At 60.5% G+C, this 111,600-nt stretch carries 113 protein-coding genes and 12 pseudogenes; 78 read left to right on the top strand and 47 right to left on the bottom strand.

All coding sequences use genetic code 11. The annotated features are described in order from the left end of the window. Positions 1–128: 128 nt before the first annotated feature. From NKH89_RS27645 to NKH89_RS27635, 3 genes are read right to left on the bottom strand one after another with little or no spacing between them, the layout of a single operon-like run. Positions 129–482 carry a TadE/TadG family type IV pilus assembly protein gene (locus tag NKH89_RS27645; RefSeq protein WP_352469275.1) on the bottom strand — a complete coding sequence of 118 codons (354 nt, stop codon included), beginning with the start codon at positions 480–482 and terminating at the stop codon, positions 129–131. A gap of 40 nt (positions 483–522) precedes the next feature. Continuing rightward, positions 523–963, bottom strand: a complete 441-nt coding sequence (locus NKH89_RS27640; RefSeq protein ID WP_031195389.1) for a TadE/TadG family type IV pilus assembly protein — start codon at positions 961–963, stop codon at positions 523–525. A gap of 5 nt (positions 964–968) precedes the next feature. After that, on the bottom strand, positions 969–2,165 hold the full coding sequence (locus tag NKH89_RS27635; protein WP_352910709.1) for a pilus assembly protein TadG-related protein: 1,197 nt from the start codon (positions 2,163–2,165) through the stop codon (positions 969–971). Between the two features lie 506 nt (positions 2,166–2,671). Here NKH89_RS27635 and NKH89_RS27630 point away from each other — a divergent pair. Genes NKH89_RS27630 through NKH89_RS27600 form a run of 7 tightly spaced genes read left to right on the top strand, consistent with a single transcriptional unit; the run spans position 2,672 to position 11,336 of the window. Then, complete coding sequence (locus NKH89_RS27630; protein WP_352516342.1) at positions 2,672–4,570, top strand: methyl-accepting chemotaxis protein; 1,899 nt, start codon at positions 2,672–2,674, stop codon at positions 4,568–4,570. A gap of 7 nt (positions 4,571–4,577) precedes the next feature. After that, positions 4,578–5,042 carry a chemotaxis protein CheW gene (locus NKH89_RS27625; protein ID WP_023680840.1) on the top strand — a complete coding sequence of 155 codons (465 nt, stop codon included), beginning with the start codon at positions 4,578–4,580 and terminating at the stop codon, positions 5,040–5,042. Next, positions 5,039–6,292 carry a CheR family methyltransferase gene (locus NKH89_RS27620; RefSeq protein ID WP_023722963.1) on the top strand — a complete coding sequence of 418 codons (1,254 nt, stop codon included), beginning with the start codon at positions 5,039–5,041 and terminating at the stop codon, positions 6,290–6,292. Before NKH89_RS27625 ends, NKH89_RS27620 begins: the two co-directional genes overlap by 4 nt. Then, on the top strand, positions 6,289–7,008 hold the full coding sequence (locus tag NKH89_RS27615) for a chemotaxis protein CheW (protein ID WP_051409790.1): 720 nt from the start codon (positions 6,289–6,291) through the stop codon (positions 7,006–7,008). The genes NKH89_RS27620 and NKH89_RS27615 overlap by 4 nt, the downstream gene beginning before the upstream one ends. Beyond that, positions 7,005–9,284 carry a hybrid sensor histidine kinase/response regulator gene (locus tag NKH89_RS27610; protein ID WP_023722961.1) on the top strand — a complete coding sequence of 760 codons (2,280 nt, stop codon included), beginning with the start codon at positions 7,005–7,007 and terminating at the stop codon, positions 9,282–9,284. Before NKH89_RS27615 ends, NKH89_RS27610 begins: the two co-directional genes overlap by 4 nt. Before the next feature lie 22 nt (positions 9,285–9,306). Continuing rightward, a complete protein-coding gene (locus NKH89_RS27605) occupies positions 9,307–10,329 on the top strand; it encodes a chemotaxis response regulator protein-glutamate methylesterase (protein ID WP_352469269.1) in 1,023 nt (340 codons plus the stop codon). Positions 10,330–10,340: 11 nt separating this feature from the next. Continuing rightward, positions 10,341–11,336, top strand: a complete 996-nt coding sequence (locus tag NKH89_RS27600; protein WP_031195385.1) for a response regulator — start codon at positions 10,341–10,343, stop codon at positions 11,334–11,336. Positions 11,337–12,252: 916 nt separating this feature from the next. On the opposite strand, the gene tnpC (NKH89_RS27595) is transcribed toward NKH89_RS27600, so the two are convergent. The 3 genes from tnpC (NKH89_RS27595) to NKH89_RS27585 form a co-directional block, all read right to left on the bottom strand. Then, a complete protein-coding gene (gene tnpC / locus NKH89_RS27595; protein WP_352547709.1) occupies positions 12,253–13,893 on the bottom strand; it encodes an IS66 family transposase in 1,641 nt (546 codons plus the stop codon). Positions 13,894–13,969: 76 nt separating this feature from the next. Then, a complete protein-coding gene (gene tnpB / locus NKH89_RS27590; protein ID WP_023722957.1) occupies positions 13,970–14,314 on the bottom strand; it encodes an IS66 family insertion sequence element accessory protein TnpB in 345 nt (114 codons plus the stop codon). Positions 14,315–14,410: 96 nt separating this feature from the next. Next, on the bottom strand, positions 14,411–14,662 hold the full coding sequence (locus tag NKH89_RS27585; RefSeq protein WP_023722956.1) for a DUF982 domain-containing protein: 252 nt from the start codon (positions 14,660–14,662) through the stop codon (positions 14,411–14,413). A 985-nt stretch (positions 14,663–15,647) separates the two neighbouring features. Between NKH89_RS27585 and NKH89_RS27580 the strand changes: the two genes are divergently transcribed. Next, the gene (locus NKH89_RS27580) at positions 15,648–16,364 is read left to right on the top strand and encodes a pentapeptide repeat-containing protein (protein ID WP_352547711.1); all 717 of its coding nucleotides are present in this window, start codon (positions 15,648–15,650) and stop codon (positions 16,362–16,364) included. Between the two features lie 340 nt (positions 16,365–16,704). Here the strand turns inward: NKH89_RS27580 and NKH89_RS27575 are convergent. Next, a pseudogene (locus NKH89_RS27575) lies at positions 16,705–16,940 on the bottom strand (helix-turn-helix domain-containing protein). Between the two features lie 21 nt (positions 16,941–16,961). Here NKH89_RS27575 and NKH89_RS27570 point away from each other — a divergent pair. Beyond that, on the top strand, positions 16,962–17,468 hold the full coding sequence (locus tag NKH89_RS27570) for a hypothetical protein (RefSeq protein WP_023722513.1): 507 nt from the start codon (positions 16,962–16,964) through the stop codon (positions 17,466–17,468). 111 nt (positions 17,469–17,579) lie between these two features. Then, positions 17,580–18,008 (top strand): Y4oE-related protein, encoded by a 429-nt coding sequence (locus tag NKH89_RS35875; RefSeq protein ID WP_023722512.1) that lies wholly within the window; start codon positions 17,580–17,582, stop codon positions 18,006–18,008. An 82-nt stretch (positions 18,009–18,090) separates the two neighbouring features. Here the strand turns inward: NKH89_RS35875 and NKH89_RS27565 are convergent, their stop codons facing one another. After that, complete coding sequence (locus NKH89_RS27565) at positions 18,091–18,342, bottom strand: hypothetical protein (RefSeq protein ID WP_023722511.1); 252 nt, start codon at positions 18,340–18,342, stop codon at positions 18,091–18,093. Beyond that, positions 18,339–18,914 (bottom strand): putative toxin-antitoxin system toxin component, PIN family, encoded by a 576-nt coding sequence (locus NKH89_RS27560; RefSeq protein WP_156948314.1) that lies wholly within the window; start codon positions 18,912–18,914, stop codon positions 18,339–18,341. The genes NKH89_RS27565 and NKH89_RS27560 overlap by 4 nt, the downstream gene beginning before the upstream one ends. 117 nt (positions 18,915–19,031) lie before the next feature. Between NKH89_RS27560 and NKH89_RS27555 the strand changes: the two genes are divergently transcribed. The 3 genes and pseudogenes from NKH89_RS27555 (at position 19,032) to NKH89_RS27545 (ending at position 20,885) form a co-directional block, all read left to right on the top strand. Then, complete coding sequence (locus NKH89_RS27555; protein ID WP_156948310.1) at positions 19,032–19,187, top strand: hypothetical protein; 156 nt, start codon at positions 19,032–19,034, stop codon at positions 19,185–19,187. Positions 19,188–19,211: 24 nt separating this feature from the next. Beyond that, a pseudogene (locus tag NKH89_RS27550) lies at positions 19,212–20,063 on the top strand (recombinase family protein); the annotation flags it as partial. 27 nt (positions 20,064–20,090) lie between these two features. Then, positions 20,091–20,885, top strand: a complete 795-nt coding sequence (locus tag NKH89_RS27545; protein ID WP_352515820.1) for a recombinase zinc ribbon domain-containing protein — start codon at positions 20,091–20,093, stop codon at positions 20,883–20,885. A gap of 57 nt (positions 20,886–20,942) precedes the next feature. Here the strand turns inward: NKH89_RS27545 and NKH89_RS27540 are convergent, their stop codons facing one another. Beyond that, positions 20,943–21,845: a LysR substrate-binding domain-containing protein gene (locus tag NKH89_RS27540; protein WP_352515817.1), complete on the bottom strand. Its 903-nt coding sequence runs from the start codon at positions 21,843–21,845 to the stop codon at positions 20,943–20,945. Positions 21,846–21,945: 100 nt separating this feature from the next. Between NKH89_RS27540 and NKH89_RS27535 the strand changes: the two are divergent. The 7 genes and pseudogenes from NKH89_RS27535 (at position 21,946) to NKH89_RS27505 (ending at position 29,334) form a co-directional block, all read left to right on the top strand. Next, positions 21,946–23,155, top strand: a pseudogene (locus NKH89_RS27535) (trans-sulfuration enzyme family protein). Between the two features lie 61 nt (positions 23,156–23,216). Then, on the top strand, positions 23,217–24,770 hold the full coding sequence (locus tag NKH89_RS27530) for an ABC transporter substrate-binding protein (RefSeq protein WP_352515819.1): 1,554 nt from the start codon (positions 23,217–23,219) through the stop codon (positions 24,768–24,770). 9 nt (positions 24,771–24,779) lie between these two features. Then, positions 24,780–25,715, top strand: a complete 936-nt coding sequence (locus NKH89_RS27525; protein WP_352466286.1) for an ABC transporter permease — start codon at positions 24,780–24,782, stop codon at positions 25,713–25,715. A 2-nt stretch (positions 25,716–25,717) separates the two neighbouring features. Continuing rightward, entirely contained in the window at positions 25,718–26,611 is an 894-nt protein-coding gene (locus NKH89_RS27520) for an ABC transporter permease (RefSeq protein WP_023680719.1), read from the top strand. Beyond that, positions 26,608–27,606, top strand: coding sequence for an ABC transporter ATP-binding protein (locus tag NKH89_RS27515; RefSeq protein ID WP_352453305.1), 999 nt, complete (start codon positions 26,608–26,610; stop codon positions 27,604–27,606). The genes NKH89_RS27520 and NKH89_RS27515 overlap by 4 nt, the downstream gene beginning before the upstream one ends. Then, positions 27,606–28,592 carry an ABC transporter ATP-binding protein gene (locus tag NKH89_RS27510; RefSeq protein ID WP_352453304.1) on the top strand — a complete coding sequence of 329 codons (987 nt, stop codon included), beginning with the start codon at positions 27,606–27,608 and terminating at the stop codon, positions 28,590–28,592. The genes NKH89_RS27515 and NKH89_RS27510 overlap by 1 nt, the downstream gene beginning before the upstream one ends. Before the next feature lie 448 nt (positions 28,593–29,040). After that, positions 29,041–29,334: an oligopeptide/dipeptide ABC transporter ATP-binding protein gene (locus NKH89_RS27505; protein WP_352453303.1), complete on the top strand. Its 294-nt coding sequence runs from the start codon at positions 29,041–29,043 to the stop codon at positions 29,332–29,334. A gap of 209 nt (positions 29,335–29,543) precedes the next feature. Here NKH89_RS27505 and NKH89_RS27500 read toward each other — a convergent pair whose 3' ends face one another. Beyond that, positions 29,544–30,560 (bottom strand): methyltransferase domain-containing protein, encoded by a 1,017-nt coding sequence (locus NKH89_RS27500; protein ID WP_352493445.1) that lies wholly within the window; start codon positions 30,558–30,560, stop codon positions 29,544–29,546. Positions 30,561–30,615: 55 nt separating this feature from the next. Here NKH89_RS27500 and NKH89_RS27495 point away from each other — a divergent pair, with 55 nt between their 5' ends. Continuing rightward, positions 30,616–31,206, top strand: a complete 591-nt coding sequence (locus tag NKH89_RS27495; protein ID WP_352453301.1) for a TetR/AcrR family transcriptional regulator — start codon at positions 30,616–30,618, stop codon at positions 31,204–31,206. 151 nt (positions 31,207–31,357) lie between these two features. On the opposite strand, the gene NKH89_RS27490 is transcribed toward NKH89_RS27495, so the two are convergent. Together NKH89_RS27490 and NKH89_RS27485 are read right to left on the bottom strand one after the other, a co-directional pair. Next, a complete protein-coding gene (locus NKH89_RS27490) occupies positions 31,358–31,975 on the bottom strand; it encodes a hypothetical protein (RefSeq protein WP_352547714.1) in 618 nt (205 codons plus the stop codon). Further along, the gene (locus NKH89_RS27485) at positions 31,957–32,787 is read right to left on the bottom strand and encodes a hypothetical protein (protein WP_352547716.1); all 831 of its coding nucleotides are present in this window, start codon (positions 32,785–32,787) and stop codon (positions 31,957–31,959) included. Before NKH89_RS27485 ends, NKH89_RS27490 begins: the two co-directional genes overlap by 19 nt. A 158-nt stretch (positions 32,788–32,945) precedes the next feature. Between NKH89_RS27485 and NKH89_RS27480 the strand changes: the two genes are divergently transcribed. Beyond that, the gene (locus tag NKH89_RS27480; protein WP_352453299.1) at positions 32,946–33,284 is read left to right on the top strand and encodes a hypothetical protein; all 339 of its coding nucleotides are present in this window, start codon (positions 32,946–32,948) and stop codon (positions 33,282–33,284) included. A 48-nt stretch (positions 33,285–33,332) separates the two neighbouring features. Here the strand turns inward: NKH89_RS27480 and NKH89_RS27475 are convergent, their stop codons facing one another. The 5 genes from NKH89_RS27475 to NKH89_RS27455 all read right to left on the bottom strand — a co-directional run bounded on the left by NKH89_RS27475 (position 33,333) and on the right by NKH89_RS27455 (position 38,684). Continuing rightward, positions 33,333–34,082, bottom strand: coding sequence for an amino acid ABC transporter ATP-binding protein (locus tag NKH89_RS27475; RefSeq protein WP_352466289.1), 750 nt, complete (start codon positions 34,080–34,082; stop codon positions 33,333–33,335). Between the two features lie 44 nt (positions 34,083–34,126). Next, on the bottom strand, positions 34,127–35,218 hold the full coding sequence (locus NKH89_RS27470; protein ID WP_352515815.1) for an amino acid ABC transporter permease: 1,092 nt from the start codon (positions 35,216–35,218) through the stop codon (positions 34,127–34,129). 3 nt (positions 35,219–35,221) lie between these two features. Then, positions 35,222–36,337 carry an ABC transporter permease subunit gene (locus tag NKH89_RS27465; protein WP_352466290.1) on the bottom strand — a complete coding sequence of 372 codons (1,116 nt, stop codon included), beginning with the start codon at positions 36,335–36,337 and terminating at the stop codon, positions 35,222–35,224. 68 nt (positions 36,338–36,405) lie between these two features. Next, positions 36,406–37,440 (bottom strand): transporter substrate-binding domain-containing protein, encoded by a 1,035-nt coding sequence (locus tag NKH89_RS27460; protein ID WP_352910700.1) that lies wholly within the window; start codon positions 37,438–37,440, stop codon positions 36,406–36,408. A 29-nt stretch (positions 37,441–37,469) separates the two neighbouring features. After that, positions 37,470–38,684 (bottom strand): trans-sulfuration enzyme family protein, encoded by a 1,215-nt coding sequence (locus NKH89_RS27455; RefSeq protein ID WP_352453292.1) that lies wholly within the window; start codon positions 38,682–38,684, stop codon positions 37,470–37,472. A 79-nt stretch (positions 38,685–38,763) separates the two neighbouring features. Between NKH89_RS27455 and NKH89_RS27450 the strand changes: the two genes are divergently transcribed. The 10 genes and pseudogenes from NKH89_RS27450 to NKH89_RS27400 all read left to right on the top strand — a co-directional run bounded on the left by NKH89_RS27450 (position 38,764) and on the right by NKH89_RS27400 (position 47,616). After that, on the top strand, positions 38,764–39,660 hold the full coding sequence (locus NKH89_RS27450; protein ID WP_352453291.1) for a LysR family transcriptional regulator: 897 nt from the start codon (positions 38,764–38,766) through the stop codon (positions 39,658–39,660). Positions 39,661–40,022: 362 nt separating this feature from the next. Then, positions 40,023–40,736, top strand: a pseudogene (locus tag NKH89_RS27445) (IS6 family transposase). Between the two features lie 1,279 nt (positions 40,737–42,015). Then, positions 42,016–42,282 carry a hypothetical protein gene (locus NKH89_RS27440; RefSeq protein WP_023680946.1) on the top strand — a complete coding sequence of 89 codons (267 nt, stop codon included), beginning with the start codon at positions 42,016–42,018 and terminating at the stop codon, positions 42,280–42,282. A 349-nt stretch (positions 42,283–42,631) separates the two neighbouring features. Next, positions 42,632–43,059: pseudogene (locus NKH89_RS27435) on the top strand (UbiA family prenyltransferase); the annotation flags it as partial. A gap of 184 nt (positions 43,060–43,243) precedes the next feature. Then, on the top strand, positions 43,244–44,272 hold the full coding sequence (locus NKH89_RS27430) for a sulfate ABC transporter substrate-binding protein (RefSeq protein ID WP_352453290.1): 1,029 nt from the start codon (positions 43,244–43,246) through the stop codon (positions 44,270–44,272). Beyond that, positions 44,269–45,015 (top strand): annotated as a pseudogene (gene cysT / locus NKH89_RS27425) (sulfate ABC transporter permease subunit CysT); the annotation flags it as partial. The gene NKH89_RS27430 and the pseudogene cysT, both read left to right, overlap by 4 nt. 47 nt (positions 45,016–45,062) lie before the next feature. Further along, positions 45,063–45,221: a hypothetical protein gene (locus tag NKH89_RS27420; protein ID WP_352466292.1), complete on the top strand. Its 159-nt coding sequence runs from the start codon at positions 45,063–45,065 to the stop codon at positions 45,219–45,221. A 131-nt stretch (positions 45,222–45,352) separates the two neighbouring features. After that, a complete protein-coding gene (locus NKH89_RS27415; protein WP_352466293.1) occupies positions 45,353–46,393 on the top strand; it encodes a sulfate/molybdate ABC transporter ATP-binding protein in 1,041 nt (346 codons plus the stop codon). A gap of 296 nt (positions 46,394–46,689) precedes the next feature. Further along, positions 46,690–46,836, top strand: a complete 147-nt coding sequence (locus NKH89_RS27405) for a hypothetical protein (protein WP_352453916.1) — start codon at positions 46,690–46,692, stop codon at positions 46,834–46,836. A gap of 177 nt (positions 46,837–47,013) precedes the next feature. After that, positions 47,014–47,616: a sulfotransferase family protein gene (locus tag NKH89_RS27400; protein ID WP_352466294.1), complete on the top strand. Its 603-nt coding sequence runs from the start codon at positions 47,014–47,016 to the stop codon at positions 47,614–47,616. Positions 47,617–47,782: 166 nt separating this feature from the next. Here NKH89_RS27400 and NKH89_RS27395 read toward each other — a convergent pair whose 3' ends face one another. The 4 genes and pseudogenes from NKH89_RS27395 to NKH89_RS27380 all read right to left on the bottom strand — a co-directional run bounded on the left by NKH89_RS27395 (position 47,783) and on the right by NKH89_RS27380 (position 50,997). Further along, the gene (locus tag NKH89_RS27395; RefSeq protein WP_352515814.1) at positions 47,783–49,603 is read right to left on the bottom strand and encodes a heavy metal translocating P-type ATPase; all 1,821 of its coding nucleotides are present in this window, start codon (positions 49,601–49,603) and stop codon (positions 47,783–47,785) included. Between the two features lie 281 nt (positions 49,604–49,884). Beyond that, a pseudogene (locus NKH89_RS27390) lies at positions 49,885–50,175 on the bottom strand (ABC transporter permease subunit); the annotation flags it as partial. A gap of 58 nt (positions 50,176–50,233) precedes the next feature. Further along, the gene (locus NKH89_RS27385; protein WP_280952151.1) at positions 50,234–50,380 is read right to left on the bottom strand and encodes a hypothetical protein; all 147 of its coding nucleotides are present in this window, start codon (positions 50,378–50,380) and stop codon (positions 50,234–50,236) included. Then, positions 50,344–50,997, bottom strand: a pseudogene (locus tag NKH89_RS27380) (Tn3 family transposase). The gene NKH89_RS27385 and the pseudogene NKH89_RS27380 overlap by 37 nt, the downstream one beginning before the upstream one ends. A 138-nt stretch (positions 50,998–51,135) precedes the next feature. Here NKH89_RS27380 and tnpA point away from each other — a divergent pair. The 4 genes from tnpA to NKH89_RS27360 all read left to right on the top strand — a co-directional run bounded on the left by tnpA (position 51,136) and on the right by NKH89_RS27360 (position 54,178). After that, positions 51,136–51,603 carry an IS66-like element accessory protein TnpA gene (gene tnpA / locus NKH89_RS27375; protein WP_352466296.1) on the top strand — a complete coding sequence of 156 codons (468 nt, stop codon included), beginning with the start codon at positions 51,136–51,138 and terminating at the stop codon, positions 51,601–51,603. After that, positions 51,600–51,953, top strand: a complete 354-nt coding sequence (gene tnpB / locus NKH89_RS27370) for an IS66 family insertion sequence element accessory protein TnpB (RefSeq protein WP_352466297.1) — start codon at positions 51,600–51,602, stop codon at positions 51,951–51,953. Before tnpA ends, tnpB (NKH89_RS27370) begins: the two co-directional genes overlap by 4 nt. A 48-nt stretch (positions 51,954–52,001) precedes the next feature. Continuing rightward, positions 52,002–53,576: an IS66 family transposase gene (tnpC, locus tag NKH89_RS27365; RefSeq protein WP_352466298.1), complete on the top strand. Its 1,575-nt coding sequence runs from the start codon at positions 52,002–52,004 to the stop codon at positions 53,574–53,576. A 71-nt stretch (positions 53,577–53,647) separates the two neighbouring features. Next, positions 53,648–54,178: a UPF0149 family protein gene (locus NKH89_RS27360; RefSeq protein WP_352466299.1), complete on the top strand. Its 531-nt coding sequence runs from the start codon at positions 53,648–53,650 to the stop codon at positions 54,176–54,178. 11 nt (positions 54,179–54,189) lie between these two features. Here the strand turns inward: NKH89_RS27360 and NKH89_RS27355 are convergent. From NKH89_RS27355 to NKH89_RS27335, 5 genes and pseudogenes are all read right to left on the bottom strand, one after another. Next, a pseudogene (locus NKH89_RS27355) lies at positions 54,190–54,660 on the bottom strand (Tn3 family transposase); the annotation flags it as partial. A gap of 177 nt (positions 54,661–54,837) precedes the next feature. Further along, entirely contained in the window at positions 54,838–54,996 is a 159-nt protein-coding gene (locus NKH89_RS27350; protein WP_352451994.1) for a hypothetical protein, read from the bottom strand. Positions 54,997–55,131: 135 nt separating this feature from the next. After that, positions 55,132–56,256, bottom strand: a complete 1,125-nt coding sequence (locus NKH89_RS27345; protein WP_352451995.1) for a DUF2333 family protein — start codon at positions 56,254–56,256, stop codon at positions 55,132–55,134. Positions 56,257–56,596: 340 nt separating this feature from the next. Continuing rightward, a complete protein-coding gene (locus NKH89_RS27340; protein WP_502896191.1) occupies positions 56,597–57,547 on the bottom strand; it encodes a DUF1402 family protein in 951 nt (316 codons plus the stop codon). 190 nt (positions 57,548–57,737) lie between these two features. Next, positions 57,738–58,075 (bottom strand): annotated as a pseudogene (locus NKH89_RS27335) (transglutaminase-like cysteine peptidase). On the opposite strand from NKH89_RS27335, the gene NKH89_RS27330 reads away from it, so the two are divergent. Genes NKH89_RS27330 through NKH89_RS27320 form a run of 3 tightly spaced genes read left to right on the top strand, consistent with a single transcriptional unit; the run spans position 58,067 to position 58,695 of the window. Continuing rightward, on the top strand, positions 58,067–58,378 hold the full coding sequence (locus NKH89_RS27330) for a transglutaminase-like cysteine peptidase (protein WP_352451997.1): 312 nt from the start codon (positions 58,067–58,069) through the stop codon (positions 58,376–58,378). The pseudogene NKH89_RS27335 and the gene NKH89_RS27330 sit on opposite strands and share 9 nt — an antisense overlap. Next, positions 58,362–58,550, top strand: a complete 189-nt coding sequence (locus NKH89_RS27325) for a transglutaminase-like cysteine peptidase (protein ID WP_352452070.1) — start codon at positions 58,362–58,364, stop codon at positions 58,548–58,550. Before NKH89_RS27330 ends, NKH89_RS27325 begins: the two co-directional genes overlap by 17 nt. Beyond that, entirely contained in the window at positions 58,522–58,695 is a 174-nt protein-coding gene (locus NKH89_RS27320; RefSeq protein ID WP_352451998.1) for a transglutaminase-like cysteine peptidase, read from the top strand. The genes NKH89_RS27325 and NKH89_RS27320 overlap by 29 nt, the downstream gene beginning before the upstream one ends. Positions 58,696–58,697: 2 nt before the next feature. On the opposite strand, the gene NKH89_RS27315 is transcribed toward NKH89_RS27320, so the two are convergent. The 3 genes from NKH89_RS27315 to tatB all read right to left on the bottom strand — a co-directional run bounded on the left by NKH89_RS27315 (position 58,698) and on the right by tatB (position 61,066). Next, on the bottom strand, positions 58,698–59,525 hold the full coding sequence (locus NKH89_RS27315; RefSeq protein WP_352452071.1) for an undecaprenyl-diphosphate phosphatase: 828 nt from the start codon (positions 59,523–59,525) through the stop codon (positions 58,698–58,700). 265 nt (positions 59,526–59,790) lie between these two features. Then, complete coding sequence (locus NKH89_RS27310; protein ID WP_352451999.1) at positions 59,791–60,723, bottom strand: CDP-diacylglycerol diphosphatase; 933 nt, start codon at positions 60,721–60,723, stop codon at positions 59,791–59,793. Further along, on the bottom strand, positions 60,698–61,066 hold the full coding sequence (gene tatB / locus NKH89_RS27305; RefSeq protein WP_023680209.1) for a Sec-independent protein translocase protein TatB: 369 nt from the start codon (positions 61,064–61,066) through the stop codon (positions 60,698–60,700). The genes NKH89_RS27310 and tatB overlap by 26 nt, the downstream gene beginning before the upstream one ends. A gap of 226 nt (positions 61,067–61,292) precedes the next feature. Here tatB and NKH89_RS27300 point away from each other — a divergent pair, with 226 nt between their 5' ends. Both NKH89_RS27300 and NKH89_RS27295 read left to right on the top strand, forming a co-directional pair. Further along, a complete protein-coding gene (locus tag NKH89_RS27300; protein WP_352452000.1) occupies positions 61,293–61,859 on the top strand; it encodes a hypothetical protein in 567 nt (188 codons plus the stop codon). Between the two features lie 270 nt (positions 61,860–62,129). Next, on the top strand, positions 62,130–62,459 hold the full coding sequence (locus tag NKH89_RS27295; protein WP_352452001.1) for a hypothetical protein: 330 nt from the start codon (positions 62,130–62,132) through the stop codon (positions 62,457–62,459). A 124-nt stretch (positions 62,460–62,583) separates the two neighbouring features. Here the strand turns inward: NKH89_RS27295 and NKH89_RS27290 are convergent, their stop codons facing one another. Continuing rightward, complete coding sequence (locus NKH89_RS27290; protein ID WP_352452002.1) at positions 62,584–63,225, bottom strand: inorganic diphosphatase; 642 nt, start codon at positions 63,223–63,225, stop codon at positions 62,584–62,586. A 471-nt stretch (positions 63,226–63,696) separates the two neighbouring features. Between NKH89_RS27290 and NKH89_RS27285 the strand changes: the two genes are divergently transcribed. Then, positions 63,697–65,079 carry a multicopper oxidase family protein gene (locus tag NKH89_RS27285; RefSeq protein WP_352466303.1) on the top strand — a complete coding sequence of 461 codons (1,383 nt, stop codon included), beginning with the start codon at positions 63,697–63,699 and terminating at the stop codon, positions 65,077–65,079. A gap of 294 nt (positions 65,080–65,373) precedes the next feature. Then, positions 65,374–65,679 (top strand): hypothetical protein, encoded by a 306-nt coding sequence (locus tag NKH89_RS27280; RefSeq protein WP_352452004.1) that lies wholly within the window; start codon positions 65,374–65,376, stop codon positions 65,677–65,679. Between the two features lie 80 nt (positions 65,680–65,759). Here NKH89_RS27280 and NKH89_RS27275 read toward each other — a convergent pair whose 3' ends face one another. After that, positions 65,760–66,380: a transglutaminase-like cysteine peptidase gene (locus NKH89_RS27275; protein WP_352452005.1), complete on the bottom strand. Its 621-nt coding sequence runs from the start codon at positions 66,378–66,380 to the stop codon at positions 65,760–65,762. A gap of 230 nt (positions 66,381–66,610) precedes the next feature. On the opposite strand from NKH89_RS27275, the gene NKH89_RS27270 reads away from it, so the two are divergent. After that, positions 66,611–67,138, top strand: coding sequence for a DedA family protein (locus NKH89_RS27270; protein ID WP_352452006.1), 528 nt, complete (start codon positions 66,611–66,613; stop codon positions 67,136–67,138). A 241-nt stretch (positions 67,139–67,379) separates the two neighbouring features. On the opposite strand, the gene NKH89_RS27265 is transcribed toward NKH89_RS27270, so the two are convergent. Further along, positions 67,380–68,210: a universal stress protein gene (locus tag NKH89_RS27265; protein WP_352452007.1), complete on the bottom strand. Its 831-nt coding sequence runs from the start codon at positions 68,208–68,210 to the stop codon at positions 67,380–67,382. 468 nt (positions 68,211–68,678) lie between these two features. On the opposite strand from NKH89_RS27265, the pseudogene NKH89_RS27260 reads away from it, so the two are divergent. Further along, positions 68,679–68,861 (top strand): annotated as a pseudogene (locus NKH89_RS27260) (helix-turn-helix domain-containing protein); the annotation flags it as partial. 12 nt (positions 68,862–68,873) lie between these two features. Beyond that, positions 68,874–69,407, top strand: coding sequence for an IclR family transcriptional regulator (locus NKH89_RS27255; protein ID WP_352452075.1), 534 nt, complete (start codon positions 68,874–68,876; stop codon positions 69,405–69,407). A 531-nt stretch (positions 69,408–69,938) separates the two neighbouring features. On the opposite strand, the gene NKH89_RS27250 is transcribed toward NKH89_RS27255, so the two are convergent. Further along, on the bottom strand, positions 69,939–70,214 hold the full coding sequence (locus NKH89_RS27250) for a hypothetical protein (protein ID WP_352452076.1): 276 nt from the start codon (positions 70,212–70,214) through the stop codon (positions 69,939–69,941). On the opposite strand from NKH89_RS27250, the gene NKH89_RS27245 reads away from it, so the two are divergent. After that, a complete protein-coding gene (locus NKH89_RS27245; protein ID WP_352452009.1) occupies positions 70,188–70,490 on the top strand; it encodes a tetratricopeptide repeat protein in 303 nt (100 codons plus the stop codon). The two genes, NKH89_RS27250 and NKH89_RS27245, sit on opposite strands and share 27 nt — an antisense overlap. Here the strand turns inward: NKH89_RS27245 and NKH89_RS27240 are convergent. The 3 genes from NKH89_RS27240 to NKH89_RS27230 all read right to left on the bottom strand — a co-directional run bounded on the left by NKH89_RS27240 (position 70,428) and on the right by NKH89_RS27230 (position 72,810). After that, positions 70,428–70,859, bottom strand: coding sequence for a hypothetical protein (locus NKH89_RS27240; protein WP_352452010.1), 432 nt, complete (start codon positions 70,857–70,859; stop codon positions 70,428–70,430). The two genes, NKH89_RS27245 and NKH89_RS27240, sit on opposite strands and share 63 nt — an antisense overlap. A 48-nt stretch (positions 70,860–70,907) precedes the next feature. Continuing rightward, a complete protein-coding gene (locus NKH89_RS27235) occupies positions 70,908–71,114 on the bottom strand; it encodes a hypothetical protein (protein WP_352491411.1) in 207 nt (68 codons plus the stop codon). Between the two features lie 349 nt (positions 71,115–71,463). Beyond that, on the bottom strand, positions 71,464–72,810 hold the full coding sequence (locus tag NKH89_RS27230) for a hemolysin family protein (RefSeq protein ID WP_352452012.1): 1,347 nt from the start codon (positions 72,808–72,810) through the stop codon (positions 71,464–71,466). 416 nt (positions 72,811–73,226) lie between these two features. Here NKH89_RS27230 and NKH89_RS27225 point away from each other — a divergent pair, with 416 nt between their 5' ends. The 10 genes from NKH89_RS27225 (at position 73,227) to copD (ending at position 84,194) form a co-directional block, all read left to right on the top strand. Beyond that, positions 73,227–73,901: a response regulator transcription factor gene (locus NKH89_RS27225; RefSeq protein ID WP_023722098.1), complete on the top strand. Its 675-nt coding sequence runs from the start codon at positions 73,227–73,229 to the stop codon at positions 73,899–73,901. Continuing rightward, positions 73,804–75,294: a sensor histidine kinase gene (locus NKH89_RS27220; RefSeq protein WP_352452014.1), complete on the top strand. Its 1,491-nt coding sequence runs from the start codon at positions 73,804–73,806 to the stop codon at positions 75,292–75,294. Before NKH89_RS27225 ends, NKH89_RS27220 begins: the two co-directional genes overlap by 98 nt. Beyond that, positions 75,291–76,394 carry an ABC transporter substrate-binding protein gene (locus tag NKH89_RS27215; RefSeq protein WP_352452015.1) on the top strand — a complete coding sequence of 368 codons (1,104 nt, stop codon included), beginning with the start codon at positions 75,291–75,293 and terminating at the stop codon, positions 76,392–76,394. Before NKH89_RS27220 ends, NKH89_RS27215 begins: the two co-directional genes overlap by 4 nt. 208 nt (positions 76,395–76,602) lie before the next feature. Then, on the top strand, positions 76,603–77,706 hold the full coding sequence (locus NKH89_RS27210) for an ABC transporter substrate-binding protein (protein ID WP_352452016.1): 1,104 nt from the start codon (positions 76,603–76,605) through the stop codon (positions 77,704–77,706). A gap of 120 nt (positions 77,707–77,826) precedes the next feature. Next, positions 77,827–79,497 (top strand): ABC transporter permease, encoded by a 1,671-nt coding sequence (locus NKH89_RS27205; protein ID WP_352452017.1) that lies wholly within the window; start codon positions 77,827–77,829, stop codon positions 79,495–79,497. Continuing rightward, complete coding sequence (locus NKH89_RS27200) at positions 79,490–80,554, top strand: ABC transporter ATP-binding protein (protein ID WP_352466307.1); 1,065 nt, start codon at positions 79,490–79,492, stop codon at positions 80,552–80,554. Before NKH89_RS27205 ends, NKH89_RS27200 begins: the two co-directional genes overlap by 8 nt. A 333-nt stretch (positions 80,555–80,887) precedes the next feature. Next, positions 80,888–81,895 carry an AI-2E family transporter gene (locus NKH89_RS27195; protein WP_352515811.1) on the top strand — a complete coding sequence of 336 codons (1,008 nt, stop codon included), beginning with the start codon at positions 80,888–80,890 and terminating at the stop codon, positions 81,893–81,895. A 244-nt stretch (positions 81,896–82,139) separates the two neighbouring features. After that, entirely contained in the window at positions 82,140–82,715 is a 576-nt protein-coding gene (locus NKH89_RS27190; RefSeq protein WP_352508359.1) for a hypothetical protein, read from the top strand. A 259-nt stretch (positions 82,716–82,974) separates the two neighbouring features. Next, positions 82,975–83,334, top strand: a complete 360-nt coding sequence (copC, locus tag NKH89_RS27185; RefSeq protein ID WP_352452021.1) for a copper homeostasis periplasmic binding protein CopC — start codon at positions 82,975–82,977, stop codon at positions 83,332–83,334. 2 nt (positions 83,335–83,336) lie between these two features. Further along, positions 83,337–84,194, top strand: a complete 858-nt coding sequence (gene copD / locus NKH89_RS27180; RefSeq protein ID WP_352452022.1) for a copper homeostasis membrane protein CopD — start codon at positions 83,337–83,339, stop codon at positions 84,192–84,194. Between the two features lie 779 nt (positions 84,195–84,973). Here the strand turns inward: copD and NKH89_RS27175 are convergent. Beyond that, the gene (locus NKH89_RS27175; RefSeq protein ID WP_352466309.1) at positions 84,974–85,153 is read right to left on the bottom strand and encodes a hypothetical protein; all 180 of its coding nucleotides are present in this window, start codon (positions 85,151–85,153) and stop codon (positions 84,974–84,976) included. 359 nt (positions 85,154–85,512) lie between these two features. Here NKH89_RS27175 and NKH89_RS27170 point away from each other — a divergent pair, with 359 nt between their 5' ends. Next, on the top strand, positions 85,513–86,157 hold the full coding sequence (locus NKH89_RS27170) for a DUF1007 family protein (RefSeq protein WP_023722115.1): 645 nt from the start codon (positions 85,513–85,515) through the stop codon (positions 86,155–86,157). Between the two features lie 21 nt (positions 86,158–86,178). Continuing rightward, a complete protein-coding gene (locus NKH89_RS27165) occupies positions 86,179–86,892 on the top strand; it encodes a HoxN/HupN/NixA family nickel/cobalt transporter (protein WP_352466347.1) in 714 nt (237 codons plus the stop codon). A gap of 164 nt (positions 86,893–87,056) precedes the next feature. Here NKH89_RS27165 and NKH89_RS27160 read toward each other — a convergent pair whose 3' ends face one another. The 3 genes from NKH89_RS27160 to NKH89_RS27150 are packed head-to-tail and all read right to left on the bottom strand — an operon-like array spanning position 87,057 to position 89,030. After that, on the bottom strand, positions 87,057–87,845 hold the full coding sequence (locus NKH89_RS27160; RefSeq protein WP_352491413.1) for a hypothetical protein: 789 nt from the start codon (positions 87,843–87,845) through the stop codon (positions 87,057–87,059). Between the two features lie 12 nt (positions 87,846–87,857). Continuing rightward, positions 87,858–88,595 carry a HupE/UreJ family protein gene (locus NKH89_RS27155; RefSeq protein ID WP_502896187.1) on the bottom strand — a complete coding sequence of 246 codons (738 nt, stop codon included), beginning with the start codon at positions 88,593–88,595 and terminating at the stop codon, positions 87,858–87,860. A 48-nt stretch (positions 88,596–88,643) separates the two neighbouring features. Beyond that, positions 88,644–89,030, bottom strand: a complete 387-nt coding sequence (locus NKH89_RS27150) for a hypothetical protein (protein ID WP_352491415.1) — start codon at positions 89,028–89,030, stop codon at positions 88,644–88,646. A gap of 105 nt (positions 89,031–89,135) precedes the next feature. Between NKH89_RS27150 and NKH89_RS27145 the strand changes: the two genes are divergently transcribed. From NKH89_RS27145 to NKH89_RS27100, 10 genes and pseudogenes are all read left to right on the top strand, one after another. After that, entirely contained in the window at positions 89,136–89,417 is a 282-nt protein-coding gene (locus NKH89_RS27145) for a metal-sensing transcriptional repressor (RefSeq protein WP_352466313.1), read from the top strand. 8 nt (positions 89,418–89,425) lie between these two features. After that, entirely contained in the window at positions 89,426–90,763 is a 1,338-nt protein-coding gene (locus tag NKH89_RS27140; protein WP_352515810.1) for a cation diffusion facilitator family transporter, read from the top strand. A gap of 67 nt (positions 90,764–90,830) precedes the next feature. After that, positions 90,831–92,153 carry an MFS transporter gene (locus tag NKH89_RS27135; protein ID WP_352515809.1) on the top strand — a complete coding sequence of 441 codons (1,323 nt, stop codon included), beginning with the start codon at positions 90,831–90,833 and terminating at the stop codon, positions 92,151–92,153. 9 nt (positions 92,154–92,162) lie between these two features. Next, on the top strand, positions 92,163–92,603 hold the full coding sequence (locus tag NKH89_RS27130; protein ID WP_352452030.1) for a YqaA family protein: 441 nt from the start codon (positions 92,163–92,165) through the stop codon (positions 92,601–92,603). Positions 92,604–92,765: 162 nt separating this feature from the next. Next, positions 92,766–94,328, top strand: coding sequence for an ABC transporter substrate-binding protein (locus NKH89_RS27125; protein WP_352515808.1), 1,563 nt, complete (start codon positions 92,766–92,768; stop codon positions 94,326–94,328). 28 nt (positions 94,329–94,356) lie between these two features. After that, complete coding sequence (locus NKH89_RS27120; RefSeq protein WP_352452032.1) at positions 94,357–95,298, top strand: ABC transporter permease; 942 nt, start codon at positions 94,357–94,359, stop codon at positions 95,296–95,298. Between the two features lie 4 nt (positions 95,299–95,302). After that, positions 95,303–96,214 (top strand): ABC transporter permease, encoded by a 912-nt coding sequence (locus tag NKH89_RS27115; protein WP_352515807.1) that lies wholly within the window; start codon positions 95,303–95,305, stop codon positions 96,212–96,214. Beyond that, positions 96,211–97,224 carry an ABC transporter ATP-binding protein gene (locus NKH89_RS27110; RefSeq protein WP_352491418.1) on the top strand — a complete coding sequence of 338 codons (1,014 nt, stop codon included), beginning with the start codon at positions 96,211–96,213 and terminating at the stop codon, positions 97,222–97,224. Before NKH89_RS27115 ends, NKH89_RS27110 begins: the two co-directional genes overlap by 4 nt. Next, positions 97,217–98,200 carry an oligopeptide/dipeptide ABC transporter ATP-binding protein gene (locus tag NKH89_RS27105; RefSeq protein ID WP_023722129.1) on the top strand — a complete coding sequence of 328 codons (984 nt, stop codon included), beginning with the start codon at positions 97,217–97,219 and terminating at the stop codon, positions 98,198–98,200. Before NKH89_RS27110 ends, NKH89_RS27105 begins: the two co-directional genes overlap by 8 nt. A gap of 37 nt (positions 98,201–98,237) precedes the next feature. Beyond that, positions 98,238–98,342: pseudogene (locus NKH89_RS27100) on the top strand (YqaA family protein); the annotation flags it as partial. Between the two features lie 213 nt (positions 98,343–98,555). Here NKH89_RS27100 and NKH89_RS27095 read toward each other — a convergent pair. From NKH89_RS27095 to NKH89_RS27080, 4 genes are all read right to left on the bottom strand, one after another. After that, positions 98,556–99,329, bottom strand: a complete 774-nt coding sequence (locus NKH89_RS27095; RefSeq protein ID WP_352452036.1) for a sulfite exporter TauE/SafE family protein — start codon at positions 99,327–99,329, stop codon at positions 98,556–98,558. A gap of 216 nt (positions 99,330–99,545) precedes the next feature. Next, positions 99,546–100,433, bottom strand: a complete 888-nt coding sequence (locus NKH89_RS27090; RefSeq protein WP_023722132.1) for a DUF1259 domain-containing protein — start codon at positions 100,431–100,433, stop codon at positions 99,546–99,548. A 39-nt stretch (positions 100,434–100,472) separates the two neighbouring features. Next, a complete protein-coding gene (locus NKH89_RS27085; protein WP_023722133.1) occupies positions 100,473–100,700 on the bottom strand; it encodes a chromate resistance protein ChrB domain-containing protein in 228 nt (75 codons plus the stop codon). Beyond that, entirely contained in the window at positions 100,697–100,942 is a 246-nt protein-coding gene (locus NKH89_RS27080) for a chromate resistance protein ChrB domain-containing protein (protein WP_023722134.1), read from the bottom strand. The genes NKH89_RS27085 and NKH89_RS27080 overlap by 4 nt, the downstream gene beginning before the upstream one ends. Positions 100,943–101,067: 125 nt before the next feature. On the opposite strand from NKH89_RS27080, the gene NKH89_RS27075 reads away from it, so the two are divergent. The 3 genes from NKH89_RS27075 (at position 101,068) to NKH89_RS27065 (ending at position 104,847) form a co-directional block, all read left to right on the top strand. Then, positions 101,068–102,045: a chromate resistance protein ChrB domain-containing protein gene (locus NKH89_RS27075; RefSeq protein WP_023722135.1), complete on the top strand. Its 978-nt coding sequence runs from the start codon at positions 101,068–101,070 to the stop codon at positions 102,043–102,045. 9 nt (positions 102,046–102,054) lie between these two features. Continuing rightward, a complete protein-coding gene (gene chrA, locus NKH89_RS27070) occupies positions 102,055–103,464 on the top strand; it encodes a chromate efflux transporter (RefSeq protein ID WP_352466319.1) in 1,410 nt (469 codons plus the stop codon). 81 nt (positions 103,465–103,545) lie between these two features. Next, a complete protein-coding gene (locus NKH89_RS27065; protein ID WP_502896190.1) occupies positions 103,546–104,847 on the top strand; it encodes an MFS transporter in 1,302 nt (433 codons plus the stop codon). Here NKH89_RS27065 and NKH89_RS27060 read toward each other — a convergent pair. Together NKH89_RS27060 and NKH89_RS27055 are read right to left on the bottom strand one after the other, a co-directional pair. Further along, complete coding sequence (locus tag NKH89_RS27060; RefSeq protein WP_352491420.1) at positions 104,794–105,303, bottom strand: hypothetical protein; 510 nt, start codon at positions 105,301–105,303, stop codon at positions 104,794–104,796. The genes NKH89_RS27065 and NKH89_RS27060 overlap by 54 nt on opposite strands. 392 nt (positions 105,304–105,695) lie before the next feature. Continuing rightward, complete coding sequence (locus NKH89_RS27055; RefSeq protein ID WP_352466321.1) at positions 105,696–106,766, bottom strand: NAD/NADP octopine/nopaline dehydrogenase family protein; 1,071 nt, start codon at positions 106,764–106,766, stop codon at positions 105,696–105,698. A 209-nt stretch (positions 106,767–106,975) separates the two neighbouring features. On the opposite strand from NKH89_RS27055, the gene NKH89_RS27050 reads away from it, so the two are divergent. From NKH89_RS27050 to NKH89_RS27025, 6 genes are all read left to right on the top strand, one after another. Next, a complete protein-coding gene (locus tag NKH89_RS27050; protein ID WP_352466322.1) occupies positions 106,976–107,947 on the top strand; it encodes a LysR family transcriptional regulator in 972 nt (323 codons plus the stop codon). Further along, positions 107,944–109,413, top strand: coding sequence for an NAD(P)-binding domain-containing protein (locus tag NKH89_RS27045; RefSeq protein ID WP_352466323.1), 1,470 nt, complete (start codon positions 107,944–107,946; stop codon positions 109,411–109,413). Before NKH89_RS27050 ends, NKH89_RS27045 begins: the two co-directional genes overlap by 4 nt. Positions 109,414–109,507: 94 nt before the next feature. Next, positions 109,508–109,747, top strand: a complete 240-nt coding sequence (locus NKH89_RS27040) for a hypothetical protein (RefSeq protein ID WP_352491421.1) — start codon at positions 109,508–109,510, stop codon at positions 109,745–109,747. Then, positions 109,744–110,307, top strand: a complete 564-nt coding sequence (locus NKH89_RS27035) for a peroxidase-related enzyme (RefSeq protein WP_352910690.1) — start codon at positions 109,744–109,746, stop codon at positions 110,305–110,307. Before NKH89_RS27040 ends, NKH89_RS27035 begins: the two co-directional genes overlap by 4 nt. Before the next feature lie 55 nt (positions 110,308–110,362). Continuing rightward, positions 110,363–111,103 (top strand): amino acid ABC transporter ATP-binding protein, encoded by a 741-nt coding sequence (locus NKH89_RS27030; protein WP_031212966.1) that lies wholly within the window; start codon positions 110,363–110,365, stop codon positions 111,101–111,103. 24 nt (positions 111,104–111,127) lie between these two features. Further along, positions 111,128–111,600 (top strand): transporter substrate-binding domain-containing protein (locus NKH89_RS27025; RefSeq protein ID WP_352910688.1); only part of this gene is annotated, 473 nt, incomplete at its 3' end.

The following is a 111,600-nucleotide window of genomic DNA, read 5'->3' as shown; positions in this document are numbered from 1 at the left end:
GCCGCCGGCGACCCCACAATGGGTCAAGCCGGGGATCAAAGCCCGCGTGAAGCACCTTGCGGCAAGGAAGAGCTTCGCTGCAGGTTTTTTGATGGAGAACTAGCTGCGGCGTCCGACTAGAATGAGCCTTATGTTCCAATCAACGGAACCGTGACGGTTGTCGCATAATTAATCGGATACCGGTCGAAATACGGGAATTCAATCACGAACGCATATTTGGCGGTCAGATGGGCCATTCGAAAGCCGCCGCTGGGGGCGTCGATTGCTATTGTTATGTTGACATCGCTTAATCCCAAACTCAGCAATTTTGCCGTGGCTATCGCTTTTATCTCGGCTTCGGTCAGCGAGTTCTTCATTTGCAGCGCTCGTGAGGACGTTTCCAGAGTATAGCGAACACTCGACATGGCATTCAGAGCCCAGCCGAATGCGAAGATGCCGATCAAAAGCATTATCAGAATAGGCGCGATCAGCGCGAACTCCAATGCGGCTCCGCCTGATACCCCACGTATGAAGGCTCCCGCTTTAGCGGACACGAATCACCTGTTTGTGGCTGATCCCGCGCGAGAGGGAAAAATCGCCAAAACTGAAGGGCGGGAACCAGGTGGCTGTCGCCTGGATTTCGACGAAAACCGCGGGAGCTTTCAAACTGTCGCACAGGACAGATGGATCGACCACGGTGATCCCGCACATATATTTCCGGCTCAGCGTCACCTGCGCGTCATCGGGATGATTTTCCCAGCTCGAAAGGGCGACGGCTTGGGTAGCCGCGTCGTCGGCCGCGCCTTGCATCACGAGGTTCGCCGCCGTTTTGACGCCTGCACGCATCGACAACGCGCTTGATACGAAAGACCAGCCGTTAATAACGCCAAGAAGTACCAGGCAAAGGATCGGCACAATCAGCGCAAACTCTACCGCAGCAACACCCGAATCGCTCCGGAACATCCGGACGGATCGCCGTTCCACGAAGATTACTCCACAAGCCGAACGGATTGCGTCGCCGGAATGTCGCGCATTCCGAGGCTCGTGCAATCCTGGCTGATGCTCGTGTTGCCGGACCACTGCAAGGTACCGGCGACGACCTGCGTGCAACCACCTTTGCCAGAGAAATTGCCCAGAAAATTGACATCCTGGGTTGGAAAATACAAAGCGCCGGTCAAAAGCGAGTCCGCCGTGCCATTGAACGTGTTCGATCCCGCCAGGTTGCCTCTGTTGCCGTAAAACAGCACACCGGAATACGTGCCCGACGTCGGTGCGCTAAGCTTGACGGTGGCGTTGCCGTTCATGCTGACGCTCGATGTGCCGGCCAGATAGATGATGACTCCGTCGCCGGAAATATTGGCGTTCGCGTTCGCCTTGAAATCACCGCCTTGAATGACGTACACGCCGGGCGCGAGCGCAACATTGCCGCTCAAGCTCAGCCCGCTGCAGTATGTCCCGGGGTTCAGGGTCGACAATTTCGAGTTTTGACAGGGGGTTGTGGCTGGTGGCGCCAGCAGGTCGGCAAAGGGATCACCAGCGGGTAAGGCCTGGGTTATCGGGCTGGCGCAAACAGTCGTCACGGGGTTGTTCAACGAAACACCGCCGGCCGATATCAGGCAGTCGGCCTGAAGGTTTGCCGATCCCTGAAGCTTGATCGCATCGGCGGCAATGGAATTGGACATGACGGAGCAGCCCGTCATTTTTATGGTCGAACTGCCGGAAAACAGCGCCGCTCTCGGGGCGGAACGATTGAGCGACAAAGCGCAGGCCTTTGAGGCGTCAGTGATAAAAGCCACCGCTCTTGCCCGTGCGCCGATCGCGTTTTGCGTGAATATCGATGTGAAAAACCGATCGAGGGTCTGATGAACGATGACCTCGACGGCCTTTTGGGCGACATTCGGGCCAGAGGACGGGGGAGTGAAGATTTCGATTGTGCCTGTTGACGGGTCCCAGCCGTTCGTCGTCGCTGACAGTGTCGCGGCGGCGACTATCGTTGGCTTGTCAGATCCCGAAACCTTTTCCAAAGCGCCAGCATAGGCTGCCGCATCCGCCACCGCCTGTAATTTCAGGCTGCTAAAGTACCAGTAGGAGGTCTCGATACCGAGACCCGCTGCGCCGACGACAATCGGCAAAGATAGGGCAAAAATAGTAGCAACGTTGCCGCTCGTCCCGACGCCTCGTCGCAAACACCGAACCAACCGCCTCGATATGGGGCGCCCCATTTCCATGGGGTATTTAACGAAAGATGGATGAAGGAATGGCTAAGAATTGCGCTCCATTTGATATATCCGCTCCTTGGCGCGGCCGGCACAAGTTCCCGCGGCCGCACTCGGCGAGCACGCTGCTGGTCGCTGGCCCTCTCTTCAACCGGCGGCGCCAGTCGCGTATCGGGTTAGCGTTTCCAGTCTCGATGATTGACTTTGCGAGTGTTTCGCCCTCGTGGGTAGGCTAACGGCCATAGCCGCGACAAATGAAATCAGATTTGCGCCAGCGCAAAGCGTGCACGGCAAGCAGGCCTCACCTGCACGCGCTCCACTTTGACAACCCTAGGCGCCAATTGCACGGCGCTTCCAGGAGTTCCACCTCGAGCTATGTGCGCTCTCGCGCGAAACAGCGCGCCCCCTTGCCAGGCCTTCGAAGCAATCCGTCGCTGAGAACACGCGCGACTCACGAGCGTTTCAATGGAGGGGAGTTGGTTGCCACGCTCGATGTGGGAGATACTTTCCAGTTGCGGCCGATGCGATCGGCCATTGGTTTGGACGCGTACATGCCGTTCGCAGGCGGCTTGTGGGCGCGACGTGAACGGAAAAGAAACGTTTCCAATATTAGATTCCGCGATTCGAATGAATCTCGCCTGTTCGGCATAGTCGCAACGCGGTGCTGGGCTAGTCGTGCCAACAAATCAATTAGCGCCCTGGCGGAACTGAGCCCGATGAACAGCTTGACGATACGCCGCCGCATACTCGCCAGTTTCGCGGCCGTTCTGGTTGTCATGTCGGTTATGGCCATCATTACATACGTTTGGTTTCTCCAGACGGAGCAAGAAGCGACCAGCGTGGAAAAGGAAACTCTTCCGGACCTCTATCACAGCACCCAGATCATGATGGGACAGATGGATGCCCATAGTCTTCTCCAGGAATATGCTCTTCAGGACAATCCTGCCGACAAGCGGGCTTTCGAGACTACCATCAAGGCGAACCGCGACGCCCTGCAACGGTCGATGGACGAGTATGAAGAGACCATTGAGTCCGATTTGGACAAGCAGAACTACGCTGTCGTCAAGGACCTCGCCGATCAATTCCGCCAAGCCGAAGCCGCCGTACTGGATGCCAGTCGTGCCGCGTTGGCGAAGGGAGAGATCCCCAACGAGCGCCCGGCCATCAAGAACAATGTGGAGCCGATCTTTCGGAAATTGCAATCGGCTCTGCAAGCCATGGTCGAGGACCATAGAGGAGAGGCAAACAGCTCGACCCAAAAGATAGGTTCGATCGTCCGCACAGCGAAGTTGGGCCTGATTGCCGGGTTCCTCGTAGCACTCGGTTTGGCCCTTTTGTGCGGCTATCTTCTATTCCGTGCCGTTAGTGTCCCGCTTGGCCGATTGGTCGATCTCGTCCGTGTAATGCGCCTGGGCGACTTCAGCGGGCGCCTCGATTTGAAGCGCAAGGACGAGTTTGACACGCTGGCTGAGGGCTTCAACACCATGGCCGATGATCTCACCACGCTGATAGGCCAGGTTCAGAAATCCAGCATTCAAGTCAACACATCGATAACCGAGGTGGCCGCCACCTCAAAGGAACAGCAGGCAACCGCAAATGAGATCGCGGCCACTACGACCGAAATCCGAGCGACCGCGAAGGAAATCTCGGCAACCTCCAATGAGCTCGTACGAACGATGAGCGAAGTTTCTGCGGTCGCCGAGCAAACCGCCACGCTCGCCACCGGCGGACAAGCAGGGCTGGCACGCATGGAGGCAACCATGCAGCACGTCATGGAAGCCGCCACCGCGATTAATTCCAAACTTGCGATCCTGAGCGAGAAGGCCGGCAATATCAATCAGGTGGTGACCACGATCACCAAGGTTGCCGACCAGACCAACCTTCTTTCGCTAAACGCCGCAATCGAGGCTGAAAAGGCGGGCCAATATGGGCGAGGCTTTGCGGTCGTGGCAACGGAGATCCGGCGGCTTGCCGACCAAACCGCCGTCTCGACATACGACATCGAGCAGATGGTCAAGGAAATTCAATCCGCCGTCGCAGCCGGCGTCATGGGCATGGACAAATTCTCCGAGGAGGTCCGACGTGGCATGCAAGATGTGCAGCAGGTCGGCGGCCAACTCTACGAGATTATTCAGCAGGTCCAGGGCTTGGTGCCACGCTTCGAAGTCGCCAATGAAGGAATGCAGGCCCAGGCAACGGGCGCAGCGCAGATCAGTGAGACGCTGATACAATTGAGCGAAGCCGCTCAGCAAACGGTTGAATCCCTCCAGCAATCCACGCTCGCGATCGACGAACTCAATCAGGTTTCGGGCGGGTTACGCAGCAGCATTTCCCGTTTCAAACTGCGGGCGCTACGAGAGGTGCCTGCGAGCTAGGACGACTATGCTATTCCTCGGGTTCTGTATAGGTGGCGACCGGTATGTGCTGGACATGGAGCAGGTTGAAGAGGTCCTGCCTTACATTGGCGTGAGAACGCTGCCGGGCGCGCCGAACGGCGTAGTAGGCCTAATCAACTGCCGGGGCTTACCCGTTCCCATGATCGATCTCAGCCTGCTTGCGCTTGGCCGCCCCTCGGCGCTGGTGCTGAGCACACGAATCGTTCTGATACGCTATCCAACCAAGGATGGTGAGAACCACCTGCTTGCGCTTGTTGCTGAACGAGCGACCGATATGCTCGAGCGGGATCCTTCTGACTTCGCGCCGTCCGGGATGGAGGCGGGAACTCCGCCCTACTTGGGCCCCGTGGCGTCCGACGATAGAGGACTTGTCCAGTGGGTCAGGGCCGAAGCGCTGCTATCGGACGACATTCGCAAAACGTTGTTCCGTCAGGTCGCGATGAGTTCATGATGTTTGGTGCGGTCGAACAGCTATTGAGGGAAAAGATTGGACTGGACAGCGGCACTGTCGGTCTGTCGGTGATCCGTCACGCGCTCCGGGAGCGGATGTCAGCCTGCCGGATCAGCGGGCTTCAAGATTATTGGCAGTTGCTGGCTGGCTCCCCATCCGAGCTCCAGGAACTGATCAACGCGGTTGTCGTACCGGAGACATGGTTCTTCCGAGATCGTGAAGCTTTCACTGCAATGACGCGTCATGCACGGGCGCGCATGCGGCCGGGTCAACCCATAATGCTCTTGAGCCTACCATGTTCGACAGGCGAAGAGCCCTATTCGATGGCGATGGCCATGTTCGATGCTGGTTTCGGAGCACAGGATTTCAAGATTGACGCAGTCGACGTGAGCACGGGCAATCTCGCGGCCGCGGAGCGCGCGGTCTACGGGCGCAACTCATTTCGCGGCGATTTTCTCGAATTCAGAGGGCGCTATCTCGAAGCGGCCGAAGGCGGACTACGGCCTGAGGTGCGGGTCCTGAAGCAAGTCCGGTTCAGGCTTGGCAACCTGTTTGATCCTGCGGCCTCGTATGGGCCGGCACCGTACGACATTATTTTTTGCCGCAACCTGCTGATCTATTTCAACCGAAACCTGCAAGACCGCGCGCTGGTTTGTCTGAAGACCCTCCTCGCGCCAGATGGCCTGCTGCTCGTCGGTCCAGCGGAATCAGGCCTTCCGATTCTGCACGGCTTTGCTTCAGCGCGATTACCGATGGCATTTGCGTTCACGAACGTGGAGCCGGCTAAGGCGCCCCGGACGGTTGCCCCCTCCAAGTCGCGCTTCGGTCCGGCCACCCCTGCTCCTATCTCTGACGTCAGCAAAGTGCTGAGCCCGATCCGGCCGGCCTCCAGTAATGCAGCGAAAGTGGAGCGCTCCTTCCACCCTTCCGAGCGGGCGGCCCAAAGCCTCGCTTCTGTAGAACGCACCGCCAATGCCGGACGAGTTGCGGAAGCAAAGGAACTCGCGCTGACGCATCTCGGGGAATACGGTCCTTCGCCGGAAATCTTCTATCTGCTCGGGCTAGCTCAGGATGCAGAAGATGCGCGTTCCGAGGCGATCCAGAACTATCGCAAGGCCCTCTATCTCGAACCCCGCCATCAAGAAGCCCTCGCGCATCTTGCGCTGCTGCTTCGCAAGCAGGGTGACATCGCCGGTGCCGAGGCACTCACCGGGCGGCTCGGTCGGATTGGGAAAAGGAGCGGCACTTGACGTCAGCTGAGCCCGGTAGCGCATCATCGGTGCCGGACATTGCCATCGGCGACTGCTGGCGGCAAATAGGCGTTCGTGGTGACAGATCGTGCCCTGAACTGGAGCAACATCTCCACTGCCGGAACTGCCCGACCTATAAGGAAATCGCACGGAACCTCCTGAACCGTCCGCTGCCGCCCGGCTATCGGGACGAGTGGGCCCGACATTTTGCCCAGGCAAGGACCGATGAAGCAGTCGGGAATGCCGAGAGCAGTGCATTTCAGACGGTCGTTGTCTTTCGTCTCGGCGAGGAATGGCTGGCGCTTCCGGTTGGCTGCTTCCAAGAAGTGGCCGAGCTGCGTAGCATTCATTCGCTGCCACACCGCAGGAACAGTGCGGTTCTCGGCATTGTCAATGTTCGAGGCGAATTGCTGGTTTGCATTTCGTTGGCCAAACTGCTCGGAGTAGACGACCGCAAAACGCGGGTACAGGACACGCGGACCAAGGCATTTCCGCGTCTTATCGTCGTCGGCAACAGCGACAAGCGCGTTGCTTTTGCTGTGGACGAAATGCACGGCATTTATCGATTCAAACAGAGCGACAAGCTTGCCTTGCCTGCTACCGTTGGCAAGGCGTCCTCGACCATGACGGCAGCCATGGTCTCGTGGCGAAGGGGCGCGGTCGGTTGTCTGGACGAGGCGCTGCTGCTGGCCATGCTCGATCGAGCTATCGCATGAGCGGCGCGGACTACAGCCAATTTTCGATGCTCGACCTCTTTCGGGCCGAATTGGAGACGCAGTCGCAGGCCCTGACGTCCGGTCTGCTAGCGCTCGAACGCGATCCCGTGTCCGCCCAGAGTCTCGACGCTTGCATGCGGGCTGCCCATTCGCTGAAGGGGGCGGCCCGGATCGTCGATCTGACGCCGGCGGTGGAAGTTGCGCACGCGATGGAAGAGTGCCTGGTCGCCGCACAGCGGGGGCGTCTCAGCCTGAGTCGCGAGCACATCGATACACTTTTGAAAGGCGTCGATCTCCTCGGATCCATAGCGAGTGAGCCTGCCTCGGCCGATGAGAGCGCCAAACTGGAAATAGCCGGTTTTCTGCTGGCGCTTGAGCAGGCATCCTCCCCATCGACAGCATCAGAGACGGAGCTCGCCGGCTCAAATGCTGCCCCGCAGGAGGCGCCGTGGGCCTCTTCGGCGAAGGAGACGAGCGTCCTCGCTCGATCGGAACCACTTCTTCAACCTTATGGCGGCGTCGGTTCCGACCGTATGGTGCGGGTAACGGCCGATAGTCTAAACCGCTTACTAGGGCTTGCCGGTGAGTCCCTGATGGAGGCTCGTCGCCTCAGGCCGTTTACGGGCGGCCTACTTCGACTGAAACGGATTCAGTCGGATCTGGCCATTGCCTTCGACGTGCTAGGCGACGCACTGGCCGAGATTCCTAAGGACGATCGGGCGGTGCAAGCACTGGCAGAGGCGCTGCAAAAACTTCGGCTGAGCCAGACGTTCCTCGCAGAGCGCCTTGACGAATTGGACTCGATTGACCGCAGAGCCACTGACCTTGCGAACCGACTCTATGACGAAACGCTGGCGAGTCGCATGCGCCCCTTCGAGGATGGCGTCCGGCACTACTCAAGGACGGTGCGCGACCTTGGCCGAACCTTGGGGAAGAACGTGCGGTTAGACATCGTCGGGGGCTCAACTGGCATCGATCGCGACATCCTGGACCAACTCGAGGCACCACTCGGCCATCTCCTCCGCAATGCTGTCGACCATGGGCTCGAAACGACCGACGAACGTATAGCAGCCGGCAAATCTGAAGAAGGTGTCATCAGGCTCGAAGCACGGCACAATGCGGGCCTGCTGCAGATAATCGTCGCGGACGACGGAAGGGGAATCGATCTGAACAAGCTGCGCGAGACGGTCGTGGCGCGCGGCCTGACGACAGAGGAGACCGTCGGCAGACTTGCCGAAGCGGAATTGCTCGAATTTCTGTTTCTGCCAGGCTTTTCGATGAAAGCGACGGTTAGCAACATCTCCGGACGCGGCGTGGGGCTCGATGCCGTACAGGCGATGACCAAGCAGGTCCGAGGCCTCGCAACCGTCTCCTCAGAGTTCGGCTTCGGAACCCGATTTCAACTACAGCTGCCGTTGACCTTGTCGGTGCTCCGCACGCTGCTCGTCGACATTGACGGAGAGCCATACGCCTTCCCGCTCGCAGGCATCGCCAGCACGATAAAGTTGCCGCGCACGCGCATCGAACTGCTCGAAGGCCGGCCGCATTTCCGCTTCGAGGATCGACAGATCGGACTAGTCACCGCGCACGAGGTTCTTGACCGCGCTGAGCCGCAAGCAGACGCCGATGAACTTTCAGTCGTTCTGATTAATGGTGATCACGGTGAAACCCACGGGTTGATTGTCGACCGCTTCCTGGGCGAGCGCGAGTTGGTGGTCCGGCCGCTAGATCCTCGCTTTGCCAAGGTCAAGGACATCAGCGCGGCGGCGTTGATGGAAGATGGTTCGCCCGTGCTTATCGTTGATGTCGACGATCTGATCCGATCAGTAGACAAGCTCGCGTCATCCGGCGGCCTACGCACCTTGCGGCGTGGTACTACCAGCCCCGATCTTAGGCGGCGCAAGCGCGTTCTGGTGGTCGACGATTCTTTGACGGTACGTGAGCTCGAACGCAAGCTGCTGGACAATAACGGCTATGAGGTCGAGGTGGCGATTGATGGTATGGATGGATGGAACGCCATACGGTCTGAACCATTCGATCTTGTTATCACCGATGTTGATATGCCGCGCATGGACGGCATCGAACTGGTGACCTTGATGAAGAAGGACAGCCGGCTCGGGAACACCCCGATCATGATCGTGTCGTACAAAGATCGCGAAGACGATCGCAGGCGAGGTCTGGACGCCGGCGCGGACTACTACCTGACTAAAGGGAGTTTCCACGACGAGACACTGCTCCATGCAGTCGTCGACCTGATCGGCCAGGCGACAGAATGAGGCGCAGCGTGTGTATCCATCAATGAGGATCGCTATCGTCAACGATATGCCTCTTGCGGTCGAGCTTCTGCGGCGATTGGTTGTATCAACCCCGGAACATCAGGTGGCCTGGATCGCCGTTAACGGGCGTGAGGCAGTAGAGGCCTGCCAACGAGACCTCCCGGACCTGATCCTCATGGACCTGGTGATGCCGGAAATGGATGGCGTCGAGGCTACGCGCAGGATCATGGCGAAGACGCCATGCCTGATTCTGCTGGTCACGGCGAGCATTGAGGCCAACATTCCTGGTGTCTATGAAGCAATGGGGTATGGCGCGCTTGACGCGGTCGACATCCCCTCGATCGGCTCTGACGGCCCGGGGTCCGGACGGTCCGCACAGCTTCTCATCAAGAAGATAACGACGATCAGCAAACTCGTACGTGATGCGCCGTCTTCAAATTGGGGCACACGGACATTGCCCCCGTCTGTGTCATCGGCACAGCACCTTATTGCCATCGGCGCGTCTGCGGGCGGGCCCGCAGCTGTTGCCGCGATCCTCGGCGCATTTCCGAGCAATTTCACGGCCGCAATAGTTCTCGTACAGCATCTCGATGCGCAGTTCGTACCCGGTTTTGCAAACTGGCTCGGCCAGCATGCGGCACTTCCAATCCGTCCGGCACGCGAAGGAGATGAGCCCGAGGCCGGCACCGTTCTAATTGCGGCCACGGCTGATCATCTCGTCTTCAAGTCAGCCCACAAGCTCGGCTATACCCCGAAGCCGCACGACAACGTCTACCGTCCCTCCGTAGATGTATTCCTTGAGAGCGCCGCGCAGTGGTGGCCGGGTGTCGTGATCGGTGTCTTGCTCACGGGCATGGGTAGAGATGGTGCCCAAGGGCTCAAGCTGCTACGCGACAAAGGGCATTTGACAATCGCTCAAGACAGCGCGTCGAGTGCGGTCTATGGGATGCCCAAAGCCGCCGCTGCCATCGGTGCCGCTGTCGAGATCCTACCGCTTGACTCAATCGCCCCGCGCCTAATCGAGGCGTGCGGCCCATCTTGCTGAAAGGTTATTCTATGACGGGCAAATCCAATCTCGTCTCACCCCTGGCAGACAATTACTCGTCAATGGTTCTGCTGGTGGACGACCAGATAATGATCTGTGAAGCGGTCCGGCGCGCGCTCGCAAACCAGCCGGACATAGATTTCCACTTCTGCACCGATCCGCTCAAAGCGACTACAGTTGCCGACGAAGTGAAGCCAACGGTCATCCTGCAGGATCTTGTCATGCCGGGCGTTGATGGGCTGGACTTGGTACGGCAATACCGAAAGAATTCCTCGACGCATTCTGTCCCCGTCATCGTGCTGTCAAGTAAAGAAGATCCGGCCATCAAGGGCGAGGCATTCGAGGCCGGAGCGAACGACTATTTGGTCAAACTGCCGGACCGTATCGAGTTGGTCGCTCGTGTCCGTTATCACTCCCGGGCCTATCTTGACCACGTTCAGCGAGAGGAGGCATACAGGGCCCTGCGAGAAAGCCAGCGGCAATTAATGCGCGCGAATCTCGAGCTGGAACGTCTCACACGGATTGACGGTCTCACAGGTCTGGGAAACCGGCGCTACTTCGATGAATATCTCGCGGCGGAATGGAAGCGCGCGGTCCGCACGAAGAGCCCGCTGTCGTTGTTTATGATCGATGCCGATCACTTCAAGCGCTACAACGACACCTATGGCCACATGGCAGGCGACGAGGTGCTGAAGCAGGTCGCCAGTGTAATCCAAAGCAGTTGCAACCGCTCGACCGATCTCGCGGCGCGCTACGGCGGCGAAGAGTTCGTCGTGGTGGTGGTCGATATTTTGCAGGCGCAGTCGGGCGCTATGGCCGAGCGGCTCGTGCAGAGCGTGCGAGCCTTGAGCATTCCACACGGTTCTGAGCGGGTGACAATCAGCGTCGGTGTTGCAACCATGGTGCCTGATGAGAACCACACGCCAAATGACCTCATCAAGGCGGCCGATCTGGCGCTCTTCCGCGCCAAGTCGGAAGGACGGGACCGTGTCGTGTATTACGACTAAAGGTAAGGGTGCTTTACGGACGGGCTTACAGCTCGTGCAGTTTAAAGGCTTGGTGATCGCCGAACGGGACCCCTCGATTGTCAACCGGGCAAGCGAAACAGTTCAAAGTCAGTTCCATTTCTGGATAACTGCTGTTCCGCGGACCGGAACCTCAAACACGAGTTCGTTTTCGACGGGTACGCCTCCGACGCTTATGCGGCTGGTCCAGTCTAATCTAGGACATCCCTCGCCCCTTTTGGCGCGAAATAGACTTGCGCAACGCGCCCGCCCGGATACGCCCACCGATCTCCTTGCGTGAAGGTGATCCTCACGTCAGGGTATCGGACGCCGCAGCCGATGCGGGAGGCTGGTGCGATGGAGGACCACTGCTGGCGAAACCTTACGATCACACGCTGCTTGTCAATTGATCAACCGCCTGCTCAGCACGCGGGAGCGTCTTCGAGATAGGGGAGCCGCTTGAGAGCAGTGACTAACGAGCCGGAGGAGTGTGCCCGGCACGAGTAGGGGGTCGGGCGGAGCATCGTGCCGGGCCTGGGCAATCCCCAGCAAGCGCCGGCTCCATGCGCCTATCTCAAAAGGTGACCGTCACAACGACAATATCCGTATAGGTGCCGGACGGCGGCGTCGACCATCCGCACCGCTATTTGAGACTGTAGTGCACCCTGCCAGAGATATGCTCGATATCAAAAGCCCGATGGCCAATGCGTTGCTTGCGAATGATCGCTGAATGCCAACCTGATTCTGTTTCATACCCGTCACCTCAACTGACAATAGTGCAGGCTAGATGGGGATACGGCGCGAAACAAGGGAGCGCCTCTTCTTTGGTTCGGCCGATCGCTTCTAGTCAGCAGCCGCGGGCCAGCCGCATCGCCTGCAAAGCCAAATCGTACGTGATAGGCTGATCGCGCGTAAGCGGTCAGCCGATAACGTCAGGCCTAAAGTTCCAAGGCATGAGCATTTCGATCTCGGATGCCGGCCAGCCTTGAGCGATGCGGGTCAAGGTCTGGGAGAGCCAGTCGAGCGGATCGACGCTGTTCATTTTGCAGGATTGCAGCAAGGTGGCTACCGTAGCCCAGGTTCGTCCACCGCCTTGGCCGCCGGCGAATAGACTATTCTTTCGCGTGATCGTCTGGGGCCTGATTGCACGCTCGACGATATTGGAGTCGATTTCGATGCGACCGTCCATCAGAAAGCGTTCCAGCGCCTCCCGCCGGGTGAGCGCGTAGCGGATCGCCTCGGCGGTCTTGGATTTTCCGGAGACCTTGCCCAGTTCCGCTTCCCATAGATCGAAGAGGCTCGCGACAATGGCCACGGACTTTTCCTGACGGAGCGCGGCGCGGCTTCCGGCATCCTTGCCGCGAACCTCGTCCTCGACCTTCCACAATTCGGTCATGGCGATGATCGAATCCGTCGCGGCCTGCGAGATCCCGCTGATGTGCAGGTCGTAGAATTTGCGCCGCAGGTGAGCCCAGCAGCCGGCGAGCCGGATTGTTTCATTGCTGCCGGCTTTGGCCCGTGCCTTGACCAGGTTGGTATAGGCCGAGTAGCCATCCACTTGCAGGATGCCGCTGAATCCGGCGAGGTGGCGCGCCACGCAATCCGCGCCTCTGCTGTCTTCAAAACGATAGGCAACCATTGGCGGACTGGTTCCGCCATAGGGTCGATCATCCCGTGCGTAGGCCCATAGCCAGGCTTTCGTGGTTTTCCCCGCTCCGGGGGCAAGGGTGGGCAAGGTCGTCTCGTCGGCGAAGACCCTTTCGCCCTCCTTGACGCGCTCAAGGATGTAATCGGCGAGCATCTGCAACTCGAAGCCCAGGTGCCCCATCCACTGCGCCATCAACGACCGGCTGAGTTCAACGCCATCGCGCAGATAGATCGTCTCCTGCCGGTAAAGCGGAAGGCCGTCGGCGTATTTCGACACGGCGATATAGGCGAGCAGCCGCTCCGTCGGCAGGCCGCTTTCAACGATGTGCGCCGACGCCAGAGCCTGGACCACGCCGTCACGGCCCCGGAAAGCGTATTTGGGACGGCGCGTGACGATGACCCGGAACTTCGGCGGCACGACGTCCAACCGCTCGGATCGATCCTCGCGGATCAGAACCTTTTCCAGCCCCTCGCAGTCGCCCGGGATTTCCGGCTCGATAACTTCCTCGATGCGTTCGAGATGAGCTGCAAAACCCTTGCGTGGACGCGCTGCGCGCTTTGGCTTGCCCTTGACTGCGTGATCGAGTTCGCTGCGGATCGCAGAAAGGCCGGTCTCGACCTCTTCGAAGGCAAAGGAGGCCTGCTCGTCGTCGATGGCCAGGCGTAGCCGCTCGGAACGCGTGCCATGTTGCGTGCGCTGCAAAACCTTCAGGATCGACGTGAGATTGGCAATCCGCTCGTTGGCGCTCTTCTCGACGGCCTTCAGCCGGGCGACCTCCGCCTCGGAGGCTGCGATCCGAGCTTCGGCGACTACGATCCGGGCCTCGCTCGCAGCCTGCTCGCGAGCCATGGAAAGGATCATCGCCTTCAGCGCATCAACGTCGTCGGGAAGGGCAAGACCCGGTAGAACCATGGCAGGCAGCAAAGCACAAAAACAGCCGCTTTCCCAACCGTTCCAGCCGCATGATTCATCTTGCCGCAGGCCGGTTTCAGCCCGTCGATAACGGCCGCCTGATCCTGGCCGGACGGATCTTTTTCCAGTCTAACCCGGCCAGAAGCGCCATCAGCTGGGCGTGGTCGAGACGCATGCGCGCGGCCGATATCGCAGACCAGCAGAAGCTGTGATCTTCCAGAGTCTTCGAATAAAGACAAACCCCGCTGCCGTCCCACCACACGATGCGAACCCGGTCCGCACGCTTCGAACGGAATACGTGAAGCGCCCCCGAGAACGGGTCCAGGCCACCATCCCTGACCAGCGCCATCAAAGCTGCCGCGCCCTTGCGGAAGTCGACCGGCTGGCACGACACGTAAACCACCACACCGGAAGCGATCATGCCTTGCGAGATCGACGCACGATGTTTGCACAAATGTAATGGCCGCTGCAAGAGTGATGCACGATGGACAGTGGTGGGGCACGCGTTGACGAGATGTCAAGCAGTCAGGATTTTCGCTTCCTTGGCGGCGTTGAGAAATGCCACGCGCGCTACCTCCGGTGCGCTGCCGCCGCCGAGCACCTTCATGCACGCCATGCGAGCCTGGATGCGGCGCCCGGTTTCTCCAATGGGCCAGCGGTAAAGCAGCATTTCGGCGGCTTCGCGGGTGCTCGAAACACTGACTTTGCCCGAGGACAGCAAAACGGTCACGGGCTCTTCGAACGTGCCGACGTCTCGTTCGCAGGTCATATGCTGGTCTCCTTTCGCAATCTCCCCAAGACCTTACGGGTGAACCATCCGTTCCGTTGCGTCACGTTTGGCCCGGTGGGCGAACATTCTGTGAGGATGGGACCTCGTCCAGAGCGCGGGCTTGATCGCTCAGACTAGACTCGCCAACCCGTTGCGGTCCTCAAATGGCGAGAACCGTCCTTATCGTTACGAGCCCGCTATGCCTTGGTCAGTTGCCGGCGCTGATATCGGAAACGAAGCGCGGAAGGGCACTCTGCCGCCCAGAGTAACCGGCCTGCACGGTGAGGACGAGAAGGACGCTCTTCCAAGCGCGGAGTTCGAATCCTCCCTCACCGCCATAAGTCATTGTTTAGATCAATAAAAATACAAGAATAGGTTGGGCGCCCGCCATAAAGCCCGCCTACCGAAAACGGGTATTCGCGGCACGTCAGCTTACGACACAAATATGCGGGGTCGATGGTTGGACCTGGTAGATGGCAGAGATCAACTTCGGCCTCGCTAAGCGAAGTCGTGGGGTTCATGCGACAGCGGAATCAGGATACGCGACGAGCACCCCGTGCCGGGTCAACCTCGCCGTCGGGAAGTACCGACCGGTGCGGAACCAAGCGGATTCACGCTTGTCGGCAGCGGACGCCGGCGGTGGCGATCAGCACCCGAGCAGGCTCCTCATTAGCGAGACAAACGTCCAGAGCGGAGGCCAATCTTGGCACGCGACCGCGCCATCCTGAACGACCGCTCTCCTCGGCTTAGTCAAGCATACCTGCGGAATGAAGCGCCTGGCCTGTGACAAATGAATCTCTGCTGGACCGCCGATGATATGGGGAGGCGCTCGCAAATCGCGCCCTACGCGCGGGTTGATCGGTTGATTAACATCAAAGCTTGAATATGAGAAATGCGCCAACTGTGACGGCGGTGGTCACCGTGGCTCGAGTGTCAGCAGATGTGGTAAGGTTGAGTGTCGGCGAGTGGCAGAGGTCCAGCAACAATGACTTTGAGACGAACCAGAGCTCACGGCGCGTCCGGCTTGGTTCTAGCGGTTTGCACTGTGTTTGCTTGGCAGAACGCCACTGCCGCTCAAAATTGCGACGCAGCCGCGACGCCTGGCGTCAATTGGCACGAGTGTGACAAGAAGCTTCTCATCCTAGAAGGACAGGACCTGAGCGGGGCGAACCTGTTCGGTGTTGATTTCACTTCGACCGACCTCAGGAACAGCAATCTCCTTGCGGCAAATCTTGAGAAGGCAACGCTTGTGCGTGCTTCCCTGGCCGACTCGACCGCCAAAGGCGCCCGGTTCGACAGAATCGAGGCCTACAGGACCGACTTCAGCCGTATGGACGCGCAGGGCGCTGTGTTTGCGAGCGCAGAAATACAGCGCTCGAATTTCCAGGGCGCCAATCTGACCAATGTTGATTTCACAAAGGCAGAATTGGGGCGTGCCCAGTTCCATGACGCCGATATCAGCGGCAGCCGCTTCTCGTTTGCCAATCTCGCACGGGCGGACTTCCGGGGAGCGACGTTCACCGCGCCGATAGACTTTGACCGCGCCTTTTTCTTTCTGACCCGTATCGAGGGCGTCGACCTTTCCAATTCGGTGGGTCTGTCCCAGTGGCAGCTCAACATGGCTTGCGGAGACGCCCGGACCGAGTTGCCTTCTGGCTTGACGAGGCCTGAAGATTGGCCCTGTCAATTCCAGCAGGAATAGTTGTCGGCAAGCGAACTGCGGCAATGCTGCGCCCGACAGGATGAAACTGAGAACCCCTATGTCATCGTTTGCGCTATACAACTTTTGCGACAGCCGGGAGCGGATGAATGGAATCGGGCCGTATTTCTCCCACTACCCACGCGGTCCGAGGCGGCAGAAATGGGGCCGAGCAGACCGTCCGCCGCTAGGGTACCCAGCACGCGAGCGGACATGTGAGAGCTCGGTGCGAAGGTCCGGGATCAGGCCCATTGCGGACGTACGTGTTGGTTCGCCTGTTGGCGCTGAAGCGCCCATTTGGGCCGCTAGCCGCACATGTGCGGCGGCTCAAAAAAGCCGATTGTCATGCGCCAGCGGAACGCTGTGACAAGCGAACACCAGCGCCGCCACCTTCTCTGGAATGAATTCGATCCCGGACGCTTCGAAGACTGCACGAATTTCGGCGAGGGTTGAATTCTTTAGCTGTTCGCCTCTTTCCAACCGCGCGATGGTATCGGGAAATACGTTTGCGTTTAGGGCTAACTCTCGAGTTCCCCAGCCCAACGCGACACGTGCCATTTTGCACTGAACTGCATTCATTTCGTAACCGTGATACGATTCTTGTTGATCCATAGCCGCTTTTTCAATATCGGCGTCGGCTTTCCTTGTGCGACCGTCTGCGTGCCCGAGGGTGAGGACGTGGCGGTCCACTCGATCGAGGCGCTCAATGAAGTGCTCGGCGAGGGGCCGGATATGGCAGCTCTCCGCGAGAAGGCCGAAGCTGATTTTGCGGCACATCAGGCTCGCTGGGATGCAGCTGCCGAGGAGGCTGGTTACACCGCCGCGCTCAAGGCCGAGTGCGAGGCTGGCGACCGGGCACAGGATCTGCTGGAAGCGTTCTCAACGACCCCCGCTACGACTCTCGCCGGTGTGGCGGGCAAGCTCGATGCCGTGTTGCGCGAGGGCGAAGCCTGGGAGGAATGCTCCGTGTTCCCCTGGCCGCAAATCCGCTCGGCGCTCAGCGATCTGGTGCTCATCGCCGAGCAGACGATGCCGGAACAGTTCATTCGCGGCGAGCAGCGTCGCAAGCTCGGCAAGCGGCGGGCTGGCTGCTGTTTCCGCGCCTGAAAGACGAAGAAGGAGGCGAGCTATGAAGCCCATCCAACCCAACTTCCGGCGTCAGCCGAGAACCCCTCAACTTGCGGCGAAGCGTCTGCCTCACGTCACCCTTCAACCGCCATGGAATTGCCAGCGCAGAGCACTCTTGCGGCATCTCACCATCCGGCGGTGAGCGATCCCGATCTGCTGGATGCCTTCAACCGCGATGCCGCCGTGCAGAAATGGACCGTGCCTGAAGCTGCAGAGGCAGCGACAGCCCTGTGGGGAAAGCCAGCCGCAACCGCAATCGCCTGGTGCGCCGTGTCGGCGTATTGCGACGGGCGGACACAGGAGTATCGATTCTGGTTTCGGGTATTCGCCCTCTTCAAGCGGGTTCGCCCAATGCCGTGGCGGAAGCAGCGTCCGGCAAGGCTCGTCCAGACTCTTCCCGATAGATGGGGAGATTATGTCCGGCAAGAGAACTGCCCGCTTGTCGAGAGAACGCCGGACCGAAGTCAGCCCGTCAAGGCCAGAGCCGCATCGCTGTGGCGCGTGCTGCGCCAGCCTTGACCGGCAGTCTTCGGCCCGGCGGCCGCTTTGGACGCAGGCAAAACTCCGGTACGAGCCGTACCGCTCTACCCCTCGGGGTACATTACTCCGGCAATTCGTCGCCCTTGATCGGCGCCTTCCCTTTGCCGGCCCGTTTCAGGATATGCAGCGCCTTGGGAAGGTCGGCACGGGCAGCGCGTTCCTGAAAGTAACTTTCCGTGCGCAGCGCCGAAAGCTTCTCAGCGACTGCCACGTTAATGAACTGGTTGAGCGGCACGCCTTCGCTCTCCGCCACCTTGCGCGCCTCATCCAGAAGCGAGAGCTGAAGCCGCAGTGCGAAATTGCTTCTCCTCATGTCTTTCTCTCCAATCGTCTCAGCGCCTCGCCCGGCGACAGGACCAAGATACCGAAGCGCTCGGCCACTTTGCCGAAGTCGCGTAGGTTGAACGTCACTATAGCATCCGCCAGTCCGTTTACCGCAGCTTCCAGCACCATGTCGTCGTCCGGGTCGCGAACGGCGGGTCGCCAAAGGAAGACAAGGCGAACCGGCTCGGCGACGGCCGCCACCGCATCGAGCAACGCGTTCACATCCCCAGCCGACAGGCAGGAAGCCTCAAGGTGCTCAGGCCTTGTCATGACCGCCTGGTACTCGATCATCAACGGCACCGAAGCGATCAGCGTCAGCCGGCGCTCCAAAGCTGCCACCAACAGTTGGCGCGAAGCGCCGGCATCGCTTCGGATCGCCGCCACCATGGTCGCCGTATCGAGAAGCAGTCTCACGCAAGCATATTGGATATTGCGTGCGATATTGCAAGAGGCTCGAGCTTTGGCAGTTTGGCTTGGTTTCGGAATTCCCAAATCGCAGCGCGCAAGTATTTGCACGCCACCGTACGACCGCGCCGCAACTGAACTTGTCTTGCTGATCATCACGCCGCTCAATGCCCTTGATCTACACAGAAGAGCGGGCATGCCATGGTGGACGAGGCCAAACCTGGGAGCGACAGCGCAAGCCATGACTACAGGGCTGAGATGTCGGCACGAGACATGGCTGAACGAGCCGTCCTGTCGATCGCCCGTTTGTTGGGTCGGCGGGTTGCTCGGGAGCATTTCGAGGAATTGCAGGGGGCCAACGACAACAAAGTTCATCCTCTTGAAAAAACACCGTCAGAAGGGGAGGGTGGGGACGGCGGCGGCCATTAACAAAGAGAGGAAGAGGAGCGGTTCATGACCCGTGTCGCGCTGTATGCTCGTTACTCATCCGACAACCAGCGCGAAGCCTCTATCGAGGATCAGCTGCGGCTTTGCCGAGAGCTCGCGGCCAGGGAGAGGTGGACTGTCGTTGAAACCTATGTCGATGCCGCGATATCCGGCTCAAGCGTCATCCGTCGACCAGACATCCAGCGGCTTCTCGCCGATGCTCAAAGCGGGCAATTTGAGATCGTTCTAGCCGAGGCACTCGATCGCTTGTCACGCGACCAGGAGGACGTAGCCGGCCTCTTTAAGCGACTGCGCTTTGCCGGTGTCAGGATCGTCACTCTCTCTGAGGGCGCCGTGGACGAACTGCACGTGGGCCTGAAAGGAACGATGAACGCGTTGTTCCTGCGCGACCTAGCCGCCAAGATCAGGCGGGGCCAAAGCGGCCGCATATTGAACGGCTACAACGCCGGCGGCCTCTCTTACGGCTATCGCGTGGTCAAAAAACTCGATGAACGCGGCGAACCGATCCGCCGTCTGCGCGAGATCGATGAGGATCAAGCCGAGGTCGTGCGTCGGATTTTTCGGGAATTCGCGGCTGGTCAATCGGCGCGTACGATAGCTGCAGGCCTCAACAGGGAAGGTATCCCATCACCCTTTGGGGGTGCGTGGGGCGCCTCGACCATCAATGGCAATCTCAAGCGGAGAAGCGGCTTTCTCTACAACGAAGCCTAAATCGGGCTGCTCGTCTTCAATCGTCTTCAAATGCGCAAGGATCCCGAGACTGGGAAGCGCATCTCGCGGCCGAATCTGCCGGAAACCTGGCAGGTCGTTGAAGTGCCGCATCTGCGTATCATCGACGATGAGCTATGGGATGCAGTGCAAGCCCGCAAGAAGCTTTATGGAGGCATGAAACTCCATCACCGCCGACGGCCGAAGCACATGTTCTCGGGGCTCGTGCGGTGCGGCTGCTGTGGCGCTTCCTATACGGTGAAGAACAGGAACCAGCTTGCTTGTGCCGCGCACCGTGAGAAAGGCACTTGTACCAATAACAGAACGATCCGTGTTGGCGAGCTTGAGAAGCGTGTGCTGGAAGGCATCCAGCGGCGCTTGCTGGCGCCAGATGCCATTGCGGGCTTCCTTGCTGAATATCATGCTGAGCATAAGCGACTGAACGCCATGAACCGCGAGCGGCAAAGGGAAGTCGAAAGGCGGCATGCCGGCATCGACAGGCAGATCGCTAACGTCGTCGATGCTATCGCTGACGGTGTCGCGACGACCAGCATGAAATCGAAGCTACTGGACCTCGAGCGCGAAAAGGAGAATCTAGCCCGAGAGCTACAGGCGATGGCGGCCGCGGAAAGCATTGCGGAGTTTCATCCGGCTGCGGTAACGGTTTACCGTCGGCAAGTATCCGAGCTCCAGGACGCGTTGCAATCCGACGAGTGTGAGCGGCACCAGGCGGCGAGGATCATCCGCTCACTGGTCACGGGGATCGAGATCATTCCGACGGAGGGTAGGGGACAGGTTGAGCTGAAAGTTCGCGGTGCGCTGGCGGAGCTTCTCAACCTGCCAAATCGTAAACCAGGAACAGCGCCTAGCGCTGCAGTGATGGTAGCGGGAGAGCGCTACCGCCTTCCCCACACTCATCGAACTCCCAGTTACAATTTCGCTGCTGCGGCTGAGCGAGGCGCGCTATCCTAATTGCGGCCTGGCGGGTGACGGCATGGGGCCCAGAAGCCGACGTTCACGAAAGTGAAGTCAAGTTTGGACAGCCCCATCAATTTCCAATGCGATACGCATCAGCTGCTCGATAAAGTCGCTAACTACTCTCGATGGACGTCGGTTGGGTGGCAACAACAGAAGAGTTCGGAAGGAGATTCCCGGGAGAAATGGACGGAGGCTGAGGTTTCCGTTGAGATAGGGAAGGGCAGTTAAAGGATTGACCATTCCGCATCCAAGCCCCGCATTGACCATCGAGCAGATGGTGGTGGAATAGGGGGTTTCTAGAACCACTTTGGGCTTGATGCCGTGATCAGCGAAGATGGCCTCTGCTTCCCGTCTCGTAGTGTCCTCCGGAGCCAACGCGATGAAGGCCTGCCCATGGAGATCGGCGGGACGGATCACTTCCCTCCCCTCTAGCGGATGGCCCCTGGGCATGGCGATCGCGACCCGGTAGTTCCGGAATGGGTGGGCTTCGACGCCCGCAAGATCGATCTCGTCCGCCGCCAGGCCGACGTCGAACTGGCCGGAGGCGACGAGTTCTTTGACTTCCGAGGATAGCCTTGCCTGAAAGGTGATCGCAACGTCAGGGTGACGGTGTTGAAATGCCTTTAATGCCTTTGGCATTACATTCGTACTTAATGCGGAGAGACTTGCGATCCGGATTTCCCCCGAACCGAAGTCGCGAATCCGCGCCGCGGCCCCTTTCAAATGGATGAGGCCGGAGAATGAGGTCTCCACTTCCCTGAAAAACAGGTTGCCTTCTGCCGTCGGCGACATCCGTCCTTTGATGCGGTGGAAGAGCGCGAAACCGATGTCGCGCTCCAGTTCTTGGACGGCCTTGCTCACCGCAGGTTGTGAGATGCGTAGTATCTCCGCGGCGCGTGAGGCGGTTCCAATCGTCATCACGGCGTGGAAGACCTCGATCTGGCGAAGATTCATGGCGCACCTATAACCTGAGAGAATAGCACATCCCGATCTTGATATTGGACGGAATAGGTTTTGTCATGCTGTAACTGTCTCCAACACATGAGGAGCAAGCATGAACGATCTCACTCAATGCGTTGTGACCCCCAAAGTCAAAACAGACGGCTTCGAGGCTCTGGGTGCAGCCGTCCATCGGGCTTCGACGATCGTATTCGCGGATGCCGCAGCCTACGCCACTCGCGGCCAGCGAGGGCCTGACGGCTATTCCTACGGCCTCTACGGCACCCCGACGACGCGTACACTGGAGCAAAAGATCACTCAGCTCGAGCAGGGTCACCGGACGCTTCTCGCGCCATCGGGCCAGGCCGCAAACGCAATCGCAATGCTCGCCGTCCTCAATGCCGGAAACAAGGTACTGGTGGCGGACACGGCCTATCCCCCGGTCCGTGATTTTGTGAACACCGATCTGGCAAAGTTTGGCGTCCGAGCGGAGTACTACGATCCCACTTCGCCCGAGGGGCTCGAACATCGGATCGACGGGAACACGAAACTGGTGTGGTGCGAGTCCCCCGGCGACCATGGAAGTCCAGGATCTGCCGCGGATTGCCGAGATCGCGCATCGGCACGGCGCGCTCGTCGGATTCGACAACACCTGGGCGACCCCTCTTAACTTCAAGCCCCTCGTACATGGGGCCGACATCGTGACCGAAGCGCTCACCAAATATATCTCGGGCCATTCCGACGTGCTGATGGGATCGATCACGGTGGCTTCCGAGCAGCTTTTCAACGCGCTCAAGGCGACTATGGGGCGCGCCGGGATCGGTGTTTCCCCCGACGACGCCTCTTTGGTGTTGCGGGGCATGGAGACTCTTGGCGTGCGAATGAAACACGCGCACGACGGCGCGACGGCGATGATCAACTGGTTCCGCGGCCACCCAGCCGTCGAGCGTGTGCTCTACCCCGCCCTGCCGTCTTCTCCCGGGCACGAATTCTGGAAGCGCGACTTCCTCGGCGCGAGCGGAGTGTTCAGCGTGGAATTGGTTCCCGAAGCACTGCCGCACGTGCCGGAGGCGCTCAATACGCTAGAGACGTTCGCCATCGGCGCCTCGTGGGGTGGGACACGCAGCCTCGTTGCCCCCATGCCCGTGAAGAGCAACCGCTCCGCGACGACTTGGAGTGGGCAGGACCTCCTTCTGCGGTTCAGCGTGGGGTTGGAATCGCACGACGATCTCATGGCCGATCTCGAGAAAATGTTGGCCCAAATCCAAGCACGGATCGACGACGAGCGGTTCGGCAAAGAAAACATCCGGCAATCAATGCTGTGAGTGAACACAAAAAGGGGAATGACAATGAACAACAACAACGAATTTAGACAGGCGCTCCTTCCTGGCGGGCGTCTCAAAACTGCTGGGAGTTTCGGCGATATCCTCCATCCTGCCGTCAATCGTTGCGGCATCAGAGGTTAAGGACACGCTTCGCATCGCGATCGCCAAGCCCGCCGGGGATATCAATCCTCACAAATACACCGGCCTGTGGGGCGTTCAGGACGTCGTTTTCGAGCCGCTGGTTAAATACGGCCATGACGGTAAGATCGAGCCAGGGCTGGCGACCGAATGGTCGGTCGAAGACGGGGGCAGGCTGCTTAAGCTCACCTTGCGCAAGGGCGTGACTTTCCACGACGGCACTCCGTTCGACGCCGCGGCGGTGGAATGGAACCTGAAGAGGTGGATCGGACTCGAAGCGAACAACTGGATGAATTCGTCCCGGCTTTACGCCGGAACGGACATCGTCGACGATGATCACGTCAACGTCCGGTTCAAGGAACCGGTCCTCGGCCTGCTCCAGGAGTTCGCTTACGTCCGGCCAGTCAGGCTCCTCAGCCCCAAGTCGGTCTCTGGGGACGGTAGCTATAAGGCACCCGTCGGCACGGGACCGTGGCATCAAGCGACTGCCGGGAATGAGGGCAGTGCCTTCGAGCGCTTCGACGCCTACTGGGGTGACAAGCCCTCTTTCAAATATCTTGAGGTAAAAGTCCTTCCGGACTCGCGCGGCCGCATGGCAGCGTTGCGCGCGGGCGACGTGGATCTGATCGGCGGAGCGTTTGTGTCGCCTTTGACCGCAACGGAAGCAGAGACGCTGAAGGGAGCGGGCATCGATGTCGTCATCGATCCCGGCACCACCACAATGATTATGGCCTTCAACACTTCCCGCGTCGAAGCGCTGAGGGACCCGAAAGTCCGCAAGGCGATCAACCTCGGCATCGACCGGGCTGCGATCTCGCAAGTGCTTTACCGCGGTCTGGCGACCTCCACTGGCAACCTGTTCTCCGAAACCGTTCCGTATTCGGGGAAGCGCTTCGATGTGCCTAGGCGGGATACCGAGACCGCAAAGTCGCTGCTCGAGGAGGCAGGCTGGGTCGGGGGGCCTGTCAGGCAGAAGGACGGCAAGGACCTTGCCATTGAACTGGTCGTTAGCGAGGAGCAAGTACCGGGGTCCCGATCCGTCGCGGAAGTGATCCAGTCCGAGCTCCAGGAGATTGGCGTCACGCTCACGATCCGCTCGGTGGATCATGCGTCGCGGCACAGCGACATTCCGGAGCGCAAGTTCGATCTCGCTTTCTTCCAGACGTTCGGCGCGCCATACGAACCTTTCGGGACTGTGGTGGGCCTGTTCCTATCCACCTATGACAACGGCGTGGACGGCAAGCTCTTCATCGACCCCGAGCACCTCGATCCGTTGGTGCTCGCCGCGATGTCAGCGCCCGAAGGCGAGATGGAAGCAGCTCTGCAGAAGGTCTATGACTGGCTGCACGACAACGACGCCATCGCGCCGCTGCTCTTCGTTCCGGGCATATGGGCGCATGCCGCTCGGGTGAAGGGCTTCCAGAGCCCCGCGACCGAGTACGACATGCCCTACGAGAATATCACACTGGCGGAGTAGGATACGGCCGTGTTCGCCTTCATCGCTAAAAGGGCCCGCAACGCAGTCTTGTTGCTGTTTCTGGCGTCCGTTCTATGCTTCGCGCTCGTGGTATCCGCTCCGGGCAACGTGGCGATACTCATCGCCGAGCTGCGGACGCCGACGGCCACCAAAGCCGATATCGCCAAGGTCGAGGAGGAATTGGGGCTCAACAAGCCGCTTCTCGAACGCTACGGCTTCTGGCTGAACGGAGCGATCCACGGCGACTTCGGCATTTCCTACAAGACGGGCGAGGCGGTCGGCGCGTCCCTCAAGAGCCGCCTTGCCGCGACCGCCACCCTCGTTGCGGGCGGAGCGGTCGTGGCTTTCTTGCTGAGCCTGTTCGTCGGCTTCGTAGGCGCGCTCTGGGCACATAGGGCGCCAGACGTGGTCACCCGAGGGAGCGCTCTTCTGGGCGCTTCGACTCCGTCCTTCTTCGTCGGAGCACTGCTGGTCTACGCCTTTTCGGTCACGTGGCACGTCTTTCCGACCTTCGGGTTTGCCGGACCCGTCAGTTGGGTGCTTCCATGGCTCACTCTGGGATTTCTTCCCGCAGCAGTTCTGAGCCGCGTCGTCCGAGTTGGCTTCGAGGAGGCGATGGCCAAACCCTATGTCCTAACGGCCATGAGCAAAGGACTGTCAAGGACGAGTATTCTGGTTCGCGACGCGATCCCGAACATCGCGCCGACGTACTTGAACGCCTTGGGAACGCAGATCGGGACGATGGTCGTGGGCGCGGTCGTTGTCGAACCTCTGTTCGCTTGGCAGGGCATCGGCGACCTCTTCCTGACCGGGGTGAGATTCCGCGACTTCATGGTCGTGCAGGCCTGCCTTCTGGTCTTCATCACGTTCTTCATCATCCTGAACGTCGTGGTCGACATCTGCATTACGCTGACCGATCCGCGCCTTAGACTTCAAAGGAGCTGAACATGCAGCCAGTCAGACCACTCCTGAAGGCCATTGGCGCCTTCCCGCGCTCGGCGGTATTTACTATCGGCGCGTTCGTTCTGTTGGGACTGCTCGCACCCTACATCGCGCCACATGATCCCAATGCGCAAGACCTGCTGATCGCTGGCCAGGGCCCGACGCTCGCCCATCCCTTCGGAGTCGACCATCTCGGGCGCGATACATTGAGCAGGTTGATTGTGGCGGCTCGGACGTCGCTGGTCGGAGTCTGTCTCGTCCTTGTGTGCGCGCACGCCATCGGCATCGCCATCGGCACGATTGCCGGATACCGGCGGGGCTGGACGGACGAACTGCTGATGCGCATCGTTGACGTCGGCCAGGCAATCCCCAGCCTCATCGTCTCACTTGCGGTGATCGGCATTGCCGGAGTCAGCTACTGGAACATGATCCTCGCGCTCGCGCTCGCCTGGTGGCCGGGTAGCGCCCGCATTAGCCGGGCCGTGGCTGTCAACACCATGAACAAGCCCCACATGGAGGCCCTAAGAGTATTGGGCGCAAGTCCCGTTCGCATTTACTTTGTCCATCTTCTTCCCACGACGATCGGGGCGGTGCTCGTATATGCCACGGCCGACGCCGGAGCAGTCGCGCTCGCAATCGCAACGTTGAGCTTCCTCGGGCTGGGCATCCAGCCGCCGACGCCTGAATGGGGACAGATGTTGGTCGACGCGCTTCCATATCTCGAGTCCGATCCGCGCCAGGTCATCCTGCCGGGACTGACCCTGACTTTAGCTGTCATCGGATTCAACATCCTCGGTGAAGCGGTCGCCCTCAACAGAGTTCCGAAGCCGCTGACCTCCCGGATGCTCGCGGCCCGCCGCCGGGTAACCGCATTCTGGGCCAAGGAGGCACGGCCATGAGTTCTGAACCGATACTCCGCGTCAAAGATCTGACCATAGACCTGCTGACGGCGCATACCGTGGTCCGCCCAGTCGACGGAGTAGCCTATGAACTGAGCCGCCGAGAGACCCTCGCGATTGTGGGAGAAAGCGGTAGCGGCAAAACGGTCACCTGCTTTGCGCCTCTCGGCCTGATGCCCGTGGGCGTCCAGGCGGATATATCGGGCACCATTTTGTTCGACAGCCGCCAGCTCGTCGGATCGGACAATGAAACGCTTCGCAGCCTGCGCGGAAAATCCATTGGCTTCATTTTCCAGGACCCGATGAGCGCGCTCAATCCCGCCCGCCGGGTCGGACGGCAGATAGCCGAAGTAGCCGAGCTTCACCTCGGCATGACCGCAAGAGCTGCGGAAACCCGGGCGCTTGAACTTATCAAGATGGTCGGGATGTCCGACCCCGAAATACGCCTCAAGCAGTATCCCCATGAGCTTTCGGGCGGTCTCCGACAGCGTGTCATGATCGCAATCGCCATTGCCGCCGAGCCGACACTTCTCGTAGCCGACGAGCCGACCACCGCGCTCGACGTGACGGTCCAGGCGCAAATCCTCCGACTGCTGAAGGAAATCCAGTCCAGAATGGACATGGCCATGATCTTGATCACGCATGACATGGGTGTCGTGGCGGGCTCGGCCGACCGCGTAATGGTGATGTACGCGGGGCGCCACGTCGAAACCGGACCGACCGAGCGTGTACTCTCCCAGCCGCAGCATCCCTATACGATGGGCCTCATCGACGCAATTCCGAGGAAACAGGACGCAATCGGATCGCGTTTCCGTGGATTGCCGGGCGTTCCGCCCATCCTTGGCGCGCCGATCACAGGGTGCGCTTTCATGCCCCGCTGCGGATACGCTGTGGATGCCTGCGGCGAGCGGCGACCGCCGTTCTTGCCGACGGCAGTTCCGGGTGTGTCAGCCGCCTGTCCCGTTCTGAATATTCGGGCGAAGGAGTGCGCTTAATGAGCGCGGTACTCGAAGTCGAGCATCTGGTCACCAGCTTTCCAAGCGCCAAACGTGGCCAAACGATCAAAGCGGTAAACGACGTCTCAATCCACCTCAATCAAGGCGAGATCGTCGGCTTGGTGGGGGAGTCTGGCTGCGGCAAGTCCACGCTCGGCCGTTCGATCGTCGGCTTGGAAAAACCCCAATCCGGACGTGTCGTTTTTGATGGCATCGACCTCGGCTCCTTGAGTGGACGCCGTCTGCGGGAAGCGCGTCGGGCAGTTCAGTACGTGTTCCAGGACCCCTATGCATCGCTGAATGATCGCCAAACTGTGGGCGAAGCCATAAACGAAGCCCTCATAATTGCAGGTTTGCGTTCGCAAACGGAACGCGAGGGGAGGATCGCTGAGCTCCTCAACCAAGTCGGTCTGGCGACGACGGTCCGGGACAGATTCACCCGTGAACTCTCAGGCGGCCAGAGGCAACGCATCGCGATCGCGCGCTCGCTGGCCGTAGAGCCGCGGGTTTTAATCTGCGACGAACCGGTCAGCGCGCTAGACTTGTCTATACGGGCGCAGGTCATGAACCTATTCCTCGACCTCAGAGAGAAGCTCGGCGTGTCCTGCCTCTTCATCGCGCATGACCTCGCGCTTGTCCGGCAGGCGGCGAGCCGGGTCTACGTGATGTATCTCGGCAAGGTGGTGGAAAGCGGTAGCTCGGAAGAGGTCTACCGGAATCCGAGCCATCCCTACACCCAACTCCTTCTCGCGTCTGTCCCCGAGGCTGATCCTGCCACCGAACGTCGGCGCAACCCTCCGTTGATCACGGGCGAAATCCCAAGTCCGACGAATCCGCCCTCCGGCTGTTTCTTCAGGACGCGGTGTCCCCTTTCAGTGGAAGCTTGTGCGGAGGCTGAGCCTGTGTCGCAAGAAGTAAGCTCAATGCACAAGGCGGCGTGCAGGTTCGCCGGCGACCTATTCGCGAAGCGGGTCTCGGCCGCATGATTAAACGTCAGATCTAGCTGAGCGTGCGGGACCTGATGCGTTGCGCATTCTGGTGGCGAAGCAGAGATTTGCGCTCCTTCCTTCCGGTACCGGGCCGGCAGTGAGTGGGAAAGCGCTCTGTCGGCAGCCCTGGTTACTCAGGCGGGCCGAGAGGAACCTCTTGCCGGTTATTATTCCGCTTCTTGTAGCGTTGGCTTAAGTGCCTGCCATTGCTCGTGAGACATGGTTGGCAGGTCAAACTGGTGACCGCGCTCAGACAGATATGAGATTCTTGCAGTTGAGGAGGGGTTCTCCGTAACTCGGGTTGCGAAGCTCGAATCATAGGAGAACCCCATGCAGGTTTTTGGCCTGCCCGGTATATTATACGCAACGCCGGCCGGGCGTCGCGGCTTCTCGGCGCGAAGACCCCAACTATCGAAGCAGAGAGAAGACGCGACGCGGTGGCGCGATGGCGGCGCGCGATGCGGGACGGACTGGATGCCGGGCAGGCAGCGCGGGCCGTCGGAGTGCCGCGTTCGACCCTCTATCGCTGGGAAAGCGCATTGAGGCCGACCGCCGCCGCATCATCCTCGCAGGCGACCCGCCGAGCCCGAGCAATCCACCGCCGGGCTGCCGGTTCAACACGCGCTGTCCGGTGGCGATGGATATCTGCCGGCTGGACGAGCCCCAACTGCGTCCCGTTCCTCATGGCGGCGTCGCCGCCTGCCATCTGGCTGAGAGTGATCACCGCCCGGTGATCTGACAACGAATGGCAGTTGGTCTTCCGAGAATAACGTTAAGCGCCGTCTGCCAGCGTCTGATCTCGCTGCGACGGGATTAGATTGGCCTACCACCACCCTCGCAAGGCGGGGAGACCGGAGCGGACGCGCGATTCGCGTCCGGGTGTGAAAGGTGAACTCCTGCGTGTCCAACAAGCCGTAGCGAGACGCGATGTCGTAATAGCAAGCGGCCTCAACGCTGGCGGCGGCCTCTGCTCCACCGATGCAGGCCACCGAGCAATCCGATCTTGAAGATTACGAAAAGGGCCACGAGTGCAATCACTGTGTAAGAGATCGGATTTGAGGCGTCGCTTAGACCGCGCCACGATAGCCACCAGGGCGCGCCTGCGTGCATGGCGATCAGCGCGACGATGCCTAGCACCAGGCCTATGGTGTGCAGGTGGCTCATGGCTGCAGGCCGTGCCGGGCCTGAGGGTTCTTCCGTGCCGAGAGCGACAAACCTATCGCGAATACGGGCAACGTCGGCGGCCGCCGTGGCTAGCACGAACTGCAGGTTCTTCGTGCCAACCGCGCCGCTAGCGACGATGTTGAGACCCGAGTCCCGGAATTCCGTTATGATGTCGTCGACTGTGCTGACGCCGTGATGGTGGAAGCGATCGATGAAGCCTCCATCCTGTGGCGCTTGCACGAAGTCGACGGCGAGTACGCGACCGGATGGCTTCAGGACTCTGTGTATCTCATGAGCCATCTGATTACGTCCATCGGCAGAAAGATGATGGAGCATCAGCGTCGTCGTTACGACATCGAATTCGGCATCCCGGAACGGTAATGCCTGGGCGGCGGCCTTTTCAAAGGTGACCTTCAGACCGACTCTTCGAGCCTTCGCACCCGCCCTGGTGATCATTTCCGGTGACGCATCGATCCCGTGCACGGTGCCCGTCGGCCCGACCTGCTGCTTGGCAAGTATAGCGAGCGTTCCCGTCCCGCACCCTATATCGAGGACGGACTCTCCAGGTTCGAGCTGCGTCAACCGGAGGATCTTTTCGCGAAAGGCGCGTTCGCGGCCTAAGGTGAACAGCCAAGTCATCAGATCGTAGCGTGCTGCCCAATGTATGATGCGGCCGGGCGCGCCGGCTCCGCTGTTGTTATGCCCATGTTTTCTCATCAGAGACTCCTTGGCCACTCTCGCCGGTTGATGGACATCATGTTCGGAAACTGACATGATATCCGGGAACGCGTCAACGACCATTCGCGGCAGAATGTCCGGTACCGCACGGTCCTCTGCCATCTGACCGGAAAAGCTCATGGTAACGGAAAAGACGATAGACCGCCGTGTCGCCCGGACCCGGTCGACTCTTCACCATGCGCTGATCACTTTGATCCTGAGAAAGGGATATGAAGCAATTACCGTCGAGGACATCTGCAATGAGGCAAACATCGGCCGATCGACCTTTTACGCGCACTTCACCAGCAAGGACGACCTCAAGCGCAGCGGCCTGGACGATCATCTGCGCGCCATGCTGGTCGAACGCCAGCGGCATGCGCTTGCAGCGCCAGGCGAGCTGAAAGATCGCAGCTTGGGGTTCGTGCTCGGTATGTTCGAGCACGCGCGTGAACATATAGATCTCTACCGAGCTCTGGCCGGGGGCCGCGGTGGGACTATTGTGCTCGGCAGCATCCGCGAGATTCTATGCGATCTCGTGCGCGCGGAGCTTGCCGCAAAGAAGGACAGGAAGCTCCCCGATGTCGTGCCGAACGAACTGATCGTCCAGTTCGTCGTGGGTGCCTTTCTGTCGGTGCTGATCTGGTGGCTCGACGGCGGCGCCAAATTGCCGCCGCAACAAGTCGACCAGATCTTCCGGCGTCTGGCCACCGAGGGCGTCCCGTCGGCTTAGATATCAGGCCGAAGAACTGTGAAGCAGTCAGTTGCAGTGCCGGCGTTGCCAATTCACCAACCACCGGCTTTGTTCGACGCATGTCCTTGAGGTCGCGATACACCGCCGTGAGGTCTGTCGACCAACGCCTCCGATACGTGGCTTGCGGCCGTCAGACGGCCGTCGGCGTGGACAGCAGCCACAGCCCGAAAACCGTATATCCGACCATAAAAACGGTCAGCGGAAATTGGCTGAGCGCCGCGCGGCTGCGCGCCGGATGCAAACGGAACGCCAGCCCATGCGCGACCAGAACGGCAAGTATATGGCCGCCGATGATCGCCGCCGCCTGAAAGTTCCAGATGATCCACGCTGCATCGGAGCCCATGATCACTCCCGCCCCGACATTCATGTGCGCCGTGCCGAATAGGTTCCATCCCCGATCAAACGGATCCGAAATAGCGACGAGCGCATTCTGGCCGTTCACCAGGAGGGCCGTCAGATAGTGGGAAAAATGATAGGCGAGCGCGATCGGGACGATCGACCAGACAAGGAGCCCGACCGCTTTTCCGAAAGAGATGCTCCCGGCCAACCGCTCACCGACAAACACTGCGGCGAAGAACACGGCGACAAGTGCGATAAACATCAGCACAAGACCGGCGCTGTTGATTCCGACTAATGCCGAGCGCCCCGGAAATTCGAGCGGATTGACACCATTCGCGCCCAGCCAAGAGAAGGTCTTCGACAGACCGTCGAAGGACACCGAGCTCAACGTCAGCAACAGAAAGAGCATACCGCTCGCCGGCAAGGCTTGCGCGCTCCACAATTTCGCTCCAGGCCACGCCCCCCGCTTGGGTGGTCCGGCGTCGTTTCGACGATGGCGAAGCGTGACACCATGCGGAAGAACGCGGACAGAAACTCGCCGCGCCGGCTCCAGCCTTCGTAGCCGAAGATGATCATGCAGACGAAGGTCGAGAGCCAGTAGGCCATGAGAGCGAACGCAAGCCGCGCCGGATCTTCGGGCGCCGGATAGATCAGCTCGAACCAGGCGAAGCTTGCAAACAAAATCAACGCCGGCCAGTAAGCCAGTCCTTGTGGCATTGTGCGATCGCGGAATGCCGGGAAGACGCTGGAGAAAATGCGCCACGGCCCGTACCACGGGTTTGTCCACGACCAAACATTGCCGAATACGCCCTGAAGCAATGTCAGTCCGACCCAGACCAGCGTCCACACCGTTAGCGGAAGTGGATTCGACAGCGGATCTCGGCTGCCGAGAATTCCCGCCGCCACGAGTATGGCGAGAACCGCGAAGGCGAGCGTGCTGATCCAAATGCGCGCGGCGTCGCCGAATTGACCAATTGGCAGGCGGGATGCCGAAATGCGTTCGAGCAGCCTGGGCGGGAGGACAGCCAGAACCAGAAAACTCGCGGCTACGGCCACCGCCCCGCCCACGACATAATATCCGGTCGGCAGGAGCATGACATAGCCGCGCTCGGAAGCATGGGCAAAGGCTGGGGTTGTGAAATGCGGCACGAGGGCAGCAGCTGATAATGCGATGCCCAACGCTCTCGCAGAGATGCTTTTATGTTCGCTGTCCGCCGCCATCCATCCGTCTTGCCACATGGCATTTGCGAAGGAAAGCGGACTACTGCTCGCGCAAGTGGAGGTGCCAAAGTGGGTGCCCGACTTCGTGCTAGCCCCCAAAGCCCGCTTGGTGAACAGGCCATATGATGCAGCTACGACTTCGAGTCGAGAGTTGCGTTGTGGACGACGTTCTCGTCCTCTGCCGTCTGCTGCAATACGTGGCAGCTGTGCCTGCGCCGGCCGGCGGCGCATTATCGTCGAAACAGGACCGGAGCGCCCACCGCCAGGCGCCCGGATCGTCGACGTGCAGAAGTTGTGGGCCGAACATCTACCAATGGCCGGAACTCGCGGCGCTGTCGATCCTGTTTCGCGAACGCCTGGTGTATTCCTTCGAGAGTCGGCCGCGCTTGTTCGACATTATCTCGCGCAGCATCGAAGGCGTCGCCGGCCTGATCCTGGGCCGGCGTCGCGGTCTGGCAGGTCGCTGCGCGCTGACCAGGCCCCGGATGGATTTCTGATTTGCGTCTGCCCATCCGGCCGGCGCATGGGCTGGCGGGAGAGGTTCGCTAGTTCAGGATCTGGGCAAGAAACAGTTTGCTGCGCTGGTGACGCGGATGCGAGAAGAATTCGGAGGGCGTGTTCATCTCGACGATCTCGCCCTGGTCCATGAAGACGACGCGGTCGGCGACCTGGCGGGCAAATCCCATCTCGTGCGTGACGCACAGCATCGTCATGCCATCGTCGGCCAGCGCGACCATGGTGTCGAGCACTTCCTTGACCATTTCAGGATCGAGGGCGGAGGTCGGTTCGTCAAAGAGCATGATCTTCGGGCTCATACAGAGCGCACGGGCGATGGCGACGCGCTGCTGCTGGCCGCCGGACAACTGGCCGGGATATTTATGCGCCTGGTCCGGGATCTTCACCCGCTCCAGATAGTGCATGGCGGTCTGCTCGGCTTGCCCGCGCCGCATCCTGCGCACCCAGATCGGCGCCAGTGTCAGGTTTTCCAGAATGGTCAAATGCGGGAACAGGTTGAAGTGCTGGAACACCATGCCGATGTCACTGCGGATTACGTCGATCTGCTTCAAATCGTTGCTGAGTTCGACGCCTTCGACGACGATCTGCCCCTGCTGATGCTCCTCCAGCCGGTTGATGCAGCGGATCATCGTCGACTTGCCCGAGCCGGACGGACCGCAGATCACCAGCTTCTCGCCGCGATGGACGGTCAGGTTGATATTCTTCAGCACATGGAAGTTTCCGTACCACTTATTCATGCCGGTCATTTGGATAGCGGGCGGAGCGCTGGGATCGGTCATGGACGGAGCGCGCGTTGGGGCGGACGATAACATCAAGGCATTTCCTAGTGAGCGGTCGGGCCGCGCCGCTCCAGGAAGTCGGCGAAGCGGGCGAACGAGAAGGAGAGCGCGAAGAAGATCGCGCCGATGAACAGGAATGTCTCGGCCGCCGGCGACGGCCAGTCCGGGTCAGCCAGCGCCGCTTTACCGGAGCTGATCAGGTCGAACAGGCCGACCACCAGGACAAGGCTGGTGTTCTTGATCATGACGATGATGGTGTTGGCCAGCGCCGGGATCGCCACCCGGATCGCCTGCGGCAGGATGACGAGATATTGCGTGCGCCAGAAGGGCAGGCCGAGCGCTGCCGCAGCCTCGTACTGGCCATTCGGGATGGCCTGCAGGCCGCCGCGGATCACCTCGGCGAGATAAGCCGCGGCGAAGATGGTGAGCGCGACCAGCGCGCGCACGAATTTGTCGGGCAACAGGGCCTCGGGCAGGAACAGCGGCATCATGATCGACGCCACGAACAGGATGGACAGCAGCGGTAGTCCGCGCACCGATTCTATCAGGACCACGGCGCCGATGCGTATCGCTGGCATGGTCGAGCGCCTGGCCAGCGCCAAGAGAATGCCGACCGGGAAGGCGACGCCGATGGCAACGACGGTGAGGATGAGCGTCACCGGCAGGCCGCCCCAGGACGAGGTCGGAACCTCGGTCAGGCCGATGCCGCCGCCCATCAGCCAGAAGATCAGCACGAACGCTGCCACCCAGAGCGCCAGCAGCCGCAGGGCCCAACTGGCGGGCCGCACCGACCAGGCAAGCAGCGCCAGGATGAGCAGGCAGACGATCGCCGGGCGCCAGCGTTCGTCGAGCGGATAGATGCCGAACAGCAACTGCCCGGACTTGGCGTAGATGAAGCTCCAGCAGGCTCCGGTGGCAACCCGGCAGGCGCCTGGATTGGGGTCGAACAGCACGGCGTCGATTATTAGCCAGCGCAGCATCGGCGGTACCGTGGCGACGAGCAGAACGCCGAACAACAGCGTCAGGGCGGCATTGAGCGGCGTGCCGAACAGGAGCTTGGCTGACCGCCGCAAGGCGCCGAAGCGGATCTGTCCTGGCATTGGCTCGGCCGGAAGGGAAAGAGACACGGCCTTCATAGTTCAGCGCTCCACGATGGCGATGCGACGGTTGTACCAATTGGCCGCGCTTGACAGGCTCAGGTTGAGGGCGAGATAGACGCCGAGGATGATGAAGACGCCCTCGATCGAATGGCTGGACTTGCTGATGATGGTGTTCATCACCGCAAGGAAGTCCGGATAGCCGACCGCGATCGCCAGCGTCGAATTCTTGACGACGTTGATGTATTGGCTGTTGAGCGGCGGGACGATCACCCGCAGCATCTGCGGGATGATGATCAGGCGCAATATTTTGCCGCGCGGCAGGCCGAGCGAATGACCTGCGTCCCACTGACCGCGGCCGACCGAAAGCACGCCGCCGCGCACGATCTCGGCGACGAAGCCGGTGGTGTAGATGGTCAGCCCGATGAGGATGGTACTGAGTTCGGGCGTCAGTTCCCGGCCACCCTTGAAATTCGACCCGGTGAAGGTCGGCCAGTCGACGGAGAACTTCGCGTCGGCAAGCCATAGTCCGGCAACGCCCACCGTGAGGATCGCCGGCGCGGCCAGCGGCGGCAACCATCCTCGTCGCGCCGCCGCCCAGCCGGCGGCCGCCAGTGCCAGGGCGAGAGCAATGACGAGCAATCCCTGGGTGGCGACGTCCATGCTGACGGCCGGCACCACAAAGCCGCGCATGGAGGCGTAAACACCGGGCAGGGGATTGAGCGCTTCGCCGACCGGCGGCAGCACCTTCCACCACAGCGAGTAGAGAAAGATCAGAAGCACGATCGGCGGTGAATTGCGTGCAACCTCCACCCATACGCGGCAGGTGCCCGCCGCCAGGGGATTGCTGCTCAGCCGGGTGATGCCGACGACGAGGCCGAGCGCGGATGAAAAGACGATGACGACCGCGGAGATGAAGACCGTATTGGCGAGCCCGGTCGCGATCGCCCAGTAATAGGGGTCCCGCGACTTGTAAGTGAGGATTGCTTCGGAGATGACGATCCTTGACGGCATCGTCAGGAAATCGAAGCCGATCGGGATGCCGCGTGCCCTGAGATTGGCGAAAGTCGTGCTGACGAGCAGGGCAGCGAAGGCGGCAGCCACGGCCACCAGGGCACACTGGATGATGATCGATCTGGTCTTGGCATCGCTCAGCATTTCGACCTCGACGGTTCGCGGCGTTGGCAGGGAAAGGGAACGGCGGGCGCGTCCCCTTCATGTGCAGCTCAATCCCAAGGGAAAGGATAGTTGAGGCCGCCGTCCTTCCACAACGCGTTCAGGCCGCGCTCGACCTTCAGCGGGCTGTCCTTGCCGAGATTGCGATCCCAGATCTCGGCGTAGTTGCCCATTTGTTTGATGACGTTGTAGGCCCACTTGTCGTCCAATCCGAGCGGCTTGCCGAAACCGGGCTCCTCACCCAGCACGCCTTTGACTTCCGGACTGCCCGAGGCAAGCTTTTCATCGACGTTTTGCGAGGTGATGCCGTTGGCCTCGGCCCAGAACAGGGCATTCAATGTCCAACGCACGACGTCGAAGAGTTGATCGTCGCCGCGGGCGACCGCGACGCCATTGGGTTCGGCGGCTTTGCCGACCTTGATGATGTCGTAGTCGTCCGGGTTCTTGGCCACCGCGGCACGCTGTCCTGCTGCCGCGGTGCCGTCGGTGACGTAGGAATCGCAGCGGCCGCCAAAGAAGGCGTCGCGCGCCTGAATGGTCGAGTCGTAATAGACTTTCTCCATCGCGATCCCGAACTCTTCCTCGGTTTCCTCGATCGCTTTCTCGGTCAGGCTACCACCGCCTTGCAGGCAGACGGTCTTTCCGTACAGCAGTTTGGGCTCGGTAATATTGTCGGCCTTGCGCACGAGCATGCCGTCCGTGTCGTAGAGATTGATCCAGACGAAGCGGACAACCGTATCGCGACTGTAGGTGATGGTGGATGTGCGCGACAGAACGTCGATCTCTCCGGTCTGCAGCGCAGGAAAACGTTGGCCTGCGTTAAGCGGCACGTAACGGATCTTCTCCTTGTCGCCGAGGATGGCGACCGCGAAAGTGCGGCAGATATCGGAATCGAAGCCGCGATAATACCCCTTCTCGTCGGGCCGGGAGAGACCAGGCACGCCCTGGCTGGCGCCGCAGCTGACATAGCCGCGTTCCTTGATCTTGTTGATAACCGCCTGCGCGCTGGCGTCCACGGCGCCCGAAGTCAGGCTGGCCAATCCTATCGCCAGACCCGTGAGCCATTTCAGAACTTGATGTTTCATAGTCATTCCCCTTCTCGTTGAGGTTCTAATCATTCGGCGGCCTTGGCGTCGGCTGCTGCGGTTCCGTTGCGCCGGGCTTCATCAAAGAGTTCGAAGGCCTGGGAAAGGTCGGCCAGAAGATCTTCGAGCGCCTCAAGGCCGATCGACAGGCGCCAGACCGGGCCGGGCTTCAGCCAATCGAGGCTGGCGCGCCCTTTGCGCGGATCGCTGACGGCAATCAGCGAATGCACGCCGCCCCAGCTTGCGCCGAGCCTGAACAGCCGCAGGCTGCGCAGGACATCGGATTGCAGTGGCGCCAGTTCCGGCCGCAGCACGAAGGAGAACACGCCCGCCGATCCGGCGAAGTCACGCTTCCAGACCGCGTGGCCGGGATGGCCAGGCTCCGCGGGATGCAAGATCTGCGCGACTTCCGGGCGTTCCGATAGCCAGGCGAGGATCTTGCGCGCGGTGGCGTCGGCATGACGCACGCGCACCGGCATGGTCATCAGGCCACGCTCGCACAGCGCGCAATCCTCCGGCGAGACCCCGTAGCCGAGGAAGCGCGCCGTGTCCTTCAGGCGTCGGAACAGCGCCTCGTCGCGCACTGAGACTGAACCCATCAGGAGATCGCCATGGCCGCCGGCGTGCTTGGAAAGCGCCTGCATGGAGATGTCGACGCCATGAGCGAGCGGCTTGAACAGCAGATGCGAGGCCCAGGTGTTGTCGGCCGCGACGAGCACGCCGGCCTTGTGGGCCGCGGCTGTGATGGCGGGCACATCCTGGACTTCGAAGGTGGCCGAGCCAGGCGATTCTACCCAAACCAGCCGCGTTCTGCCGTCGATCATGGCCGCGATGCTTGCGTCCAGCCTTGCATTGTAGGAAACCGCCTCGATCCCGAGGGGGCCAAGAAAACGCTCTGCCATGTCGCGCGCCGGGCCATAGAGCGTCTCCGGGATCAGAACCCTTTCGCCGCCACGGCAGACAGCCATGGTCGCCAGCGTCATGGCCGCCATGCCCGACGGGACGACGAGGGCCCGCAATCCGCCTTCCAGCACGGCGATATGATCCTCGAGCTGCCGGCTGGTCGGTGTGCCGTAAAGTCCGTAGCTGAACCCGTCGTACAGACGCTCGACGCGACGCTCGAACGATTCCAGATCGTCAAAGACCACGGTCGAGGCTCGCTCGACCGGCATCGCCACCGCCTGAAACGGTTCCTCGGAGCGCTTGGGAGGATGGACATGTGAAGTGTCGTCGCGTCGGTTCATGGGCGAAACTTAGCGGGCTCATCCATTGCCATCTATGACCGCAGCGATAAAGTTAATTCGCTTTTGATATGGGCTGACTATGAACCTGCGCGACATCGATGTCTTCAACGCGATCATGATCACGCGCGGCGCCGGCGCGGCGGCCGCGCTGCTGGATACCTCGCAGCCGGCCATCAGCCGTTCGCTAGCCAAGCTAGAGGCCGAACTCGGCTTCAGGCTTTTCGACCGCATTCGTGGCAGGCTGGTGCCGACACGCGAAGGGGAGTTGTTCCATGCCGAGGTGAAAGCCAACCTGGTCGGGCTCGACCGGCTCAAGCTGCGGGCGGCCCAGATCAAGGAGGTCGGCACCGGTACCATCCGCGTCGCCTCCCTGTCGGCACTCGGGCATGGGCTGGTGCCGCGCGCCATCGTAGCGTTCTCGCACCGGCATCCGCAGGTGCGAATCAGCTATCAGGTCCGCACCTCCAATATCGTGCGCGACCTGGTCGCCTCTGGCAGTTTCGATATCGGGCTCGCGGCCGACGAGGTCGATACCAGCGGCGTGCTGCACAGCATCTTCACCACGCCGCGCGCCGTCTGTGTAATGCCGAAGAACCACCGGCTGGCGCGGAAGCAGATAATCACGCCGGCCGATCTCGCCGACGAGGCCTTCCTGGCATTGTCGCCGGAAGATACGGCTCGGCTCGCGATGGACAAGATCCTGGCCGCGCATGGGGTACGGCCGCGCATCCTGATCGAAACGCCCTACGGCCTGACCATCGCTATCCTTGCAGCGAAGGGCATGGGAATCGGCTTGGTCAATCCCTCCGTCATTGCGGACGGCATGATCGGCGGTATTTTGGCCAGGCCATTCGAGCCGGCCGTCAATTTCCGCGCGCTACTCCTGCGCCCGCCGGACGGCATCAATTCGACCTTGATCACCGACTTCATTGGCGAACTCTATGCCGCCCGCAATATGCTATCGAGCGAGGCATAGGCAATGTGGCTCGCCGCCTAAACATAGACGCGACCGGTCTTGCCTCAGTAAGGCGCGGACGTCCATGGCCTCACGCAGCCTCGCACGGCGCAAATTCGTGTTCGCCCTTTAGCCGGCTTCCTCGTTTGCAAGAAACCGGACGATCTCGGCGAACGCGGAGCTATCCTGCCAGAGAAATAGATGGCCACCTTCGAACATGCGCAAGGTCGCCCTCGGGAGTCTTCCCACCATGCATTCCTGAGATGACGGTAGAGCGATCCCGTCGTACCACCCGCCACATATTAGAACTGGGCACCCGATTTGGTCCAGGCGCTCCCAGGGGCGTTGTCACGGTAACCGCGTGTCAGGGATCGCTGCGATAGATGCTGGGGACGAACACTTCGCAGATCAGCTACAAACGGCATCGGTTCCCACCCGAGATCATCGCCCACGCGGTGTGGCTGGATTATCGATTTCCGCTGAGCCTGCGTCGTGTCGAAGAAATGCTGCTGGAGCGCGGCATTGTCGTTTCCTACGAGACGATCCGTCGGTGGGGAAAGAAGTTCGGGCTGGACTACGCCCGGCGCCTGCGCCGCAAGCAGCCCAGTCGAAATGATATCTGGCACCTCGACGAAGTCGCCATCATGATCGCCGGCAAGAAGCATTGGTTATGGCGGGCCGTCAACCAGGACGGCTATGTGCTCGACGAGATCGGCTAGACCCGGCGCAACACTAAGGCCGCCAAGCGCGTGCTGACACGGCTGTTGAAGAAGCAGGGCCAGGTGCCGAAGCGCATGATCACCGACAAGCTCGGCTCCTATGGAGCAGCGCGGCGTCTAGTCATGACGGACATCGAGCACCGGTCGCACAAGGGCTTGAACAACAGAGCGGAGAATTCGCATGTGCCACTGCGAAAACGAGAGCGGATGATACAAGATTTTCGATCACCGGGGAGCCTCCAGCGTTTCGTCTCGACGTTCTCTGCAGTCCGCAATCTCTTCGTCCCGCCCCGTTCAAAACGCTCCGCCTTTCAAATCCATCTTCACCGCTTGAATGCCATGGCGCAATGGAAAGCTGCTGCCGGCGTGATCGCCTGAAATCATTCCCAAAAGTCACAACGACAGCCCATCTCCGTTTATGTGACATCACCTCTTGGGGTTGATGATGCTCCCGCGGGTCGAATAGAGGTCGCCAAAGAGGTAGCGGCGCCGTCTTTCCCGGCACAAACCAGCTCCTGCGCTCGTCGTTCCACCTCGCTCGCGGAAACGCCCCCGAAATCGCTCGACGGTCATTCGGTCATAAGGAAAGTTCGCCAAGGCACCGGGCGTGTCTTGTTTCTGAGGCGTAGAATGATGCTTGGATTCCTCCACGGTCGTGCCGTCAGCTGTTGGATCCGCAGAGCAACGTCCCGCCGGCCTAATGGTTCACACGCGAGCCAGAACTCTGGGCGCGCTGGGATTGGGCAGGCTAGTACTCCGTAATCATTCGGCGCGGCGGAGCGCAATTAGGAGTCTCACGAGTGCACCGTGGACTTGCGAAGCCCGTGAGCAAATCGCCGATGGCGGTAACGAATCCGGAAACTCGTCCCGGCTGCGTTGTTCAGCGCTGGCGCCTGATTCCTGGCCGAGGAACGCTTGCCGCGCCAACCCTGCAACCTAGATCACCTCGTGCTGCGCGACTTTATAGGCAGCACAGATTGCGCGAGCGATGGCCGAAAGATTTAAGGCAGAGATCTTGAAAACTTCCGCAGCTGAAATGGTACACGCTTACATTGCTAGACGGCACGCCTCCGTTCCGGCAAAGCTGCGAATCGCGGGGCCAATGGCAATCCGCAGGTCGGCGGGTTCGGGCAACGCTCATTGAAAAATGGGCCGCCGACTTTCCTTTTGGCTGTAAGCTCGCTTCATGGCGCTTGGACACGCTAGACTAACTCTAGCAATCAACTGTAGCGGCCACCTGAACGAGTAAGTAGCGCCATTACCGGACCCTCACCGCCGCTCTCAACAGCGGACCTTCGCTCTACGGCCGGAGTCGACCCGAAGACGACCTTGGCCCGCCGGGTCATGAATGGCAGCCCTACTCCCGCAACTGCCCTTTCCGACCCCCGCGCTGGATCCCCATATCTGCCACGCGGGCCCTTGCAGTTGTTGTCCGGCTGTTTGCGCATGTCACATGTCAATAGCCACAGCCGCGTGACCGCGATCCTGGTTCATTGAGGTCGAACCGTCCGGAAGAAACGCCCTCTCCGAATCGTTCTTCCGCGTCCTTAACGAAATAATTGACAGTCCAACCAAAACGGCGCTCCGTGGTTCGACGGGGATGGATCTTGGCACTCTTGGCGATGCCGGACTTCGCCGTCACGATAGGGAGGATGCAATGCCGACAGTCATTGGCCACCATAACATCACAAAAGGAGCGAAGCACTGGCTCGACTCGCCGAAGCGCAAAGAGCTTTTTGGTCCGCTCGGCGTGACCAACATACGAACATTTGTAGATCCACAAAATCCGACCCGGGTGGCCGTTCTTATGGACGTTCCGGACATGGACGCCATGATGAAAGCTATGCAGAGCAAGGAAGCCGCGGATGCGATGGCCTTCGATGGAGTGGTGCCAGAGTCCTTGGTGATCCTGGTCGAATCGTAAAGGTGATTGCTCCGCTGGCCAAGGTTAGAAGGGTTTGCTCAGCGATTGCCGTGCGGTTCCGGTCATTCTGGAAAGCGCCCATTATTGGCGTAGAGCCCGCTGGGCACTGGCTTCAAGAGCCGGTCCTGCGCGTGAGCGCCGCCGTTGGTCTCGGTCGTGCCAAGATCAGCCGCTACAGCTTGCGCAACCTAATGCCGGCTCAGGTCCGCAAAGCAACTATTCCGCGCGTTCACGCTGGACTTCCGCTTGCCACCCCGAGGCTGCCATTGCGCGCATACGCAACGCTGCGAATTTGGCACTTCAACCGAACAGGAAAATGCCTTTCTCTGCGCGGGATTAAGATTACTTCATGGCGACTTCGAGCCGACCGGACCTGAGTGATATTCATAGAGGTGACTGGGTGGATCGCCGGCTGCCGCGTGCATGGCGGCCCTACACGCGGCTCGCGCGGCTGGATCGGCCAGTGGGCATATGGCTGACGTTGTTCCCTGTTGGGCCGCATTGATCCAAGCGGCACATGGTATCCCCGCCGTTCAGCAATTGGCGCTATTCACCCTTGGCGCGTTTCTGATGAGAAGCGCCGGGTCCACGATCAATGACATTGCCGATCGCAGGTTCGACGGCCACGTTGAGCGGACCCGCTTTCGCCCTCTGGCAAGCGGCCAGATCGGCATGGTCCCAGCAATCGCCTTTCTGGCAATTCCGCTTGCGCTTGCGGCGTCGCTCCTGCTCTTCCTGACGCCCTACACGCGCCTGATCGCCACTTGCGTATTGCCGAAGGGCTGGCGGTTTCTAGTTATCGCGTCCGGGAGCCCAGGATCCCGAGTCACGTTATGTGAGGAAAAACATTCCTCATTTAGGGTGAAATAGGCGAGAAATTGCTTCACTAGGCCAAAAAAGGCAACATTGATCTAAATTCTATCAATTCGGTAGATTTGACGCGAGTTCAACGGAGGCGGAAATGACCAAACCTCATTTCATGAAACTGCTCGGCGCACTGGTCGCCACATCTGTCCAGTTCGGCACGCTCGGTTTCGCGTTTGCCGATACCACCATTCTCAACGTGTCCTATGACCCGACGCGTGAGCTCTACAAGCAATTCGATGAGGCTTTCACCGCCCACTGGAAGTCCGAGACCGGCGAGACCGTCGCCGTCCAGCAGTCGCATGGGGGATCGGGCGCTCAGGCTCGCGCGGTAATCGACGGCCTCGACGCCGACGTGGTGACGCTGGGGCTGCAAGGCGACATCGACGCGATCGTCTCGAAAACGAAGAAGATCAATCCCGACTGGCGGACGAAGTTCGAGAACAATTCGGCGCCTTATACCTCGACCATTGTCCTCCTCGTCCGCAAAGGCAACCCCAAGGGCATTCACGATTTTGGCGATCTCACAAAGGACAGCGTCCAGGTGATCACGTCCAATCCCAAGACCTCCGGTGGTGGCCGGTGGGCCTACCTCGCGGCCTGGGCCTGGGCCAACACCAACGATGGCGGCGATGAAGCCAAGACCAAGGAATTCGTCGGCAACCTCTATTCCCATGTTCCGGTGCTTGACACCGGCGCGCGTGGCTCGACCGTGACCTTCGCGCAAAAGGGCCTGGGCGACGTGCTGATCGCCTGGGAAAACGAGGCCTATCTGGCGCTGGACGAGTTCGGCGCCGATCAGTTCGAAATCGTCATCCCGCCGACCTCGATCCTGGCCGAGCCGCCGGTCGCCGTTGTCGACGCCAATGTCGATGCCAAGGGCACACGGAAAGTTGCCGAAGCCTATCTGGGCTATCTCTATTCCAAGGAAGGCCAGACGATCATCGCCAAGAACCACTACCGTCCGGCGAAGCCCGACCTGGTGCCTGCGGAGGATCTCGCCAAACTGCCGGAAATCAAGCGGATCAGCATCGACGATCCAATTTTCGGCGGATGGATGAAGGCGCAGCCTTACCATTTCGGCGACGGTGGTATATTTGACCAGATCTATAAGCCGGCCCAATAGCATTTAGATCAGGACGACATGACCACAGCACGCCCGCCAAGGCGGGGTGGCGGTTCAGACAGCCGAGCGTCATTCCGGGTTTCGGATTGACGCTCGGCTTCTCGCTTGCCTTCCTCACCCTCCTCATTCCGCTGTCCGGGCTGATCTGGCGCTCGGCGGCGCTCGGCTGGACCGACTTCTGGGCGATCGTCACCGATCGCCGCACCATCAACGCGCTTGAAATCAGCTTCGGCACCGCCTTCATTGCCGCCGCTGTCAACGTCGTCTTCGGCACGATCGTCGCGTGGGTGCTGGTGCGCTACAGCTTTCCAGGCCGCCGCATCGCCGATGCCATGGTCGACCTGCCCTTCGCGCTGCCGACAGCGGTGGCCGGCATCGCACTGACCACGCTTTACGCACCGAACGGCTGGATCGGAAGCCTGCTGATGCCGCTCGGCATCAAGGTCGCGTATACGCCGCTTGGCATCGTCATCGCGTTGATCTTTATCGGCCTGCCTTTCGTCGTTCGTACCGTGCAGCCGATCATGGAGGAGATCGACAAGGAGGTGGAGGAAGTGGCCGCAACGCTCGGCGCCAATCGCTTCCAGATCATCAGCCGCGTTCTGCTTCCCGGACTGGCGCCGGCCATCGTCACCGGTTTCGCGCTGGCCTTCGCGCGCGGCGTCGGCGAGTACGGTTCCGTCATCTTCATCGCCGGCAACCTGCCGTTCAAATCCGAGATCGCGCCGCTTCTGATCGTCATCGCGCCATCTCGGTCGTGTCGGGCCACATACGCGGGCTAACCAACACCATGCCGCTGCATGTTGAAATCCTTTATAACGAGTACAATGCCGCCGCCGCCTTTGCCGTCGCTTCGCTGCTTGCCGGCCTGGCGCTCGTCACGCTGGTCTTGAAAACACTTCTCGAGATGCGCTACGGCGCCGAGATCGCCGCGACGCGCGGACACTGACAAATGCATGTCGCCCAAAAGTGTGTAGCGGTTTTTGGACAACGACATGCATAAAACAAAGATTTGATGTCGCCCAAAAGTGGGAACCGGTTTTGGGATAACGGCATGCATCAACTACAAAAGGGATTTGCATGGAAGTTCGCGTTGCCAACGTGCGCAAGGAGTTTGAGCGGTTTCCGGCCCTCCGCGACGTTTCGCTCGACATCAAGTCGGGAGAACTGATCGCCCTGCTGGGACCTTCCGGTTCCGGCAAGACGACGCTGCTCAGGCTGATTGCCGGCTTGGAGCGGCCGACCCGCGGAAAGATCTTCTTCGGCGAAGAGGATGCCTCTCAAAAGTCGATTCAGGAGCGCAATGTCGGCTTCGTCTTCCAGCACTACGCGCTGTTTCGCCATATGACGGTCGCCGACAATATCGGCTTCGGACTCAAGGTCCGGCACGGGCCGTCACGCCCGTCGGCGAAGGAAATCCGCCGCCGCGCCTTGGAACTTCTCAACCTCGTCCAGCTTTCCGGTCTGGAAAAACGCTATCCGGCGCAGCTTTCGGGGGGCCAGCGCCAGCGCGTGGCGCTGGCCCGCGCCATGGCGATCGAACCGGCCGTGCTTTTGCTCGACGAGCCGTTCGGCGCGCTCGATGCCCAGGTGCGCCGCGAACTGCGCCGCTGGCTGCGCGACATCCACGACGCCACCGGCCATACCACGGTCTTTGTCACCCATGACCAGGAAGAGGCGCTGGAGCTTGCCGACCGCGTCGTGGTGATAAGCCAGGGCCGCATCGAGCAGGTCGGCACCGCCGACGAGATCTACGATACCCCGAACTCGCCCTTCGTTTATGGCTTTATCGGCGAATCGAGCTCGATCCCGGTCAAGGTCGAGGACGGCCAGGTCTGGATCGCCGACCGCCCGATCGGGCTCTCCGCGCCGCACGCACCGCAAGGCGAAGCGACATTGTTCTTTCGCCCGCACGATGTCGAACTGGTGGACGAATGCAACGGCTGCATCGCCGGCACGGTCGCCGCCAGCCGCCGCGTCGCCGGCACCAGGCGGGTCGAGCTCGAAATCGGCGGCGAACGCCAGCGGGTCGAGATCGAATTGCCCGTCGACCATCCGGCGGCGCAGAAAACTCGAGTGGCTTTTAGGCCGCGGCGCTGGAAGCTTTTTCCGGCTGGTTGATTACGAGGCGATTACCAACTTGTGCACAACAAGACGTTTCGGCCCGCTCTTTCAACGCGCCTTAGCGAGAGCGCAAGGGTCATCGGATTTTTCGGGGAAGCCGCAAAGCCGTAGTGCTCGTAGAAGGCTTTCGCTTCGTCCGATATGGCATGAACAAGAAGGCCGCGAATCCCGAGGTCGTCGCGGCGTAACGCGTGCGCAGAACGGTGTCTTGCAACAGCGCGGCGCCTAACCCGTGCCTTGCCAGCTTGTGTCCACGCTGCTCGAATGTCGCGCGGTATACGTCGAGCAGCCTGATGGAGCAGGTCTGCACGGCCTTGCCGTTCAAGATGGCTTTGGTGGACCGCGATCACGTTCCCGGCGGAAACTCGCTGTCGGTTGTCTCCCATCCTTTGATGGGCATCCACGTCATCGACCGGAGCAAGCGCTGCGTCAGCGGATAGTGGTGTCGATCCACGCGTCTTCGCCACAGCGGCGCCAGGAGCCACCATTCCCGGCGCTTCTCCAATACTGACCTTCGCGCGCTACGGCTTGACGCGATTCGGAGCTGACCTTCAAAGATATAGCGAATTAAAGAAAACAGCGGTATTTTGACCGATTGAAATCTCCTTGGGGTGCTCATGGCTCTAGATGTCATTGGTGCAGGCATGGGTCGCACTGGCACATATTCGCTGAAGCTCGCGTTGGAGCATCTTGGGTTCGGGCCGTGTCATCACATGGCAGATGTCCACGCCAATCCCGAGCAGAAGGCGCTGTGGCGCGCCGCCGGCCAGGGACAACTCCCGACCTGGGATGCGGCATATGCCGGCTATCTTTCCGCGGTCGATTGGCCAACGGCGCATTTTTGGCGCCAAGTGAGTGACCACTACCCTCATGCAAAGGTTATCCTGACAGTTCGTGACCCGGAAGCCTGGTATGACAGCATGGCGCAAACAATAGGGCTCACGATGGATGCTGCTACCAATGATCCACAGTCCTTTGGTGTGGCGGTGGTTGGAAACGCTGTCTTTGGCGGTCGATTTGATAACCGTGATCACGCAATCGCTGTCTATGAAGCACATAACGCTTCCGTGAAATCAACGCTGCCGCCTGAACGCCTTCTCACGTATCAAGTCTCCGAAGGATGGGAGCCGCTTTGTGCCTTTCTCGATGTACAGTTGCCTTCCGAACCGTTTCCACGCACCAATTCGACTGCCGAATTTCGTGCTCGCATAGGGCGCTGAACGGCGGTTTTCCACCCCCGGCCGGACCTTCCCGAGCCTCATCAGGCAATCTGATCTATGAACGCGCCAACCGACCACATGCGCCAGTAGCAGTCATCCGATCGGACGAATCGAATGACCGCTTTGGCTAGTTCGGTTCGAAGCCTTAGGCTTCAAAGAGATGCGCTTAAACATCTTGGATTCGAACGCGCAGCAGTTTTGCCGAATTCAGGAACACCAGGACATCTGGCCCCAAGTGCAAAATCGCTGCCTGGATAGGACCGATCCAGCCCATCAGCGCTGCGGTAATGCCCAAAACATGCACAACACCAACGCCGACGAAGATATTCTCCTGAATTGTCCGGTAAGCGCGTCGCGCAATCGCGCGGGCGCTGACAATTCTTGCCAGGTCATCCTTCATCAATGCGATGTCGGCGGCTTCCAGCGCTGCCTGCGTGCCGCCGCCCCCCATCGCAATGCCGACATCGGCGCGTGCCAGCGCCGGCGCGTCGTTGATCCCGTCGCCGACCATCGCCACGCGATGGCCCTGCTTTTGCAATTCGGCGATGGCGGCGACCTTGTCCTGCGGCATCAGATTGGCACGCACTTCATCCACGCCGAGCTCGTTGGCGATGGTCCGCGCTGTGGCCTCATTGTCACCCGTCACCATCACCATGCGCTTGACCCCGGTTGCACGGAGCTTTGCCAGCGCTTCGCGCGCACCTGGTCGCAATGTGTCGGCAATAAAAATCACGCCAGCGAATTTCCCATCGACCGCGACGTGAACCGGCGTCTGTCCGCCCTTTTCGATCGCATCGGAAAGCGGCACGCCGGCCTCGCGCAACAACAATGCATTCCCGACCAGCACGGTGCGTCCGGAGACCGTCGCCTTCACACCGCGCGCCTGCAACTGCTCGTACTGCTCCGGTTCCGGGACATCGATTTTCATCCGGGCGGCATAGTTGACGACCGCTTTCGCCAAGGGGTGAGCGGAGCGCCGATCGGCGGCGGCGGCAAGGCTGATCAGATCAGCTTCCGAAAGCGTGCCGTCCTGCATCTCCACGCCGACAACCTCGGGCTTGTTCGCCGTCAGGGTGCCTGTCTTGTCGAACACCAGGACGTCGACCTTGGCCAAAGACTCCAGATAGACGCCCCCCTTGACCAGAATTCCACTGCGTGCGGCTCGCGCAATGGCTGCGATAATCACCAGAGGAGTCGCCAATCCGAGTTCGGCAGGTGATGTGAAAATCAGCAGAGTGACGATCATCCGAACGTCGCGGGTATAAACCGCAACGAGGAAGATCAGCACGACCGGGATCAGCCATGACGCGACCTTATCCGCCAGTTTCTGGACGGGTGCCTTTTCCGCTTCGGCATTCTCGACCAGACTGATGATGCGGGCAAAGGTGGTGTCGGCACCAACCTTCTCGGTCTCGATGTCGAGGGCGCCGGATTCGACGATGGTTCCGGCAAAGACATCGGCGCCATCGCTCTTGTCCTTGGGAATGCTCTCTCCTGTGATCGATGCTTCGTTGACCGAAGCCGCTCCACCGACGACGGTGCCGTCGACCGGGATCTTCTCGCCGGCCCGCACCAAGACAACGTCGCCCGCGCGCAAATTCTCGATCGGGACCATGCGTTCGCCACCTGCGTCCCGCACAAGCGCCACCTGCGGCACTGAGCCGATCAGGTCTTTGATCGAGGCTCGCGCTCGTTCCATATTCAGATCGGCGATGAACTCCGCGATCAAAATGATCACCATGAGGACCGCGCCGGCGACGGTCTCGCCTCCGCTCAGCGCCACCACCGTGGCAATGGTGACGAATATTTCGGTACCGATCTTGCGCTCTTTTACGAGATCAACGGCGCCGGTTTTGACAAGCGGATACAAGCCGATGGCAACCGCCACCCACAAGGCTTGTATTGGAATGAGCTGCTGCCAATACAGCAACGCCATCAAGCCGGTAAAAATGATGCGCGCGACTTCGGTCCAGCGTTCGCGCGTCATCAACACTCGCCAACCCGATGGAACCGTCTTAGGCGCCGGCTCAACGCTTTCGGTGGCTGCTGTCTCGGATTTCATGATTGGCTCGCTATCTCGGATTGCGGTCTTGAGTTGAAGCATGAGCGCATCAGGCCCCCGCGGCGGATAGTCCTGTCCAGCCATGGTATCCGACATAGAGGCCAACGGCGATGAGAAATAGCGCGCCCAGCGCGCGCGACGGTCGGCGGCCCCTACCGTGACGAGAGTAATCCCGAAGCTTGGCGATCCTGTCCCACATGCATGCCTCACGTCCACACCCGGAGGGATTGCTCCAGCCTGTCGGCGATCTGTATGACGACATAGGCGATCACCATGTAGATCACGACGGCAATCACAAAGGCTTCGAGGTAGTAGAAGTTCAGCGCGGCGATCAGTTGGGACTGCGCGAAGATATCGACGACCTCGATGGCGAATCCGAGTGAAAGCGCCTTCATGATGACCATCATCGAGGTGGTCAGCTCGGGAATTGCCGTGAGGGCCACCTGGGGAAATAGGACCCGTCGGAACAGTTGGCTGCTTGTGTAACCCAGCGAGTAGGGGGTCGGAACAAGAACCGTTCCCAGCGACACGCTAACGTCGAACGGAGCATGAACGTCATGCGGCGTGGCGTAACCGAGCCGGAAGTCTGAGCGAACGGAATCCTTCAGGCATCTGATGTTCTGCATCCCAGGTGTAGATGCCGGTCAGGTTGATGTGCTCCCAACTCAGCCGCGATACGTGCTTGAGCAGATGATCCGGAATCTCGCGATGCGTTTTGCGTAAGTAGGTAAGGGCCCGTTCGATATAGACCGCATTCCTACGATCGCACTGACGACGAGGTTGAGGCCGGAGGCGCGGAACGCCTGGCTTTCGAAGGACCGGTCACGGATTTCACCACGCTCGTGGAAGAAAACGGCGCGCTTCAGCTTATGCGCAGCCTCACCCTTGTTGAGGCCGGCCTGGCAACGCCGCCGAACTTGAGTACCATTCGATCATGAACAGCGATCGCTCGACCCGGCCGAGTCCCGTAGCGCTCGTGCGAGTTGGCTTTCCTTCGGAGATGCGGATAGTTTCTTCAGGATCGTGGCCGGCACTACGGATCGCGTGGTGATCGACGCCGCCAGATGGAGGAGATCATCCCAGTGCTCGAGGATCAGGGTGGTGTTGATCGGCGCCCCGATGTGGTTCGACAGCGCCGGGTATGCATCGCCTTTCTCGAACGTGTGGAACTTCCGGTCCTTGAGGTTGCGCAGTCGCGGCGCGAAGCGTTTGCCTATGAGGGCGAACAGACCGAAGATGTGATCACTCGCGCCACCCCTATCGGTAAAGTGTTCCTGGATGTCGAGGACCGTGTCCTGATCGAATAGCCCATCGAGCACATAAGCAGCCTCACTTTCGGTCGGACTGATGGGCAGAATGCTAAAGTAGCGTGAGCGTGACGAGCACCCCATCTTGCCTGAGGGCTATGCACTGGGGAGATTTGCCGCCTGATTTGCGGCAGCGAGGAGCGCAGGCGCATGGAGTGGGAGGACCCTGATGCCAGTCATCAAGACAGTCATCAAGGCAGGCATGAAGAGGGTCACTATCGCCGGGTCGAGGTGATCACAGGCCGGCGGAAACGGCGCAGCTGGACGCCGGCGGAGAAGGCGCGGATTGTTGCGGAAAGCGCGGAGCCGGGCGCCAACATCTCGGCTGTCGCGCGGCGTTGGGGGATCAATCGAGGTCTTCTTTCGGTCTGGCGACGGCACGTGGGGCTGGTGCAGGCGAAAGCGGCTGCGGAGACGACGCCAGCCCTGCAGTTTGTGCCAATTACGATCGCGGGCGAGGAGCGACAGCTCGAGCATAGTGACGCACGGAATAAGGAGGCGCCCAGGTCGACCGGTCGGATCGAGCTCGAGATCGGTGAAAGCCGCCTCGTCCTGACGGGTTCGGTCGATCCGGCCCTGGCGGCCGCCATCGTGGGTGCCTTGCGTGTGCCGCAGTGATTGCGCTAGCCGGCGACGTGAAGGTGGTGGTGGCGACGCAGCCGGTCGACTTCCGCCGCGGCATCAATGGCCTTGTTGCCCTGGTCGCCTCGGCTCTTGCAGCCGATCCCTATTGCGGTGACGTCTTTGTCTTCCGCCCCAAGCGCGGCGACAGATTGCGCCTTCTTTTTTGGGACGGAAGCGGCATGGTTCTGGCCTCGAAATGGCTCGAATCGGGGCGCTTCACCTGGCCGCCGATCCGCGACGGCCAGGTCCGGCTGACGCGCGAGGAGTTCGCCCTTCTGGTGGCTGGCCTCGACTGGACGAGGGTGGCGAAGAAACACGTCAAAAGACCGGTCAGAGCGGCGTGAAGTGACTGGATTTGCTTGAAGATTCGGGGTCGCCTGGTAGGGTTGATCATGTCGCCCCGCCCTGATTCGTTGCCATCGGATCCTGCCGAATTGCAGAGAATGGTTCTGGCTCTTAAAGCCGAGAACGCGGAGCTGCGCGTCTATGCCGATCTGCTTCGGCAGATGATCTTCGGGGTAAAATCGGAGAAGCTGGCCGTGCTCGATCCGGTGCAGATCGCGCTCGATCTCGGTGACCTCTGCGAGGTGCCGGCCGCGGCCAACGACGATGCCGTCGAAGACAAGGATCGGCCGCGACGCAAGCACCGGTCGGCGTCGCGCAACATGGGTGCCCTGCCGAAGCATCTGCCGCGCTGCGAGGAAGTGATCGAGCCGCAGAGCGCGGTCTGCTCGTGTTGCGAACTTCCCCTCCATCGCATCGGCGAGGATGTCAGTGAGGCCCTCGATATCGTTCCGGCACTGCTACGCGTGATCCGCACGATCCGGCCCAAATACGCCTGCCGGGCCTGTGAGGCCCATGTCGTCCAGGCGCCGGCGCGAGCGCGAGTAATGGACGGGGGCATGGCGACGACGGCGCTGATGGCGCATGTGGTCGTCTCCAAGTTCGCCTGGCATCTTCCTCTCTATCGCCAGTCGCAGATCTTCTCGGGTTACGGCATCAATCTCGACCGTGGCACGCTCGGCGGCTGGGTCGGACGGGCCGCCTGGTGGCTGAGGCCGCTTTACGATCGCCTGCTTGCCTTCATCCGCTCGCAGCCGCGGGTGTTTTGTGACGAAACGCCTCTGCCGCGACTTGATCCGGGACGCAAGCGGACGAAAGTCTGCCAGTTGTGGGCGCAGGCCGTCGATGATCGTCCCTGGCAGGGACCGGCACCGCCGGCAGTCGGCTATGTGTTTGCAGAAAGCCGGGGAACCGGAGAGATCGAGGCACAGCTTTCAACATTCGACGGCATTCTGCAGGTCGATGGCTATGCGGCCTACAAGAGCCTGGCGAAGCGGCGGCGCAAGAGCAATATCGCACCCTTGCAGCTTGCCTTTTGTCTGGCCCATGCTCGGCGCAAGTTCGTCGAGGTGGTCAAGACGACGGGCTCGAGCGAGGCGCTGGCGGTGGTCGCCGCTATTGCCGAGATCTACCGGATCGAGGAATGCATCCGCGGCATGAGCGCCGAGCAGCGCCTGTCGGTGCGCAAGGCCGAGAGCGCTCCGCTCATGGCGGCACTGAAGGAGCAGTTGGAGATGCTGATCGATGAGGTCTCGGCCAAGTCGTCGCTCGGCAAGGCCATTGCCTACACGCTGGCGCATTGGCATGGGCTGATCGCCTTCCTCGAGGACGGCCGGATCGAAGTCGACAGCAACGTTGTCGAGCGTTCGCTCAAACCAGTTTGCCTGACGAGGAAGAATAGCCTCTTTGCCGGATCCGCTCGCGGTGGCGAGACATGGGCGGTGCTGGCATCACTGGTCAACTCGGCACGGCTCAATGGTCTCGATCCCGAAACCTGGCTCGCCGACGTGCTCGAGCAGATCGTCTCGGGTTTCATTCCGGTCAATCGGCTCGACGAGCTCTTGCCGTGGAATTGGAAGGCGGACCGGGAAGCACGGGGCCAACTGGAGCGTGTGGCGGCATGATCGCTCGTCGGTCAAGGGGGCCCGTCGCCGCTCGGCCCGCTGCGGCGTCCTCGATTGCGCCTTCGCGCCCGATGCTGGACGATGCGGCCTTCGAGACGTTCCTGCACAAGCAGCGGCCGCATCCGCCGGTCTTCGGCATGGATGGGCTCGACGGCTATCTGACTGCGCTCATCATCGGTCCGCGCTTTATCGACCCGCGCCAATGGATTCCTTTGTTTGCAGGCGAGCAAGCGTTGATGGCGCTCGAAGGTACAACCGAGGCGCTCGCCGTTCAGACGCTGGTTGCCAACTATAACCGGATCTCGGTCGGGCTCGGCGAAACGCCGGAGACCTGGCGTCCGCGCCTTGCGCGACAGCAGGACGGCACATTCGACGCCTTCGAATGGTCGACCGCCTTCCTGCTTGCCACCGGCTACGCCACAAGGCTCTGGCGCCCCGTTCTCCACGGCCATGCCAAGACCGGCGACATCATCGCCCCGATCCGGGATACAACGGGGCTGAACTCCCGTCTCGACGACGCGGGCGTCGCAGCCGTTGCAAAGGCGGTCGTCGCCATCCGCTCGTACTTCATGCCCAAGCGGGTCAAAGCGGCCCGCATCTGAATCCTGCCTCTGTCAAGCAAGGACAGTCGTGCGGTGCTCGTGACGCTTACAAAGTAGCCGTACTGATCGGAAAGGTGGCTGTAGAACTTTGAGCCGGGTTCGCTGCCGTAATGCAGATTGATGTCGCCGCGCTTTGCGGCTCGGTCGCTCGCGCGGAAGAATTGGCCGTCAGATGATGACGTCGTGCCATTGCCCCAAAGGCGAGAATGCGGATGGCGGGTGTGGGCGTCCGTCACGCAGGCCTGCGCCGCGCGGTAGGTCTCCGACCGTGCATGGAAGGTTCTCATCCAACTGATCTGGTGAGCGCTGATGCCTTTGGACGCGCTGGCCATCCGTTTCGGACCAAGGTTGGTCGCATCCGCCAGTACGCCGGCCAGCATGGCCGAGACATCTCTTGGGACGTCGCCGGTGCGAACATGCGTGAAGGTATCCGCAAAGCCGGTCCATTCATGCACTTCCCTCAACAGGTCGGGAACCTCGATACCATTGGATGCGGCGTCCATCCCTGGATGGCAATCCCGGCACAACACCCAGCGGGGATTGCGAACCTCCACTGTGCCGAACACCGTTTGAATTCGACGCGTCGTATAGTCCTTGACCGGCCGAAAATTGTGGCAATCCGGACAGACCCGTCGAAACAGGGTGTAGGTTTTCGCCTCCTAGGTCGCGACCACTGTTTGCAGGGCGGCCATGATCTTCTTGCCATCTTTGATCGACAGGTCAAGGTCTCCGCCACGCGGACGCTCATCGCTTTTGTCGATCCGGACCTCGTTTCGACATCGCCGAATTCGTTCCTGCTCTCGATCGTGATCGTCCATTCCACCGCCATCGCCGCCGCCTTAAACAAAGTAACGGTGATGGCCCAGTCGGCGCTAACAAATCGTGGCCGCGCTCACCCCAGAGAAGTTACCGGTCCCAATGCCTCGATGCCCTCGAGCGCTTCATCCACCGAGTTACTGCGCAAGAACGTTGCTGATCTCGACCAGGTTCGAGCGCACGCGCAACATGTAGAAGCCAATTGTCGTTAGGTGATTCGGCAACAGCCAGCCATCCTCGCGGCCATTGGCGATGATGAAGGGCTGGATGCGCAGCGCCGAGACGAACTGCGAGTCCATCGTGTCCCACAGGCTCTGCAGGTGCTTTTCGTTGATCACGTCCTCGAAATCGGCCTCGGCGCCTTTCATCAGCCCGTAATAGGCATAGAGCTGGCCATAGGCGAACCAGAAGCGATCGTCGGCGCGGAAATCGAACCAGCCATTGTTGTAGTGCTCAGCGCGCTCCTTGAGGATCGCCGAGGTCGAACCGATGTCGGACGAGATGCGGTCGATATACTGCTTGAGATTGTCAGCGCGGGCATCGAACACCGTCTGGCAGGTTTCCAGCCGGGCGTTGAAGGCGCGCAGCTTGCGCACCGCGTCGCGATAGTAGCTCGGCGTCGGCGTCTTCGGCCCGAACGGGTTCAGGCCGAAATACCAGGTTTCCTCATCGAACTGCAGATTGCCGCGCGCGTCCTGCAGGTCGGCGTCGATCTGCGAGGTGGTGCGCACGCGGCCGAGATTGTCGGCAAGCTCGGTCGCCGTGCGCCGCACCGCCTGGTTGATGCCGCGCTGGAACGACGCCTTGTTGTCCATGAACGGCGTGTGGTCCCAGTCGATGCCGAACAGGCCGAGCTTGTAGAGGATCATCGACGACACCCAGGCATTCTGGTTGACGTTGAAGTCGGTCAGGTCGGCCGCCAACTGGGCGATCGCCGAATTGCCACAGGTCCTGGCGGCGTCGGTGCTGGCACCGGCGGCGACCTGCTCGCCGGCCGACAGGTTGCGCTTCTCGAATATATAGGTGTCGGGATAGTTCGGGTTGAAATTGTTCCACCACTGGGTGGCGTAGAAGAAATTGGCGTAGAGGCCGATCAGCATCAGCAGCGCCAGGCCGACCACTGCCTTCAGGATCCAGCCGCGCTGCGTATACCAACGCCCGGCCCACACGAACGGCCACAGGATGACGCCGATGGCTAAGCCGATGCCGCGGCCGATCCACTGGAAAATCCGGGTGAAGAAATTCACGATCGGATCAAGCATGGCGATGTCACCCCCTCAGTCAGTCAAGCCGTAGAGGCGCATGCCAAACGCCACCTTGTCTTTCAAATATGTGATTTTCAGAACGTCGCGCTGGGTAAGCCATTCTCAGTTTGGAGCCGCATGGTAATCGACACACGATACCTCGCTTGGCCATCTTGCACGCGACCGGCAATTCCGGCGCGCTTTATGAGTTCGCTTGAGTGCACTGTTTGCTTCCATCTGATGTCGATAGATGTTCGCCAAATGCAAGCGGAATTGGTCTCATGACAGCCAGCTTTTCCGGCATAAATCTGTCCTGCCATCCGACGCAGGTTCGCGAGTGTCCGGCCACCAACCACGATCATTTCGTGCCATCGGTGAGAAGCGCCTTGAGTTCTTCGAGCCTGTCGTTGATGAGCCAGCCGTAATAGTTCTCGACGGGCAGGGTGCGGCCGGTCTTGTCGGTCACGGCTTGCCTCAACTCACGTGCACGTCTGCGCGGCTGGCCAACATTGTAGAGCGTGGCGGTGATTCCGGGATTACCGGATATATCGAACCCCTGTTCCCGATAGGCATCGATCGAATCCCGGATGATCGCGGCGATGTAAACAAGACTGCGATCAGGATCCATGACGTCGCGATAGATCGCCTGCGGGCGATCGGGCGACAATCGGGGAAGCTTGCTGACCCGGCTGACCATGTCTGTGACCTGCAGGGCTGCAAGCGGGCTTATCTGTCCCAGGCCGAAGGTCTGCCCCGCATAGAAGGGTTGGAAGAAGGCCCGCTGGAACGTGATGGGTTCGTAGTCGACGCCATCGACCTTGCGACCCCGGAATGTCTCTTCCCAGACCTGGTCACGGCAGCTCCAAATCAGCGCGCTGCTTTCGAGAGAAGCGCAGGATGCGAATTCGGGCCGCTGGACGAATGACTGGACCGGAGTGCCCCTGTAGCTGAAGGAGAACTTCAGATCGGCATAGGCGAGCGCCTTGACGTAATAGGTCTGAACCGAGTCGACCACGCTGATATTGTAGGTGTGCTCTCCGACGAGAGCCGCGACGATGTGGATCGGATCGATGCCATAGGCGAGCGCCGCCTTCCTGATCTTGCCGACGAGCTTGCGGTCGTCCCGTATCAAGGCGGTTATGGCCCGATACTTCTCCTCGTACGTCGTGTTGAATGCCTTGGAACGAAGCGCGGACGCTCTTGGGATCACCGGTTGCTCGGCAAGACGATTGCCCGTCGGGACGACTGTGACAGTCTGCGCCACGGCTGGGGCCGTTCCGACACAAGGTGCAACGATCGTCACCGTCATCAAAAAGGGCTGCAGCTTGGCTGTTGGCATGAGGCTCCGTTGGCAGCCTCCGGCTCCGTGAAGGGATGCAGGGTGTGCCGTCATATGGTCATGGCAGTGTGCTTTCGAGCCTATAACAGAGAGGCGGAGGTTTTGCGAGCCGGCAAGGTGTTCGGATGCAAGGACGCTGGAAAAAATGTTCGGCATCGCGTTACCTAAGCGCGCCGACGAGAAGATTGTCTTCGCTTAAGATGGAAACCCACCGTCTCGTGTTGTATTCCGCTTGGCGCTTCAGGTAGTGATAGTTCGTCTCGTACCAGGGACGAACCCTATTGGTCAGATTATCGAGAATGAAATCGCCCTTGTCGGTTCGAACCGCCAATACAGCGTGCCCTTCGCCATCGGACTTGCGCACTGCCGTCAAGAGCAGACTGGAGACGCGAAGGCCTTTCGCATCAGCGTTCGCCGATTTTCCAGTGCATAATCCTCGCAATCACCCAGATTATCGTCAGGATAGGACCAATATTCTGGAACTCCATTGTGTTCCATGTCGCTCACTGGCTTGACGCGGTGGTTTACGGATACGTTGACGCCTACGAGCGATCGCAAAAGTCATCGGTCATGCTCGGCGAATGCAGGGCAGCTCACATTCATGCGAACAAACGGACGGACAACGCAGCGATCGGTCATTACGAATACTGTCGGAACTATCGCGATGATTGCTCGATCGTCACGCGCGACCCGAAGCCCGTCGAACTGACCCGCTCCTTGTGTGAGACGCTGATCGAAATCAACAACAGGGCCAACACGACGATCATGGCCATGACGGACATAGATACCCGGTGTCGATGAGAAATGGGAGTATCCCTATAAGGGATTTGGCGACTGCGACGACATCGTGCTGGAAAAACGTCGCGAACTGATGAGACAGGGCGTGCCCCCGCAAAACCTTTTGGATAACGGTGGTCAGGCAGTCGAGCGGCGAGGGGCACGCGATGCTGAGCGTCAACACGACCGCCGGTGACTTCATTCTCGACAATCTGGAGCCGAAGGTCCTGCTGTGGTCGGACACCGGATATACCTACCTGAAGCGCCAGTCGCGATCCAACTCCGGCCATTGGGAAGCGATCGAATCCCAACAGAACATTCTCGTCAGCGGCACGAAATAATCTCAGGACGCTGACAGGAGACCGGCGCCAAGAAGCAGAAATATCGAGGCGCCGAGCCCGATCCGATAATAGACGAAGGGTATGTAGCTGCGCGTCGAGACTAGCTTCAGAAAACCCACGATCGCGACATAGCCGACCGCGAAGGACAGCAGGGTGGCCAGCGCGGTCGGACCGGCGCCGACCGGACTGTCTGCCCCCCAACTCGCATAGAGCTGGAAGAAGCCTGAGGCGAGCACGGCAAGTATCGCCAGCAGGAACGAATACCTGGCGGCGGCCTCTCGCGTGTAAGCCATCAGCAGTCCGGCGCTTATAGTGTCTCCCGATCGCGAAACGCCCGGGATGAGGGCCATCGCCTGGGCGGCGCCGAACAGAAGGCCGTCCCGCCAGCCCAGATCGCGCAAAGCCTTGCGCTTGGCGCCCAGCCGGTCGGCGGCCGCGAGAACCAGCGCGAAGACGATCAACATGGTTGCCGTGAGATAGAGGTTGCGGGCCGGACCTTCGATCAGGTTCTTCAGCAATAGTCCTAGGATGCCGATCGGCAGGGTCCCTATGATCACCAGCCATCCCATGCGGGCATCCGGGTCCAGCCGTTCACGGCGGCCGGCCAGGGAACGCAGCCATGTGGCGATGATGCAGATGATGTCATGGCGGAAATAGATCAGGGCCGCGATCTCGGTCCCGATCTGCGTAATGGCGGTAAATGCGGCGCCGGGATCGCCGGCCGGTGGCAGGAATTCACCAACGATCCGCAAATGCGCGCTTGAGGAGATCGGAAGAAATTCCGTCAGTCCTTGAACCACTCCTAGGATCGCCGCCTCGCTCCACCCGATTTCAGCCAATTGCACTTCCTTTGCGTGGTGCGCAGCTCGTCTCGGGCTGTCGCTTCATCGGATCGTCGAAGAGCCGACGTTAGCCGGTGCGGGCCTGCAGATAGGAGAGCATGAGGAACTGTGGGGCGGTCACGCAGCTTTGCTGCGCTGATCGGGTCTTGGATTGTCGTTTGCCATGCCCGGATACCATTCCGCGAAGACTGCTTTGAGACTTCCGTCGAGTGTCCGGGTGCGGCCATTGCTTCGCCCGTTGCCTCGTGGGCGCTCAACGCGAGGTGCAGTCGTGATCCAAAAGGCGCTCGGCCGCTGAGCTTTCCCAATTGGTCAGGATGTAAAATCCCGGTCTTGCGCCGGCGAGTTCGGCGCCAACGACGACGACATTTACGTGATGCATGGCGCCCCGGGCCTGCGGCAGGCCGGAAGCGATGATGCCGACTACGTTGGTCGTTTCCAAATCCGGCTTGTCGACTGCCTTGATCCAATAGCGTTTCCCCATCAGAGCCAAAGGGAGAAGCTGCCACGGACCTTCCACCTTCGGCCCCTTCAGGACAAGTTTCTTTTCCACCGACACCGCAACGCAATCGATATGGATGTGGAACTGATCCTGGGATCGCTCAGTCCTGGAATTCACAGCCATGGCGATGGCCGTTCGTGGAAGGTGACGTCCGAGGCTCGCCGAGACCTTGCTTCGTGCTTTCCATGCCCGATTCCAGAGTTGGGAACTGCCCTGCCAACGGACAGACGGGCTTTCAAGGCCGGCAACAGCCGTAAGTGGCGTCAACAGAAACTCGGTCCGGTATCGGGGTGATTTAATGAGAGCTGATCCAGGCACGCCCTGCCTGGGCAGGATCACTTCCTCGCAGGGGAAAGCGCTGCCAAGATGCGCTGCGGCAAGAGCGCAGGTCTGCACAACCTGCCAGAGCGCGTTGCGATGCGCTGAAGCGGAGCCGACGTCGGTGACCGCCGCAGTCAGCAACGCGATTGTCAAACAGAGCACGGCTGCAGCACGGCAGTGGTGGAACAATGGTAACCTGTGAAGGGATTTTACAGCGAGGGGAATGCCCGAGATGAGGTTTTGAGTCCCGGCGCGCAGTCGGCGAAACCGAAACGGTGAAGGTGGAGCGGCTGGGAGCCTCGCGATGGTTCCGATGGGCGACTGCTCTTCTGCCCGATCACTGGTTTGATGACGTTTCGGCATTAAACCTCGCATCCTTGGCCGTGACCGATGTCAGTTCAGATTCTGCGCCCCGCTCAGCGGCCGGATCGAGATTGCTGTCCTTCCCTACTATGGCCTTGTCAGCGCTTCGCGGCACGTCCTCCATCGCATTCTGAAGCATCGAGCGGGTTTCCTGCAGGTCGAGTTCCTTCTCGGCTTGACGTACGGCGTCGTCAAACTGCTTTCGAAAATCGCCCGCAATCCGATTGAATGTCTTCATCATTGCCCCCGCCGATCGCATGACTTTTGGAAGCTCCTCCGGGCCGAAAACAACCAGCGCCACCACGAAGATAACCAACAGGTGGGTCATGCCAAGTCCGAACATCGGTACGTCCTCTCGCGCAATCGCCGGCAGCGACAACCTCTCCGCTGGTTTGTGGCGACCGATCCGGTTGAATGCCTCGACCTACGGCGCCAAATCCAACCATCATAGCCTCTCGCCTGAGCCATTCCAGTATGCGGCCGCGGGAATGTCGTTCATACTTCGAGCCATGTGGCACCACTCGTCAACCCGAATATCAGGCGCACGTCTGGTAGGGATATTCGCAACCGTGCTCGCAGCAAGCGGACTCCTCGCTGGAGCCGATGGCACAAGGCCCAGAATATTTGAAGCAGGCGCCTACTCCTTTTCCGACGAACTCGGCGGATTCCGGATCATTGCCGCTTCGGGAGCCGGAACAAGGGCCGATCCCGTCGTGATCACCGAGGAACTCGAGTCGGCAAGCCCGGTAACCCTCACCATACGCGCCATCCGGCCGGTTCAGCCATTCGGTGCCTCCGGCAACTATGCCACCGGGTTCATTTCCCTAAGGATCGTTGCCCTCAACAACAGCGGTCACGCCTGGGTCGAATTCGAGTTCGAGTTGCAGGAGATTCTCAACCAGCCAAGCGATTCCAGCGACGGGCTTTCGTTCGACCAGGCGCGCCGCGAAACGGATGCAATTCGGTCCGATAGTTTCGCCGAATTCAGTCGTGAATTCGAACCTTATGACCATCTTCTGTTCCGGAAAGGCGAGGTCGATCCGCTGAGCACGGTTTCGTTCTCATTCCTGGTGACTGATTTCACGCCGACTGCGCGGCTCTATCTCGTTCAGGACCCGCGCATTCCCTCAACCTGAACGTGTCGCGCATCATCGCGGCCGTCGGTTCGAACAACGCTGCTCGTCATGCATGCCGGCAGTTTGGCAGGTGTCGTTGGGCGCGGCATGCCGATGGATTTGCTGGTCATTTTGGTCGCTTGGCCGTGCCTTTGATTCGGGCCACAAAATACGGACAACAGGGCAAAACCCGACGCGAACGACGATTGAGGATCGTGAGCGCCCGCGGTACGAGTTCTCCGCCGAGTTACTTGTGAAGCGTTCACACTAGCGACAGTTCCGGATCGTGCTATGATCTTGCGCATGAGGACGATCCCGGCCTCTTACATTCTGGTTTTCGCGGCGCTCGCTGCAACGCCCGCGCGGGCCGAATGCCAGTGCCTCGCCAACGGCCACATTTTCCATCACGGCGAAATCGCTTGTCTGCAATTGCCGTCAGGTCCTGAACTCGCGCAGTGCGACATGGTTCTCAACATTTCGTCATGGAAAAAAATTCAGGATGGATGCCCCGAGGCGACGGCGCCGTTTGGCTTGCCTGTCAAAGGGGACGAGCAGAAACCAGGCGAAGGCGGAGATAAAGCCAACGATTTGGCTTTATCAACAGCAAACGCCCGGAGCTAAAGCGAAGCGCAGTTTGCGCGCATCCAACAGTGCGACGCAAGCCCAACGCATACCCTAGCGGTGTTCCAACACCGCTAGGAACCAGCCCTATGGATGAGCTTCCTGTTGAGATTCTGCTTTCCTGTCAGTCCTTCTTGTTCCGGTAGCTTTCAATGGCTTTGCCAACCATGTCGATGGCGACGTTGGCGCCACCAAAGCCGTTCAGCTCAACGGCCTTGCGGCCTTCAGGTAGCTGCTTGTAAACTCGAAAGAATGCCTCGATGCGCTGTCGTTCGATGGCCGGAAGATCATCGATGGTCTTGACCCCGTCATATTGCGGATCGATATCCGTAGCCGGCACAGCGATGATCTTGTCATCCGCTTCGCCGCCGTCGACCATGTTGAGCACGCCGATGGCGCGGACTTTGATCAGAGCACCGGGCACAACGGGTTCCCGGGTGAAGACAAGCGCATCCAACGGGTCGCCGTCGCCGCCCAACGAACTGGTAACGGAACCATAGTTGGCCGGATAGACGACCGGCATGGACTGATATCGATCGACGACGACATGGCCTGTCTCGGCATCGATCTCATATTTGGTGATGCTTCCCGCCGGAATCTCGATAACCGTGTAAAATTCGCTGGTGTCTTTCGGCTGCGGAAAATCGAAAGCTGTGACGAATTCGGCGAAAGCGGGCTGCGTGCCCAGCAGGGCCGCAAGCGCCATGACAGTCGGCAAAGCGCGCATGGTTGTCTCCAGAGGTTGGACGGGCAGGGCGCCCTGCATCCGCCTAGCCACCGTATGTGACGGCAGCATTACAGGGTTCCGTTATTGAAATTGGATGACCGTATTTGCACCGATCCTGCGGCGAGCAGAAATGGGCCGAGATAGAGCGCTGACGAGTGATGAGCGTCTATGGGCGTTTGCGTTTATGGGCGTTTAAGAGACGGTGGCCGCTTCAAATGTGCTATTTCAGGCGAGCCCATTTCCGGCAAGGGGATAGCTTGCGTCGTAACTCCTGCCAATCGGGCACGCTACACCCACAACACGCCGTTCGGCGAGAGCTGCCACGTAGACGCCTCGCGGCTCAGTGCGACGTTGTGTGGCAATCATCAAAAAGCAAGTGAAACTCCAACTTCAGTTGAAGTCCTTCGGAGACTACGCCACCTTGACCTTGAATCATTGCCAGGGTTCGAAATTCGTGAACGAAGAGACAACAACACCACGTCCGCTATACTCCACTGAAAGGGCTGCTTCATGTCGGGAATGTCGCGCAGGGGATTCTTGCTGGGCGGCACGGCAGCAGTAGCTGTCGGCGCTGCAGGCGGGCTGATTGCCGGCAGGGCCGTAGCAGCCGATCTGACCTTGCGGGTTTCAGCGATCAGTCGGTCGATTTTGCCCGGCACCGTCACCAAAGGGATGATGAGTTTCGGTGCGGGCGGGCCGCCGCCCACTCTGCGTTTATTGCGAGGTAGGCCGTTTTCCATAGACGTGGTCAATGATCTCGATGAAGCGACGAGTGTGCACTGGCATGGATTGCGCATCGCCAATGCCATGGACGGCGTGCCTTATCTCACCCAGCGTCCCATCGCGGCGGGCGAAAGCTTCCGTTACACTCTGACACCGCCGGATGCCGGCACCTATTGGTATCATCCGCATTGCAACACGCTCGATCAGATGGCCCGCGGTCTGACAGGCATGCTTGTTGTCGAAGATGACGAAGATGCCGGTTTCGACCAGGATTTGCCGCTCAATATACGCGACTTCCGTCTCGGCGAAGACGGCCAGTTCATCGAATTGTTCAAGGCACGCAACGCTGCGCGCGGCGGCACGCTGGGTACGGTCTCGACGGTAAATTGGGAAGTCACCCCGATTTACGATCTGCCAGCGGGCAGCCTTGTGCGCCTGCGTTTGGCAGTCACGGATGTCACCCGTATCGGCACTTATGACCTCGATGGCGGAACGGCCAAAGTGATCGCTCTTGATGCCAACCCGCTGCCGCAGCCTGTTGCGCCTCGGGGCATTGTCATCGCGCCCGGCCAGCGCGCCGATGTCGCCCTCCGCGTGCCTGATGGCGAAGACGAGATCGTCAGCCTGAATCTCAGAACAGCCAAGGGACCTCGCGTTCTCGTCCGATTCCGGCCTATCGGCGCCAGCGCGGGGCGGACGCTTGGCGAACTCAAGCCGCTGCGGCCGAATCGCGTACCGGAGCCGGATCTTGCCGATCCCGAGACAATGGACTTCGTCTTTGGCTGGTCGCCCAATGGTGATGCGCCGGCGCCGGGTGTTTGCGGCACGCTCGGCTACACCTTCTGGTCGATCAACCGCGTCGCCTGGCGAGGGGACGCGCCGGGGCCAGTTGATCCGCTCGCGGCTCTAAAACGAGGCAAAAGCTATGTTCTGCGCCTTCGCAACGAAACGCCGAACGATCATCCGATCCATTTGCACGGTATGTCTTTCCGTCTGCTACGCTCCGACAAGCGCAAAATTGCGTCGCTTGTAACAGATACGGCCCTTCTTAAATCGCAAGAAGTGATGGAAGTGGCGTTGGTCGCTGACAATCCGGGTAATTGGGCATTCCATTGCCACGTCATTGAACATCAGAAGAGCGGCCTGACCGGTTATTTGCGTGTGGAATGACCCGGTCCTCATCCAGGGTTGCGTTGCCGAGGGCGTGAGAGGGTCGAAATTGGGCGAGGCGGAGCGTCCGAGTTCTCGCCGCACTAATGGCGCTACTGCTCACGGGCGCCGGAGCGGCCGGCGACGGGTGCTGATCTGTGCATCTGATCGAGCCTCTGCTGAGTGGCCTCCCGGGCTCGCTCGCCAACGCCGGTTCCCATGCCACCGCGGTCGCGATTGCGTTGGTCATCATCACGGCGCTGTAGCTCATGCTGGGCGATCTGGCGCCCGCTCCGGATCGTGCTATGATTTCGCATGAGGACGTTCCATGCCTCTTGCATCCTGGTTTTCGTGGCGCTTGTTGCAACGCCCGCGCGGGCAGAATGTCAGTGCCTCGCCAACGGCCGGACGTTCCATCACGGTGAATTCGCCTGTCTGCAATTGCCGTCTGGACCGGAACTCGCGCAATGCGACATGGTTCTCAACATTTCGTCATGGAAAAAAATTCAGAGCGGCTGCCCGGAGGCGACAGCACCATTGAGTGTGCTCGTCGAAGGGGGCGAGCAGCAATCAGGCGAAGCCGGACACAAAGCCTTAACAACGACGAACACTCCGACCTAAGACGAAGAGCAGGCTGCGCATCAGCCACAGAGATCTCTTTCGGCAAGGCGTCAACTTTGGGGTGAACTGTTACACTACCGTCACTTGATTGCGCTGACCAGCGGGTTGTCGCCATCGAGGGAGACCCAGCGCCCCGTGTCGGTGCCGGTTTGCCTCTTCAGGAAGCGGTAGCCGGTCTGGTCCCAGCGGCGCACCGTGTCGGTGAGGTTGTCGAGGATGAAGTCGCCCGTGTCGGTACGAACAGTCAGCACTGCATGACCCTCGCCGTCGGGCTTGCGAACAACCGTCATCAGCAGATCCGACACAGGAATGCCGCGGTTTATCAGACGGCGACGCTTTTCCAGCGCATAGTCTTCGCAATCGCCGAAACCACTGTCCGGATAAGCCCAGAATTCGTCCTGTCCGTACTGGTCGAGATCGCTCATCGGCTTGACGTTGTTGTTGACCGTCAGGTTAACGCTCGTAATCTGCCGCCAGAGTTTTCCGGTCATGTGCTCCGGACCATTGTCGCGTGAGCGGATCTCACATTCGGCCCGATGGGATTTGCAGAAATCGTAGTGACCGATCGGCTGCGAGGTAAAGCCACCGATCGGCATCGACTGTGAAGCCGTCGCCGCCGACCACGTGGACATTATCGCAATGATTGCAACGACCGCACCGCCGCCCAACCGTGCGCACAACCGCACTCGTGAGGAACTCATCCGACCCGCCCAACCACCTTTGTTAAGAATGAGTTAAGGTCGATCCCGTGGGTTCTGTCAATCAGAGCGGGAGGAAGATCCTTCTGAATGGTTACTTGCGCCGTGTGCGTTGCTCGGCCGCTACACGTCTGCACGATTTCGGTTTCCTGCGCGGCAGGTCTTTGCCAGAGGGACCGATATGGTGAGATGTCAACCGTCGGTCACGCTTGGTGCGAATTGGAAAGTGATGAATGAGCCTCGATGAGGTCACGCAAGCGACGATCGCGTTTATCCGGACGCATGAAGCATGGGGTGTTCCGCTGGTGCTCGTGCTGGCCTTTGGGGAATCGCTGGCGTTCATCTCTCTGTTGTTGCCTGCAACCGTGATCCTGATCGGTGTCGGTTTTCTCATCGGCGAAAGCGGTATCGCATTCTGGCCCCTGTGGCTTGCCGCCGCCATTGGGGCGGCATTGGGGGACTGGCTGTCCTTCTGGATCGGCACGCGGTTGGGAAACGGGGTTTCGCACTATTGGCCCCTGTCACGTTATCCAAACCTCATTCCGCGCGGTCACCTGTTCTTCGAGCGATGGGGGGTGGCCGGGGTGTTCTTTGGGCGCTTCTTCGGTCCTTTGCGCGCATCCGTGCCATTGGCGGCGGGCATCTGTAAGATGCCCGCCTTGACGTTTCAGATTGCCAACATCACCTCAGCCTTCGTCTGGGCCACAGGTATTCTGGCTCCCGGCGCCTTCGGCCTCAAATGGCTGCAGGCGTGGATTTGATGGGCACCAAAGGCGGACCGTCATTGTCTGCCTCTGGCAAGGGCAGGAATCAATCGTAGGCGGCGCGAACGGGTATGCTCCCCAGTTCAGTTCGAATTCGAATTTCGAAGGCGAAACAATCCGCAACTCAAGAGAATTAGGCACGGTTTCGTCTTGAACTCGTAGCTGGTTCCTTTGATGCCGCTGGCGCAACCGTAGGAGCCAACTTGCCGCCGCTACTCGAGGCCAGATTTGCAGATTTCTAGTGCGACAAAAGGACAGGCAGGCGCAGATCGCCCAGAACGCCCTTGGTTGCGCCACCCACGACAAAATCTCTCATCCGGGAATGGCCGTACGCACCCATGACAAGCAGATCGGCGCCCATGCCGACAGCGCGCTCCTGAAGCGTAACGCCAATGGGGCGATCTTCCGTATCGATTGAGACTCCCTCAGCGGGAAGGCCACGCATTCTCAGGCTTAAAGCAAGGCTTTCGCCAATATCGCGCAGCGGCTTTTCGATTGTCACCGTCAGTACGGTTATCTTTGCCGCACATTGCAGAAACTCATACGCGTCGGCAACGGCCCGGGCCGCAACGCGACTCCCATCCCAAGCGATGATAACATGATCGATTGCACCAACATTTGCGCTTTCCGGCAGAATTATGGTCGGTCGGCCCGAACCAAACAGAACCGCGTCAACGGTCATGCGCGCAGTCTGGTTATTTGGCTCCAACCCAATCAAAGCAAAATCGAAATAGCGTGACTTCACTGCCGCAACATCGCTGACAGATGCCGGCTGAACAGCAATCTCCTCGGTTGTCAGGGACGATCCGACACGTGCCGCTTCAGCTTTCAATGCCTCCAGCAAATCGAGCCCGTGCTTGCGGCTGGTCGCTTCTGTCTCCCGGATCATTTCGGGAAGGTTGATCAAGTATCTCGACACCGGGTTGGAAATACCCGGGATATCGACATTGATCGTTAATGCGTGAAGCGCCGCGCCAATGTGCTTGACCACCGCGATTGCGTTTAAGGCGATTTTGGTGGAATTCGCTTCCGGATACGTCACCAGAGGAAGTAAGGCAATCTTATTCATCAAACCTCAGCTCCATGATTTCGGCCGCTGTCGAGCGACCAATGGCCCAACGCGTGTTACACACCTCAAGCCTCCTAGTTCAGCCCGCCAAAATACTCAGACGACCGAGGTTCGCTATCGCCTACCTCGATATTCCAAGGCGATCTTGCGCCGCATCGATTCCGTCCTGAACGGTCGTGGCTATAATGGCAGGCATCGATGACGAGAAATGTCAACAAAGATTAGCCCGTTTGTTGCCATGAGCGCAGTGGCGCCCGCAAGCATTGTTTTGACAGTAGCGGCAGCCGAGGATGTGGCGGAAACTCCGCTGTTCACGATCCGCGCCGGGGACCATCGGGGTTTGACATCTGGAGATCCGCGTTCTGCGATCATCCTTCCTGAATCCGGATACCGGCCAAACCTGGATGCCTAGCGAAGCTGTAACGCAGCCTGCCGCAACCGACGCGCCAGTGTTGTGCTCCCTACATTATGTCCGGCAGGCTCCAAGCAGACACAAGAGCGGGAGGGGTTGAAGCTGTCGATCGCGCGCTTTCGATCCTCGGGTGCTTCACAGAGCGCGACGAAGGTTTAAGCTTGGCCGAGATTTCTTCTAGACCAGGCCTCTACAAAAGCACGATCCTTCGGTTAACGGAATCCCTTGTCCGGAGTGGCTACATTGTTCGCATGGCGGACAAGCGCTTTGCTGCCGGCCCTACGCCGATGATATTGGGCTCATTCTACCGTCGTCGTTTTAAGATGGAGGCCTTCGTTCGGCCTCTCCTTTTGAGCCTTGTTGAACGGGCGAATGAAAGCGCATCGTTTTTTCGAAAGGAGGGAAATCGCAGCATTTGCCTGTTTCGTGCAGACTGTCGCCATTTGATCCGGGATCAAATCCGAGAGGGCGATGTGCTTTCGCTTGACCATCATGCAGCTGGCCAAGTGCTTGCTCGGTTTAGTCTCGCTAAGCCTAGAATGCGAATAGCTCTTATGGCGAAGATTCCGTTTGTATCGCTCGGGGAGGGAGATTCTGAAACAGCGACGATGGCCGTACCGGTTTTTTCAGGCAGCGAGGGCTTGGCCGGAGCGCTGGCTGTTTCTGGACCGCTGACCAGATTTACACCGGAAAAGCTGGTCAACATGAGACCGCTTTTGCTGGAATTTGACGAACGCCTATGGACATCCCTTGCGAGTAGCCAATATTTACAAGCGCGCTCATAGAATGGTCGTCACTAGAGCGTGTGTGCCCAAGGGCACGGGAGCAGCAGTTGGGGCGGATTGTGGCCTTCTTGCCTTTGGAAGCGGTTAAGCGTGATGACAAGCGAGGCTCCAAATCGGCTACTCTGCTCGATTCATGGCAAGCGGCCCCGCCAAACATGATTGGAATCGACATCGGGCGCTTGAGGACATGACTGCCAGTGAGCGTCCGAGCAACAACGCGCACAATCAAAGCGATAGTGGCGATCTGATCCGCCGGGCGGTGGCTGCTTTCAATTCCGGTAATCACGACCAAGCGATGCATCTGTGCGCATTGGGCCTGGGGCAGCACCCGGGCGATCCAGCGCTTTGCCATCTTCTGGCGGCGTTCCTGTTCGCAAGGGCAGACATGCCGGGGGCTCGTGCGCGCGCATCGAAGCGAGCCTTGCCGTTCGCCCGGACAATGTGCCTGCCTTGATTCTGGCATGCAGGATTGCCCGGGCCGAAGGCAGGTTTGAAGCGGCGTTGCAACAGCTGGATCGCGCAGCCAAGCTATCATTGCAGGCGGAAATCCTCATCGAGCGAGCACGTACCCTTGATCAGGCAGGCGACGCCCCGGCCGCGCGCGAATGCTGGACACTTGTCTTGCAGCGGGATCCGAAATCCTAGGAGGCAGCGGCGCGCCTCGGGCGCCTTGCCTGGCAACGCGGTGCGCCTGCCGAAGCGGAGGGCTTCCTCGAACGCGCTGTCGCCGGCGGTGGGCATCCGGCTGCGTGGTTTGACCTCGGGCTGGTGCGTCAGGACATGCGCAAGTTCGGCAGCGCCGCTCAAGCCTATCGGCGGGTGCTGAAGATGAGCCCGGACGCCCCGGAAGCTGCCGTCAATCTGGGTGTCGTCCTGCAGGAAGTCGGCGACCTCGACGGGGCCATGGCTGCGTATTCGATTGCCTACAGTCTGCGCCCATCCACGTTCGGCGTCATCGCCATGGCACTCACATCGGCGTCCAGCGGCCGGCTATGGCTTGATGAGGAAGCGCTGCGTCGCTCACTCGCTGGTGGAGCGTCCCCGCCTGGCGCGAAACCGCTTGCGGTACACACCGGGCGTTGACAGGACATCGGCGACCGTCTGCGCATACGATGCCTGCCGCTTTTCATCGAACACCTCGTATTCCAGCTGCGGCTCAACCCGTGGAACCGCAAAGCACTGCGCGACCGGGGTTCCTTTCCTGAGCAAGCCAGAAAACTCGGGCTCAGTCCAGACCGCCGGGAAATTAATGCCTCCATCGTTGAACCGGTCGGAATCCACCAGGCCCGTCACCAGCCTGAAGGGCAGATCGTCGCGATTGACCGGATGCGTCGCGAACAGCGACCAGCCGTCCTCGACCTGTATGGTCCAGAAGCTGTTGAATTTGAGGGCGGCCTGACCGGGAGTGGCAAACGGGCTGCCTGCGAGTTGCCCCGGCGTGTGGAAGCTCAAAGGCGCTCGGGGGTGGTTCCCGGTGACCGGGTCCGGAATCTGCCAGTCCTAGGAAAAGGTCCCTTTGTCGGCGATGACGTCGCACGGCAGGAGGATCATGAAGCCATAGGTCATCGCATCGATAACGGGCGGGCACTGCTTGAGCGTGCGAATGTCGCGGCCGTGGATCGCCGAAAAGGAAGTAGCGGGCATTGTGCGCAGCCAATCCGGCAACGCGCCGCGCGCGAGGATCGGGCGTGGCAAATGCTCGACCAACATTGGATCACATCGGAAAATGACACGCATCGTCGCCTCCCGGCATTGCGATACCACGATTGCCGATCACACTCCAAGCGGCGATAAGGCAAGGGCAATGCTCCGTTGACACTTTGGACAAGTTGGCGAGTTTTTTTAATACAGGCGAAACCCATCCGTCCGGTAGCCCAAGCCGTTCCAAAGGCCATCAGGGAAGGGAGCCACGCAGGCAACCAACTGTCGCGTCATCATGACTAACGGCAGAATCACCACCACGACTGCCGGGTTTGCGGGATAAAGGAAGGGCCCCGCCGAGCAACCACGCAAAAATGAAAATGACGACGCCTGTCTTGCAGGAATCCGGGCATTCTTACTCCGATGTTTCTTGCCGCCCCGTGGGAGAGTTCCTTCGTGCGAGCAGTTTGTCGATCCGCCGGCCATCCATGTCCACGATCTCGAAGTGCCAGCCGCCATAATCAAAATGTTCCCCGATCTCAGGCAGATGCCCTAGTCGAAACAGGGCAAATCCTGCGATCGTATGGAAGTCGCCTTCAGTTGGCCGTGCTCGAAAACCAAGGCGATCGAACGCGTCCTGGGCCGACATCATACCATCCACGAGAAGGGAGCCGTCTTCACGCTCGACGATATCCGGCTCTTCGCCTTCGATGTTGGGCAGGTCGCCGGCGATGGCTTCGAGCAAATCGGTCTGGGTAACAATTCCTTCCAGACTTCCGTACTCGTCGAGGACCATTGCTATGCGGACGGGCGCCTTCCTGAACTGCTCCAGCACTTTGAAAATCGGCGTTGATTCATGAACGACGAGCGGCTCACGGATGATCGCCATCGGATCGAGAACCTGCCCGTCAAGAACCTGGTCGAGCATGTCCTTCTTCAGAACCATGCCGAGCAGTTCATCGATACCGCCCTTGCCGACAAGGAGCTGCTCATGGCGGCAATCGCGGATCGTACGAAGAATCTCGGTTCGGTCATCATTCACGTCGATCCAGTCGATATCCGGCCGAGGCGTCATGATGTCACTGATGCGGCGCTCGCCGATATTGAAGACCCGCTCGACCATCTCCCGCTGCGCCTGCTGCAACAGCCCGCCTTCCTGACTGGCCGAGATCAGAAGCTTCAGCTCGTCTGGCGAGTGCAATGAATCCTCACCGGTTCCCGGGCGCAGGCCGCAGAGTCGCAGAACGAGGTTGCCGAGACCATTCAGCATTAGAATCGCCGGCCTGAGCAGAAAGAGGAACAGACCGAGCGGACGCACGACCCAGAGCGCAGTGTCTTCGCTGCGCTGGAGCGCCAGACTCTTTGGTGCGAGCTCGCCAAGCACGATGTGAAGCGCGGTGATGATGATGAAAGCGATCGCGACGGCGACAGTGTGTGAGCCCGCAGTCGCCAACGACCCGAGCAGCCCGATCAAGAGAGGCTCGACGAGATGCGCGAGAGCAGGTTCGCCGATCCAGCCGAGCGCGAGCGATGAAATGGTGATGCCGAGCTGGGTCGCCGCCAGATTGGCATCGAGATTGTCGACGGCCCGCTGGAGCGCTGCCGCGTTCAGCCGCCCAGCCGCAGCGAGTTCGGCAACTCGGCTTCGGCGCACGGCGACCAGGGAAAACTCGGCGGCGACAAAGAAGCCGTTTGCGGCCACGAGTAGGAGAACCGATAAGATACCAAGAATGTCGCTCAAACTGCCATCGCCTGTCGGCATGATATCCTCTTAATGACGCAATTGGATACGTCTCTGAAGCGCAAATGATGGCATTGCGCAATCGCTGTCAGCATCACGATCGCCAGAAGCATAATCCCCTGATGGCGATGGTGGTGCATCTACTAGCGACTGATCACGGTGCGGTCGAATACGTTGAATGCGGCAAAGTGCGTGGTCCAGCCGTGGCTTGCAGCGCGGGTCATGTACCGACGCGCCGCGTTCTTGGCGTGGATGCGCAGATCACATGAAGGCAGACGCCATCACGCAGCCCGTCGATAAAGCTCAAATGATTGGATAGCTTGAACTGCTGACGGTAACAGGGCTGAAGCCAACGCGTGATCTGCAGATGATGTCAAGCGCCTCTCCGCAAAGAGGTGACGCTTGATAGGCGGCTGCTTCCGTGCAAATGCTCCGGCATGCGAATTCTCCTCGTCGAAGACACGCGCGACGTTGGCGAGGCTATCAGCCGCCGCTTCGAAACGATCGGCCACGCAGTCGATTGGGAGACGGACGGCCGTGCTGCCGCAGAGATCCTCGATTTCACCTGCTACGATCTCGTCATCCTCGACGTCATGCTGCCCAGCCTCGACGGGTTCGAAATCGTTCGACGGCTCCGGCAGGCAAGGAATACGACCCCGGTTCTGATGTTGACGGCCCGTTCCGAGATAGAGGACCGCGTTGGCGCGCTTGATCTCGGCGCCGACGACTATCTGGTCAAACCGTTCGATTTCCGGGAATTGGAAGCGCGCGCCCGTGTTCTGCTCCGGCGGAAAAGCGGCGAGGCGACCAACATCGTACAGTGTGGCGATGTCGTGCTCGACCGCGGCAGCCGCTCAGTGCGAGTAGGCAGGCGCGAGGTGCAATTGAAACGACGCGAGATGACGTTGCTTGAGATACTGGCGTCGCGGCCAGGCCGCGTCTTCAGCAAAGATGAACTTATCGATCAGCTTTTCGGGTTTGACGAGCCGGCCAATCAGAACGCGATCGAACTTTATGTCGGGCGGCTGCGCAAGAAGCTGGAAGGCGCCAAGGCGCAGATCGTTACCGTGCGGGGCGTGGGATATCAGCTGGCTTCCGATGATACCGGCTGAGCCTTCCCTTTTCACGCGCCTGGCGGTCCGCATCTCGCTGGTGCTGGGCCTGGGTGCGGCTCTTCTGGTGAGTGCGGCGTCGTACTACGCACGTACCGCCGCCGATGACGCCTATGACCGGCTTCTGCTTGGTGCGGCCATCCAGATGGCAGACAGCCTTACGGTTGAATCCGGTTCGCTCATCATCAACCTGCCGGTATCAGCTTTTGAACTTCTGGGCCTCGCCAGCCGCGATCGCATCTTCTATCGCGTGATCGGCCCTTCCGGCGCGACGCTGACAGGTTATGCCGATCTGCAAACAGAAGTTGATCTGGCCGCAATACACGATGTCCCGGTATTGGAATCGGCGCATTATCGCGGCGAACCGGTTCGGATTGCGGTGGTGGCGCGCGCACTGTCCGATCCAGCCGTATCCGGTTGGGCGCATGTCATCGTTGGGCAGACCACGGAAGCCCGCCGCGCGCTCGCGGGTGAATTGACTCTCAGGGCGACCGTCCTCCTGGCGGTCATGAGCATATTGGCATTGGCTGGAGCGATGATTGCTATTCGCTATTCTCTGCAACCGGTCAAGCATCTCGGAGCGACGCTCCGCCGTCGCGATCCACAAGACCTGACGCCGGTAACGGTCGTCGTACCGAGAGAATTGCGGCCCTTCGTTACTTCCATCAATTATTTCATGAGTCGGCTCGACGAGCGCGTGAAACTCCTGCAGCGCTTCATCGCCGACGCGGCGCACCAGATCAGAACGCCGCTGACAGCGCTAACGGCGCAGCTCGATCTGTTGAGTCAAGCCAAGCTGGACAAGTCGAGCCGCCAGCATCTCGATCGCGTACAGCAGCGCGCCAGCGAACTTGCGCGCCTGACCAACCAGTTGCTCAGCCACGCCATGGTCATCCATCGTGCCGATTCCGTGCAGCTTCAGCCGCACGGTCTGGCAGATGTCGCACGGCGCGCTTTCCGTGCGGCGGTTCCGATAACTATCGATCCGGACATTATCGTCTCCTTCGAGGCGCCTGACGACGAGCCGGTCGTGCTTGCGGACGCCGTCAGCCTTCGCGAAGCGATCGTCAATATCATCGACAATGCCTTGCGTCATGGAGTGGTGTCGCGCCTTGAGGTCAGAGTACGCAGGGACGGTACGCGTGCCCATCTCGAGGTCGAAGATGACGGACCGGGCATTCCGCCGGGCGAGTGGGAGCGGGTCACGCAGCGCTTCGAAACGTCCAAATCTCATGACGGCAGCGCAGGTCTTGGTTTCGCCATCGCGTCGGAGGTTGCGGCGGCTCACGGTGGCGCGCTGACCTTTCGCGAGACAAGCAAGGATGGCGGGAAGGGCACGCAAGGGTTCACCGTCACCTTGACGTTGCCCATCGCCACGGAGAAGACCGGATGATAACGGGAACATTGCCGACATTCGGTTTGATGGCTGCCGTCCTCCTATGCATCGGTCACGCGGCAAGAGCTGCTGAAGGAAGCAGCGCATTTTTCCCTTCGTCTCAGCCGGAGAAGGACCGACTGTCGATCCACGCCGCGACCGATCTGGCGGCTATGGAACCACTGATCCGGGATTTTCAGTCCGTTTTCCCCAACGTGGCCGTCGAGTATGTTGAATATGTCACCAACGACTTGCAAAGGAGTGCCAGTGAAGCCTGTCGGACGGACGCGGTGCTGGGCGACATCTTGTTGTCTCCGTCGGTCGACCAACTCGTGAAGCTCGCCAATGACGGCTGCGCGGCGCCGCACGTGTCGGCCGAAACCGCGCATGTCGCCAATTGGGCAAACTGGCGCGACGAGGTATTCGGCTTTACCTACGAACCGGCCGTCTTCGTCTATAATGCCCGCCTCGTGCCGTCCGGCGACGTACCGCGCACCCACATCGAACTCGCCGATCTTCTCAGGCGGCGGATCGATTTTTATCGCGGACGGGTCGGAACGTTCGACATCCGACTTTCGGGCATCGGCTACCTATTGGCGTTCAGTGATGCGCGGCAGACGACGGCGGTCTACGGTCGGCTTCTGGAAAGCATGAGCCGAGCGGAAACTGTGGTGCGTTGTTGCACCGCGGAGACCCTTCAGGACGTTGCAAACGGGAGCCTGTATATAGGCTACAATATGATCGGGTCATATGCCTACGCCGCGGCCAGGGGCAATTCCGATTTGAGGGTCGTTGTCCCGCGGGACTATGCGCTGATACTCAGTCGTGGCGCGCTCATTCCGAAGACGGCGCCGAATATGGGCGTTGCCAAACGATTTCTCGACTACCTTCTGTCAGCCCGAGGACAGAAGGTTGCCAGGGATAGCGCCTTCTTCTTTGCCGAGAACGGGCAATTGCCTGAGGGAGCGGACGGCCCGGAAAAACTTGGGGAGTCTGGTATCGCGCGCGCCATACGCATCGGCCCTGCGTTACTTGCCGTACAGGACGAGGCGTTGCGCCGCCGCTTCATCGAGGATTGGAGCAAGTCCATGATCGATGCGCAGGGCCAGCGACCGTGACGCGTAGGATGCCGTCCCAAGATTTCAAAAATTCGGCAATACGTCGATGTGGCCGATCCGGCTGTCGTCGACAATCTGATCACGACCCATCGGGCCTAGTCGGCTGAGCAAACCTCGACATCGCCGTGACAGGTTGGTGACAGGTCAGGATGATACTCGCCTTTGTGCCTGGAGGAGTACGATTTAGGCGAACTTGGAGGAGACCCTAATGAAAAATCGTCTTGCGACGATGATGGCCGCGTTTTCGCTGTCAGCCGCTTTCGCGACGCTTGCCGCCGCTGCCGAGATCCCCGCCGGGTATCCGGACGACTACAAGGATCTGGTGGCCGCCGCCACCGCGGAAGGACACCTAAGCATCTATTCAACGACCGATGCGGCGCTGGTCCAGCCCTTGCTCAAGGACTTCGAAGCAGCGTTCCCCGGCATCGCCGTCGAATATTCCGACCTCAATTCCACCGAACTCTACAATCGCGTCATTGCCGAAACCGCTTCGGGCCAAGGCACGGCAGATGTCGCATGGTCTTCGGCTCCGGATCTGCAGATCAAACTTGCCTCAGACGGCTATGCGCAGGAATACAAATCCGTGGAGGCGGCCCACCTTCCGGCCTGGGCGTCCTACAAGGACATGGTCTATGGTACCACCGCCGACCCGGTGACTTTCGTCTACAACAAGCGTCTCGTGCCTGAAGGCGATGTTCCCGCAACCCACGCCGATCTTCTCAAGCTGATGACCGGGAAAACCGCAGAATATGATGGCAAGATCGCGTCCTACGATCCGGAAAAATCCGGTGTCGGCTTCTATTTCTACAACCAGGACGCCAAGAACTGGACCGATTCCTGGGCGCTTAACAAGGCTTTTGGCAAGGCCCATATCAAGCTCTACAGCTCCGCCGGCTCGATGATCGAGAAGGTCACGTCTGGCGAACATTCCATCGCCTATGGCATCTTCGGCTCATATGGCCTCGCCAAGCAGGCCAAGGACGAGAACCTCGGTGTGATAATCCCGAAGGACTATGTCCTGGTGACCACCCGCGCCACCGTCATTCCGGCGGAAGCCCAGGATCCCAATGCTGCGAAGCTATTCGTAGACTATCTGCTGTCGGCGCGCGCGCAGAAGCTGATCGCCGACGACATCAAGCTCTATGCCGTTCGTGATGACGTTGAAGGGGCAACCACGCTGGCGTCCATAAAGGCCGCCGCCGGTGAAAACGTTCACCCGATCGCGCTCGACGACGAGCTGCTCGAAGGTCTCGACGAGACGACACGGCTGGCGTTCCTCAACGAGTGGCAGAAAGCCATGAAGGGCGAGTAATCGCTTGATCGGGAGTGCCTCCACAGTCGGCTCTCTCACCCTTCTTGCTATTGAGAACCATCGGAACGGCGCGCTTGCGCTCTTGCTAGCGGACGGCCCCCGGCTTTGTTCGAGGCGATCATGCCCTTCCGTGTCTTTCGTGTCAGCACCAACCTCCTCGCCATCCTGGTGGTGCTGGCACCGGTCACCCTGATCATTTATCAGAGTTTTCTGTCCGCGCCTTTCTTCCAGAAAACCGCGCATCTGTCGCTGAACGCCTACAGCTTCATCCTCGCGGACGCGGATTTCTGGCTAGCGCTGACGACTTCGCTCAAGCTCGCGGTGGGCATGACGGTGATCGCAGTTCCGGTGGGAATCCTGCTGGCGTTCATCATCGTGCGCACCGACGTGCCGGGCAAGCGCTGGCTGGAGCCGATCATCCTGATCCCGGTTTTCATGTCGGCGGTGGTGCTGGCCTTCGGCTATGTGATGACACTGGGACCAGTCGGCTTCGTCTCGCTGGCGGTCAAGTCGATGATCGGCTACGTGCCCTGGAATGTCTATTCGGTGACATCGATCGCGATCATTGCCGGGCTCACCCATGTCCCACATGTCTATCTCTATGCATCGGCGGCGCTCCGCAACGTTGGCGCCGACCTCGAAGAGGCGGCACGCACCGCCGGCGCTGGCCCTTGGCGCGTCGCCGCCAGTGTGTCGCTGCCCATGGTGATGCCGGTGGTGCTCTATGCGGCGGTTCTGGTGTTCTTCCTCGGTTTCGAACTTTTCGGCCTGCCGCTGGTGCTTGGCGATCCGGAAGGCGTGCTGGTTCTCGCCACCTATCTCTACAAGCTCACCAACAAGCTCGGTGTTCCTTCCTATCAGTTGATGGCCGTAGTGGTGGTGGCGATCATCATGATCGCGCTGCCGCTGGTGGTGCTGCAGCGCTACATGCTGCGCAACGCCAGCCGCTATGTGTCCGTCAAAGGCAAGGGCAGTCGGCACAACCCCATCCGGCTGGGCGCTCTTCGCTGGCCGGCCTTCGCGCTTGTGGTGGCCTGGTTCGCGGCCACCGTGATCATACCGGTGGGCGGCGTCGCAATTCGTTCACTGGTGACAAGCTGGGGCGTCGGGGTGAATATCTTCCAGGTGCTGACGTTGGATCACTATCGCGATCTCGCTGACTATCCGAATGTCGTCAGCGCCATTGTCAACACGGTCGGCGTCGCGGTGGTCGGCGGCGCGGCTTCGATCGCGGCCTATACTGCCGTGGCACTCGCCGGTCATCGCTCGAGCGCACCCCTGACCAAAGTCGTCGACTACGTGGCCATGATACCGCGGGCGATGCCGGGCATTGTGGCTGGCCTCGCCATGCTGTGGATATTTCTGTTCTTCAAGCCGATCGCACCCCTGCGCGCCACGATGATCTCGGTATGGCTCGCCTATACCATTGTCTGGTTCGCCTATGGCATGCGGCTGATTTCCGGAACGCTCCTGCAGATCGGCAAGGAGCTCGAGGAAGCCGGCCGGTCAGTTGGTGCCAGCGAGGGCCAGGTTGCCAGGGACATCACCCTGCCGCTCATCCGCGGCGGCATGTTCTCGGCCTGGCTGTTGATCTTCCTGATCTTCGCCCGTGAATATTCGACGGGCGTCTATCTGCTCGGACCGGGAACCGAAGTGATCGGCTCGCTCATGGTTTCCCTTTGGGGCACCGGCGCGATCGATCTGGTCTCGGCTCTCGCCGTCATCAACACCGTCATCATCGTGACCGGTCTTGCCCTCGCGATGCGCTTTGGAGTCCGCCTCAATGACTGACATCGTCATAGACGGCCTGCGCCTCAGTTACGGCAACCTTGAAATCCTGAAAGGTGTGTCCTTCTCGGTCGAACCGGGTCAGATCGTCGCCTTGCTCGGCGCGTCCGGGTCCGGCAAGACGACGCTCTTGCGAGCGGTCGCCGGTCTGGAGACACCCAACAGCGGCAAGATACTGCTCGGTGACAAGCCGCTTTTCGATGCCGGGCAGAACATCAATCTGGCGCCGGAAACGCGCGGTCTCGGGCTGGTATTCCAGTCCTATGCGCTGTGGCCGCATCGGACGGTGTCCGAGAATGTGGGTTATCCCCTGAAGCTGCGCAAAGTATCCCAGGCAGATGTTGCGAGCCGCGTCCAGAAGGCTTTGGACAGCATCGGCCTCGGCAAACTGGGCGAGCGCTATCCGCATCAGCTCTCCGGCGGACAGCAGCAGCGCGTGGCGTTGGCCCGTGCGCTGGTCTACGAGCCGAACGTGATTCTGCTCGATGAGCCGCTCTCAAATCTGGACGCCAAGCTACGCGAAGAAGCGCGGATCTGGCTGCGCCGCCTCATCACCAATCTCGGGCTATCGGCGCTGTGCGTCACCCATGATCAGGTGGAAGCGATGGCGCTCGCCGACCGCATCCTGCTGCTCAACGGCGGCCAGATCGAACAGGACGGAACACCCAAGCAAATCTACAACAAGCCGGAGAGCCTGTTTGCAGCAGAGTTCATGGGTGCCAGCAATCGCCTTGACGGCGTGGTCACCGCCATCAACGGCAACCGTGCGGAAATTGTCGCCAACGGCATCCATCTTGTGGGCAGCGCCCAGCAGGAGCTGACCGTCGGCGCCAAAGTCACCGCACTCGTCCGGCTTGAGCGGGTGACGTGGTCCGGGGAGGACGGCCCTGGACGTATCGCCATGACCTGCGTCGAGAGCCTTTTCCTTGGCGATCGGCATGAAGTCATTTTCGAAAGCAATGACCTGACCATCCGGACCTATTCCCGGGACGCCCTTCCGTCCGGCCAATACTATGTCGAGTTCCCCTTCGAGGATCTGATGGTCTTCGCGGCGGAATGAACTTCGGCTTCACCACGAAGAGGATCATTCTTGCCAACGGCATAAACATCCTCGAGCGGCTGACCTGCCACGGGCAATTTCCTCCATCTGAGATTAAAGTCCGGCCTCGATTGAAGGGCGGACTGATGAAGAGAATGCGGTTTACGGAAGAGCTGATCATCGCGGTCCTGCGTGAGCATGAGGCGGGGCAAAAACGGGCGACCTGGCGCGCAAGCATGGGATCTGCGAGGCGGTTAGCCTTACACACGTGTTGAACGCGTGTTCGCTTGCGCATCACCGGGTATCAAAGCTAATGAAACCCGGAGAGGACTTGGCTGCTTCTGCAGGTGAAAAGTGCTGACTTTCTCATGGTTCTATCTCGCGTCGTGCCTGCTTGCGCTTATAGCGCTCGTCGCCGTTCTCGAACTCGGACTGCTTCCGGCACTGCTTTCGGGCCTTCTCGTGTTCAACATCGTTCATTTCGCCGCACCGATGCTCCATCGAATCGGCGTCTCCAACAGCCTGACGAAAAGCCTTGCGCTGACCTTGGTGGCATTGATCTTCACGCTCCTGATAGCCGCCGCTATCTTTAGCGGCATGTCGCAATTGACTGGCGGTTCGGAGAACGTCGTGACGCTCCTCAAGAAGATGGCCGAGATCATCGATACCGCGCGCGTCCATCTCCCGACCTGGGCGATGGCCTATTTTCCATCAAACATCGAGGAACTGGAAGTCTTCGCGGCCCGGTGGCTCCGCGAACATGCCGGCCAGCTTCAACTCGTTGGGCGGGATGTTGGCGTCCTGGTGGTCCACATTGTCGTCGGCATGGTGATCGGCGGCTTGATCGCGGTGAGCTCGGCGGCGCCATCGCGCGAGCCCGGCCCCCTGGCGGTCGCGCTGGCGGATCGTGTCAACATTCTGAGCAAGGCCTTTCGCAACATCGTGTTCTCGCAAATCCGGATTTCGGCGTTGAATACGTTTCTGACGGCGGTCTATCTCGTCGCTGTTCTGCCGTCCTTCGGCATCGATCTGCCATTCATCAGGACAATGATAGCGCTGACTTTCGTCGCCGGCCTTCTGCCGGTCATCGGCAATCTGATCTCCAACACGGTGATCGTGGTTGTCAGCCTCAGCATCTCCTTCCTTGCAGCGCTCGGCTCGCTTGCTTTTCTCATCATCATTCACAAGCTCGAATACTTCGTAAACGCCAAGATCATCGGTTCGCGGATCAATGCGCGTGCCTGGGAGCTTCTTCTGGCGATGGTTTTCATGGAAGCCTGGTTCGGTATGCCGGGTCTTGTCGCCGCGCCGATCTATTATGCCTATCTGAAGGCTGAACTGACGATGCGCGGGCTAATCTAGGGTTAGGGCAGGTGGCGATTTGACGACGCAAGCAAGGTTGCTGGGAAACCGCGCAAATTTGGCCGCTGAACAGCACCATCTTGGTTAGTGAACCCTCAGGAGTTTCGTGACCGATTTGAAGGTTTAATAGCACGCCCCCTGCAAAGACATTAGACAGCGCTAAAACGTAAATTGTCCGGAGGCATGTAATCTGCTACTGTTTGATCACCGACAAACGGCTCTGGAAAGCCGTGCGTCGGACGTCATGCACAAGATCAACTCAAACCGGAGAACGGCCATGAAACGGCTTCTGACGGTCGCTGCCCTTTTGGCGGCAGGCAGTTTGGTTACGATGCAAGGCGCAGCCGCCGACGACGCTGCGATGATCAAGAGCGCTGAATCTGCTGCACCCCCTGCCGTGGCAAGCGGCGCTGCGGTCTACGCCGCGGATGAAAAGGGCGCCATGCGCACCCTGCGCGAGGGCAAGAACGGCTTCTGGTGCATGCCAGACAGCCCGTCCACGCCCGGCCCGGACCCAATGTGCGGCGATGCCAACGCGATGGAATGGGCGATGGCATGGATGGAAAAGAAGGAACCGCCCAAGGGCAAGGTCGGCTTCATGTACATGCTGTCCGGCGGTACCGATGGCAGCAACACCGATCCCTATGCGACGAAGCCCGAGGAAGGCAACAATTGGATAGAGACCGGCCCGCATGTGATGATCGTCAACGCAATGGACATGATGCAGGGCTATCCGACGGACCCCAAGCCTGACACATCCAAGCCCTATGTGATGTGGCCGGGCACTCCATACGCACATCTCATGATCCCGGTTAAGTAGCTGAAACGGAGTCACGCGGGCGCAAACGCTTGTTTGGCCCGCGCTTGTCCTGATAATTACAAACGCTTGCGGCGTCCGTGACCTTCAATCGAGAGTCTCGGCGGTCGGTAACGTGTTGGCCTGATCTCCCATCACTTTTCCGGCAAACGGAAAATTTCGTGACAGCTCGAACGGTGGCGGCCCTGCAACACGAACAAATTCGTATACTCGTCAGAAAGTGCATAGTCTTTGATGACCGTCGTCGCGGGAGGAGTTCGCCTTGAACCGAACTATCCGAATGATCGCCACAGTTGCGCTGTGGAGCGTGCCATTATCCGGCCAGGCGCTTGCGCATGCTCGATTGGTCGAGGCTACTCCAGAGATCAATAGCACCATTGCCGCTCCGCCCACTGAGATTCGACTGCGCTTTAGCGAACCCATTGAGGCTCGATTCTCGGGCATCGATCTGTCGGGGCCGGATGGTGCGAAGATCACCACGGAGATCGCGGTGCAGGATAAGGACATGGTGGCACCTGTATCAAGGTCCCTTGCGCCGGGTGTTTATCAAGTTGATTGGCACGTGCTGTCAGCAGACGGGCACAAGGTGAAGGGCAATTTCAAATTTGAAGTCAGACCGTAGAAATGGACGTTGATGGCACTCTGGCCTTCGCCCGGTGGGTCTACTTCCTCTCAGTGATGATTCTATTCGGGTCGGCACTCTTCCCTTTCTATGCGCTAGACAGAACCGCGGCTCCCGCGCTTGCGCCTCTACCCCGTAACATCAATCCTGCCCTCGCACTTGCGGCCGCAATCTTCGCGGCAATTTGGCTGCTGTGCTTTACGGCCGGGCTCTCCGGACGCGAGGGTATGGTTGACACCTTGCACGGCGTTCTCATGGAAAGCGACTTCGGAACTGTTTGGTTTGTTCGCCTTTCGCTCGTTCTCCTGCTCCTGGTGATCAGCTTCTCGGGGCGGCCCGAATTGGTCGTCGGGCCGGCTTTCTTGCTACTGACCTGTGAGGGTTGGCAGGGCCACGCGGCGGCGTTGGGCCTTCTAGCCTCACTGACTCAAGCTCTCCATGTTGCAAGTGCCGGGGCGTGGATAGGTGGCCTCCTGCCCCTCGGCCTGCTAATCGCGGCAGCGCAGCGGCATCCATCCGAAGTCGCAGGCGTGGAAACCGTCCTGTGGCGCTTCTCCCGCTTTGGTATGGTGGCGGTTGCGCTCATTTTTTTTACGGGCGCTATGACCACTTGGCTAATGCTTGGCTCGTTCCCCGATCCGCGCAACAGCTACGGTCGAATTCTCCTGTTCAAGATCAGCCTATTCGTCGCGATGGTCGGTTTGGCGGTCTACAATCGATACGCCCTGGTCAGCCGCATGAAGTCCGAACCGGCCAAAAGTTTGGGAACATTGTCTCGCAACGTTGCGCTGGAGCAGATCATTGGGTTTGGGGTGCTTATGGATGTAAGCGCGCTGGGGCTTATGGATCCGTACGCGTGACGCGCTGACTTTGCAATTATCGGCTGGCAACCGTTTCTGCAATTCGCGATCGACACTCACCTCTATCCGCCTGGCGCACAGAGTGGCTGGCCGGTCTGGCTGCCGATCTTAACCAACGTCGGGACGTGTGGAGCGCGGATATATGCCTGCGACCTAGACACGATTCCATGCGTAAACGAGTAACTGCCAGCACCAGCCGGCCAGCGTTCATCGCTCCTTTGATCCCCACCCTGGTGGAGAAGCCTCCCGAGGGCCGAGGGATGGACACACAAGTTCGACGGCTATCGCGGGTCTTCAATGCGGACCGCGTTGGAGAATAACTGGCGAATGATACTACGGGGCGACGGCGCAGCCGCCGACAGTCGGATGCAGGTCGATCTCGTCGCAGCCGCTGGGCCCGCTAAATGGCACTCTTGACTAACGTGCCAGAGGGTCCATTTTTTGACCCTGCGGTGTGCTGATGTCGAAGCCCCTCTTTATCCCGGCGCTCGCTGCTATATGCCTGAGATCGCCGCTGGTGCGTGCCGATAATGTCGATCTGGCGTTGGAAGCTTTTCACGGTATTTGTCTTGCCCATGGACCTGACTTCGAACGAACCGTCCTGCGGCCAGGAGACGCGGATGGACTCCGTTGTCCGGCGACGCAGCACTTGCCCCCGTCGGTGACGTAGGCGCCTTCCAGGACTGGGAGGCGACCGGTGACGACCTCCCGGCCAAAACCATGATCGCGGTGACAAAAGCCACTTGAATGGCAAGTCCGTGCAACCTTGCTCCATAAAGCTATTCGATGTCGACGGCGCGCCATTCGAGGAGCGTTTCTTCGCCCGGACGGATGCCGAAACAATCGGCGAGGACAGAAACGGAATGCAAGTTTCCAAACTCTGCATATTGACAGTCGGCAATCGCAAGCACTTGTCCATTTGACGTTCCCGAGGTCCGGATCACATCGAACACGGTCATTGCAAGCTCGATCGCCGACGACTAGGGCGGATCAGCTGGTGTTATCAGCACGGGACGCGGGGCTTTTTGCGTTTGCAAGGAACTCGCGATAGGAATGCTCTGAATCGATCAGGAGCAGGAAATTGAGCGATCGGCAAAAGATCATCTGGATGATAGTGCTGGCAATCCTTGCTGGTATCGCGGTGATCATGCTCAAACATTGGCTGAAGGGCGACCTTGGGTAGCTGCCTCCTTAGATGAAGCAACACAGCCCTGATCGATCAAGGTTGGTATGGGCTTTGGCCCGTCCCATTTCGGCCTGCTTGCAATGGCAGGTGTCCTGCCTGATGCGGAATCGACGAGCGAAATGTGAGCGAAGAATGCAACTGACAGGCATGGTATCCGGCGCGGCGCTGTTGCTCGCTTCCACCGCGGCAGCGAACGCCCATCCGCATGTCTTTGCCGAAGCGAAGCTGGACCTGACCGTCGGTCCAGACAGGACGGTCAAGTCGCTTCGGCATCTCTGGCGTTTCGACGACCTCTTTTCCAGCACTGTGCTGATGGAATTCGACAAGAATTCCGACCTTGTCCTTGATGCGAAGGAACTCGATGAAGTCGCTCTCACCGTCCATGCGTCGTTGGCCGAGTACAACTACTTTCAGATGGTGACCTTGAACGGCAAGGACGTGACGATGGCGCCACCGCCGAAGTTCAGCGTCAGCTATGAAAACGATCAACTCGTCGTCCAGTTCGAAACGCAGCCGAAGGACCCGTTGGCCCTTGCTGGAAAAGTCAGTATCGGTGTCTACGATCCGACCTTCTACACGGCAATCGATTTTACCGAGGACGAAAAGCTTGCGGTGGCCGGTCTGCCGCAAGGCTGCTCACGTTCCGTCGTCCGTCCAGATCCGGACACGGCCATCGCGCAGAACCAGAAGAGCCTGACAGACGCGTTCTTCAGTGACCCGACGGGGACCGATCTCGGCAAGATTTTCGCGACGCGCCTCGAATTGACGTGCGGCTGACCCGGAGCCGGTTCGATGGCCATGTTCCAGACGCTGGTCGAGTTCCAACGCACGATCTACCTGGCGTTGGCCGAGCAGATCAAACTGCTTGCGGCTGGCGGCGGTTGGCTGGCGTTCACGGCCTTTCTGCCCATGGGCATTCTGTTCGGTGCGGCGCATGCGCTGACGCCGGGCCATAGCAAGGCTGTCCTGGCCACCTATCTGGCAGGATCGGACGCCAGCGTCCGGCGTGGGCTTCTGGTGTCGCTGACACTCTCCTTCACGCATGTAACGATTGCCGTGCTGATCGCGGCGCTCTCGTTGCCGTTGGTATCGATTGCCCTGGGCAGTGTTGGCCGAGCCCCACTGCTGGAAGACGTCAGTCGGGGCCTGCTTGGCCTGATCGGCATTTGGATGCTCTGGCGCGCATTGAGCCACGGCCATCACCACAAGCATGAGGGCGAGGCCGTCGGCGTCATGGCCGGCCTGATCCCATGCCCGCTGACGCTTTTCGTGATGACCTTTGCGATATCCAGAGGCGTTCCGGTCGCCGGCATTCTTTTCGCAATCACAATGATGGCCGGCGTGGCGCTGACGCTGTCTTGCGTTGCGGTGCTGTCGATCCTGTTTCGTGAACGTCTGGTGCATTTTTTCGATAGCCGGCCACGCCTGTTCGATGCCATTTCCCGAGCCATTGAGGGCGCTGCCGGCTTGGCGCTTGCCGGCGTAGCCGTTTGGCAAATCTCGTCGGGCTGAAATGCCGTGAACCAGATCGAGCGATGGATCAAGACCCGTTTACCTGAAGGTCAGCCGTGTCTTCGTCGCGGCGCAAAGCTTCGACGCGCATCTGCGCTCGTCGGTGGAACAGACGGATAGGTGACGCCCGAGGCTCGAAGTGGCGCCGGGCGACCCTGTATGCGCTAGATCATACGCTTGATGTCGATGTAGTCGCCTTCAGCCTGGATCGTCAGGGTCACGTCGCTGCCACCGCGGTTGCGCCAGAACCAACCATGATTTCCATCGAAGGCGGCTTCAATGGCACCTTCGTCAGCTGGAACGCTGCGACCCTTTTCATAGCTGACGGACTGACCGCCGCCATCGCCGTGCGTCTCGAAGTTCACCACGCCGCCGTCAGCTGTCCAGGAAAAGTTTGCCTTGGCCCCCTGCCGCATCACGAGCTTGACTTCGGCACCCTGGCCTGGCGCCAACGTGAAGGATAGCTCGTCTTGCCTTCCATCTGGCTGGATCGGGGCTTCCGAGGTTGCTTCGGCGGCAGGCGTTATAGCAATGGCCGGAGCCTCGGCAGGAGCGATCTCTCCAACTGTCACATTGTCTTGGGATACGGCCTCCCCAGTTGGCGACGGCTGCAAAGCAGGCCGTTCGGCGGTCAGGGCGACGAGGAGGTTTTCAATTCGGTCCATGCGCGCCATCAACTCGGCCGGAGGGACTATTTGCGTCATCTGCTCGGCCGTAGCCTTCGCGCTGGCCTTTTCGTCCGCTGCCGCCTCTGCCGCCAGTTGCGTCTTGATTTCACCCATATTGGTGAGGCCGAGCAATCTGCCTGCTCCGGTCGGGTCGATCGCATACTCGGATGGCATGACGATCGTGACGAGCAGGGCAAGCGCCGTCAGCGCGGCAATGAAGGTGGAGCGCTTCAGCTGCGCCGAAGTCGGCAGATCGGCGCGTCCGGGAAGATCGGTGTTGTACATGGTTTCGGTTCCTTATGCAGCGACGAACAGGCCAGTGAGCTGATATCCGATCAGCAGGAATCCGGCCGTCATCATGATGACGTTTGCCGTGTAGGCATGGCGCCAGAAGCTGCGTGTCCGGCGCCAGTAGCCCATGACGATCAGGATGGCGCCCAGGGCCATCAACTGGCCGATCTCGACGCCGACATTGAAGGCGAGCAGGTTGGGCACCAGGCCGTCCGGCGAGATGTTGTATTCGATGATCTTCGTCGACAGGCCGAAACCATGGAAGAAGCCGAAGACCAGCGTCGTGATCTTGGTGTTCGGCTGGAAGCCGAGCCATCTCTGGAAAGCGCCCATATTGTCGAGCGACTTGTAGACCACGGACAGCCCGATGATGGCGTCGATTATGTAGCTGTTGATGCCGACGTTGAAATAGACGCCAAGCAGCATGGTCGTGGAGTGGCCGAGCGCGAACAGGCTGACATAGATGCCGATATGCTTCATCCGGTAGAGGAAAAAGATTACCCCGAACAGGAACAGGATGTGGTCATATCCGGTCACCATGTGCTTGGCGCCGAGATAGATGAAGGGCAGCACGTTAATGCCCGAGATTTCCTGGATATAGCCCTTGTCGCCGGCGGCGACGGCATGGGCAAAGGCTGCTCCGGCCAACAGCGGCAGGGTCATAAGAGCAATAAGCAGGGGCAGGGCGGGTCGCCAACGCGCGCGGCGCGAGCGTGACCGACCCCGATCGAAGGGTCCTTGCATGAGATTTCCAATCTTCGTCGTTGAGGGTGGCCGCGTGAGCGGCCGCGATCATGCTGCGAGGAATGGTCTCGGCGGTCGATCAAGCCGGAATGTCGTGTCCGGATCGACGAAAGTCGGCTGATACTTTAGCCAGCCCCGCTCGATCTGTGGAACGGTCGGCGCGAAGTCGGCGGGCGTACTCGCCGTTTCGTGCGAGTGGTCGGCCGCATTGTGCCCGTGAAAATGGCCAGCGCTCTGCTCGTCGGCGACGCCGTCATCATTTGCATGGTCATGATTTTCGATCTGCGCGGCGGCTTCGACTTGGCGCTCGATCGTGGCGGCGGCAAGTGCGACCGGATCGTGCGAGGCCGAATAGCCGAAAGGACGCAGCATGCCGAACGTCATCGCCAAGGCGATGACGAGACAAAAGGCTGAGCTGTGGATCCGATTCGGCATGAACGGCGATTATTCTCCAAAATCCTAAGGAATGGTTGTTGCATGCACCAGAATCGAGGCCTCTTTGAGACTTGCATATCCCCTCCAGGAGGATAGTATTAACATATGAGCGAGCAACCTCACATCCACGAAACCCATCCCGATATCGTCAAGCGCCTGAAACGGGCTGGCGGACATCTCAAGGGTGTCATCGAAATGATCGAAGCGGGCCGGCCCTGCCTCGACCTCGCCCAGCAGCTTCATGCTGTCGAGAAGGCCATTTCGCAAGCCAAGAAGACTCTGATCCAGGATCATCTCAACCATTGCCTTGAAGACGTCGTCGGACCGCTGGCGCGCGAGCAGCGCCGCTCGATCGACGAGTTCAAAGATATCACCAAGTACCTGTGAGAAGCGCCATGATGGACAAAGTTCGCGACTGGTTCGGGTTTGGCTCGATGACGCATGGCATGGGCGGCCACGGACATGATCACGGTGATGGCGGCCATGGCCACACACACGGTGTCATAGATCCTACTATCGCCACGACGACACGCGGCATCTGGGCGATCAAATGGTCGTTCGTCGTTCTGGCTATCACGGCAGCGCTCCAGCTTGTGGTTGTGTTCCTCTCCGGCAGCGTGGCGCTGCTGGCCGATACGATCCACAATGTCGGCGACGCGGCCACTGCCATTCCGCTGTGGATCGCGTTCGTGCTGGCCCGCCGCAAGCCGAGCAAGACGTTCACCTACGGGCTGGGCCGGGTCGAGGATCTGGCTGGAATCGTCATCGTTCTCATCATCCTCTTCAGCGCCGTCGTTGCCGGCTATGAGGCGATCGACCGGTTGATCAATCCGCGTCCCATCACGTTTCTTGGCTGGGTCGCCATCGCCGGCCTCATAGGCTTCATCGGCAATGAAGCGGTCGCCGTATTTCGTATCCGCGTCGGGCGAGAGATCAACAGCGCGGCGCTGATCGCGGACGGCTACCATGCCCGCACCGACGGCTTTACCAGCCTGGCGGTTGTCCTGGGCGCTATCGGCGTGTGGCTGGGCTTTCCGCTTGCCGATCCGATCGTCGGGCTGCTGATCACCGTGGCGATCTTCGCCATCGTCTGGCAGTCGTCGAAAGCCGTGTTGACCCGCATGCTCGACGGAGTCGAGCCCGCCATCGTCGATGAAATCCATCATGCTGCCGAACACGTGTCGGGCATCGGGCGCGTTGAAAGCGTTCAGGCACGCTGGATCGGACATCGTCTGCATGCCGATGTGGCCATCAGTGTTCCGGAGATGGCGACGGCAAAGGACGTGCTGGGCGTAACCGAAGCCCTCAAGGAGGAGCTGTTCGCCCACTTGCCGGCGTTGGCGGAAGCCAATGTCCGCCTCGAAAGCTCAGCCGGTTCGACCGCCAAGCGGGGGGAAACCTCTCATGCTCATCATCATGCACCGGAGCCGTTCAAGGTAGTCTGCGATCTGGCTGCAGGGACATTGGAAATCGTCGATACACCGGCTGGCGAGCGGATGCGGCTGACCATCGATCGCCACGCCGATGATTTGACAGCGACGGTGGTTATCGACCGACCCGAAGGGCCAGAGACGCTTCGCCTCGAGCCCGCCGCTGACAACCATCATCGGCTTGAGAGCACCGTCGCCCCTGCCGAGCCGCATGAGTTCCAGGCGAGGTTGATCCTGGCCGCGAAGGGTCGCGAGCAGGTGCTGCCGTTCAAGATGGTCGAACCCGAAGGTCACCACCACTGAGACAGGCGGGCTGTTTGCGCTACGTTCCTGGCTCGACGAACCCCAATCCGCTGCAAGAACGCAAAATATGCTTCAGGTCCTGGCCAATCGCACCTACCGTCATCTCTTCCTGGCCCAGGTCATCGCCCTGATCGGCACTGGCCTTGCCACCGTAGCACTCGGGCTGCTGGCCTATGATCTTGCCGGCGCCGATGCCGGCGCGGTGCTCGGCACGGCGCTCGCTATCAAGATGATCGCCTATGTCGGCGTGGCGCCTGTCGCCGCTGCGTTCGCCGAGCGCCTGCCGCGCCGCACCATGCTGGTTTCGCTCGACCTCATCCGGGCTGCGGTCGCGGTGTTCCTGCCCTTCGTTACCGAAGTCTGGCAGGTATATGTTCTCATCTTCGTCCTGCAGTCGGCGTCGGCAGGCTTCACTCCGGCCTTCCAGGCCTCTATTCCTGACGTGCTGCCCGAGGAGAAGGACTACACGCGGGCCCTGTCGCTGTCGCGACTGGCCTACGACCTGGAAAGCGTCGTCAGTCCCATGCTGGCGGCGGCGCTGCTTTCCGTCATCAGCTTCCACGGCCTGTTCGCCGGTACGGTTGTCGGCTTCCTGGCGTCCGCGGCGCTGGTCGTCTCCGTGGTGCTGCCCAGCCCGCAAGCCTCGGAGCCGCGCGGCATTTATGAGCGCACGACGCGCGGAATCCGCATCTATCTGGCGACGCCGCGATTGCGCGGGCTGCTGGCCCTTAACGTTGCCGTCGCGGCGGCAAGCGCGATGGTGATCGTCAACACGGTCGTCCTGGTGCAGGCGCAGTTCGGCCTCTCGCAAAGCGACACGGCGCTGGCGCTCGCAGCCTTCGGCGGCGGATCGATGATTGCAGCCCTTGCCCTGCCGCGGCTGCTGGAGAACGTCCCGGACCGGGTTGCGATGCTCTCGGGCGCCGCGATCCTGGTCGCGGGCGTGCTGGTGGGACCGCTCGCCGGCAGCTACTATCTGCTGCTGCCGCTCTGGTTCGTGCTGGGGCTCGGCTATTCGCTAGCGCAGACGCCTTCGGGCCGATTGATCAGGCGTTCCGCCGATGCCGTCGACCGGCCCGCTCTGTTTGCTGCCCAATTCGCGCTTTCGCATGCCTGCTGGTTGATCACCTATCCCATTGCCGGCCGCGTCGGTGCGGCGATGGGATTGCCCTTCACCTTCATTCTGCTCGGCATCATTGGCGCCGCAGCCCTGCTTGCCGCGATCTGGCTCTGGCCGAAACACGATCCCGACGTGCTTGTACATACGCATGTCGATCTGCCTGAGGACGACCGGCATATCGGCGACGCAGTATGGTCGGAAGCGGGCTATGAGCATTCGCATGGCTATGTCGTCGATGATCGGCACCCGAAATGGCCCAGGGCAAGCTGAGAGCTCGAAATGCCTGGCGAGCTCGCCATCTATGGCGGTCTTTTCCTGACCGCGTTTGCCGCGGCGACCATTCTGCCGATGCAATCGGAAGCAGCCCTTGCGGGACTGCTTCTGACGGAAAGCTATGCTCCGGCTCTGCTCATCGCCTCCGCAAGCGCAGGCAATGTGCTCGGTTCGATCGTCAACTGGTGGCTCGGCCGGGGGATCGATCGCTTTCGCGACCGCAAATGGTTCCCGGTAAAGCCCTCCGCGTTGACGCGCGCGATGCGATGGTATCAGCGCTATGGACGATGGTCGCTGCTGTTGAGCTGGTTGCCTCTCGTCGGCGATCCGCTGACGGTTGTGGCGGGAGCGCTGCGGGAGCCATTCTGGAGCTTCCTTGCGATCGTCACGATCGCGAAGGTCGGCCGCTACCTCGCGCTGGCGGCGATGACGCTGAGCTGGATTTAGCGCTTGTCGAGACCCGCGCCGGCACGGCGACATTACGCGAGACGGCGCTTTCCTTTGCCGGCCGCAACGCTGCGCGCCAACTTGGATTTGCGTCGCATATGTCTATACAAATGGGAATGCATGTGTACAATCGCTACCAACAATCAAAAAAGGGGAACTGAAATGATCACTCTCGACCGCCGCAATTTTCTGGCCTCCACCGCTGGCCTTGCCTTCGTTGCCGCCTTTCCGCGCAGCGCCTTTTCCGAAACCAACGACACGCTGAAGATTGCCATCGCCGCGGAGACCGGTGATCTCGAGCTGCTGCAGAATGTTTCAACGCTGAGCACCTACACCATCGTCTTCGATGCGCTGATCCACTACGGCCAGAACGGCGCGCTTGAGCCGGGACTTGCTACCAAATGGACCATTGCCGACGATCAGCTTTCGATCGCCTTCGATCTGCGTGAAGGCGTGACCTTCAGCGACGGCACATCGTTCGATTCCACCGCAGCCGAATGGAACCTCAAGCGATGGATGGGGGTGAGCGACTTCTCCTGGATTGGCGTCTCCGATGCGTACGACAGCATCGTCACCGATGGGCCGAACAAACTGACGGTCAAGCTGAAGCGGCCGGTGCCGGCCGCATTGCTTGAACTCACCATCGTCCGCCCAGTTCGTTTCCTGTCGCCCAAGGCAGTCGACAAGGATGGCAAGCAGACCGCGCCGATCGGAACCGGTCCGTGGATCGTCGAAAAATATGATTCGAGCGGCACCAGCCTCGTTCGCAACGACAAATACTGGGGCGAAAAGCCGCTCTTCAGCCGCATGGAATTGAAGGTGGTTCCAGATGAACTCGCCCGCGCCAATGGCCTTCGTTCAGGCGACCTCGATGTCATCGGCGGCGACTGGGTGGCGACGCTGTCGCCGCGCCGCGCTCGCGCGCTGGAAAGCGACGGCATGAAGGTTGTTGCCGAGCCGGGCACCGCGACGATGCTGCTCGGCTATTCGCCGAAGTCGAAGATCATCGCCGACAAGGCCGTTCGCGATGCCGTCTACGCATCGGTCGACCGGGCGGCGATCGCCAAGGTCCTGTTCGAGGGCTTTGCCGACCCGGCCGCCGATCTGTTCCCAGCGAATGTGCCCTCGTCGGGCAAGCGGCATGACGTGCCGGTGCGTGATGTGGCGGCGGCCAAGAAGATCCTCGCCGATGGCGGCTGGGTCGACAGCGGCGGTGCCTGGACCAAGGCTGGCTCTCCTCTGACCATCGACTTTCTGGTTTCCGAAGAGTCCCTACCGGGATCGCGGCGCATCGCCGAAATGATTCAAGGCCAGTTGTCCGAGGTCGGTTTCCAGGTCCAGGTGTCTTCTGTCGACAACGCCACCATGCATGAACGACGCCCCGCCTTCGACTATGATCTCGCTTTCTTCACCACCTATGGCGCTCCCTATGACCCTCACGGGACCCTTGGCAATGCTTTCGTCTCGACGGCGGACAGCGGGCCTGACGGCAAGATCTATGTCTCGGACGCGCTCGACGGCGTGGTCAAGGCTGCGCTCGAGGCGAGCGGCGCCGAACGCGACCTGAAGATGCAGGCCCTCTACGACTGGCTCTACGACAACACCGCCATCTGTCCGCTCGTCGTCAGCCAGCGGCTGTGGGCCCACAATCCGCGCGCGGAGAATTTCTCGCTTCCGGCGACCGACTATGACCTGCCGTTCAAGGCGATAACGCTGAAGGCCTGAAGACTTCGAGCCCAAGCGAGGCCTGACGATGAAAAGCACGATCCTGCGACGGATGCTGCTTGCCTGCCTTTTGATCCTGGCGGCATCCGCGCTGACATTCGCCCTGGTTGCGGCGGCTCCGGGCAATGTTGCGGCGCTCATTGCCGAGCGTGCGGCAGGTCCCGGCGCTGACGCGCAAATGATCGCCAAGATCGGCAACGAGCTCGGTCTCTACGACCCGTTGCCGATCCGCTACGGACGCTGGCTTTCCGGCGCGTTGGCCGGCGATTTCGGCATCTCACTGCGAACGGGAAAGCCGATCTCGTCGGAGTTTGCCGCCCGCATCCCGATGACGGCGGCTCTGCTTGCCGGCGGCGGCATTCTCGCCTTCATTCTCTCGATCACGCTCGGCATTGCCGGCGCCGTCAGCAATGGCGGCTTCATGGACAGGTTCCTCCATGCATTTTCGCTGATCGGCGCGTCGACCCCGAACTTCTTCGTGGCGGCGCTGCTGGTCATCGTGTTTTCGGTGATGCTCGGCTGGGTACCCACCTTCGGGACCAGCGGCTTCACCTCATGGCTTCTGCCGTGGGTGACGATCGCGCTGTTCCCGGCCTCCGTTCTCAGCCGCGTCGTTCGGGTCAACCTCCAGGAAGCGATGTCGCGGCCGTTTGCGACAACCGGCTTCGCCAAGGGCTATACCAGAACGCAGGTGCTGCTGCGCGAGGCGCTGCCCAACATCGCCATTCCGTTCCTGACGACATTCGGCGCGCAATTCACGCTGATGATCATCGGGTCGATCGTCGTCGAGACGGTATTTGCATTGCGCGGCGTCGGTGCCTTTTTCATCGAGGCGATCCGCTTCCGCGACTTCATCGGCATGCAGTCGGTGCTGCTGCTGTTTGTCGTCTTCTTCGTCATGGTCAATTTCATCGTCGACATGATTTGCATCGTCGCGGATCCGCGAATGCGCCGGGCGCGGGGAGCATGAGGCGATGAACATTTCCGCTATCAGGGACATCAAGGACTGGCCGTGGCCGGTGCTGCTCCCCGTAATCGGCTTTGTGCTGATCGGCATCTTCGCTCCTGCTATCATGCCTTACAATCCAAGTGGGCAGGACTATTCGGCGACACTGGAGGGCATGAGCTGGAACCACTGGCTCGGCACCGACTATCTCGGCCGAGACGTCTTCAGCCGCATCGTCGGTGGCGCCCGCATTTCCCTGGTGGCGATGGTGATCGTGCTTGTCGCCGCGCTGGCGATCGGGGTCACGATCGGCTCCTTCGCCGGCTATGTCGGCGGTCGCGTCGAGCTTGTCCTGATCAGCATCATCGACATTGCGCTGGCACTTCCGAGCCTGGTGATCGCGCTGGCGCTGATCGGCATTCTGGGCACGGGCTATTGGTCGATGATCACGGCGCTCACCCTGGCGTGGTGGGCGAACTATGCCCGCATGAGCCGCGCCGTCGTCACCGCCGAGCTGCAACAGCCCTATATCGAGGCGGCGAGAGTCATGGGCGCCGGTCATCTGTGGATATTTGTCCGCCATATCCTGCCGCATGTGCTCGCTCTCGTCGTCGTCTACGCAAGCGCCGACGCCGGCGCCCTTGTGCTGGCCATCGCGACGCTCAGCTTTCTCGGACTTGGCGTCGCACCGCCGACACCGGAATGGGGCCAGATGCTCGTCGACGGCATGAGCTACATCGAGGAGGTGCCGCGCCTCGTCGTGCTGCCCGGCCTGGCACTGACGCTTGTCGTGGTCAGCTTCAATCTTCTGGGCGAAGCCTTCGCGCTGCAAAAGGTGCCACGGCCGGTTCGCGGCAGAACTCTGCGTAAAAGAAAGCTGGCGCGCGCCCGTGAAGAGACGGAACGCAACGCCGTCGAAACCGGGACGACTTCAGCATGAGTGACAATCAGCCGCTCTATGCGATCGAAAATTTGGTCATCGATCTCTACGCCACGACCGTCTCGGTGCGGGCGGTGGACGGGGTGTCGTTCAATGTCCGTCCCGGAGAAACGGTCGCGGTCGTCGGCGAAAGCGGTTCGGGAAAGACCGTCATGACGCTCGGTCCGCTCGGCCTGCTGCCCGAGGGCGTGACCGTGGACATGAAAGGGTCAGCGCGAGCCGACGGAAGCGAACTGCTCAGCATCGGTTCCCGGCAATTGTCGGACCTGCGCGGGCGCTATTTCGGCGTGATTTTCCAGGACCCGATGAGCGCGTTGAACCCGATGCTGAAGATCGGCCCGCAGCTGGCACGCCAAGCGCGCCGTTTCGCTGGCCTGTCGCATGAGGCAGCGCGCAAGGAAGCGGTCTCGCTTCTGGCGCGCTCCGGCATCCCGGACCCCGAGGATCGCTATAACCGCTATCCACACGAAATGTCGGGCGGCATGCTGCAACGCGCGATGATCGCGCTGGCGCTGGCGGCCCGGCCGCGCGTGCTGATCGCAGACGAGCCGACCACGGCGCTGGACGCCACGGTCCAGGCGCAAATCCTGGAGCTCATCCGTCAGATCCAGCGCGAGGATGGCATCGCGGTCGTGCTGATCACGCACGATATCGGCGTGGTCGCTTCCGTCGCCGATCGCGTCATCGTGCTTTACGCCGGCCAGGTGGCGGAGGAGGGGACGGCGATGGATGTGCTGACCCGGCCAGTCCATCCCTATACGCGCGGGCTGCTCGCATCGGTGCCGGATTTTCGCGCCGACGAACGCGCGGCGACCCGCGAGATACCTGGCCTGCCGCCAAACCAGATCAGGCTGGAACCGGGTTGCCGGTTTGCCGAGCGCTGCGAACTGGTCGAAGCCGGTTGCCGGCAGCACCGGCCGCCGCTGCAGACGATATCCGCGTCGACGAGCCCGCACCGTGTGGCTTGCCCGGTCGTGCTGAAACGAGAGGGGATCGCCGTCCATGTCTGATGCCGCGGCGATCGAGGTCAGGGGATTGAAGGTGCATTTCGCCAACCGTTCGGGTGCCGGCGCGGTGCGGGCGGTCGATGGCATAGACCTGACGGTCGCGCGTGGCGCGTTCCACGGCATCGTCGGCGAGTCCGGCTGCGGCAAGACCACGCTGGCCCGTACCATCGTCGGTTTGCAGAAGGAGAGCGAAGGCACCGTGCTGATTGGAGGAAGGAATCGCGCCGAATGGCTGAAATCGGACAGGAAGTCGTTCAGCCGCGAAGTCCAGTTCGTCTTCCAGGACCCGTTGGGGTCGATGAGCCGCCGCCAGTCCGTCTACCAGACACTGGAGGAGCCGCTGCAGATCCATCGCTTCGGTTCATCAGTCGAGCGCCGGCGCCGCATCGCCGAGCTTCTGGATCTGGTTGCGCTGCCTGAGACGGTGCTCGACCGTTTGCCAAGGTCGCTCTCGGGTGGCCAGCGGCAGCGCGTTTCGATTGCGCGCGCGCTTGCGCTGAAGCCGTCCATACTGGTCTGCGACGAACCGCTCAGCGCGCTCGACGTTTCGATCCGGGCGCAGATCGTTAACCTGTTCACGTCGCTGCAGAAGCAGCTTGGTCTGACCATTGTCATTGTCGCGCATGATCTGGCGATCGTGCGCGAGGTCTGCTCGGACGTGACGGTGATGTATCTCGGCCGCATCTCGGAAGCTGGCGTGACCCGGCCATTATTTCGCGAGCCGGCCCATCCCTACAGCCAAGCGCTGCTGTCGGCTGTTCCTTCTCCCGATCCTCGCATCGAAGCCGGGCGCCGCCGGATCATTCTCGCCGGCGATCCGCCAAGTCCCAGCGCGCCGCCTCCGGGGTGCCGGTTCAACACGCGCTGTCCGGTGGCGATCGATGTCTGCCGGGTCGAGGAACCGATGCTGCGATCGGTGCCGCATGGCGGCGTTGCAGCCTGTCATCTGGCCGATAGCGGCCGCCGCCCGGTTATCTGAAAAGATGGCGTTTCTGCCCCCAACGCGTTTCGCGAGGCTGACCGTCATTGCCGGTGTCCTGCGCGAGCTTTTTTTGCTGGTCACTGCCGCCAAGGTTGGCCGTTATCTTGTTCTTGCCGCCGTGACGCTGAGCGTCATCTGACCTCGCGAAGCTTCTCCAACCTGAGCGGGTTAGGCCCGACTGGTTCGAAGGAGCCAGCCCAAGAGCCACGTCTGATACAGGCGGTCGGGAAGCCTAGCCTTTCTTGACGGCGACCTTGTCAAGGGGCCGCGCGCAGTCCTTTCGCCAGCTGCTGCGCGTCGCGGGACCGGCCAACCAAGCTACGGCGCAGCGCTCCAGCCAACAGCGACATTGTTAAGACATTCCCGTGGCCGCGCGCCAGGCCTGCATAACGAAGCTGTGCTGGTTCCAGATCATCAGCGCTCCACTCACAGCCATGAGCGCGACCACAAGGCCGCGGAATTGTCGTCCACTCAGGCGTTCGAGCCAGCGCTTGGCCAGCAGATTGGCAAGCGCAGCGCCCAAACCCGCGGCTGCGCCGTACATGGCCGCCTGACCACCGAGCGCGCCGAGTCCGGTGAATACCGCGATCTTGACGACATCGGTCACAAACGAGTTCACCGATTTCGTGGCGACCAACGTCTCCTTCTCCGAACCGTAGTTCAGATAGAGCGAATTCAAGACGGGTCCCACCGTGCCCATCAGCGCCGACAACAGCGCGACGATCAGGCCGGCCGGGAGGAACCACCAGCGGCGGGCTCGGTAGCTCCGCTCGCGCGCCCCGCCGCGAAATTCCCAGACTGCACTGATCAGATAGATCCCTATGAGTATCTGGAGCCATTCCGCCCGACTGTTGGCGAAGAGCCAGGAGCCCGCAGCGGCACCGGCGATGGCGCCGGGCAGGTACCAACGGACGAGGCTCCAATCGATGTCGCGCCGGAAGGCCAGGGCGCGGATGGGATTGCCGATGAGCTCGGTCAAGGTGATGACCGGCGCAACCGCCGCGCTCCCTGTGATGAAAGTCACGGCGGGGATCAGCAATAGACCTCCGCCTCCGGCCGAGAGGGTGTTCAGCGTCCAGGTGAGGAACCCCGCCAACGCCAGGAGGCCTAGTCTAATCCAGTCCATCGGATCAGAACGAAGCGGGCCTCCGATCGTTCCGAACGCATCGGTTCGCAAAAACCCGGCCCGCCTTTTGAGTCTCGTGTGCGGTGGAAAGGCGATCTCCGGCGGAATGCTGGTGGCAGAAAGACGCCCTGCCAGAGAACAATTCCCGAGGCGGCGGGAAGAAGGCCGGCGATCGCTCCGAGCCGGCCGAACTCCGCCGTTGGACGGGCCACCAATCTAGCTCTTCTTGACGGCGACCTTGTCGAGGGCTGCGCGCAGGCCTTTCGCCAGCTTCTGCACATCGTCGTTCGCCCAGAAATGCATGAAGAAGAGCCGCGGCTGCTCATCGAGCATGTGGCTATGCAGTGCGGTGATCTCGATGCCGTTGTCCTGCATGGCTTTGATAACCAGATTGACCTCCTTTGCGGTCAGCACAAAATCTCCCGTGATCGCCGCCTTGCCGCCACCTGTCGATTGGAAGTTGATCGCTATTGCCGAGCCCATGGCCGCCGGCACTTCCATTCCATTTTCCTCGACCGGCTTAGCGCGCGGGATCGTGAACTGGTAGATCGCGCCATTGGCTTTGCCCTTATAACCGATGGTTTGGTCGACACCGGCTGCGTCGAAGTCGATCTGCGGAGCGGCTTGCGGCTGGGCGCCGCCTCCCATCGGTGTTTTGCTCAGCGCCAATCCGGCATGAAGCGCTGTGGCGAGCGTAACCGGGTCGCCCTGGCCGAACACGTGCATGTAGAGCGTCATCGGCTCCGCGCGCAGCAGGTGGTTGTGCACCGCGGTGATCTCGATCCCGCCTTCTTCCAACTTCTTCATGACCGGGTTCACCTCGTCCTGCGTCAGAACGATGTCGCCCATGACCATAGTCTGATTTCCCATGGGTTCGAACGCGACCCAGCCTCCGAGCGCAAAGCCGGGTTTCAGGGCCACGCCGTCGAGCGACACCTTCAGGTCCGTTCGTGGCAAGCCCACTCGATAGACGCCATCAGGCGTCTCTGCTCCGGATTTGCCGAGCGCCTTTGCGATTGTTTGCCAATCGGGTGCCGCCGATGCCGGTTGGAGCAGCGCCGACATCGCGATCAGCATTGCTCCGGTCACGAGTTTTGCATGCATGGGGTTTCTCCTTGTGATCTGCCCCCATTGCCCAATTCGTCATGCGGCTGCTGGCTTCGTGGCGGGAGGCCAGCTGTGCGTTTCCGCTTTGCGGCCCGAAGCCCACGCGTAGAGCGCGTCATAGATGACGAAGCCGTGGTTCAGCACCTCATGGTCGTCGGGCGTCAGGTCCCGCAGACCCATGGAGATCGCCAGCAACCCGGCCGATTGCGGCGTCAGGTCATGCCGGTCGGTGTCGGCACCGCGCACGATCGCGGCAATGGTCACGATCGCCGGGTGCGCTCGAGGCCGTATTTCGAGACGAAGGTGTCGACACTGCAGCCGTCGCCGACATGCGTGAATTCGACGCCGGGCACGTCATACGGCGTAGCGCCCGTCTCCTGTGCAACCCGGATCACCTGATCGGGTGGCACGAACAGGAATTCGGACTCCTTGTCGATGAAGCGGGCGATCAGCCAGGGGCAGGCAATGCGGTCGATGACCGGACGTTCGCGGGTAACCCATTTCACGGCCTTGTCTCCCTTGATTTGGCAACAAGCCCAGGCGGCCCACTGCCATAAGGAGGTCAACGCTACGCCCGAATGTGAAATGATACAAGTGTTGCATTTATTTGTGCACGTGATACGGTTCACTTATGAGTGAGGGGGAAACGACGGAACAGCGCTGGCTGCTCCTTATCCATCGGCTGCCGAGCAAGCCGGCCTATTTCCGGGTGAAGATCTGGCGGCGGCTGCAAGGCATCGGCGCGGTCGCGGTGAAAAGCACCGTCTATGCACTGCCGGCCAATGCCGAGACGCAGGAGGATTTCGAGTGGCTCCTGAAGGAGATCGTCGCGGGTGGTGGCGAGGCGATGGTGTGCGAGGCGCGTCTCGTCGACGGGCTGTCGGATGCCCAGGTCCAGGCGCTGTTCGATGCGGCGCGTGATGCCGACTATGCGGAGATCGCCAAAGAAGCGCGTGGTCTCGCCGCCGAGATCGGCGCGAACGCTGCGCCGGAGAAACGTGTGGAGACGCGGCCGCAGCTCAACCGAATGCGCAAGCGGGTCGCCGAAGTGGACACGATCGATTTTTTCGGCGCTACCGGTCGCCTCGCGGTTGAGGGGTTGCTCGCCGAGCTCGAAACGCATGTCGTGGAGGACCAGCCCATGACCGAGGAGTCGAAGGCGGCTGAGCCGATCACGGACCTCAAGGGCCGGATCTGGGTGACACGCCGTGACGTGCATATCGACCGGATTGCCTGCAGCTGGCTGATCCGCCGCTTCATTGATCCAGACGCCGTCATCCGCTTCGTCCCGGGCAAGAGCTATGCGGCGAAGCCGAGAGAGCTGCGCTTTGATATGTTTGACGGTGAGGTCACCCATGAGGGCGACCGCTGCAGCTTCGAGGTGCTGCTCACCCGGGCCGGGCTTGACGACCCGGCGCTGCAGGCCATCGCCGAGATCGTCCATGATATCGACCTCAAGGACGGCAAGTTCGGGCGCGACGAGACGACGGGCATTGCCAGCCTAATCGCGGGCATCGCCATGACGAATAAGGGCGACGAGCAGCGGATCGCGCAGGGCGGCCCGGTCTTCGACAATCTCTACCAGTATTTCCGCCAGAAGCGCGGGTGAGGGGAACCAATGACCAGCGTCCATGCCGTCCATCCGAATGCGCTGGGGGATGAACCTTCGCATTGCATCCCCTTCCGCGAAGCAGTGCGGGTCTGGGCGCGAGTCGCTGCGTTGAGTTTTGGTGGCCCGGCCGGCCAGATCGCGGTAATGCATCGCATCCTCGTTGAGGAGAAGCGCTGGATCGGCGAGACGCGGTTCCTGCATGCGCTGAACTACTGCATGCTGCTGCCAGGACCGGAGGCCCAGCAGCTCGCCGTCTACATCGGGTGGCTCCTGCATAAAACCCGAGGCGGGCTCGTGGCCGGCACGCTGTTCGTACTGCCGGGCGTCATCGCCATCATGGCGCTGAGCTGGATCTATGCGATTTTAGGCAATGTCGGCGCGGTGCAGGCGCTTTTCTTCGGCCTGAAGGCCGCTGTCCTCGCCATCGTGCTCGAGGCGGTTATCCGGGTCGGCAAGCGAGCGCTCAAGAACAAGGTCATGACAGGCCTCGCCGCCGCCGCCTTTATCGGGCTCTTCCTGTTCCATCTCCCGTTCCCGCTCATTGTCCTGACGGCCGGAGTGATCGGGTACGTCGGCGGGCGGGCCGGGCTGGCAGCGTTCATGGCGGGCAACGGCCATGGCAAGGTCGGCGGCAAGCAGGTCGCCGACGCGGAATCGGCGCTCGGCGAAGGCATTCCTGCCCATGCTCGCCCGCCGGTCAGCTGGTCGTTGAAGATCGGAGGTGTGTTTCTGGTGCTATGGCTGGCACCTGTCCTCGGCCTTTTCGTGCTGTTCGGGTCCGGCAATGTCTTCGCCGATATCGCGGTCTTTTTCTCGAAGATGGCGGTCGTGACCTTCGGAGGCGCCTACGCCGTCCTCGCTTACGTGGCGCAGCAGGCTGTCGATACATATGGCTGGCTGAAGCCAGGCGAGATGCTGGACGGCCTCGGCATGGCGGAGACGACGCCTGGCCCCTTGATCATGGTGACGCAGTTCGTCGGGTTCATGGGCGCGTATCGAGCGCCGGGATCGCTTAATCCGCTGCTCGCTGGAACGTTGGGCGGCCTGCTCACCACCTGGGTCACCTTCACACCTTGCTTCCTCTGGATATTTGTCGGTGCGCCGTTCGTGGAAACGTTGCGCAGCAACAAGGCCTTGTCCGCCGCGCTGGCGACCATAACGGCAGCCGTGGTGGGCGTGATCCTGAACCTGGCGGTGTGGTTCGCGCTTCACGTTCTGTTTGGAGCACTGCGCGAGGTCAAAGGGTTCGGCATGACGGTCGATGTGCCCGCATTCAGCTCCGTCAACGTCCCGTCCCTCGTCCTGACATTGGGTGCGCTGCTAGCGGTGTTTCGCTTCAAGATCGGCATGCTCCCGGTGCTCGTCGGCTGTTCGATCCTCGGGCTGCTCTACGGGATGGCAACGGGAGCGATCTAACCCGTGCAGCCAGCGCCGCTTACCAGTGGTGAGGAGGCATTGTTGACGTTACAGTGGCTCGCGCACGGTTTGCGCAAAGCTATTTCGAAGCGGCGCTTCAGGCTCCTTCCTGCCGGTGCTGAGCCGACTGCTGCGAACCTGCTGATATCAAGGGGACTGCGGGCGTTCGGTGACGGTCTGGTCAGCATCCTGCTTCCCGCCTATCTGGCCACGCTCGGCTTCGACGCCTTCGAGATCGGAACCCTGTCGACGGCGACGCTCGCGGGCTCAGCCGTCCTCACCCTGGCTGTTGGGATCGTCGCGCACCGCTTCTCCCGTCGAGCGCTGCTGACCGCAGCGGCTGTCCTGATGATAGCAACGGGGGTGGTCTTCGCTGTCGTTCACGACTTCTGGCCGCTGCTTCTCATCGCGTTCGTCGGCACGCTGAACCCATCTTCAGGGGACGTCAGCGTGTTTCTACCGCTCGAACATGCGCAGCTTGCGCAGAGCGTCACCGACCGCGACCGCACGGCGCTCTTTGCGCGCTACAGCCTCATCGGCTCTCTCGCCGGCGCCGTCGGAGCGCTGGCCGCAGGAGCGCCCGACTTTCTCCGCGACGCCATCGGCCTGGAAATGAAGCAGGCCCTCCAGGCAGCTTTTCTATTTTATGCCTCACTTGGGTTGGCGGCGGTGCTCCTCTATCGGCGGCTGCCGAGTGACGCGCCTGATGCAGGCAAAGTGTCGGCACAGCCATTGCGCAGGTCTCGCTCCATCGTTCTGTCACTCGCAGCGCTCTTCAGCCTCGACGCTTTCGCAGGCGGCTTCATCGTCCAATCGTTGTTGGCCCTCTGGCTCTTTCAACGGTTCGGCCTGTCGCTGGCCGCGACCGGCGCAATCTTCTTCTGGACGGGTGTCCTTTCGGCTGCGTCCTATTTGGTCGCTGTGCGAATTTCCCAGCAGATCGGACTCATAAACACGATGGTGTTTACGCACCTTCCGTCGAGCCTCTGTCTGGTGCTCATCCCGTTCATGCCGAGCGTCGCTCCGGCTATCGCTCTTCTGCTGATTAGAAGCGCGCTGTCGCAGATGGACGTGCCGACCCGCACATCGTACGTCATGGCCGTGGTGACGCCCGAAGAGCGGGCTGCCGCGGCGAGCATCACCGCCGTCCCCCGCAGCCTCGCGGCGGCCGCCAGTCCGGTCCTCGCAGGGGCTCTCCTTGCCGTCTCCAGCTTTGGCTGGCCCCTGATCATCGCCGGTGGGCTGAAAATTATCTACGACCTTCTGCTGCTCGCGACATTTCGCAGTGTTCGCCCTCCAGAGGAGCACGGGGGCGGGAGGAATGACATGTCAGTCGGCCATGATCGAACTGGCAACGACGCGCGGGTTTCCTGGTGGCGTTGAAGGCAGGACCACCAGCCGGACAAATTGCTTACGTCCGCCGGCAACGAGGATGTAGAGACGCGAGAACTCCTCCGTATCGCGATCTTCGGCAATCTTCTCGGCATCCGTACGGGTGAAGAAACTCTTCCGAAATGCCTCTTGATCGATATCGGGAAATGCCAGCGTACACGTCTGCACCGGTTTGCCGCTCATCGTTGCCTTGGTGGTGCCGATGATGGTTCCTGCTGGCAATCCTTCCTCCGCTTCGGCCACCAGCCATGCCTCCAATGAGGTTGGATTAGCGATTGGCGCGAGTTCGGCGAAGCCTGCTTCGGCAATAAGTGTCCACCTGCGTTCGTGCGCGGTCTCTATCATGCGCTCGAAATTGGGACCCTCGGCCAGACAGGTACGGTGAAATTGTTCGACAGCCTGATCCGCATCACTGGCGGCCTGCGCCGGTGACATCGTCAGACCCAAGATGGTCCCTGCCCACGTTAGAAATCGGAACATGTCTATCTCGCGTAGCTGATTGTGGACGAACCACTTATCCTGAACGGGCTACGACACTCGTTGTTCCGGACTGTCGGCGCCTGCATGGCCGGTATCTTGATGGAGGCGCGAAGCGCCTGCGCAGTTGATGCAATGTTCAGGCATCTGGCAACTGATGGAACCATGCCGCACTGGGTTTCGATGACGGACCCTGCTACAGACCCACTCACACCGCCGGGCGGGACCATTTGATCTCGTGCTGAGTTCCTGGAGACATCTCCCGGCGCTCGCCGAGGAACCTGCATGTCGTGCTCGCCGGCAACCAGCCCCGGTGGTTTTTCGGGCACTTGGCCTATGTCCCAGTCCACTGTGGAAACTTGTTAAAATCCCTTACGGCAAAGGTTTTCGAGGTCCGCTTTTGCCATTCCCTCGAAGCCCAGCGCGGGAAGAATATCATTATCTCCCTTAAGATCGCGACCGTAAGCCGCCGAGAATATGGCAATTCCAGATTCATGGAGAATCGCTGAATTTCCGCTGATCTTCCCCAACAAAACGGTCGGCAGCAGCCCGAACGGAACGTCCTCGAGGATATAGCGGCTTTCGATGGTTGACGGGCCGAAGCCGCCGCGGCCTTGGCGATCCATCTCCTGGTTCATTTCCGAAACGGTGGCCATGGGGACGTGAAACGACAATGAAAAATGCTCTTCAACTGTGCGCACGGCAATTCCAAAACGGGCGGCGATCGCCAATCGTTCCGCGTCCAGAGCCTCGATAAAGCGGCCGACAGCCGGGGTGACGTTTCCGGCCTGGCTCCACTGTTCTCCCTTCTCCATGCGTGTGAGATTAAGAAGAGCGATCCCAAGATGGTTCTGCGGATTGAGGTTGCTGAGCGCGATAGCAAGCATGCCGTCGCGCTTGACGAAACGATCGCCGAACAAGCTCGTGCAAAGCTCGAACCCTTGGTCCTGAGCACTGAAAGGCAGCGTCGCGACATCCAGTTTCTGGCGAACGGTTGCAACATCGATTTCGGCTGGCCCGCGCTGTTGCCCAGTCACGAGCGTGGTACCCCAGACGACGATCGGCAGGCTAACCTTCCGGTCCGCAAGCTGCTTGGAGAGATACAGTGCCCCAAAGGAACTGTGCGAGCTGATGATAACCGGCGTTCCGTCGCTTAGATAAGGAGTGGCAGCGTCCATCACCATCTTGTGGCCGTAAGCCGGCAACGCGATTATGACGACGTCGGCATCGGCAATGGCGTCTTCGCAATCCTTGGCGATGCGCACCTTAGTCGTTGCCTTGATAGCTCCGGTAGCCTTCAGCAATCCACCGGCGGCCAGCGCCTTGGTGCGTTCTCCGGAAGGCGACCAAAGCATAGGGTCATGTCCCGCTTCGGCCAGATAGGCGGCAAGGCCGTAAGCAATCGCTCCGGCGCCAAGAATGCTTACGCGCATAAATTCCCTCCTGTTGCATTGCAGCCTCCATTTCTCACTAGGAGGTTCCACAAATCGGAGCCGCATCTGCCATCGTCGGCTTCTGGCGATGGGATTCCGGCCTGAGCCCGCGATTGCAACATGCCGCAGCGAATATTCGTTTCCCGCTTGACATATATCAAAAATGAATGAGACGATCTTATTCATACATAATACGCATGTAGGCGTAAATGGAAACACGAGATCTCCAGGCCTTTCTTGCCGTTGCCGCCAGTGGCAGCATCACCAAGGCTGCCGAGATGCTCGGGTGTTCCCAGCCTGCAGTGACACGCACCATTCAGGATCTCGAGGCAGAGCTCGGCTTCGAATTGCTGCACCGTGTCGGTCGGCGGGTGCAGTTGTCTGAAGAAGGTGCCGCCTTCGAGGAGGAAGCGCGGCGTTTGCTGATGTCCTTCACCGAGCTTGCCGCGCGGGCCAAGATGATTGCCGCCGGCAGACGGCGGATCCTGCAGATTGTTACCACTTCCGCGATCGGTACTGGCTTGATCCCGACGGCCATGGCCGAGCTCAAAGGTGTCGAACTTCCGCACGAGACGCATCTCGGGCAGTTTCTCCCCTCGATCGTCGCCCAGGAGGTGCGGAGCGGACGTGCCGAGATCGGGTTTTCAAGCCTGCCGCTCGATACGCCTGGTCTGGATGTCCTGCGGCTTTATTCAGCGCCTGATGTTGCTGCCGTGCGGGAGGACGATCCGCTGGCTGAACTTGACGTCATACCGCTTTCCGCTTTTGCCGGTCGCCGCGTCGCCACACTGCTCAACCCCCTACGTTTCCAGTTGCATGTCTCAAAGGCCTTGGCGGCCAGGGGCATCGACACAGGGCCAGTGATCCGGACGAATACTGCATATGGCGCGTTACAGATCGTGCGTCAGACTGGTGCGGCGGCCGTCATCGATCCCCTCACCGCTTATGGCGTCGCCCTGCCCGATGTCGTCATCCGCCCGATCGACGCAACCGTTCTTTTTTATTGGGGCGTTATGGCTGCCGAAAAACGCCCCCTTCGTCCAGTCGCGCAGGCGTTGATGGATGCGGTCGAGGCGGTGGCTGAACGGTCGATCGTCGGCTTCAAAAAACTGGATCCGACCCTCGCTGGCCAATTGGTGAACGATCCTGCATCCGGCACAAATCACGGAACAGGAATATGAAGCATACCCCCGCCGCGCCAACGCCGACAGGTCTTGCTGCGCTCGAAGCACAGCTCGCGCAGGATCTCGACTTTCTCGAACTGCCCGCCAAGCCATGGGTTCCCGCGCGTTCGCACGATGGCGTGCCGGTCCGTGACGTCGTGGTGATCGGCGCCGGCATGTGCGGACTTGCTGCCACGGCAAAGCTGGTGCTGACCGGGATAACCAATGTCGTGGCCTATGATGCGGCTCCGGCCGGGCTCGAAGGACCATGGGTCACCTTTGCCCGCATGCAAACGCTCCGGTCGCCGAAAACACTGCACGGTCCATCGCTCGGCCTGCCGCAATTGACGTTCCGCGCCTGGTTCACGGCGCAATGGGGCGTTGAGGCTTGGCGGTCGCTGGACAAAATCCCCAAGGGCCAGTGGATGGACTACCTTGTCTGGTACCGCAAGGTTCTTGGCCTGCCGGTGCGCAACAGCGTGCGCATGACCGGACTGGCACCCCTTGGAGATCTGATTGCGATCGATATCGAAGGCGCGGAAACCGGCCGGGTTCTCACCCGTCGCCTCGTTCTGGCCACCGGTCGGTCCGGGTTGGGCGGTTTTGCCGTGCCCGATTTCCTCAGCGGCGTCGATCGCGCCTATTGGGCCCATTCTGCCGACGACATCGATTTCGACGCGCTGAAAGGCAAGCGTGTCGCGGTTATTGGCGCTGGTGCCTCGTCCATGGACAATGCCGCAACGGCACTCGAGGCGGGAGCCGGCTCTGTTGACATGTTGATCCGGCGCAAGGAAATGCCGCGCATCAACAAGCTGACCGGCATTGGCAGCCCGGGTGTTGTACTCGGCATGCATCACTTGCCCGATGCCTGGAAGTGGAAATTCTTCGATTATACCGCCTCGACCCAGACACCGCCGCCGCGTTCCTCGACACTCCGCGTGTCTCGCCACTCGAATGCTCGGTTCCTTCTCGACTGCGTCATAGTTGCGGTGAGGGAAGAGGCAGGGACCCTGCTGGTGGAAACCACGCAGGGGCCGATACGCTACGACTTCCTGATCGCGGCAACCGGCTTTTCAAATGACTTCAGCGGCCGCCCGGAATTTGCGGCGATCGCCCCACATATCCGCACCTGGTCGGATGGCCGATATAGGCCGGATATGGGGCCGGCTCGTGCAGGCATGTCGGACGCGCCGGATCTCGGTCCGGCCTTCGAGTTTCGCGAACGCGTCCCCGGCTCCTGCCCGATGCTGGCGCATATCCATTGCTTCAACGACGCCGCGATGCTGACCCATGGCAAGGTCTCCGGCGACATCCCGGCCGTCAGCGCCGGGGCCGACCGTCTCGTCCGCGGCATTGCCGCATCGCTGTTTGCCGAAGATGTCGAAACCCACTTCGCCAATCTGATCGCTTACGACACGCCCGAACTTCTGGGCGACGAATGGGTCGATTCAACACCCTTGCTGCAGAAGGAGGCCGCGTGGTGATCGACGCGATGGACAAGGCCGCCGGTCTTTCGCCGGACGATGCACTTTTCGCTGCGCGGCGGTTTCGGCCGGAATTCGTGCAAGGGGCCGAGGAATGTCGCATCTCCGGGCCGTGGCCCAGGGCGAAACGGCTCTGGAAGAACCATTGGCGACTATCGCCCGGCACGCCGACCTGGTCACGTTGACGCCAAAAAAGGCGGAGGCGAGCGACATCGCCCTGCTCGCCCAGGCTGGATTGAACAATCCTCAGATCGTCGCGCTCTCCGAACTGATTGCCTTCGTCAACTTCCAGACGCGGGTAGCGACCGGCTTGCGATTGATGAGGTCGGCATGATTTCCTCGGTGCGCCTGAAGCCGCTGAACTGGCAGCCATACATCGCGCCGGTCGAGTTGTCCGGGGCCACGCCGGAACAGCACGATGCGATGAAGGTTACGCCCTCCGCCAAGAAAGTTTCGGAATATGTGCGAACCCTTGCGCATGATCCCGAGAGCTATCTTGCCCGCACCGTCTTGTTCAACGCGATCATGTATGTCGAAGGCGGGCTTGCCCGTCCCGACCGCGAACTTGGCGCATTGGGTGCCTCGATCGTCAATGGCTGCAAATTCTGCGCCGTTGTTCACGCCCGCCGCCATGCAGAGCTGACCAAGAGCGATGATGTGGTCACCGCGCTTTATCTCGACAAACCCGAGGCGCTCGGGCCGCGCGATGCGGCAATCTACAGCTTTGCCCGCCGTGTGTCGGCGGCGCCGTCGGAAGCAACGGTAGACGACATCGCCTCGCTGCGTGCCGTCGGCATGAATGATGCCGAGATCATCGACCTTGTCCACGCCATAGCGATCTTCGGCTGGGCAAACAGGCTGATGCACGTTCTCGGCCACGCGGAGAGCGGATGATGACGCCGCATACGGTCAAAGCAGTCCGTCCCCCACTCTGAAGGACCAACCAGAAATGCTTGAACTCAAAGATGTAAAGCTGTCTTACGGAAGCACGCAGGTCCTGAACGGCGTCAATCTCTCGGTAAAGCGGGGTGACGTGGTGTCGATCATCGGCCCCAGCGGCACCGGCAAGACCACGCTGCTGAAATGCATCAACTACCTGGCCAAGCCGTCGTCAGGAACCATCGCGTTCGACCAGATTCGGATGGACTACCAGCGCGCCGACAAGACCGCTGTCCAGGCGATCCGGCTTCGCACAGCGATGGTCTTTCAGCAGTTCAATGTCTTCAAGAACATGACCGTCCTCCAGAACGTGATGGATCCGCTGGTCGTCGTGCAGCGCAAGTCAACGGACGAGGCGCGTGAAATCGCGCTGCGAGAGCTTGACCGGGTCGGTCTCTCAGCGAAGCGGGACAGCTATCCGTCCCAGCTGTCGGGCGGCCAGCTCCAGCGCACCGGCATCGCGCGTGCGCTGGCGGTTCGTCCCAACGTGATGCTCTTCGATGAGCCTACGTCATCGCTGGATCCTGAACTCGTCGGTGAAGTTCTGAAGGTGATCAAGGATGTCACGTCGTCAGGGATCACTTCGCTGCTTGTGACCCACGAGATGCAATTCGCAAAGAACATCTCGAACCGGATCGTCTTCATGGATCGTGGCGTGGTTGCCGCCGATGGCAGTCCAGCTGAGATCTTCGATGCACCATCCAGCCCACGACTTGCTCAATTCCTGCAGTCAGAACTCGCTTTTCAATAGCTCAACAAGAAGGGAACCTAAGAAATGTCTGCAATCACATCCAGTTTTTCCCGTCGCGCTGCCCTGGCTGTTGCCGGCGGCATCGCAATTGCTCTTGCAACCGCGGGGATCAGCAATGGTCAGACCGTTCGCACGATCAAGATCGCGACGTCTGCCGAATCCAAGCCGCTGGCATGGGGCGCGATCGGCGTAGAGCCGCAAGGCTATGAACCCGATCTTCTGAGAGCGATCAACGCAAAGCTGCCGCAGTATAAGTTCGAAATGGAAGGTGTTTCGGATATCGCGCAGGAAACCGGCCTCGCCACGGGCAAGTACGACATCGCCGTCGGTGGCTACTACAAATCCCCTGAGCGCGCCAAGCAGTTCTTCATTCCGGAAAACCCCATGGGCGCCAGCCTGATGAAGATCTACAGCAAAAAAGGCAGCGGCATCAAGGAAATGAAGGACCTGGTCGGCAAGAGGATCGTTCCGACCACGGCCGGCGGCGGCACCTACAA

It is taken from the genome of Mesorhizobium sp. M0923, from assembly GCF_040319365.1.
Classification (GTDB): Bacteria; Pseudomonadota; Alphaproteobacteria; order Rhizobiales; family Rhizobiaceae; genus Mesorhizobium.
The sequence above is the reverse complement of the archived record's forward strand: the minus strand, read 5'-3'. Positions and strand labels throughout refer to the sequence as shown.

Coding starts and splice junctions, on each gene's coding strand:
- NKH89_RS27625 (WP_023680840.1), top strand. CDS start 4,578: ATGCTATTCCTCGGGTTCTGTATAGGTGGCGACCGGTATGTGCTGGAC.
- NKH89_RS27620 (WP_023722963.1), top strand. CDS start 5,039: ATGATGTTTGGTGCGGTCGAACAGCTATTGAGGGAAAAGATTGGACTG.
- NKH89_RS27610 (WP_023722961.1), top strand. CDS start 7,005: ATGAGCGGCGCGGACTACAGCCAATTTTCGATGCTCGACCTCTTTCGG.
- NKH89_RS27605 (WP_352469269.1), top strand. CDS start 9,307: ATGAGGATCGCTATCGTCAACGATATGCCTCTTGCGGTCGAGCTTCTG.
- NKH89_RS27600 (WP_031195385.1), top strand. CDS start 10,341: ATGACGGGCAAATCCAATCTCGTCTCACCCCTGGCAGACAATTACTCG.
- tnpC (WP_352547709.1), bottom strand. CDS start 13,893: ATGGTTCTACCGGGTCTTGCCCTTCCCGACGACGTTGATGCGCTGAAG.
- tnpB (WP_023722957.1), bottom strand. CDS start 14,314: ATGATCGCTTCCGGTGTGGTGGTTTACGTGTCGTGCCAGCCGGTCGAC.
- NKH89_RS27585 (WP_023722956.1), bottom strand. CDS start 14,662: ATGACCTGCGAACGAGACGTCGGCACGTTCGAAGAGCCCGTGACCGTT.
- NKH89_RS27580 (WP_352547711.1), top strand. CDS start 15,648: ATGACTTTGAGACGAACCAGAGCTCACGGCGCGTCCGGCTTGGTTCTA.
- NKH89_RS35875 (WP_023722512.1), top strand. CDS start 17,580: ATGGAATTGCCAGCGCAGAGCACTCTTGCGGCATCTCACCATCCGGCG.
- NKH89_RS27565 (WP_023722511.1), bottom strand. CDS start 18,342: ATGAGGAGAAGCAATTTCGCACTGCGGCTTCAGCTCTCGCTTCTGGAT.
- NKH89_RS27560 (WP_156948314.1), bottom strand. CDS start 18,914: ATGATCAGCAAGACAAGTTCAGTTGCGGCGCGGTCGTACGGTGGCGTG.
- NKH89_RS27555 (WP_156948310.1), top strand. CDS start 19,032: ATGGCTGAACGAGCCGTCCTGTCGATCGCCCGTTTGTTGGGTCGGCGG.
- NKH89_RS27545 (WP_352515820.1), top strand. CDS start 20,091: ATGAAACTCCATCACCGCCGACGGCCGAAGCACATGTTCTCGGGGCTC.
- NKH89_RS27540 (WP_352515817.1), bottom strand. CDS start 21,845: ATGAATCTTCGCCAGATCGAGGTCTTCCACGCCGTGATGACGATTGGA.
- NKH89_RS27520 (WP_023680719.1), top strand. CDS start 25,718: ATGCAGCCAGTCAGACCACTCCTGAAGGCCATTGGCGCCTTCCCGCGC.
- NKH89_RS27515 (WP_352453305.1), top strand. CDS start 26,608: ATGAGTTCTGAACCGATACTCCGCGTCAAAGATCTGACCATAGACCTG.
- NKH89_RS27510 (WP_352453304.1), top strand. CDS start 27,606: ATGAGCGCGGTACTCGAAGTCGAGCATCTGGTCACCAGCTTTCCAAGC.
- NKH89_RS27505 (WP_352453303.1), top strand. CDS start 29,041: ATGGCGGCGCGCGATGCGGGACGGACTGGATGCCGGGCAGGCAGCGCG.
- NKH89_RS27500 (WP_352493445.1), bottom strand. CDS start 30,560: ATGGTCGTTGACGCGTTCCCGGATATCATGTCAGTTTCCGAACATGAT.
- NKH89_RS27495 (WP_352453301.1), top strand. CDS start 30,616: ATGGTAACGGAAAAGACGATAGACCGCCGTGTCGCCCGGACCCGGTCG.
- NKH89_RS27490 (WP_352547714.1), bottom strand. CDS start 31,975: ATGCTCTTTCTGTTGCTGACGTTGAGCTCGGTGTCCTTCGACGGTCTG.
- NKH89_RS27485 (WP_352547716.1), bottom strand. CDS start 32,787: ATGGCGGCGGACAGCGAACATAAAAGCATCTCTGCGAGAGCGTTGGGC.
- NKH89_RS27475 (WP_352466289.1), bottom strand. CDS start 34,082: ATGACCGATCCCAGCGCTCCGCCCGCTATCCAAATGACCGGCATGAAT.
- NKH89_RS27470 (WP_352515815.1), bottom strand. CDS start 35,218: ATGAAGGCCGTGTCTCTTTCCCTTCCGGCCGAGCCAATGCCAGGACAG.
- NKH89_RS27465 (WP_352466290.1), bottom strand. CDS start 36,337: ATGCTGAGCGATGCCAAGACCAGATCGATCATCATCCAGTGTGCCCTG.
- NKH89_RS27460 (WP_352910700.1), bottom strand. CDS start 37,440: ATGAAACATCAAGTTCTGAAATGGCTCACGGGTCTGGCGATAGGATTG.
- NKH89_RS27455 (WP_352453292.1), bottom strand. CDS start 38,684: ATGAACCGACGCGACGACACTTCACATGTCCATCCTCCCAAGCGCTCC.
- NKH89_RS27450 (WP_352453291.1), top strand. CDS start 38,764: ATGAACCTGCGCGACATCGATGTCTTCAACGCGATCATGATCACGCGC.
- NKH89_RS27440 (WP_023680946.1), top strand. CDS start 42,016: ATGCCGACAGTCATTGGCCACCATAACATCACAAAAGGAGCGAAGCAC.
- NKH89_RS27430 (WP_352453290.1), top strand. CDS start 43,244: ATGACCAAACCTCATTTCATGAAACTGCTCGGCGCACTGGTCGCCACA.
- NKH89_RS27420 (WP_352466292.1), top strand. CDS start 45,063: ATGCCGCTGCATGTTGAAATCCTTTATAACGAGTACAATGCCGCCGCC.
- NKH89_RS27415 (WP_352466293.1), top strand. CDS start 45,353: ATGGAAGTTCGCGTTGCCAACGTGCGCAAGGAGTTTGAGCGGTTTCCG.
- NKH89_RS27405 (WP_352453916.1), top strand. CDS start 46,690: ATGGAGCAGGTCTGCACGGCCTTGCCGTTCAAGATGGCTTTGGTGGAC.
- NKH89_RS27400 (WP_352466294.1), top strand. CDS start 47,014: ATGGCTCTAGATGTCATTGGTGCAGGCATGGGTCGCACTGGCACATAT.
- NKH89_RS27395 (WP_352515814.1), bottom strand. CDS start 49,603: ATGACGCGCGAACGCTGGACCGAAGTCGCGCGCATCATTTTTACCGGC.
- tnpA (WP_352466296.1), top strand. CDS start 51,136: ATGGAGTGGGAGGACCCTGATGCCAGTCATCAAGACAGTCATCAAGGC.
- tnpC (WP_352466298.1), top strand. CDS start 52,002: ATGTCGCCCCGCCCTGATTCGTTGCCATCGGATCCTGCCGAATTGCAG.
- NKH89_RS27360 (WP_352466299.1), top strand. CDS start 53,648: ATGCTGGACGATGCGGCCTTCGAGACGTTCCTGCACAAGCAGCGGCCG.
- NKH89_RS27350 (WP_352451994.1), bottom strand. CDS start 54,996: ATGGACGATCACGATCGAGAGCAGGAACGAATTCGGCGATGTCGAAAC.
- NKH89_RS27345 (WP_352451995.1), bottom strand. CDS start 56,256: ATGCTTGATCCGATCGTGAATTTCTTCACCCGGATTTTCCAGTGGATC.
- NKH89_RS27340 (WP_502896191.1), bottom strand. CDS start 57,547: ATGACGGTGACGATCGTTGCACCTTGTGTCGGAACGGCCCCAGCCGTG.
- NKH89_RS27320 (WP_352451998.1), top strand. CDS start 58,522: ATGCTGAGCGTCAACACGACCGCCGGTGACTTCATTCTCGACAATCTG.
- NKH89_RS27310 (WP_352451999.1), bottom strand. CDS start 60,723: ATGCCGAAACGTCATCAAACCAGTGATCGGGCAGAAGAGCAGTCGCCC.
- tatB (WP_023680209.1), bottom strand. CDS start 61,066: ATGTTCGGACTTGGCATGACCCACCTGTTGGTTATCTTCGTGGTGGCG.
- NKH89_RS27295 (WP_352452001.1), top strand. CDS start 62,130: ATGATCTTGCGCATGAGGACGATCCCGGCCTCTTACATTCTGGTTTTC.
- NKH89_RS27290 (WP_352452002.1), bottom strand. CDS start 63,225: ATGCAGGGCGCCCTGCCCGTCCAACCTCTGGAGACAACCATGCGCGCT.
- NKH89_RS27285 (WP_352466303.1), top strand. CDS start 63,697: ATGTCGGGAATGTCGCGCAGGGGATTCTTGCTGGGCGGCACGGCAGCA.
- NKH89_RS27280 (WP_352452004.1), top strand. CDS start 65,374: ATGAGGACGTTCCATGCCTCTTGCATCCTGGTTTTCGTGGCGCTTGTT.
- NKH89_RS27275 (WP_352452005.1), bottom strand. CDS start 66,380: ATGAGTTCCTCACGAGTGCGGTTGTGCGCACGGTTGGGCGGCGGTGCG.
- NKH89_RS27270 (WP_352452006.1), top strand. CDS start 66,611: ATGAGCCTCGATGAGGTCACGCAAGCGACGATCGCGTTTATCCGGACG.
- NKH89_RS27265 (WP_352452007.1), bottom strand. CDS start 68,210: ATGAATAAGATTGCCTTACTTCCTCTGGTGACGTATCCGGAAGCGAAT.
- NKH89_RS27255 (WP_352452075.1), top strand. CDS start 68,874: ATGGCGGACAAGCGCTTTGCTGCCGGCCCTACGCCGATGATATTGGGC.
- NKH89_RS27245 (WP_352452009.1), top strand. CDS start 70,188: ATGCGCAAGTTCGGCAGCGCCGCTCAAGCCTATCGGCGGGTGCTGAAG.
- NKH89_RS27230 (WP_352452012.1), bottom strand. CDS start 72,810: ATGCCGACAGGCGATGGCAGTTTGAGCGACATTCTTGGTATCTTATCG.
- NKH89_RS27225 (WP_023722098.1), top strand. CDS start 73,227: ATGCGAATTCTCCTCGTCGAAGACACGCGCGACGTTGGCGAGGCTATC.
- NKH89_RS27220 (WP_352452014.1), top strand. CDS start 73,804: ATGTCGGGCGGCTGCGCAAGAAGCTGGAAGGCGCCAAGGCGCAGATCG.
- NKH89_RS27215 (WP_352452015.1), top strand. CDS start 75,291: ATGATAACGGGAACATTGCCGACATTCGGTTTGATGGCTGCCGTCCTC.
- NKH89_RS27210 (WP_352452016.1), top strand. CDS start 76,603: ATGAAAAATCGTCTTGCGACGATGATGGCCGCGTTTTCGCTGTCAGCC.
- NKH89_RS27205 (WP_352452017.1), top strand. CDS start 77,827: ATGCCCTTCCGTGTCTTTCGTGTCAGCACCAACCTCCTCGCCATCCTG.
- NKH89_RS27200 (WP_352466307.1), top strand. CDS start 79,490: ATGACTGACATCGTCATAGACGGCCTGCGCCTCAGTTACGGCAACCTT.
- NKH89_RS27190 (WP_352508359.1), top strand. CDS start 82,140: ATGCACAAGATCAACTCAAACCGGAGAACGGCCATGAAACGGCTTCTG.
- copD (WP_352452022.1), top strand. CDS start 83,337: ATGGACGTTGATGGCACTCTGGCCTTCGCCCGGTGGGTCTACTTCCTC.
- NKH89_RS27175 (WP_352466309.1), bottom strand. CDS start 85,153: ATGACCGTGTTCGATGTGATCCGGACCTCGGGAACGTCAAATGGACAA.
- NKH89_RS27170 (WP_023722115.1), top strand. CDS start 85,513: ATGCAACTGACAGGCATGGTATCCGGCGCGGCGCTGTTGCTCGCTTCC.
- NKH89_RS27165 (WP_352466347.1), top strand. CDS start 86,179: ATGTTCCAGACGCTGGTCGAGTTCCAACGCACGATCTACCTGGCGTTG.
- NKH89_RS27160 (WP_352491413.1), bottom strand. CDS start 87,845: ATGTACAACACCGATCTTCCCGGACGCGCCGATCTGCCGACTTCGGCG.
- NKH89_RS27155 (WP_502896187.1), bottom strand. CDS start 88,595: ATGCAAGGACCCTTCGATCGGGGTCGGTCACGCTCGCGCCGCGCGCGT.
- NKH89_RS27150 (WP_352491415.1), bottom strand. CDS start 89,030: ATGCCGAATCGGATCCACAGCTCAGCCTTTTGTCTCGTCATCGCCTTG.
- NKH89_RS27145 (WP_352466313.1), top strand. CDS start 89,136: ATGAGCGAGCAACCTCACATCCACGAAACCCATCCCGATATCGTCAAG.
- NKH89_RS27140 (WP_352515810.1), top strand. CDS start 89,426: ATGATGGACAAAGTTCGCGACTGGTTCGGGTTTGGCTCGATGACGCAT.
- NKH89_RS27135 (WP_352515809.1), top strand. CDS start 90,831: ATGCTTCAGGTCCTGGCCAATCGCACCTACCGTCATCTCTTCCTGGCC.
- NKH89_RS27130 (WP_352452030.1), top strand. CDS start 92,163: ATGCCTGGCGAGCTCGCCATCTATGGCGGTCTTTTCCTGACCGCGTTT.
- NKH89_RS27125 (WP_352515808.1), top strand. CDS start 92,766: ATGATCACTCTCGACCGCCGCAATTTTCTGGCCTCCACCGCTGGCCTT.
- NKH89_RS27120 (WP_352452032.1), top strand. CDS start 94,357: ATGAAAAGCACGATCCTGCGACGGATGCTGCTTGCCTGCCTTTTGATC.
- NKH89_RS27115 (WP_352515807.1), top strand. CDS start 95,303: ATGAACATTTCCGCTATCAGGGACATCAAGGACTGGCCGTGGCCGGTG.
- NKH89_RS27110 (WP_352491418.1), top strand. CDS start 96,211: ATGAGTGACAATCAGCCGCTCTATGCGATCGAAAATTTGGTCATCGAT.
- NKH89_RS27105 (WP_023722129.1), top strand. CDS start 97,217: ATGTCTGATGCCGCGGCGATCGAGGTCAGGGGATTGAAGGTGCATTTC.
- NKH89_RS27095 (WP_352452036.1), bottom strand. CDS start 99,329: ATGGACTGGATTAGACTAGGCCTCCTGGCGTTGGCGGGGTTCCTCACC.
- NKH89_RS27090 (WP_023722132.1), bottom strand. CDS start 100,433: ATGCATGCAAAACTCGTGACCGGAGCAATGCTGATCGCGATGTCGGCG.
- NKH89_RS27075 (WP_023722135.1), top strand. CDS start 101,068: ATGAGTGAGGGGGAAACGACGGAACAGCGCTGGCTGCTCCTTATCCAT.
- chrA (WP_352466319.1), top strand. CDS start 102,055: ATGACCAGCGTCCATGCCGTCCATCCGAATGCGCTGGGGGATGAACCT.
- NKH89_RS27055 (WP_352466321.1), bottom strand. CDS start 106,766: ATGCGCGTAAGCATTCTTGGCGCCGGAGCGATTGCTTACGGCCTTGCC.
- NKH89_RS27050 (WP_352466322.1), top strand. CDS start 106,976: ATGGAAACACGAGATCTCCAGGCCTTTCTTGCCGTTGCCGCCAGTGGC.
- NKH89_RS27045 (WP_352466323.1), top strand. CDS start 107,944: ATGAAGCATACCCCCGCCGCGCCAACGCCGACAGGTCTTGCTGCGCTC.
- NKH89_RS27040 (WP_352491421.1), top strand. CDS start 109,508: ATGTCGCATCTCCGGGCCGTGGCCCAGGGCGAAACGGCTCTGGAAGAA.
- NKH89_RS27035 (WP_352910690.1), top strand. CDS start 109,744: ATGATTTCCTCGGTGCGCCTGAAGCCGCTGAACTGGCAGCCATACATC.
- NKH89_RS27030 (WP_031212966.1), top strand. CDS start 110,363: ATGCTTGAACTCAAAGATGTAAAGCTGTCTTACGGAAGCACGCAGGTC.